Genomic DNA, 115,343 nt, shown 5'->3' with positions numbered 1-115,343 from the left:
TCGCCCGGAGAGATTAAAACCTTGCTGCGCTATGGAAATACCTACCGGTTCAGGATTAGAATGGCTGATATCTCAGGAGGTGGGCCATCATTGACCGATGAGCCACTGAATGCAGCACCTAGTCCGGAGACTTCTGTTTCATTCAAACGATTTGTCAACCCGGGTATGTTGCGGATCGAAAAACCTGAAGATTTCAGGTCCAATCGTGTGAATTATTTCAATGCTACAAAATTGGACGATTCCGAATTTGGGGATGGTGTGGTACTCCATATTGAGCGACCACTTCTGGAATATCCAGCAGTTGTTTTCACAGATAAATATCAAAAAATAGGACAGGATCCTGTAGAATTACTGAAATCAATTGATAGTGAAGAAGTAATTAAGCCCGCCCTTCCAGATCCTGATGTGACCAAAATCAAAGTTTTGGTGGAGGTCAAATCCCTTCGAATGGATACTCAACTCAGTCGCTCCGGCCAGGATAGCTATATTCCTCTGTATTCAAAAGAGTGGGATTTTCCTTCAGATTTTAACGGTAGAATCGATTTACCAGTCAATTTCATAGACGTTCCAGTTCTAAATTTAGGGGAACCGGCTGATCCATTTTTGTCTCAGAAAGCCTTGTTTGATCAGCTATCTGCCAGTTCAATCGTTCTTCCCACTGGTCGCCATGCAAGAGTCTCGATTCGGGCAGTTGCCACTTCGGAGGAAGAAGATTTCGTTTACTTTGGGATTATTGATGCTGATGAGGAGAAAGACAGCCGTTTTGGTAAAGTGCAGCAATTGATGTTTTACAAGGAGACAAAGAGCGAAGAAGACTTGCTCATTCCTTACAAAAACATCCCTGAACTACAGGCGCTTTACCTTAAACCTGATCCTGTGCCGACTGTAAAGCAGATTTCCATTGGATCAAGATTGCGAAGAAGATCCGAAAATGATCAACCTGATGTCGTCAAAAGAATAGCTGATGCCCTTGGTTTGGAGTCCAAAGGATTAACGCTGATGGCCAAAAAGGGAGAGCGGGTGGCTTTTGGTTGTAGTGCTAGAATTCGCCATTCTTTAGCTCCGGATGGTAGCAGTATCACATTTGCAACCAAATCTGATCTATACTATCACTGGGTAGCTTGCCTCAGCTATCAACTCAATAGAGATTGGACTTGGGATGGACATGAGGATGTAGCATTCGTTATCCAAAGAAAAAATAGGTTTAGAAGAGAGTCATTACAAAACCTTCGAACAAATGACTACCTCGATGATATAGAAATTAAACACACGATTTCCTTTGAGGCCTTGCAACCAGATAGTCATGATAGGATATCTCGAAACTATACCCGAGTGATATACCTCGATGCACTGGAACCTAAGAATGAACGATTTTTACCGAATTCCACTGATCCACGCTATCCAGACGAACTTTGGGCTCAGTATACTTTGGTTCCAAAAATTAAAAAAGGACATGCCTCAGCAGAATCAATCGAGAGCGACTTGCTTAAACTGCCGACAGTACTCAATCCTTCACAGATACCAAAAGTAGTAAGTGTAGGATTGGCTTTTTCTCCTTACGAAAGAACTGAAGATTACAGCAGCACTGAGGCTAGAAGGCGATTCCTTTGGGTGGAATTTGAAGAGGCTATACAGAACCCAGATGATGCATATTTCTGCAGAATGTTGGCAAATGCTCCTGATCAAATGATTTCAAATAATGATTGGGATCTTCAGCAAGTCCCAGAAGAAGCATCACTCAGCCTGGCACCTGAAGTAACGCGAAGAATTATCCCAGGACAAAGTGATGATAAGTCCGGTATTGATGCAATGCAGATGATGATCAAATCCACGGACAGTGATCGGCATTATTTGCTTCCTATTCCTCCGGGTCTTCATCCAGAAAGTCCTGAAATGTTTGGTTTTTTTACCTATGAATTTAGAGTTGGGCATGCTCATTTTATAGATCGTGCAAAGGAAGATGATGAGTTGAATGAGGCTACACTTGGTTCAATTTTAAGCCAGCACTATTTGAATGGAGTGCCTAAGGGAAACCTTTGGTCAACTGCTCAGGCAAGGTTTGGAAGGGAACAGCGCGTAACAGGAATGCAGCATCCCGTCCCTACATTGCTCTGCTCTTTAAATAGGAATGAGAATCACATGTATGTTTCGGCACCCTATGCCAAGGCCGTATTTCAAGGAAAAAATGTCACATCCAAACCACCGCGTACCAGTCTTTGGACATTGCTTTATGCCCAAGTGCATCAGGCCGATGGATTAGATCATCGAAATATTTTGATTGCAGAACGTAAGATGAGGATTGATGTCAGGGTCAATACAGACCCTAAAGAATTGAAACTTATAAATGTACTTACCCAACAGACTTATTTCAGACCGAACATGCCAAAATATAATCGGGGCAAATTTGAGTTTAATCAAAACCAGATTTCTGAAGCTACACTCTTCGCCAATATCAGAGAATCTCACCCAATAGGAACCGCAGTATTTACTTCCCAAGAAATTGCGGGTTATTTAACTGATTTGGGCTTACCAGAAGACAGTTCTTTGAGTGTTTTGGTTGTGGAGGTGTTTGGAAATATCACTAATATCCGTCAGCACCTGAATAGCTTCAATTTTAGGAATCAAACTATAGAAAACAGAGAATTCCAAATGGCTGCTCAAAGGATGATGGAAAATCAGAATCAAACAACACCTGTTGATCGTGATCAATTGGGAGATAGTTTGGGACATTTCCGAATTCTCAGAACTTCACCTTTGACCAAAGTTCCATTTGTTTGTTGCCCAACCTGCGAGTGAGTTGCTGATTATCCAAAAAATAAAAATCCCGACCATCAGGCCGGGATTTTTTGTTTTGTGTTAAGCTTTACCTCGCAGCATCAGATTCCAATACATAAATGGAAGCCCGTATTTTTTAAGTAGCCACATGCTATATTGTTCCTTAGTCGTATCCACAAAAGTGGAGATCAATGGATCACTGTCTTTGATGTTATCATATTTGAATTCACAAAGGAGCATTTTACTATACCCTGTTACTATTGGACATGAAGAGTAGCCATTGTAGGATTCAGCTCCCACTTTACCAGATTTGATGAGCTTTAACAAGTTTTCTACTAAGACGGGTGCTTGTTTCCGGATTGCAGCACCGGTTTTTGCAGTGGGCAAATTGGCCACATCACCAACCGAGAAAATGTTTGGATAACGCTTATGCTGCATTGTATGAATGTCCACATCAATCCAACCTTTTCCTGGTCCTTCTTGAATCGAAACCTTAGAGTCCTGAATGAATTTCGGAGCTGTTTGTGGTGGTGCCAAATGAAGCATATCAAAATGAACTTTGATTTCGGTAGCTCCAATTATTTCTTCTCCGAGCGGATTACCTTCCATGATGGTGCAATTACTTTCTCCTGGCTTGGAATATTGAAAATAGATTTCCTGTTTTTCAGCATCTATTTTAACAGGCGCATAGAATGGTTTGAAGATTATGTCACGCTCATTGATGATTCTGTTCAGCGTTTTGGCAAACTCAGGTACTCCAAAAATCACAGTTCCAGGAGTTGCAAATAAGACCTTCGTTTTGTCACGGACTCCAGTTTTTCTGAAATACTCCTCTGCCATATACATAATTTTCTGAGGAGCTCCACCACACTTGATAGGGGTGGTAGGCTGAGTAAATACAGCATTTCCTCCTTTGAAATTTTTGAGAACTTCCCAAGTATGTTCAGGATCTGTGTAATTCGAACATACTACACCTTTACCCAAAGATTCCTTTAATCCCGGTAAAAGCTCAGGAGCCATTACTAAACCTGGAACTGGGATTAAAAAATCATAAGAAAAATCACCTGATTTTTCTGTAGAAACTTGATTAAGGTCGGGGTCAATTCCTATGGCTTTATCTTGAATCCATTCTACACCTTTGGGAATATATTCAGCTTCTTCCCGTTCAGTATCTTTAAAGTCAAATGCTCCAGCACCTACTAAGGTCCAGGCAGGTTGATAGTAATGTTTGGATGATGGTTCAATGATAGCAATCTGAATGCTTGAATCTTTCTTTTTCAGTTGTGCAGCAATTGTAATTCCTGCTGTACCTCCTCCAATTATTAAAATTTGATAGTGTTTCATTATCGGGTTTATTTTAAGCAGGAAATTAGGTAGACTACAAATGAAAATTGGTGACGAAAGTCACATCGAGATCTAATTTGTTAGGTGTTTTTGTCAGAAATTGAATTTTTTGTAATTAAAAAAGTTCCTGAACGTGACATTTATCACTAAATTCAATTTTGAGTGAAAACATTTTTGTGCCCTAGTCCAATCCCATGACCATCGAAAAACTAAACCAAGCGCTGCCAAATATTACAGATCCAAAACTGCTTCAGGCGATTTTGGACAGAGGTCAAGTGGTGGACCTCGAACCTGGGAAGGTACTTATGGAGCCGGGTCAATTTATCAAAGCAGTTCCTCTTGTCATCGAAGGTTCTATCAAAATCATGAGGATGGATGATGAAGGAAAAGAATTATTTCTTTATTACATCGATCAGGGTGAGACTTGTGCGCTCTCTTTAACTTGCTGTACTGCTTCCCGTCCCAGCGAAATCAAGGCAATTGTGGAGGACAAAGCAATTATGATTTTTATTCCAATTGAAGTTCACGAACAATTTTCGAATGAATTTAAGCAGTGGAAGGACTTTGTGTCCAGCACTTATCAGATGAGATTTCAGGAATTGCTTGTGGCATTAGATGCAGTAGCATTCAAGCGAATGGACCAGAGACTGATGCAGTATATTGTTACTAAGATGAAACAGCATAAAGCAAATGAGTTGCATATGACCCATCAGGAAATCTCCAATGAATTGGGGACATCACGAGAAGTGGTATCTCGACTCCTAAAGCAATTGGAAAAGAAAAAATGGATCGAACTTGGACGAAATGTCATTTACATCCGAGACGATTTTGAGGAATTGATTAGTAAATGAGGATCAGTTTTCTAAAAAAAAAAGCTGGTCAAAACATTTCCCAGATGTCACCCTAAGCAGAAGGCTATTTTTAGAGAACACAACAGCATTTTTGAGAAAACCTCTTTTTTGATCATTTTAACTCATGATCAATAGCGGAATATGGGTATGATAAGCCATTTGAATGGACTGACTTTTTTGGATGATTTGGTCCCAAAGATTCTTATGCTCATGACACATTACTAAAATCATATTGTCATGTTCTTGCATAAACAAGTTCAAACCCTCCGAGGCACTTGAAGCATAAAAAGTGTGTATCCTAACTTTTAGACCTGGATATTTTTTATGCAGATAGCCTTCCATTCCCAAAATAGCCAGCTCTTCCCTGAACCCTTGATTGGTTTGAATGTGAAGTATTTCCAATCCAAGTCCCCATTTTTCACTCATATAAATGACCCAATCGATGAATTTTTCTTCATGATTTGCAAATTCTAAGGCTAGGGTAATTTTTTTGATCTCGCTTACATTGGCTTGAGCGGGGACTACCAAGACCGGGCAATTTGCTTCACGGATCAGGTTCACCGTAGTGGTTCCGATCAGTGCTTTCTTTATTCCACTGGCACCTTGAGTACTCATGACAATCAGGGTGGCACCTATTTCATCCGCTATCCTTGCTGTACTTATGGATGCCACTCCATCCGTGATTTTGTAGTCCATCTCGACACCTGAGGCTTCATACTTTTTAATCGTTTTTTTAAGTAGGTTCTCTCCATCTTTGAACATCGAGTCAAGTGCAATTGCAGCCTGTGAAGCGAAGTCATAGATCACTTCAACCACATGGACTAGGGTTATTTTTGCATTTCTTTTATCCGCCATGAAAATGGCAAACTCCAGAGCTTTAATTGAATTCTCGGAGAAGTCTATTGGGACGATTATTTTCATGGCCACTTGATTTTGTGAAAGTTAAATTTTTCAAATAGAAATTTACAGGATATAAATCATATCAAAACATGATTCATCATTATCAAAACTTTAACTTACAATCTTATCATATCGTGGTTATTGTAACAATTGTCACCGCATAGGGCTGTTTGACCGTCTTACTTTTGTAGCAGAAAATCATAAAAAAAAAATGGACATCATTACCATCATAGGATTTGCAGCTGCTATACTAATTGGAGTGAGTTTGGGCTTAATCGGAGGCGGAGGTTCTATATTGACTGTTCCGGTATTGGTTTATATTCTGAATGTAGATCCAGTCTTAGCTACGGCCTATTCCTTATTTGTTGTAGGTTCGACTTCTCTGGTCGGTGCCGGTACCTTTATGAAAAAAGGATTGGTCAATTACAGGACGGCAATAGTATTCGCAATTCCATCATTTATCACGGTTTTTCTAACTCGTAAATTTCTGGTGCCTTGGCTTCCCGATGTACTTTTTAAGATGGGCGAAACTGTCATCACTAAGAATATTGGAATCATGGTTTTCTTTGCATTGATCATGCTTGCAGCTTCTATTTCCATGATTACCGGTAAAAATTGTAAAGACTGTGATGAAAATCAGGAATTAAAATTCAACTACCCGATGATTGCTTTAGAGGGATCTATTGTTGGTGTTGTTACCGGCATCGTTGGTGCTGGAGGAGGATTTTTGATTATTCCCGCCTTAGTCCTTCTTGCAAGACTTCCGATGAAAATGGCCGTTGGCACTTCCTTACTCATTATTGCGGCAAAATCTTTAATTGGATTTCTGGGGGATATAGGCACTCAAACGATCGATTGGAAAATGCTATTGATTTTTACCGGACTCTCCATAATCGGGATTTTTATTGGTAGCGCATTATCTAAAAAAATCAATGAAAAAATTCTGAAAACAGGTTTTGGCTGGTTTGTCCTCGTGATGGGTATTTACATTATTGGCAAAGAGTTATTTGCGCTTTGATTAGTATGATTCAGGAATATTTCGAAATCTTTTTTGCCTGTCGGAAGTCATGGTGTCAATTATGGCATTTCCCTGAGTATTTGGGATTATTAATTTGGTACAACATATATTCCTAATGAAAACGAAAAGAGCCACTTGGTTTTGACCATGTTGAAAAATTCCCAAAGACCTTTTGGTCACAGATAACTTACCTATGGAACAAAAAGAATTAAATAAATCAAATCCACTTAATTCCTGGAAAGCAGTTCTTATTATTTGCGCCACATTGGGTTTGGCCCCCTTCGTTCCTGAACCACACATCTGGGGAAAAATCAAATGGCTAGCGGGAGGTGCTGTAGGAATGAAATTGATGGATTGGGGAGATTTACTCTTTCACGGCTTTCCTTGGGTTTTGGCCATCCGTCTCGGAGTAATTGAGCTGAAAAACCGATTAAAAATCAAAGAAACTTGAAATCACTAAAGTGACATTTATTACTGATTTGAAGGTAGTTGTGTTCTTAAATTTGAATAAAAATATTTGACCATGTTCAACTTCTTTAGCTCAAAATCAAAAAAATACGAAGACATACCTTCAGGCACTTTCAATGACCTGATGCTTCAACCTGATACCGTTATCATCGATGTGAGAACTGCGGGTGAATTTGCCGGAGGAAAAATAAGAGGCGCTAGGAATCTCGATATTATGTCCTCCTCTTTTGCCAATCAGGTTAAAAATCTTCCAAAGGATAAGACCTACTTACTTTATTGCCGAAGTGGCAACCGAAGCGGTCAAGCCTGTGAAATCATGGCTGATCTGGGCTTCGAAAAATTAAAAAATCTTTCCGGAGGTATCATGAGATGGCCTTTTGAGACAGTTTAAATTTTAGGTTAAAATTGGGTTTAGAATAAAAAAAAGTGAGTCAATTGGCTCACTTTTTTTTGTCGCAGCTCAATCTGAACCAAAGCTTTATCTCGTAATTAAAGTCACAAGATTTCTACAGGATGATAAAATTTTGATGGGAGGACTTGAAGATTAGGGCAAAAAGTTTGGTTTGTTGAGTGTAAAGGGCCGGTTATTTAATCGGTCTTTTATCGTTTTGATAATTTGTTCATTGCAATGCCACGCTGCATCCTGGACTTGAATGTATCCATATCTTCAGGACTTTTCTTCAAATGCTTTGTAGCTCGACCTTGTACACGTGCCCGCCACATCTTGAATGAACTCCGCTTCATATTTCTCCGCATGACCTCGATAGTTTCCCCCTCGCTGATTCCAAATTGTGCGAGGATTGCATCAAAAGGTGTTCGGTCCTCCCAAGCCATTTCGATAATCCGATCAATTTCTTCGGCAGAAAGTTCCTTAAATTTTGTCATGTCATTCAAACTTTCCAGATTCCTTAAAGTTTCAAATCTGTGCAAAAAATCTCCATTGTTTGGCTCAAGAGAGACCTAAGATTAAGCGATCATGAACCTATATTCGAAGCAATACGTGCGGGGTTTCCAGTACTGCTGATTTATTGCTTTGAGCCATCTTTGGTAGCTGCTCCTCAGAGCGAGGATCGTCATTGGAGATTTGTATGGGAAAGTCTGGAGGATTTGAATTCCCGACTGAAAACATATCAGGCGTCCATTGCCATTTTTAATACTGAAGTTAAAGAGGTGTTTGAGCGATTAATTGAAGTATATCAAATTCAAGCAGTTTATTCTCATCAGGAAACTGGAATTAAAGTCACTTTTGATAGAGATATTGAATTGGGACTTTTCTTTAAGGAGCATAAAATCGAATGGAAAGAATTCCTGCAGCAAGGAGTTCAGCGTGGTAGAAAGAACCGAGAACGATGGAGAAATTCTTGGTTTGGATTTGCTAAAGCTCCTCTGAAAAATCCTGAATTAAAAAAAGCCATTTTCATCAGTTTGTCCAAGCGATTTTGGGAAGCTTTTCGCCAAAAGGGAATCCCCGAAATCTGGAAAATTCCCAACCCCCAGATGCAGCCCGGAGGTGAATCCAAAGGCAGAATGTATCTCAAAAGCTTCTTGGAAGATCGAGTCAAAAACTACAATAGGCATATCAGCAAGCCTGAACTAGCTCGAAAAGGTTGCAGTCGACTTTCTCCTTACTTGGCTTGGGGATGTCTTTCCATTCGGGAAGTGTACCAGCTCTCCGAGTCAAAGTCTGCGACTGGTTTTCAGACACGAAACTTTACCAATTTCCAATCCAGACTACGCTGGCATTGTCATTTTATTCAAAAGTTTGAGATGGAAAGCCGGATGGAGTTTGAACCTCTCAATCGTGGGTTTTTTAAATTTGAATATCAAAAGCGGGAGGATTGGATTCAAGCTTGGGAAATGGGTCAGACAGGTTATCCATTGGTGGATGCCTGTATGCGATGCCTTCGAGAGACTGGTTATCTAAACTTCCGAATGCGAGCAATGGTAGTTTCTTTTCTTACCCATCACCTATCGCAGGATTGGAGATCAGGTAAGAATCATCTGGCGAAAATGTTTTTGGATTTTGAGCCGGGTATTCATTATCCGCAACTCCAAATGCAAGCCGGGGTGACGGGGATCAATACGGTGAGGATTTATAATCCGATAAAGCAATCGCAGGATCATGATCCCGACGGAGTTTTTATTCGAAAGTGGGTTCCGGAATTATCCAAATTGTCAAATTCGTTGATCCACACACCATGGGAATTGACTCCTATGGAGCAGCAAAGCTTAGGTTTTCAACTTGGGGAAGATTATCCCTTTCCCCTAGTGAACTCTGAAAAAGCTGCAGCTGCAGCCCGCGATCGAATTTGGGGAGCCCAAAAGGACCCGGAAGTTGTAAAAGAATCAAATCGAATTGTCGAAAAACATACGTTACCTAATCGATGGGCTTAAGATGAAGAAAGAACATTTACCTGAAAAAATCTGTATCGTTTGCAACCGTCCTTTTACCTGGAGAAAGAAATGGGAGAAAAACTGGAATGAAGTGAAATATTGCTCCCAACGCTGTAGTAGTGATGCCAAAAAGCTACGTAAATCCTAGCGGTAAGCACCAATGTAGAATCCCAGCCAAATAAGTAATGGGAGAAAATAGGCGATCAGAACCACCAAAGTACTCTCCTCGATAGATCTCCTACTAATCATGTGGAATCCTAAAACCCAGAAAGCTCCGTAGATCAATTCGAATATATTCAAAACTGAAAGGGGGTAGTGAAACTTTACATCAATGTTTTCAGGACCCACCAACCACAGAACGGATAAGGGTTCGAAATTTTGAATGTCGAAATAAGTCACACCGCTTGAGGGGTTCAGGTAGACTAATAATCGGAGTAATTCCGGGAAAATAAATACAACCTCAGCCACTAGTGCGAATTTCCATAGGTCTCTGAAGTTGGCTTTGTACCCAATCATCAGTCCCATTGACCAGAATAAAAAAGCAATCACTGTAAACTTCCAAAGCAAAGCGAAAGGCGTCCAAACGTAATTCAGGGTGTTGAATATATGGAAGAACATTAAACCTCCCTGCGATTCCAATGTCTCATAATCCGGGATTGATTCAAGTATCAGGGTATTAGTGAGGTATCTCAAAACCAAAAAAATCAGCAAGAGAACGAAAAAATAAAGTCTCTTATCGAAATCTATTAGCTCATTCAATCGTTGTGCTAAAGGTGAAGCAGGTTTAGCCATTTACATTTGTTAAAGTAACCAAATCTAAATGATTGTTTGGAATTCGCCGTAGTTTTGCAACAAGAACAGAAAGAAAGTAATGAAATGCCCATGATCCCGTACGTACGGGATCACACGGGGGAATGATTATCGAGGGCATTCCACCTGCCTGCCGGCAGGCAGGTGTGACCAATAAAAAACAATTATAAACACATGAATAGTAGAGTTTGGATAGCAATTTTATGTTTTTGGATGGTCCTAGCTTCAGGTAATGCATATTCGCAGGCTGGAGATCCCGTGATTCCTGATTCCAACTCAGAATATCTCCTTCTCGACAAGGGACTACAATATCGAGTCACAAAGGCTATCAATAGCATGTACGACTTTGATTTTCCCACAGCAGAGCGGGATTTCGCGGTAATTATGTACCAATATCCTCAACATCCCTTACCTGATTTTTTGATGGCTTTAGGTTATTGGTGGAGGATTGAAGTTGATGTTACAAATACCCGGTTTGATAATGTTTTTATTCAGCATTTAGATCGAGCCAATGAAAAAGCAAAGCGGATGTTTGATGAAAATCCCAAAAACAAAGAAGCAGCTTTTTTTTTAGCGGCAGGATACGGTTTTCAAGGGAGATTATACAGTGAGCGGAAAAGTTGGACAAAGGCTGCTTGGGCAGGAAGAAATGCTCTGAAATATATGGAGTTGAGTAGGGGAGAGGAAGAGTTCAACCCCGAGCTTTTACTTGGAGATGCATTGTTCAACTATTTTTCTGTTTGGATCCCTGAAAATTATCCCATATTGAAACCGATGATGGCATTATTTCCAAAGGGGAATAAAGAATTGGGTTTAAGGCAGCTGGAAAATGTAGCAACCAATGCCTTTTATACCAGAGTCGAAGCCCAGTATTTCCTTTTTAGATTATATGCATCTGAGGAAAAGAAACCTTACGAGGCATTAAGAATTTCAGAATACCTGCATTCCAAGTTCCCAAACAACCCATATTTCCATCGATCCTATGCCAGGCATTTATATACCGTGGGGAGATGGACAGAATCGGTGGAAAAATCCTTTGAGATTTTGAATCGAATAGATCAAAAGCAATATGGCTATGAGTCAAACAGTGGGAGATTTGCGGCTTTTTACGTAGCTGAATATTATAATCGAATAGGTCAAAAACCCGAAGCTAAGGAGTATTACCTTAAAACTGTAGCCTATGGAGAAGAATCAGAATCTCAGGAAAGTGGCTATTACCTTCATTCACTGATTCAGCTTGGAAAGATGGAGACTGAATCCAAAAACAAGGCTCAGGCCAAAAAGTATTTTGATCAAGTGAAAAAATACGCAAAGCGAAAACATCCTGCGCACAAGGAGGCACGGGATTTCATAAAAAAGAATAAACTTTAATTTAAAATCTCTCGTTAATCAACCTCAGAACAAGAGATAATTTGAATTTTTTGGACTGCGCAAAGAGTTTCAATTGTATTCTTGGCAGTTTTCTTTCAAAAGATTAATAAAATTTTGATTCCACTCATCAAAAAGGTTTAAATCGATTTAAAACATTCATCAATTATATTAAATTTGTACCACATAAAATTTTGTAAATCCGAAAGACATGGATAATAGCGTTAGAATAAAATTTGATAAAATAGATCGTAGGATTCTTGAAATCCTTCAGGCAAATGCCAAAATCACCAATGCCCAATTGTCAAAAGATATCGGACTTTCACCTGCTCCCACCCTAGAGCGAGTTAAGAAACTGGAGCAATCTGGTATTATCAAAAGCTACCATGCAAAGCTTGACCCTGAAAGAATTGGATTGGGAGTGAGTACTTTCGTACTGGTTAGCTTAATAGGACACAACAAAGGAAATATTGATGCATTCATGAAGGAGATCAATGAAATCCAAGAAGTGATCGAATGTCATCACATTACAGGTACTGGTGATTTTATCCTTAAGATAATTGCAAAAGATATTACCGCTTATCAGAAATTGATGCTTGAAAAAGTTTCTGAAATCAGAGAAGTCGATTCCATGCAGTCGATGGTAATTCTTTCTACTTTCAAAGATTCAAAAGTGCTCCCTATTCCTGCATAAGGAAATTTAAAATTTATATCAAGGGCGGCTAATCCGCCCTTTTTTTTTGATAAAAACTATGACTGAGAACCCTTGGAAAACTCTTGGAATAACCAATATCTATGAAAACCCATGGATAAAACTCGAGCATCATGATATTGTAAATCCTGCTGGCAAAGATGGGATTTATAGTATAGTTCATTTTAAAAATTTGGCCATAGGAATCATACCCATTGACAAAGAAGGAAATACTTGGATTGTTGGACAGTACAGGTATGCTTTGAAGGAATATTCCTGGGAGATTCCCATGGGTGGAGGTTTGATTGGAATTGATACCTTGGAATCGGCCCAAAGAGAGCTTAAAGAGGAGACAGGTCTACAGGCTAAAAAGTGGACAAACATCCTTAAAATTCACACTTCAAACTCTGTGACTGATGAGGCAGGTTATGTTTTCTTAGCAGAAAATCTGACCGAAGGTGAAACGGAATTTGAGGAAACAGAAGTTCTTCAGATTAAAAAACTTCCTTTCCAAGCCGTATTAAATATGGTGATGTCCGGTGAAATTACGGATAGTTTAAGTATTGCGGGCATCTTGAAAGCAGCCAGAATTTTAGGATATTGAATTTATGACACTTAGAGATCATTTAAACACCACTTTTCATTTGGCATATCCATTGATGCTCAGTCAGTTGGGGCAGGTCTCTGTAGGTGTTGCCGATAGTATGATGGTAGGTCGATTGGGTGCTTTACCTTTGGCAGCTGCCTCACTGGGAAACAGTATTTTTTTCGTTTTGATGATGTTTGGAATCGGTATTTCCATGGGAATTACTCCTTTAGTATCTATCGCTGAGGGAAAAGGGAAAACAAAACGTATTTCGAAACTTTTCACCCATGGACTTTGGATCAATGTGGCCACAAGTATTCTGATAACGGTTATTGTTTTGGGATTATCCCAAGGGTTACATTTCCTCAATCAGCCAGAGGAAGTGGTGGTTTTGGCTATTCCTTATTTATTGATAATCACAGCCTCACTTCTGCCGATGATGGTGTTTCAAACCTTCAAGCAAATGGCTGAAGGCTTGTCTCAGACCAAGCAGGCGATGTATATCACTATTTTCTGTAATCTGATCAATATCTTTTTGAACTGGGTTTTGATTTGGGGTTATTTGGGTGCTCCTGCCTTAGGATTGAATGGAGCAGGTTGGGCTACTTTGATCTCCAGAGTTTTGATGATGGTGTTGATGGGGGGCTATGTTTTTTATTCTCAGCGGTATCGAATTTTTCAATTTACACTTTCACTTCGAAACGCCAGCCTTCCGATGATTTACAGAATTCTAAAAATCGGTGTTCCGACAGGGTTTCAGTTCATTTTTGAAGTTTCTGCTTTCAGTGCAGCTGCAATTATGATGGGTTGGATCGGCGTGAATGCGCTGGCAGGACATCAGATTGCCTTGAATTTGGCATCGATTAGTTATATGATGGCAACAGGCCTCGCCACGGCAGGCATGATTCGAGTCAGTAATCAGATCGGAAAAGGCAACATCAAAGCTATGCGGGAGGCGGGAATGGTTGTTTTCGGGATGGTACTTGTTTTCATGTTTAGTGCGGCTGTTTTGTTTATTGCGGCTCGATTTTATTTACCAACCTTATATATCGATGATCCTGAAGTGATCGCTTTATCCGCGTCCTTGTTGATTATCGCCGGACTTTTCCAGCTTTCGGATGGAGTACAGGTGGTCGGTCTTGGAGTATTGAGAGGGATGGAAGATGTGAAAGTTCCCACTTTGGTTACACTCATGGCCTATTGGGTATTGGGATTGCCATTGGGTTATTTATTTGCTTTTGAATTTGGGATGGCGGAGAAAGGTATTTGGTATGGTTTGTTGATAGGATTGAGTATCACCGCGGTCATGCTCTTTTATCGATTCCATTCACTGAGCAAAAAGCGACTTATGAGGGAAGCTGTCCTATCAGAACAGGAGACTATTTTTTAAAAGGCATTTCTACTTTTCATTCTTAAAGCTATCTTAGGTTCAAATCTAAAATGAACCCTATGAAGCGATTTTTACTCCCTTTTTTGGTAGCAATCTCCTACTTTCCATCCTTTTCACAACAACCTGCCGTGCTTACTCAACGGGCACAGGCTGAAGTGATTGATTCCTGGCTTGAAGACAGGATTCAAAACCTCCTGCCCAGTTTGATGACTGAGACAGGCATTGACATGTGGATTGTGATGTCTCGCGAGTACAACGAGGATCCTGTGATCCGAACCCTTTTGCCTGCTACTTGGCATGCCGCAAGGAGAAGGACGATTTTGGTGATGTATCAGCCTTCAGCCAATGCTCCGGTTGAGACGTACGCCATTGCCCGATATGATGTGGGAAAATCATTCAAAAAAGCTTGGGATCCAGAAGCTCAGCCTGATCAGTGGAAGGCGTTGATGGAGATTATATCCACAAAAAATCCTAAAAAAATCGGACTCAACTTTGCAAAAGATTACGGGCATGCGGATGGATTGACCCACTTTGATCATGAGGAGTTTATGAAAAATCTTCCCGCAGCTCAGAAAAGCAAAGTCGTCTCAGCCCAAACTTTAGCGGTCAGATGGTTGGAAACTCGCACAGCTGCCGAGATGGCAACCTATAAACATATTCAGGAATTAGCGCACTATATTATCGCTGAAGGACTTTCCGATCGGGTGATCACTCCAGGCGTGACCACTACTGATGATGTGGTTTGGTTTTATCGAGAAAAAATCGTGGACATGAACCTGGATACTTGGTTTCATCCTACAGTAGATATTCAGCGACCCGATCCAACTTCTGATGAAGCTAGTCGTTCCTTTGCTGTTCGTCCAAGTACCCAAGTGATCATGCCAGGAGATTTACTCCATATAGACTTTGGGATAACTTATTTAAGATTAAACACCGATACTCAGGAATTAGCCTATGTGCTGAGAGGCGGCGAAACAGACGTTCCAAAATATTTGCAGGATGCACTGGCAGTCGGCAATCGGCTTCAGGATATTTTGACTTCTAATTATAAAAGTGGAAGAACCGGAAACGATATTCTCCGTGAGTCAAGAAAACAAATGGAAGTGGAAGGAATCCGTGGAAGTATATATACCCATCCATTAGGATATTATGGTCATTCTGCTGGACCAACGATCGGAATGTGGGACAATCAAGGCGTTACTCCCGGAGCCGGAGATTTTCCACTTCATGCGAATACAGGCTATGCGATTGAATTGAATGCAGTGGTTTTTGTGAAGGAATGGAATAAGGATGTCAGGGTAATGCTGGAAGAGGGAGCATTCTTTGATGGAGAAAAAGTCACTTACTATAACGGTCGGCAAAAATCCATTTTGGCAATTCCAAGAGTGAGCAATTACTTGGGTTATTGATGGCTCATGTAGGTTTTTCGGTCTCTTTTGATGAAAAACAAAATCAAAAAAGCAAGAAAAGCCATTCCTCCTGATGTAAGAAATACCAAACGAAAATTCTCGGGATTGTTTGCATAAAGCCATCCCGAGATTACTGCACCAACTCCAATTCCACTTTCTAGAAAAATATACATCGTGGCTAATGCTCGGCCTCGAAACTTATCCAAGGATAAATCCACGACCCAAGCTGTAGTGGTCGGACTATACATTCCCACTGCTGCACCAAAAAGAACTCCTGAGGACAGGAGCACGAATTTAGTTTCTGCAAAAGCAATTACTACCATTGCTAGCATCATAAAAATCACAGCCACCCTTAGAACAATCACACGGCCATACCTGTCCGAAGTTTTACCGGCGATGAGTCTGATTCCCAAGGAGGAAATGGTGAAAACAGCGAAGAAAAGACCTTTATTTTTTATACCTAGATATTCTGAAAAGTCCGGAATGATAGTCAAAACCACTCCGAAAGAAAAGACTGACAAAAACAAGATGATTGATGGCAGTAAGACTCGCTTTTCGATAATCTCATGACGATTTAGCTTGAATAAGCTTAGGGAAAGTGGTTCTTTTTCCTTCAAAGTTTCCTTCAAACGAAGTAAAATTAAAATAGAGAAAATTGCTGTGAATGCCGCACAGTAGAAGACCGTGTTGATGGACCAAATACTGGCAATCCAGCCACCAACTGCTGGGCCTGCCGCCATACCCAAAGAACCAAAAAGCGATTGAATCCCCATCGCTTCGCCTCTCTTCTGAAAGGGAACAATATCAGCAACATAAGCAGAAGCACCGGTAGGAGTGAAGCCTGTCGAAAAACCATGTGCAAATCGGAGAAAAAGAAAACCAGAAACAAAGGTCAGGATGGGGTAAAGCAATCCAACTACAAAGCAGACAATAGTACCGAACATCATCACAGGAATCCGACCGATTTTATCCGCTAATTTTCCGCTAAATGGTCTGGAAAGTCCTGCCGAAAGCGTGAATAAGGCGATGATCAAGCCTTTGTAATCCTCACCTCCCAAGGAACTCAGATAAGCCGGAAGCTCAGGAATGATCATGTTGAAGGATGAGAAAAATAAAAATGAACTCGTGCAGAGTAAAAAAAAATCAAGGGTGAAAAAAGAGGGAACAAACCGCATTTGGCACAAATGTGTTAACAAACGGGCGTAAATCCAATTGAATCATTCGCTAACCAGTGGCCTGTTCAAAATTCACTGAGTTGGATTGCTGTAAATCAAGTTAGTACTGTTTACATTAGTAATTTAAATCATAAGAGCAAATCGATAAGGATTTGAAAAACACCTTGATCCTAACTTACCGTTGAAGTTCTAAGACTATTTCTGATTTTAACCCTACTACTGAATTTTATGAAAACTTTAAATCCTCAATTTTTCAATGATTCAAAGGGAGAAAGATCCTTGGTGGTCTTATCGTTAGAGGAATTCAATGCGCTTATGGAGGAGCTTGAGGAATTGGAAGACATCCGACTCTACGATGAGGCGAAGAAAGAGGATACTGGTCATAGAATTCTGTTTGATGAAAGCAAAAAAAGCCGAAAAATAATTCCGGCCTTTTTCAATTAGTCTTTGTTTGCTTCTTCCTCGCTCTGAGCGAGTAGGAAGGCTTTCATGAAATCATTCAAACCTCCGTTCAACACACTTTCCGCATCCGATGTCTCGTGACCGGTTCGGTTGTCTTTCACCAGCTTGTAAGGGTGTAGGACATAATTTCGGATCTGTGAACCAAAGTCCACTCGGAGTTTGGAAGATTCGACCCGTGCTATTTCTGCATTTCGCTTTTCCAATTCTATTTGATAAAGTCTGGATTTTAGCATTTGCATGGCTTTCTCCCGGTTGCCAAGCTGGGATCGCTCGACCTGACAGACTACCACGATGCCTGTTGGTTTGTGTGTCAGCTGAACTTTGGTTTCTACCTTGTTTACATTCTGACCACCGGCACCGCCAGAACGAGAAGTATGTAATTCTATGTCCGCAGGATTGATTTCGATCTCGATCGTGTCATCGACTTCGGGATAGGCATAGACTGAAGCAAACGAGGTGTGTCTTCTACCTCCTGAGTCAAAAGGTGAGATTCGTACCAAGCGGTGAACCCCGGTTTCAGATTTTAAAAATCCATAGGCAAGTGGACCTTCGAATTCTAAAGTGGCGGATTTGATTCCGGCCACTTCCCCTTCTTGGACATCCACCTCACGAACTTTGAATCCATTTTTCTCTCCCCACATGATGTACATTCGCATCAGGATGGAAGCCCAGTCATTGCTTTCTGTTCCTCCTGCTCCGGGATTGATTTCAAGAACAGCATTGAGCTGATCTTCGGGATTGGAGAGCATCTTTTTGAATTCCAATTCCTCCACAGCCTCTTTTGCATTGAGGAATTCTACCTTTAGCTCATCCTCTGAAACCTCGTCAGCATTGTAAAATTCATACAAAACGTCCAAATCCTGGATTTTTTGATCCAGGTTTTCAAATGATGAAGTCCAACCTTTGAGGGATTGGATTACTTTCATTGTTTTTTCTGCTGCCTCTGGGTCGTTCCAGAAGTCAGCTTGGGCTGATACCGCCTCGAGGTCTTCTATTTCTGCAATCTTACGATCGTAGTCAAAGATACCTCCTCAAAGCCGATGTGCGGGCTTTCAAGTCTTTCAGTTGTTCTGAAGTCATCTGTCTAGGTGAAAATTTAGGATGCAAAAGTCTGAAATAATATTTGCTTTTGCCAGTAAACTCTGATTATTCGATTGTCAATATGATGATCTGAATACCGTATCCTGTGGTGTTTTCGAATGTTTTGTAGCGCAAAGTCATCAGTGCCAGACCTGTACCGATTAATATCCCGGAAGTGATGGCGACCCCTCCATCAATTTGGAGTTGCCCTTGTTGATAGAGGCTGTTTACTGCCTCCACAGTCATTAGAATTCCGCCAGCTCCAAGAAAAAGAGCCGTTAGATTCCGTAATGTCCTATTCCTTTGGTCTTTATTTCGAATATCCACCTCCAAAATATCTGAGGGGCTCAGGATATTTTCCGTCAAATAAATGTAATCTGTATCCAAGCTCTCGATCCGGTCTGTGACAAAATAACCAAGCTTTTTACTCTTGTAGGTAATATCCTCACCAGGATAAAACCTGATTTGAGATTTTTGATTTCCTCCTCTTTTAATCAATAGAAAATCCTTGGATTGGGCATTGGCACCAAAAGCAAAGGAAAAGAAAAGTAAAAGCGTTATTCCTTGGTTCATGTATCGGGGTACTCCTTCTTTAGTCGCCAGCGACATATTCGATTTTTAGTTGAAAATAGCAAAAACGAGAAGGAAACTTCTCGTTTTTGTTTAAACTTTAACGATCCAGCCTCTGCTGTCCGGGATGGTTCCGTATTTAATACCATCAAGTTCATTGAGTACCTTATTAGAAAAAGCATCTGGCCCTTTTTCGGGCAAAAGATAATCCTGACCGTTTACATTGATCTTGGCAATATGAGCGATAGTAGCTGCAGTGCCAGTGCCAAAGGCTTCTCTAAGAGATCCATTTTCCAATGCGTTTTGAAGCTCAGAAACTGTCAGGAATCGTTCTTCCAGTGGTTTCCCCCAATCCTTTGCCAATTGAATAACTGAATCTCTGGTGATTCCTTTCAGAATGGTGCCAGTGTTGATTGGAGCGGTCACCAAAGTTCCATTGATATCAAACATGACGTTCATCGTCCCACTTTCCTCAATTTTGCTATGGGACTTCCCGTCGGTCCAAAGCAGCTGATCGTATCCTGCCCGTTGAGCTTGAAGCGCTGGAAAAAGGGAAGCAGCGTAATTACCGGCAGTTTTAGCTGCACCGGTTCCTCCTTCAGTAGCCCTAGTAAATTCTGTTTCAACTTTTACACTGACTGGTTTGCTGTAGTAGGACCCCACAGGACATGTAAAAATGATGAATTTGTAAGTGTCTGATGGTTTTACGCCAATGTAGTTATCCATAGCAAACATGTAGGGTCGGATGTATAAGCTTGCACCTTTTCCTGCGGGTACCCAGTTTCTGTCCAAATCCAAAAGCTGGAGCAATCCCTCCATAAAGATTTCCTCAGGAATTTCAGGCATACACATTCGGACTGCCGATTCATTCATCCTTTTGGCATTGGCATCTCCTCTGAATACCAAGATTTCACCACTTTCATTTTTGTAGGCTTTCATGCCTTCAAATATCGATTGACCATAATGAAGTGCTGCATTGGCTGGATGAAGATCTAAGGGGCCATAAGGCTCGATTCGCAAATCCGTCCATTCACCGTCAATGTAATCTGCTACAAACATGTGGTCCGAAATAGTTTTACCAAACACAAGGTTTGAAAAGTCTGTTTCAGGAAGTTTTGACTTTGCTATTTTATGAACCGGGATTGCTAGAGAGGTCTTCATACACTTTCTGTTTTGGGCAAAATAAATTGAGAGTATTTTACTTTAATGGATTGAATCGAATGATTCACATGATCTTTGGATGGACAATTTACCAAAAACTTAACGCTTATTATAATCTTGGCTTCCAGGTCACCTCTTCTATTTCAAGTTCTTGGGCCATCTTTCTTCCCAACACAAAAAGATAGTCTGATAGTCTATTCAGGTATTGAATCACCAATTCTGAAACTGGCTCGAGCGAAGCAAGCTCTACTACGATACGTTCACTTCGCCGGCAGACTGTTCTTGCCAGATGACAAAATGAAACAGATTGATGGCCGCCTGGAAGGATGAAGGCAGTGAGCATGGGAAGTTGTGCATCCATCATGTCCATTTCATTTTCCAGTGATTGGACATCTTCTGCGTGTAGGTCTGGTTTTTTAACTTTATCCTTCCCGGGTACGGTAGCTAAATCAGCCCCTATGGTAAATAATCGATCTTGGATTTCTTTTAAAAAATCTGATCTCATTGAGTTTACTTTTTGATCTCTGAGTAATCCCAAGTAGGAATTCAATTCGTCTATCGTCCCGTAAGCATCAATTCTTAAGTCGGATTTTGGAACTCTCACGCCTCCTAGAAGTGATGTTATTCCCTGATCTCCGGTCTTTGTATAAATTTTCATTCAGCCTCTGTTCGTTCAGTGGCAAAAATAAGAATCTCTTTTAAATTAATCGGTAAATCAAACATGCAATAAAGCTGCTCGGGTAGGGTTGGGATTGATTTGGTCAGTTTCTACTAATCCGTCTCGGAGTCGAATTATTCGATGCGCATAGTGGGCAATGTCATCTTCGTGCGTCACCATGATGATGGTATTTCCACTTGCGTGTAGTTCATGAAAAAGCTCCATTATGCCATAAGAAGTTTTGGAGTCCAAGTTACCAGTTGGTTCATCGGCAAGGATGATACTCGGGTTATTCACCAAAGCTCTGGCAATGGCTACTCGCTGACGCTGACCTCCAGAGAGTTCATTAGGACGATGCTTGGTTCGATCTCCTAATCCCACATTGGAAAGTGCCTGAAAGGCTAACTCCTCACGATCAGATCTGCTAAAGCCTGCATATACTAATGGAAGGGCAACATTATCCAAACAACTTGCTCTTGGAAGTAAGTTGAACGTCTGGAACACAAATCCAATTTCTTTATTTCTTATATCGGCAAGTTCATTTTCACTCATGTCACTGACATCTCTACCGGCAAGAATATAAGTACCTGAGGTTGGGGAGTCCAAACAACCGATAATATTCATCAAAGTAGATTTTCCTGATCCGGAAGGACCCATGAAGGCCACATATTCTCCATGATCGATAGTAATGCTGATAGATTTGAGGGCTTCAATAATTTCTGAACCCATTTTATAGGTCTTATTGATTTGGTGGGTTTCGATGACTCTGCTCATGGTGGAAAATTTTGCTTAAGATAGTGGTTTAGTGCTTTATGTTCGAAATACTTTTGTGTCAAAATACGTGAAAAAAGGTTAATAGTTAGTTCCGCGAAGGAATTCTATTTCGTCCCAAGTCAACCATTTGTTCATTTCTTCAAGTGCAGCGGTGGCGTAATTGTCCAAACCGATTCGCTTTGCAGCCTGAACTTTTCGAATCCAAAGCATGGGATCCTTATTGAATTCAGTAGCTGTATTCAGTAATTCATATTGATCCAATGGATCTTCTAATCGATCAGCAGCACTCAGAATCAATGGCGTTTTGTATGGATTGGCATTTAATTCATCTCCAACCTGCAGAAATTGGGTAAATGCGAGCAAAGATTCCTGGTTTGACCAATCTGGCTTTTGAAGAAAAACGGCAAGTTTATCTTCATTTTCCACCTTTCCTTTGAGGAAATTGCCTAATTCATTCAATTGAAATTTTGTCAAACCATGTGCTTTTCGTTCGAGTAGCAAAAGTGCTAAGGTGGTTTTCAAATCTTCATCAGCGATTGATTTCCATTGATCAAAGAGTTTGTCAGGAATAGATTGATTGAACTTGGAAAGTAAAATCAAAAACTCATCTGAAGCAGGTTGACTTACCGGAAGAAACTTAGCCTCGAATTCAATGGCTTTTTCCTCAAATCCTCCTAACCTCAAGATGGAAATATGATAAGGTTTGAAGGCTTTAAACCCTTTTTCCTCGGCCACAATAAGGTCTCTTGAAGCTTGTTCAAAATCAAGATTTTGGGCCAAAATTCCCGTCGTAAGATTGAGGTAATATCCGGCATCTCCGGGATTCCGGAAGGCGAGACCATTCAAATTTTTTACAAACTCAGTTACTCTTCCAGCAGCAAGACTTCGGATCGAAGCAGTCTCTTGCAACTGCATGAGATAATCAAGCATTTCCGGCTGATTACTCATGGAGTCTAACCAAATCAAGTCTTCCTGAGTGTTTGCATAACTTTTTACTGAAAAAAGATTCCGGATTCCAGCATTCAATAGCATGGGTAAGGATTCGGTAACCAAAGCCGTTCTCAGCTTTTCCAATTCTTGAGGTGGCGTCGCTATTTCGCCTAAATTATTGCTAGCTAATTGGTTGATTGATGTGATTACCTTTTTGTCTGATTCAATTTCCACTTGATCTTTTTTAAGTTTGCTCTGTAAAGCAATCAAGTTGGAAGCTAGAATAGGATCAGTGGATTTATTGTTGGAAAGAATTGCAAGTGCTTCCTCAGGCTTTCGGATTTGCACGTATACAAGTGCAAGATTATTGATTAGAAATGCATTTTCAGGAAATCTTCGAAGTCCATTTTCGAGGTAATAAACTGCCTCTAAAGGTCTATTTTCACGAATCATTCTTGCACTGTGAAGAATGATATTATCGACTTGAGGGGCTTCTGAAAAACTTTGATCTAAGTGTTGTTTGGCTAATGTCGGCTGATTGAGATCAAATAATAGCTGAGCAGTAGCATTTTTTGCTTTTCTGTTTTTTCGAAATGAAGCCCAGGCATTTTCATATAAAATGCTCGCTTCCAGCTTTTGGCTGGTTTGGTAATAATAGTCACCCAGAATGTTGGTAGTCATCGAATTGGCCTGAGGAGCGAGTACTGCATCCATATAAATCGTGACTACCAAAATGGTGATCATTCCCCCAATCCGAAGATGATAATAGGGCAGCGAATAAGGCTTGAATAGTATCTTATCAACTGCCTTCCCTGAATCCATCACTGACAAAAAATTACTCAGAATATACACCACAAAAAACAGCGAAAAACCAAACTGAGAGTAAACAATCAGATGCTTCAAAAACTCCTCTGCGGCTTGATTTCCTGATATATCAAGTTTCCAAATCACCCAAAAGGAAATCCCAAAACCAAACAAGTATAGTGCATTGAGAATAATCGGTGGTCCGGCTATTTCAGGAACTTGGATTAGTTTTTCCCTAGTTGAAATCCATCCAAAAACTCCTATCGGAAGGATTAAAAACAGTGGGGAAAAGGTGGGAAAAGGAATATTTGCCTCTCCTTTTAAATCCAAGAGAAGAAAAATCAAAGTCAATATATATAGCGCTGATATCCCCAGTATCTGCCAAGAGATCTTCATGCTTACATTCTGATTGGCTCTGGTCAGGAGAAGATAAATTCCAGAAAGTACACCGTGACCTTGCCAAAAAATCCAAGCTATTGCCATACCAAGGCCAATTATCAAACTCTGCTCGGCGAGATATAGCTGTGGATTTGCAATTGGGCTAAGTTTGATCAAAGCAAAAATCGCCAAGCCTGAAGTAAGGAATATTACTAACCAGCGTAAACCAAAACCAATAGTTGGTTTCCAAACATGAAAATAGATTACCGGTAAAATGGTCCCAATAATCAAAATAATCAGTGGGGTATTGGAACTTGGTGAACCGATGTTTAGACCGTTTGAATTGGTGAGTGTCAGTAAAATGATCCAAGTTGCTCCGAAGAGGAGAAAAGGTATTTTTTTGAAAGTACTAAACAACGCTAAGGCGGAGATTGCAACCAAAAAAACTATTCCACCGAAAAGGTAACTTTCTGTTAAGGTAAACCCCGGAGGCAGCGATTGAAATTCTTGGAAAACCAAAAAATTATCAACCTGAATAGGGAAGGAGAGGGTGCCAAGATTAACCCAATCCAAAGTTATTGCAATGGAATCTAAGAATGCAGCAGGGATGATATTGGGATAATAGGGAGATCCTGAGATAATCGAATAGATCGCAAAAAAAACTCCCGTAACTAGGAGCAGTACTGCTGAGATTATTGCAAATGAATTAGAAATGGAAGTGTTTTTCAGCATGCCTATTCTAGGACCTTGGGAACCCTAAAGTAATCTGTATCGGTCTTGGGAGCATTTTTTAAGGCAGCTTCGTGATCAAGGTGCTGACCTGCTTTGTCTTCTCGCATGTCATTAACCTCTGTTGACATGGTAGTGAGTGGTTCCACGTTGCTCGTGTCCAGTTCATTAAGTTGCTCCACCCAATCGAGAATTTGAGACATGTCTTTGCTCATTTTTTCAGCTGAATTTTCATCAAATTCCAATCTCGCCAAATGAGCGATTTTCTTGATGGAGTCTTTGTCTATTTTCATTTTAAGGACATTCTAATGTTTAGAGCGTTGATTGTCGAGGTCTAACTGATTTTGAATCGTTGTGAAACAAGCGTCTTTTAATTGATCGTCTGTTTCAAAATCCTTGGGATTCAATGCCTCATGAAGGACCATTTTAGCCGATCGCCTGTGGAGCAAAAGCCGACTATCATCAGGTAAAATTAGATGATTAAAGGATAATGTGACAGGGATGATGGGGATTTGTTTCTCCATGGCTAGGCGGAAAGCACCATTTTTGAAAGGAATCATCTTTGGGGGACTTTTTGTGTAAATCCCACCCTCGGGAAAAAGAACTATTCCACTTCCCCTTTCCAGCGCTTCTCCTGCTCTACGCATGGTTTCTGCACGACTTCTCAAACGATCTCTGTCTACAGCGATGTGAAGTTTTTTGAAATAATAGCCAAAAAGAGGGACTTTTCGAATGGATGCTTTTCCTATGAATAGCACATCTCCAGGCACGAATCCCATCATAGCTACATCCAAATAACTGAAGTGATTTGCCAAAAAGATATGTGGTTTGTTCTTTTTAAAATTTCCCCGAATTTCAATTTTTAAAGGTATGAAAATCAGCGTAAAGAAGATTTTGGCCCAGTATTGATTGATTTTTCGCCCATATTTTTCCCATCCCGGAATCCAAATGCAAATCAGCATAAAAGGAAATATTACCAAAAAGGTCATGAAAAATGTTATTGCCGCATAAGCGGAGTGAAGTCGAGGCAAAAAGTTATTCATGATTGATCATGTGATTGGCCGTCTTAATAAAATAATCCATCATCAGTTCTTTGGCATTTTGCTCCAAGTTAACCTTGTCAAGTGAGGTAAGCATAGCATTCAGCCAATGATCCCGCATGCTTGGATTGATCATCCAATCTAAATGCCTCATTCTTAGTCTAGGATAGCCTCTTTCTTCAAAATAAGTCTGAGGACCTCCAAAAACTTGGACTAAAAAAAGGAAAAGCCTTCTTTCGGCTGGTCTGAGATCTTCCGGATAGAGTTTTCTTAACGCTTGATTCTTCGCTACTTCCTCATAGAAATAGCTAACAAGCTTTTTGATTTGATCCTCACCAATGGCCTCATAGATCGACTGAAATGGGTTCATGCCGCAAACTTAGCGAAATTATCTATCGATTAAGCCTCCAGTTTTTTCACTTTAAGCGAAGTGCCTTCTGTGGAAATGACGATCACTTTTTCACCTTGTTCTATAAAATCTCCTCTCGAAATAGCATCGTAAATCTCGCCTTCGATTTCAATTCGACCGCTAGGTCTGAGTCTTGAATGGACGATTCCTTCTTTTCCCAAAAGTGTTCCTGCATAGAAGCTTGAGGTATATCCATCTTCCCGCTCTTGAGTGCTAGCTAAGGTAATAGTACTAAAAGCACCCCATTGATTGACTTTTGGCGTAAGCCAGAAAACTAATCCCACAGAGGCTAAGGCTGCCAGGATTACTGTCAACAAGGCACCAAATAGTTGTGAAGCAGGAACAAAATCGAAGTTGAAATTTTGGTTGGGCAGCATGCCAAGTACTAAACCTCCAAGAATAAATATCACACCTAAAACTCCGAAAATTCCAAATCCAGGTATCACAAAAAGCTCTACTGCAAGGAGGGCTATTCCGATAATGAAGATCAATATTTCCCAATTTTCAGCGAGGCCATTGAGGTAATAGGGAATAAAATAAAGTAGGGTGGCCACAATTGCTGCTAAAATAGGAAATCCTATTCCCGGCGTCTGAAGCTCGAAATAGATCCCTCCGATGATAATCAGGATCAAGACTCCGCTGATGGCAGGACTTAAAAAGAAGGAAATAACTTTATCAACAAAGTCTTCTTCATAGGCAACTATTTCTGCGCCTCCAAGATTTTGAGCTTCTAAAATGGCTGTAAGAGATTTGTATTCTCCTTCGCAAAACCCATATTTGATTGCCTCTGAAACTGAAAGTGTGATCACAGAACCTGCCTGAGAAATTCCTTCTATTTCAATTTTTTCGTCCACCATTCCTTCAGCAATTCTCGGATTGCGACCAGTTGCCTCTGCCGTGCTTCTCATCATCGACCGCATGTAGGATTGGTATTTGTCAGGAGCTGCTGCACCATCACCTCCACTGACAACTGTAGCTGCTCCGATACTTCCACCCGGAGCCATGTAAATGCTATCACAGGCGATTGAAATCAAAGCTCCAGCTGAGGCGGCGTCCTTATTGATGAATACATAGATTGGAATTTCTGATTCTAAAACCATCGTCCGTATATCATCTGCATCATTTACTGCTCCTCCATAGGTGTCCATTTCGATTACAATGAGCGTCGCTTTCTGATTCACTGCATCCTCCAAAGCAAGTTTTACCCGGCGGTTCATCGCTGGATCAATGTCCTTATCTATTTTGAACGTGTATACCTTTTCCTTCTTTTCTTGAGCTTGAAGCGAAAGAGAGAATGAGCAGAATAACAAAAAGAAGAAATAGCGAAGTCGCATTTTGAATTTTTATTTTATGGAAAAGATAAGGATCAAAGGATCAATACGCCAGTTTTTTATTTAAGATTACTTTAGAAGTCTTGAGGTTTTCAATCTTTCAGGATTAAAGAGTTTAAATAGCCTTAATCTGACAATTCTAGCATAATTCTTGCAAACTTAAGAATTGATTCCTTTCAACCAGAAACGTTTTTATTACTATGATCATCAAACCCAAATTCATAAGCGCCTTTATTCTTGTTTTGTTTTTTTCATTCACTTGGTCTGAGGCTGCGGAAATGACTGCCGGTGACTCGGTAGGAGTGGAGCGAGTTGGTGATAAAACCTATATTTTGCATCAAGTCAGCCCGCAGGAAACACTTTTTGCTATTTCGAGGAGATATCAAGTTCCAGTAGGAGAAATTCAAAATTCAAATGAATCATTAAAACAAGGTTTAAAGATCGGTCAGACAATACGAGTTCCTTATATCGCAAAAAATGACCTTGCTGAAGGAACGACAATGCATAAAGTAGGTGCTGGCGAGACCTTATTTTCCATATCCAAAAAGTATAACGTTACGGTAGATTCATTAAAGCAGTGGAATAAGTTGCTGGGAAATGATCTAAGTGTAGGTCAGGCGCTCATAATTAAAGAGACTTCCCCTCAGGCTCCAATTACAAGTCCTGCACCAGTTGTTGCCACCACTACCCCTGTCACACCTGCTGCAACTCCCAAGCGTGAGGTTGTAGAGGCTCAGCCAAAACCAGAACCGAAAGTAGCTGAAAAAAAATCAGAGTTGTTTACTCCTAAAAACACCCAGCCTGAAGTAATTGCCACCCCTAATCCATCAACAAACGCAACTGTAAGTTCAACTCCAATTACACCCGGAGAATGGATTTCCCACACTGTGAAAGCAGGAGAAACGCTTTTTTCAATCTCTACTCAATATGAATCCAGCGTAGAAGAATTGATCAAATGGAATGGGTTGACCTCAAATAATCTCCGTTCGGGTCAGGTAATTAAAGTAGGCAGAGCAGGTGAAGGACCAGCCAAAGTTCCGGTCATCGGCACACCTAACGTAGCTGCCACCACTGCCGGAATGAATACAGAACCAACACCTGAAAATACATCAGGCGGATTCAGAAATATTAAGGAAACAGGTCAAGCTGAATTAATTGAAGGCACCGGAGGACATAAAAAATACCTTGTATTGCACCGCAAGGCTCCTGTTGGGAGCATCATGCGAGTCAAAAATGAAGAGAACGATATAACCATATTCGCAAGAGTTGTGGGCAAACTTCCAGAAACCGGTGATAATTCCAAATTGGTTATTAAGCTCTCGCAGGCAGCATATGATCAACTTAGAGCCGTGAACCAGCGATTCCCTGTAGAAGTTTTGTATTAGATACTCCTAAGTAGACAATCTTAAAAAGCCGACGAAAGTCGGCTTTTTCGTTGCGTGCGTTTTGAGAATTCTTTGTCATTGTAGTAAGGTGAGAGTACCTTTGCCTTGTGAGTACACTGAAATGAACAAAGTCCAGCTTTTCTTTCACCATACGTTCCGTTTTATCTGGAATGCTATTTTCATAATCAGTTATCCGATTTTGGCGAGTTTTGGACTGCTTTTCATTGGCTTTACTTTTCTGTTCTCCAAGCTTTCTTTTCTTTTGACTCGTCTCAGACCAGAGGGTAAAACAATTGTTTTAAAGGAATCTGAGTGGAAACCCATGGATCATTCCAATGATTTGTTGGAAGCTAAAGTACATATGCAAATTATGTTTGGACCAGCCGGATTTAAGCTTAGAAGAAAGGATGGAGTGCCTTCAGTGCTACAGGATTATGTATTTGGAAATAAGGTCAGGGTGTTGGAAGAAGGTTTCATTCTAGAAAAGTGGAATTCACTTGAATCCAAAGACATGCCTGATTTTGATATTTGTCTCTATGATCCAGACCGAGATGCACTTCGATCATTGACCACAATCAAAAGCTTTGATTGGCACGTTTCCGAAAAAACAGAAAATGAGCTTTCCTTCAAGTGGTTTGATGGAACCCAAGGTGGTGAAGTAAAGGTGGAACTTTGATGCGGAGTTTGAAGGAGTTTTTAGATCAAAAGGTCGAGCAATACAATCAACCCGACTTTATACCTAACGATCCGATTTCCATTCCGCATCGATTTTCGAAAAAAGAGGATATTGAGATCTCAGGATTTTTTGCAGCTATTCTAGCCTGGGGACAGCGGAAGACAATCATCAATAAATGCCTGGAACTATTTCAATTAATGGATCATGCACCTCATGATTTTTTATTGAATCACCAGGAAAGTGATTTGAGTTCTTTTTTGAGTTTCAAACATCGGACTTTCAATGACATCGATACCTTGTATTTTATTCACTTTCTGACTTGGTTTTACAGAAATAATGAAAGTTTGGAAGAGGCTTTTTTAAAAGGTCAGACCAATCAGGCGGATGCAATGGAGTCTATCCTAACACAATTTCATCAAGTCTTTTTTAGTTTGGAAGACGCTCCAAACCGAACCAAAAAACACATTGCCACTCCGGCTCGAAAAGCCGCTTGCAAGCGAATTAATATGTATCTCCGGTGGATGGTGCGATCGGATGATAGCGGTGTAGATTTCGGTCTTTGGAAGCGAATCTCACCCTCACAATTGATTTGTCCATGCGACCTTCATGTGGATCGGGTAGGGCGGAAGCTTGGATTGATCACAAGAAAGCAAACCGATTGGCTTACAGCATTGGAACTGACACAAAAGCTCAGGGAATTCGATCCGCTTGATCCTGTGAAATATGACTTTGCGCTCTTTGGGCTGGGGATTGAGGAGAAATATGGATAATGCTTTTTTAGCAAGCAAAATAAAGCGTCACAGGTTCAACTCTGTTTTTATTTGAATCAGATCGTTCAGAAGTTCTCTATTCATTTTTTGAGTATAGATTCTGTAGATATCTCCATAATTCTGAAATTCGATCAATCTTTCAAAATCCCGCATTCTCGCCTTCCAGGTAATCCCATCTGTGACTAGGAAAAAGTAAGTATCACTTCTCTTTTCTGAAATGATTTTTTGAACGTCACCTATTACATCGCTTTGTTTACTTCCTGTAGCTCAATAGGCTTTTACTTCAATTACAATACTTGGATTTTGAGTAGATGGAATACAAAAATCTGCTTTTGCAGTGGTCAAGCCTTTTGCTCCCCTAAAACTTTTTCGGATTTCATAATTTTCAAATACTTGAGAGACAAAAGACTCTACAAAGTCTTCAAGATTTTTGCCTCTTTTTTGACCTTTGATGGCACTCCCCCGTCCCATTTTGAGTCTTTCTTGAATCACCTCTTTCCAGGTATAATCACGGGAAATCAACATGTTTATTGCATCGATCAGTCCATATTCCTTTAAAATTCTGATGTATTCATTTGGATTTGAAATGAAGCCATTTTTCCCACAACCAATTTGTGAATTAAAAAATAGTGCTTTTAAGGTTTCCGTAAACTCATCTTTTGATTGTTCTAGAACTAACCTAAAAAAAGTAATTCCAGCATCAAAATCTTTTTGGAGTATCTGAATAAGGTGAATTTCAGAGACATTATAATTGAAATCAATACCAGCTATTATTTTTAGAAAGTGCACAGAAAAATCATCTTTCCAATCACTTTTGACTTCTCCTAAACTTTCAATTAACTGGCTTTTGGTTTGTTTATGTCTAATCATTTTTTAATCTCGACCAATTATTAAATATTCCATCACGTTTGATCGTAATGCAGTGGCATGATTACCAAAATTGTATCTATGAGGTTTAGATTTTATTTCAACATGTGATTTTTCATTTTTCATTAAAGACACTAGACTATCTAAATCCGGAAATGCATTTGAGGAATAGGATAAGACTAAAGTACTGTCAGAAAATTGATCAAACAAGGTTTCAAATGCATGAATAGCTGTTTTTTTATAGGAAAAGGGAGTGAATTTTTTCTGAATTTTTTTCACTTTGGTTTCTTCCATTATTTTTTCACCATGCCAATATTTTGAAAGCCCTTCTAGGAAATGATATCTTTTTATGTAGCAATTATCATCTGATGGTGGCACGTAAGGTGGATCGAAATAAACCAAATCTGGATTTAAATTAGGTTTTTTTAATTCAAAAATATTTTCATTGTAAGAAACATTCATTTTAGAATTATCAAAAACAACCTGGTTGTTAAGTTTCGTTTGCTCTAAAAAATGCTCTTTCAGTGATAATTTCAAATCTCTCCTTCCATCGTCATATTTTTCTAGATTTCCAGATATTGTAAATACACCTCTTGGTTGCTTTTTCAAACACGATCTAAATAAAGCGGTCAAGGCTAAGGCCTTTTTGTACGGAGATGATAACTCTGAAATATTTCGACTAATTTTATCTAGAAAGATTAATTCATTCTTAGAAAAGAAAACATTTTCAAATGTAGTCTCTATAAAATTATCTGATTCCACTTCCAAATCCATCAGGAATTCGATATCACTTTTTTCAATCAGAATGGAGTTATTTTCTATTAAAGCTTTTGTTATCGTTGCCGAAAATGTTAAAAAATCATTGGAGTGCACCTCTTTTCCCATGGATTTTAGAAGGTATGATACTACTCCAGATCCAGAAAAAGCATCTAAGGCGGAATTGAATTCTAACTCACTAAAGGTTTCATGAAGCCAAGGAACCAACTTGTATTTACTTCCCATATACCTCATTAATGGAAAATTTTCCATCCTTTCCATTACTGTTGGCTCAAATAATAAAGGAAAGGCTAGTTGTTCCATTTTTTATTATAAAGGTAATGGTTTAGATTTTTATGATTTAATATTCTTTGATTCATGACATTATTTGTCAATATTTTTAACATCTGCCTATTGATAGTTAAAAAATCAATGAAATTTCTTCACCTCAGGTGCCTCAGCACTTGTCGACAGATCTTTAGCAAATCGCTCTGCATAATTATCAAGCAAACTCATTACTCGTTCCTGTTTAGGCGATTTTACAATCAATCCTGCGTGGTAATCCAATGGAACACGGAAGCAAACTTCTGGATCATCAAATCCACCTAAATCGGGATGCTGATATTTGGATAGCGTCAGAACAATACCAGCATAGTTTTTGGAAACCTGAGGCAAAACATACTTTTCGCCTTTGGCGACGGCGTCTTCGATTTTTGCCCACTCTTCCCATAGATTGACTCCGGTTGCAGCTTCGACCATTTCTGCCAAATGTGCTCCCCCAACACGCGATGCGGTTTCCAAAAAGTAAATTTGACCGTCCTCTTTACTTTTGATGAATTCGGTATGTGAGGTTCCATTTTTCAAGCCAAAGGCTTTCATAATGGCCTCATTTACTTTCTTAATTTCTTTCTCCTCTTCAGAGCCGTATTTAATGTTTGCAGAGCGAAAAATTCCACCTCCTTGGGAGATTTCCATGGGTGTGGCCAAATAGCGTGAAACAGTCAGGAACAGAGTATTTCCTTCAAGTTGAAGTCCATCTGCGTGGTAGACATCCCCCGGTTTGAATTGCTCTACAAGGTAATAAACTCTATTCTCGCCCAATTCATGGATTTTCTTCCAAAGGTCTTCTTTGTTGTGGACTTTAATGATACCGTGAGCAGAAGCCTCTGATCTAGGTTTCAAGACCCACGGAGCTTCAACCGAATCAGCAAAATGATTAATCTCATCATTGTTGAACAAGGGAGAAAAAGAGGGAACTCGGATTCCCGCATCTTTTGCCCGCATACGCATGGCGAGTTTATCTCTGAAATAGCGTCCCGTCGTTAGACCCATTCCTGGAATTCGAAGATTTTCCCGAAGGAAAGCTGCCTTCTCAACATCATAATCATCCAATGCGATGATTGCTTCAATTTTATGGTCTTTCATGAGGCCACAGACACCCTTAAGAAGTAAATCCATATCCCAATCCAAATCTTGGCCTGGCATGTAGAAAATCTCATCGATGTATTCAAATGCCCATGGTTTATTTTTAAGTTGTTCAGTGGTGACTAGCAAAACTTTGTTTCCTTGCTTCTTTAGTGCAATTAAAAATGCGTTGCCTTTAAAATAATTGGAGATACAGAGAAAAGTTTTTGAAGTCGTCATGATTGGATGATTTAACCCTCAAAAAATAAAAAAAATCCGACAAATCTCTGACTTGTCGGATAATTTTTAAAGTTGGTTCTCAATATATCGAAGTAGAAGGCTAACACCGTATGCTGTTCCGGTCTTTGTCTTGGAAAATTCTCCATCTCCAAAAGCAACTCCGGCAATATCCAAATGTGCCCATGCCGGGTGATTGTGGGTAAAAGCCTGAACAAATTTTGCTGCGGTGATCGCTCCTGCGAAAGGTTTTCCGTGGAAGTTTTTGATGTCTGCAATTTCAGATTCCATCTCCTTGCCATAATTCTCCCATAAGGGAAGAGGCCAGGATTTTTCTCCCACTTCCTCTCCTGCAAGCTGCAAGCCATGGGAAAGGTTTCCGTCATTGCAAAAAAGAGCGGCACACTCGAAGCCAAAAGTTCCAATAGAACTTCCCGTCAAAGTTGCCAAATCAATGACTTGATCTGTTTTGTAATTTTTGATCAAATAAGAAAGTCCGTCAGCCAATATCAATCGCCCTTCAGCATCGGTATCTATCACTTCAATGGACAAACCCGCGTGGCTTCCAATGATTTCAGACGGAAGAAATGATTCTTTGTCAATGGTGTTTTCCACTGCCGGTACAATCGCGGTAAGATTCACGTGCACTTCAAGCTCTGCAATGAGTTGAGTTGTAGCTAAAACAGCAGCACCACCACCCATGTCAGATTTCATATGATGCATACCCTGAGTTTTAATATTGAGTCCTCCTGTGTCGAAAGTCACACCTTTGCCTACCAGTCCAAGGTGAAATTTCGCTTTGGGGTGTCGGTACTCGATTATGATGAACTTAGGATCTTTTGCAGAACCTCTGCCCACGGCCAAAAATGCCTCCAATCCTTCTGATTTGGCTTTTTTGACATCAAAAACTTTTACATCTAGTTTCGATTTCTTTCCGAGATTTTTGGCCCAATCACCCAAATATTCGGGAGTGATTTTATTTGGAGGAAGATCTACCAATTTGAATGCTTCAATTTTTGCAGAAGCGATTTTTTCTGCTCGATCAGTAAGTGATTTAGATTTATCAATTACAGTGATGATTTCTACTTTTAGTTTGGAGTAGTCTTTTGGTTTTTCTTTTTTGTAAAAACCAATGGAATACGATCCAAGCTGAAATCCCACTAAAGCGGCTTCAATTTGGTCTGCTGAAAAATTATCATCAAAGTCAATCGATACCAATTTTTCTACCAAAGATGAATTTTTGGAGAGTATTCTTCGGAAGGAATTTTCGATGGTTTTGTACTCTGGGTTCGTGCCTAGTCCAACCAAAAGTATCACTTGGCCTTCCAGTTCCAGGGTATAGGAAGTGTCTTTTTTTCCTGAAAAAATTGAGCTAGGGATCCCTGAAAATCCAAGTTTGGATGTGAGAATTTCGGCTGTATTTTCCTCGAATACTGGGATTATTCTCAAGGCTAATGTAGAGAAGGTCTTGGGATTTGTTTTGAATTGCATAAAAGATGATTTTGGATATTACTCCGGTTTGTTATTGAAAAACAGCCATTCTATAGCTTTAGGGAACTCGTCGCTCCAATAGGATTCATTGTGTTTACCCAGTTCGTTGATCGAGAGGTGAACTTTCATTTTACCTTTCAGACTTTCACGTTTCAATAGCCGATTTCTGAGTTTGGTTACGTGATTGACCATGGTCTCACTTTCATCGCCTCCGGCGTAGAGGTAAATTCGTGTTTCTTGAGGTTCGAAAAAATCCAGAAATCCGAGTTTGATTTTAGGAAGAACCCAAAGCGAAGGAGAAAAAACCATAAGTTTCCCAAAGACCTCGGGATAAATCAAACCTGAAAAAACACTCAATAGGCCTCCCATCGAACTACCACCCATTCCGGTGAATTCCCTTTCGGTTTTAGTTCGAAATGTTTTGTCTACAAATGGTTTGAGTGTATCCGTAATAAATCGAATGTATTGCTTTCCATTTCCTTTACCCAAGAGTGTTTTACCCACATTATACTCGATCAACCGCTCCTTTTCGCCATGCTCCACGGCAATGACAATAATTTTCCCGATACCATAGTCGGACATTACGGCAAGTTTTTTATCGATTTGCCAGTTTCCATACTGTGCATTTTCATTGAAAAGATTCTGCGCATCATGCAAATACAACACAGGATAATGTTCGTCGCTGGTACTATAATCATGCGGTAGGAGAGCCCAGATTTTCCGTGTCTTATTCAGCTGAGGGATTTCAAATTCTTCCGAAATCAATTGAATCTGTGGTAGCTGTGAAGGGCGATAGGGAAGCCAGTTTTTACGCCATTTGAACACTTTTTCAAATTTGACTGGCTTGTCGTCATTCCATTGACGGTTAGGAGTCCGATTACCATATCGATCTATTTCTACTTCCGACCAGTCCCCCTTCGTGAATTTATAAACTAATTCACCTTCGAATTCAGGTCCTTCAGGAAAATGAAATTCATACTTGCCATGCTCAATTTTTTTCATCTTAAAACGAAAATCTTGAGTCGCCCATTCATTAAAATTGCCGGATAGATAAACTGGTCTGTCATCATCCTCCGGGGTTTGGAGTACGATTCTTTTGGTGCGAATGGAAATAGAGAGAGGCAATTGAACTTCTGAAATCATAGGTTGAGGGTAGTGAAAGAACTAACCCCAATTCACAAAAATAAGTTTTGTCCTGCAAAGAATGAAACTTTGTTTTTTTAGACTTGTTCTTCCGGTCGAAATCGGATCTCTTCTGGATAGGGGAAAGCATGAATTAACTCTCCATTTTGAATCCTTTTTTGTATTGAACTCCAATAATTTGGATCGAACAATTCCTTATGATATTCCAGAAAATGTGGCTTTAGATCAGTTCTACCTATCATCCACCTCCTGAAATCTTCAGGAAAGACATCATTCTTTTTGATCTCATACCATGGTTCCGGCGCGTAGATTTGCTCAAAGTTTTCGGGCTTAGGTTTTTCCCGAAAATTCATGTCTCCCAAAAACTCAATTTCATCATAATCATAAAAAATGACCCGCTTTTGCCTTGTCAGTCCAAAGTTTTTGGTCATCATATCTCCGGGGAAAATATTTGCTTGTGCCAATTGTAAGATGGCTCTACCGTAATCTTCTACAGCCCGCATACCTTCTTCAACAGTGCAGCTTTCCAGAAAAATATTTAGTGGAATCATCTTTCGCTCAGTGTAGAGGTGCTTGATGATTAAATTATTTCCGTTGATCTGCAAAAGTGAATTGGTGGTATTTTTGAGTTCCTTTATCAAGTCAGAACTTATTCGGGATAGAGGAATTTTGAAATATTCAAATTCATGAGTATCTGCCATTCTGCCGACTCGATCATGAAGGGAAACCAATTTGTATTTTTCCCGAACTTCTTGCCTAGTCATATTTTTTGGCGGTTCAAAATGATCTTTGATCAATTTGAAAACAATATTTAGCGAAGGAAGAGTGAATACAGTCATCACCATTCCCTTAATTCCAGGAGCTACTACAAATTCATCCGAACTATTTTCAAGGTGCTTCAGGAAATCCCGATAAAAGAGTGTCTTTCCATGTTTATTGAAGCCAATGGCATTGTAGAGTTCATGAATTTTTTTGTGAGGAATAACCGATCTCAAAAAACCAATAATTTGTGATGGTACTTCCACTTGTACCATGAAGTAGGAACGGGTAAAGCTAAATAGATGACTCATCAGGTTAGGGTCAAAGATCAAAGTGTCTACATAGATTCCTTTTGGTCCATGCATGAAGGGAATAATAAAAGGCATCCATTTATTTCCGACGAAAGTTCTTCCGATCAAATAAGCAGCTTTGTTTCGATAGAAGACTGGTTTCAAGAGCTGCGTTTTAGTTCCTACTTCCACTTGATAACGGGTCAAGATTACTTTCTTGACTCCTTCAACCAAGAATTCCACATCTTTTTCCTTGTCCATGAATTCTGCTCCAAAATCATAATCTTCCAGAATCTTCCTAATGATCTGCTCTAAGCCAATTGATGCAGAATAGCTGTTCAAAAGATTTGAATTTTCGCTAAGTGTGTAGGAATTATATCCTTCACTGACATACATCAGCTCCTCATCGAGTGGATTATTTGGAAAAGTTTTTCTGAAAATTGAGTTGAAAAAAGTCTCTGCCAGTTCCGCATCTGGTCGATCAATGATCATTTGGTGATATTCTTTTTTTATTAAAGTCCAGATACCCCGATTGGATGATTCAGATCCTAGCGTATCCTGAAATGTTTTTGTCAATCCGAACAGGATATCCTTATAAAGTCTGAGTCGCTGTCTATGATTGAGTTGGGTGGCTTGCCAGTTTCGCTGCGCAAAATGAATTGGTGCAAGTCGAGTATAGGTATGGAATTTCTCGATATAGTTGAGATAAGCTTCGTGGAGTTTTTTGGCGATAGGTAACGCTCGATCTGACATAGTTAAACTGTAGTGAGTAGAAAGATTAATTTTTTTTCGGATTTTTCTTACTAATAAAAATTAAAAAACACTTGATTTTCTGTGATTTATAAGAAAGAATAAGTGGCCGAAGAAAATTTTGAAAATTTTTCGCAATCGATTGTTTGGAGAGAATGAAAACATTTTATACTTTTCGCAGGTATTCATACATTGAATATCTACAATAGGTTTAATAGGTTTGAGAGCAGGAAAAGGCCCGGATGTTATTCGGGCCTTTTTTGATTTGTTTTAAGCCGATTTTCTGTTTCCAGGTGGGTGATTTCTTTGAGTGTAGAGCTTACTTTCGTTTTACATTTTACAAATCCATTTGATTTTTCGATCTCTTCACTTAGCTTCAAATTTCAATTTTTGCACTATGAACGATTTCGGTAAACTTTATTACTTCCTTGTATTGGTTGGATTCATCATAATGACAGCCTGTGAATCTTCCGATTCTACTAAGAGCGAGATTTCAAATGAGCTAAAACCAAATGTTGAAAAACTAGAAGTCATGCAGAATCAGATTAACCTTGGTTTGGCACAGAAATCTTCCTGGCAAAAGCACTGGGCTGTTCACTTGGGAGGTTTTGATGCAGCAGATTTTGAATTGGTGATGACAGATTCAATTGATCCAATGGAAATGCCAGAGAGGAACCCTATTCTGCCTGGTGATCCGCTTTTTCCATACCAGCTTCCCCATCCTGAAGGAAACGGTACTATTGACATTTATTCCTATAAGGTAGAGGCGCAGGAAAGTCTAGATCGACCATATTTGAATCCTGACTCTGAAGTCATCTGGTACCGTTCGGATGGCATGAAAGAGCGATTACTTTTTATGGGTCCTTCAGGTTCGTTTGAAGAGGGAATTTGGTTGAATTCGGCGGAATTTTTAGTATTTGGGTTTTTTCAGGAGGAGGAGGGGTTCAGACCGATCATTTGGTTAATCGATCTGGAGAATCATACATTTAGTCAGTTCAAAATGAATAAGGTGGTAAAAGAATATCAGCAAGAATCCTATTTGAACTTCAAACTTAAGACTGTGGATCTTACCTAAGATGAATTTCGAACATGTGATTCGGAGGCTTGAATTAGCCCTCAAAGCACCTCTTCCCGGGAAACCTGCTCAAATGAACATGTCTCCCATGCCTGTTGATATGAGACGCTTTGATCGTGTTTTACCAGAAAATCATCGAAAAAGTGGCGTACTGATTTTGTTTTATCCGGATCGGGATAGTACGTTTTTCCCTTTGATCAAACGTCCTGAGTATGCTGGTTACCATAGCGGACAAGTAGCCTTGCCTGGTGGGAAAATGGAAATCAACGATGAAAACATCATCCAAACAGCACTCAGAGAGGCGGAAGAAGAAGTCGGAATAGATAGAACTCAAGTTAAGATTTTAGGAAATCTGAGTGATCTTTATATTCCTACCAGCAATTTTTTAGTGAGTCCAGTGGTTGGTTTTCTGGAAGAGCGTCCGGAATTTCTTGCTGAGGAAAAAGAAGTTTCAAGAATTATTCAGGCTGAATTGCCCAATTTGTTCAAGCCGGAGATTCGAAAGCAGAAGATTTTGAGACTTAGTCAAAATTTGAGTCTGGACACGCCTTATTTTGCAATTGACGGAGAGGTTGTGTGGGGAGCCACGGCAATGATATTAAATGAATTGATTCAGGTTTTTCTTTCCACTAAGGGATGAGGATTGGTCTTTTTGGGCATTTGGTTGTATAGTTGCACTCTAAAAGAAAATTCCCGGAATGGAAGAAAGTGGCCCTTTGATCAGTAATGACGCAGTAGTTTTTGGTTTGCTCATGGCAACCCTTGCTTTTGTATTTGCCACATCTGCAAGTAAAAATTCCATTTGGGTAAAGTTTTATACTTACATCCCAACAGTGCTGCTTTGTTATTTCATTCCCGCAGTATTTAATTCGGTAGGTTTGATTTCAGGAGAATCTTCAGCTTTATATAAAGTAGCCTCAAGATATCTACTACCTGCATCTTTGGTTCTGTTCACACTAAGTATTGATCTTAAGGGGATTCTTCGTCTTGGACCAAAGGCTCTGACCATGTTTCTGGCGGGTACTGTTGGGATTATGCTGGGAGGTCCATTAGCCTTATTGACAGTTGGATTTATCTTTCCGGACATTTACACCGGCACAGGACCTGATGAGATCTGGCGTGGGTTATCTACAATATCCGGAAGTTGGATCGGTGGTGGAGCCAATCAGACAGCTATGTTGGAAGTTTTTGGTGCGAGCCCTACCTTGTTTGGACAGATGATCGCAGTGGATGTTTTGGTTGCCAATCTTTGGATGGCCTTTTTACTGTATTGGGCTGCCAAACCGGAAAAACTGGATAAATTTCTTAAGTCAGATACTTCGGCGATTTATGAATTGAGGGATCGGATTGCCAAACATCGAGAAGGTATCATGAAAATCCCAAGTCTGGGAGAAACCATGTTAATCTTGGGATTTGGTTTTGGAGTCACGGGCTTTTCTCACCTTTGTGCCGATTTTCTCGCTCCTTGGTTTGACACTAATTACCCGGAGCTCAATCAATATTCTCTCAATTCTGCCTTCTTTTGGATTGTAGTCATAGCTACTACAGCTGGTTTACTTCTTTCATTTACCAGAGCAAGAAATCTCGAAGGAGCAGGAGCCTCGCGTATGGGCAGTGTTCTTCTTTATGTGTTGGTGGCGACTATTGGTATGCAGATGGATCTTGGGGCGATATTAGACAATCCAATATTCTTCTTGATCGGGATCATCTGGATGATGTTTCATATACTGATTATGTCGATAGTAGCTTACTTAATTAAAGCGCCTTTTTTCTATGTAGCGGTAGGTTCTCAAGCCAATGTGGGCGGAGCGGCATCTGCGCCGATTGTGGCATCAGCCTTTGATCCCTCACTAGCTCCAGTTGGGGTACTTTTAGCAGTGTTGGGTTATGCAGTTGGTACTTATGGAGCGTATTTGACAGGATTGATGATGCAGGCTATTTCAGGAATGTGATGCGATATAATCGAAAATTGGTATTTGTATGCACCGGACCTGATTGTAAAAAAGCAGGATCCAAAAAAATCAGCAAAGAATTGAAGGATGCGGCTACAATAGGTACGCTAAAGGGTCATTGTAAATTTTTCAAAACTAAATGTATGGATATGTGCAAGTCTGCACCTGTCGTGATTGTAGATAATCACTTCTGCAAAAAAACAGATTTGAATAAAGTAATGGAGCAAATCAAAAAGACCTGATTAGTTCAGGTCTTTTTGAATTAAAGTTTTGTAGTTTTTACGGCAGTGCCACTGACAGTTACCATCAGCATACCATCTCTGATGGTTTCGTAATCCAAATCAATTCCCACGATTGCATTCGCACCAAAATGTCTGGCTTGAGCTTCCATTTCTGATATGGCCGTTGCTTTAGCTTCCCGAAGTACTTGCTCATAGGCCGAGGACCGTCCTCCTACGATATCGGTGATGCTAGCAAAGAAATCTTTAAAAATATTTGCACCAATAATTGTCTCTCCTGAAACAATTCCGAGGTACTGATTTATTTGATACCCTTCCAGGGAAGGTGTGGTGGATATAATCATATTTATGGAGTTTGGTTAAGGTTAAATGCCACTGAAACTTGGAGCTGGGATTTTCACTGAAATGTTTCATCGATCTGAGCGCAAAAAAAAGAAAAAACTTGCTTATTTGTTTTCCTCAAGTGAACAAAAACTTTCAAAAAGAGGGGTTTCAGAATTGTATTTAAAGTTTTCTTTTCAAATATTACTTCGCTTCTTTGGTGAGAAATAAATCAACTCTCCGAATTCCTTTTTTCAAAATTATGAATCTATTCCAACAGTTCGATATCTCTGATTTTCTGAATGAAATGCAGGAACCGCTGTTTTTATTAGATTCAGATGAAATTATTTTTTTCAACAATTATTTCCTTGAAAATTTTAAACTTATTCCTGACAATTGGAGGGATTTTTTTGACCAACCTGAACTCCTGACAGAGCTGGATAAGTTCTTTCAACAAGGAATTCAACCTCATGGTAGAGTTGTAAAAAATCTCTATTCGGCTGACGAAAAAAAATATCAGTTCGAATGGGTATTTATTAATATTCCTTCGAGTTATAGTTCCCGATTTTTAATTGCCAAAGGGACAGAAATAAAAAACAGTGATAGCAAGGGTGAATCCAGTTTAGTAGAATCCGACCAGATCCTATCTCATGAGCTTCAATTCGTCCAAAGTATCCTGAATAATAGTCATGATTTGATCGCTATTCTTGACAGAAATGGGAATTACAAATTTATTAGTGACTCTGTGACTGAAAAGCTTGGATTTTCTCCTTCTGAAATATTGGGGAAGAATTTCAATGAATTTGCAGAATTAGGCTCACTGGAAATCGTCAAAGGCGATTTTTTCAATGTGCTGCAGACAGATGAGGAAGTTTCGATTGACTTTTGGGTTAAGCTGAGGAATGGTAAGCGAATTTATTTGGAGAGTTTTGCCAAAAACTTGCTCAATCATCCTCAAATCCAAGGTATAATATTCAGTTCCAGAGACGTCACGGAGTATGTCCTCACTGAAAAATCTCTGCAAAGAAGATACGAAATTGAGAATCTGATCATTCAGATGTCTTCTCGAATGATAGGTGGGAATTTCAAGGATTTGGAATCAGACTTTTATTCGGGATTATCCAAATTCGGTGAATTCCTTAATGCCATTCATGGAGAGATTCTCGTCTTCAACAAAGAAACTGACGAGTTGGAATCGCTTAGTTCTTGGTCAGCAACAAAAGAAGGTAACACACACCATTCACCTCCAAAAGATGAGTTGAAATTGATTTTTGAAAACCAACCATTTTTGGAAAGGGGAAAAGTAAGATTAATCTCTAGTGAATTTGGATCTCAACGGGCAATGAGAGACTTGGTTAATTCAAGGATTTTGATTCCCATGATTTCTGGAAATAAACTCTTGGGTTTAGTGCGGTTTGAATCTGGAAGTGTAGTCTTTCCTTTTGACGAAAAAGAAATTCAAGTACTCAGGCAATTAGGAGATGTCTTGGCTGGTGCTTATCTGGGTGTCCAAATGCAGCGGAAAATCGAACGAAATGAAAATCTTCTGACCCAGACTGAAGTGCTTTCCAAATCTGGTTCATGGAGGTTTAGCGCATTCAAAAATCGATTTTATTGTTCTGGTGGATTTTCCAGTCTATTTGGCCTAGGAAGCCAGCCTACTACCGAAGAGTTCTCCTCCTTGATTTTCAGAATAGACAAGGAATTTCGCGCCGAGTTCATCAAGAACCTGCGGAAAGCAAGTCAAGAATTAACTCGAACTTCAGGGGAATTTACAATCACTGACCCTTCGGATAAAGTACGATTTATCAGCTATGAAATAGAAGGTAAGCGGGAGTTCCTGACCCAAGGCTTGGAGGTTTATGGGTTTTGCACGGATATTTCACATAAAAGAGCTTCAGAAAGCTACTTAAGGCTTCAGTCCCAGATTTTAGCCCAGGTAAGTGATCCGATATTGGTCACAAATTTATGCTTGGAAGTTATTTACCTAAATGAAGCTGCAATTCAATTGTGCTGTCCCGAAACTACAATAGATTTTGATGGATATCTTGAGGATTTGGTATCCATTCATTGGGAGAATGATGAGAAGCTAGTGCGGATTTCTGAAAAACTTGAAGTAGGTGAAGTCTGGAAAATGGAGCGCTATTTACAAACCAAGCACACACATTATTCACCATTTGAAATTTCCATTCAGGCTATTCACGCTGAAGGAAAAGAGAAAGTGGGCTACTCAGTTATTTTGAGAGGGTTGGAGGAAAAGCACAAATCTGAACAAATAGCAAAACGGGCTCAGTTAATAGTTGAAAATAGTCCTGCAGTACTATTCAGAGTTGATCCAAACGATAATTATAAAATCCGGTATATCTCTGAGAATATCAGCCGTTTTGGGTATGACGCCACAGCGTTAATGAATAATGCTATTTCCTTTTTGGATTTATTACATCCTGAAGACAAGGAAATCATTCAAAAAAATGCCGAAGCTAAAATTTCATCGAATGGGATTCCTGCGTTTTCAGGGGAGTATCGAATAAGAACATCCACCGGTGTTTACGTATGGGTGGAAGATCGGACTCGTGATGTAGTCTCTGACTCAGGTAAGATTATTCTTCATGAAGGACTTTTTCAGAATATTTCCGACAGGAAAAATCTTGAAATCATTAATTCTCAGCGGGACGAACAATACCGCGTATTGGCATCAAATATACCCGGTACCAATATTTTCCTCATGGATAAGAATAGGAGGTATATTCTAGCAGAGGGCACCAACTTTGAGAAATGGGGTTTGAGCCGGGAGGTTTTTGAAGGTAAAAGTCTATTTGAAATCCAGTTGACTCCCTACGAGGAAATAAACGCAATTTTGGATAGAGTATATTTTCAGCAAGAAATTGTAGAATCTGAGTTTTCAATTAAAGGAAGGCAATATCAACGGACCATTAGACCCATCATTGAAAATGGGCAAGTAGAATATGCGCTAAGTATAATCAGAGATATTCAGGATGAGTATCAGGCTAAGCTGGACCTGCAGCAATCCGAAGAAAAATATCGTCGATTAGTTGAGGAATCCACGGAGATTATATTCTCACTTACCGAAGCATTCTTACTTCACTATGTTTCTCCCAATGTCAAGCAATTTTTAGATTATACTTATGAGGAAGTGACTGGGCGAAGCATTTTTGATTTTATCCATCCTGATGATCTAGGTGTTTTTCAGGAGATGCTGGATAAGGAGAAAGACTTTCTTGCCCAAAATCAGTTCCTCGAATTTAGATTGAGACATAAAAATGGAGAATACCGTGTATTCAGTACCAATGGAAAACTTATCGAGGACAAAAATGGAATTCATCGGTATTACACAGGTGTGGCAAGAGATATTTCCAAACTTAAAGAAACTCAACGAGAGCTACTTTTGGCCAAAGAAAAAGCTGAGCAAGCTTCTCAAATAAAGTCCCAGTTCCTTTCCGTAATGAGTCATGAGATCCGTACTCCTATGAATGCAGTCATAGGTTTGTCTCATTTTCTGATGGAGGAGGATCCTCGGCCCGACCAATTGGAAAATTTGAAAACGCTCCAGTTTTCAGCGGAAAATCTGATGGCATTGATCAATGACATTCTTGATTACAATAAAATTGATTCAGGTAAGGTTGAATTAGAACATGTTCCGTTTGATATCAGGAATATCATCCACCGAATAGTCCATTCTCATAGCTTCCAAGCCAACGAGAAATCGCTTAAAATCACCTGTGAAATTGATGAGGCAATACCAGAGATGCTCATTGGTGACTCACTTCGAATCGGTCAAATCGTAAATAATCTGGTGTCCAATGCAATTAAATTTACTGATACTGGTTTCGTTAGAATATCAATTTCCAAAGAACACATGCAAGGAAATCAAACTGATATCAAGTTTGTGTTTGAAGATACGGGAATTGGAATTCCGGAGAATAAGCGAAAATCAATTTTTGAAGCTTTTACACAAGCATCTTCTTCTACAAGTAGGAAATATGGAGGAACAGGACTTGGCCTTGCGATAGTCAAGAGACTGGTTGAGCTTCATGGTGGTGAAATCGAAGTAAGGTCCAGAAAGGATGTTGGAAGTATTTTTGAATTTATTATTTCATTTGAATTTGTGGATTCAAGGAAACTTGATTCTTTAATTCCAGGATCAACCCCTAAGATTCGCTCCCTGAAACATGCGTCAATATTAGTAGCAGAGGACAACGCCGTAAACCAGATTTTGATTCGGAAATTCTTAACCAAATGGGAAGTTGGTTCTTTGGTGATCGCCTCGGATGGTCTGGAAGCTTTGGATCAGTTCAATAGAAAGCACTTTGATTTGATCCTATTGGATCTACAAATGCCAGAACTTGATGGCTTCGCTGCTGCAAAAGCAATACGAAATCATCCCAATGTGGACAAACAAAATATTCCGATTTTAGCTTTGTCAGCGGCCTCTATCAATGAAATAAGAGAGGAGATGAGGATGAGTGCCATTAATGATTTTGTACCTAAACCTTTTACGCCAGAGATTCTGTTTGAAAAAATAGTGAAGTATCTCAAGCCAAAAAATCCCGAGGTAAATGAGATTTAGCATAAATTTTGCCAATGCGTTTCGAAACTTGACTCTTTCATTTCCAATTCCGACTAGATGACGCTTATCAGAGGGTATTTCTTTTTATTCATTTTCTTCATATCCCCTGTAATTCTTAAGGCTCAAGAGCAGATTAACAAACGTTCCTCTCTTTATGGCTTTACGGGTTTCTCAGGAGCTAATCTCCGTCAGTTTAATGAAATGCTATCAGAGAGGGGACTTTCATCGATGCAGAATCGATATAGGTCCTATGGACTTGGATATCAGGCAAGAATCAATGATTTTCTGGTAGGGTTCGAATTGTCTCAGCATCAAAGTAAAGCCAGTGATTTTGATGATTTTGAAATTAGGTACCGAACTTCAAGGGCACTTTTTAATGTAGGTTATTCATTGACCGAGGAGGGGAAATTTCAACTGATTCATTACATGTCCCTAGGAGTGGGGTACTTGAATTTTGAGATGCTTCCTGCCAAAAACAATCAGAACCTTGAGACTTTTCTTCTTGAACCGAAGGAAGGATTTATCCTAAGAGAAAATAATATCCATAGGGGAACCAAGTATTTTGGAGACTTCTTAACTGAAATTGGTTTTCATTTGAGCTACGATTTTGATTTGCCAGGAAGGAAAGAAGCTGTCGAAATCATTGCAAAAGCAGGTTATTCGTTTAGTCCCTTCGAGGGAAAATGGCAAATGAACGGACTGTCATTTGACAATACTCAGGCTGGTGCATTTTTAAGGGTCGGGGCTGGAATATCACTTCCTGATAGAAATTTTTTTTACAAAGATGCCTCAATAGGAGTTTCATTTATCCGAGGGATTCACTTTAGGAAGCCTGATGCTTTTAATTCTGAACTCATAAAACTGGGATATTCACCACTTGAGGGTAAACCATCAAACTGGGGTCTCAGAATTCTTGGCGAAACAGACGGGCTTTTGTACGGGATTGATGTATTTAACTCAGCCCTGGAGGGTCAGGCTAATAGTTTTCAATCTCAGACTCTCAATAGTTTGAGAATCTATGGCAATGCGGGTGTGAAATTTTTCCAGCTTAAAAACTTCGCAATCGGTGCCATGGGAGGGATTGGGTATGGTAACATCAGATATACGCTTAGCCAAATCGAAAAACCTGATTTCCCCGAGCTTTTTGAGCAGCGAAATTTTGACGGTTACTTGAGAAGTTCAGGCCTGATGGCAAAACCTGAGGTGATTTTTGAATATGGAATTCCTATCACCAAGAGAAACCTGTTTGATGTCGTCTTAAGTGCATCTGCGGGCTATGAACTGGCCTTAGGGAATTACAGGTTAGGTGAGCTCAGTATGGCAAAATTTCTTTCAGGCCCAATGGTAGGTTTTAGTGTAGGAGTTAGACCCTAATTGAGTTTTTTCTAATGAATAATCAATAAAGCGCCCGAAAATCAAATAATTCTTAAACTTTTTTGGCAAAATGCTATTAACTTTGAACAGCTTATCGAGAAAGACTGAGGGAAGGGCCCTATGACGTCTTAGCAACCTGGAAATAAGGTGCTAACTCCCATTTCGGAAATGACCGGAAACAGATGAGCGGACGAGTCACTTGTGACTCACCTCCGTGTTTTGCTCGATTCGCTTTTTGATTTAATTATTTGACGATGCAAAACAAAACAAAAGTCCTCCTTCAAGCCATTCAAAATAGGATTCTGATTCTTGATGGAGCTATGGGCACGATGATCCAAAGATACAAGCTCACCGAAGAGGACTTTAGAACTCCTGAATTAGCGGACCACCCAAAATCCGTGAAGGGTAATAATGATTTACTTTCGCTTAGTAGACCGGATATCATTCGTCAGATTCACAGAGAATACCTCGAAGCTGGTGCAGATATCATCGAAACCAATACCTTTTCGGGGACTTCGATTGCTCAGGCTGATTATGAATTGTCTCACTTGGCCTATGCAATCAATTATGAATCAGCCAAACTCGCAAGGGAAGTTGCTGACGTATTTTCTGTAACAGAGCCTAATAAACCAAGATTTGTTGCAGGTGCGATTGGTCCGACAAATCGAACAGCCTCTCTGTCGCCGGATGTAAATGATCCCGGATATCGTGCAATTACATTTGACCAACTTGCAGAGGCCTATTCCGAACAGGTAAGAGGGCTCTTAGATGGTGGTTCAGATATCATTTTGGTGGAGACGATTTTTGATACCCTCAACGCAAAAGCCGCCTTGTATGCGATCCAAGAAGTCTATGAAGAGCGAAATATTCCGCTAGATCCAAAGGAAGGTGGAATCCCAATTATGATTTCCGGGACGATTACCGATGCTTCAGGCCGAACCCTTTCAGGTCAAACAACAGAAGCATTTTTGATTTCAGTTTCTCACGTACCGTTGCTTTCTGTAGGATTGAATTGTGCGTTGGGAGCAAAAGAATTGAGACCATACCTGAAAGTATTAGCTCAAAATGCCCCCTTTTATGTGTCAGCATATCCTAATGCTGGATTACCAAACGAATTTGGAGCCTACGATCAGGGAGCCAATGAAATGGCGGATCAGGTACGAGACTTTTTGAAAGAAGGAATGTTAAATATTCTGGGCGGATGCTGCGGAACTACACCGGATCACATTCGTGCACTGGCGCAGCTGGCAGCGGAATTTAAGCCCAGAAAAATCGAGGAAGTAAAAGAGGAGGAGGCAAACAATGTTTAATAAAAACTACTTGAAACTCTCTGGCTTAGAGCCTTTGGTTTTCACTCCCAATATCAATTTTGTCAATATCGGCGAGCGAACAAATATCACTGGTTCAAAGAAATTTGCCCGCTTGATTCTCAATGGGCAGTATGACGATGCGCTGGATATTGCACTTGACCAAGTTCGTGGAGGAGCTCAAGTGCTTGATGTATGCATGGATGAAGGAATGCTCGATGGGGAATTTGCCATGGTAAAATTCCTGAATCTGATCGCATCCGAACCTGAAATTAGCCGAATCCCCATCATGATTGACAGTTCCAAATGGAGCATCATCTTGGCCGGATTGAAATGCGTGCAGGGAAAAGGAATCGTTAATTCGATTTCATTAAAAAACGGAGTAGCGGAATTCCTTCAACAGGCAAAAACGATCAAGAAATTTGGAGCTGCTGTGGTGGTGATGGCTTTTGATGAAAAAGGTCAAGCAGATACTTACCAGCGGAGAATTCAAATCTGTGAGCGAAGCTACCGTGTGTTAGTTGACCAGGTCGGATTCGATTGTCAAGACATTATTTTTGACCCGAATATATTCCCTGTGGCTACGGGAATGGACGAACATCGAAAAAACGCCCTGGACTTTTTTCTTGCTACCAAATGGATCAAAAAAAACCTTCCCGGGGCAAAAGTCAGTGGTGGAGTGAGTAATGTTTCCTTTTCTTTTCGGGGAAATGATCGAGTACGGGAAGCAATGCATGCGGCATTCCTTTACCATGCAATCAAGCACGGAATGGACATGGGAATTGTCAATCCTACTATGCTGGAAGTCTATGATGACATTCCAAAGGATCTTTTGGAGTGTGTCGAAGATGTGCTTTTTGACCGAAAAGAAGACGCCACTGAGCGACTTTTGGATTTTGCTGAAACAGTAAAAGCAGCAGATAAAAAGGAAGTAGTGAATGAAGCTTGGAGATCAGATCCAGTTTCTAAACGAATCGAACATGCGCTTGTAAAGGGTATTTTGGACTTTATCGTAGAGGATACAGAAGCTGCTCGTCTTGAGCTGGTCAATCCACTGAAAGTGATTGAAGGCCCGCTCATGGATGGGATGAATGTGGTAGGAGATCTTTTCGGGGAGGGGAAAATGTTTCTACCTCAGGTAGTGAAATCTGCCCGAGTAATGAAAAAAGCTGTGGCGTATTTGGAGCCTTTTATGCCTTTGCCGGAAGAAGGACAGGAAGCCTCTGCACTAAAAAAGATTCTCTTAGCGACAGTCAAAGGTGACGTTCACGACATCGGAAAAAACATTGTTGGTGTAGTGTTGGCCTGCAACAGTTACCAAATAATTGACCTAGGTGTGATGGTGGATGCTCAGAAAATCATCGATGAAGCCATTAAAAATAAAGTTGATATCATCGGATTGAGCGGATTGATCACGCCCTCACTGGATGAAATGGTCAATGTAGCTTTGGAGATGGAGCGGCAGGGGCTGAAGATTCCTTTGCTTATTGGCGGTGCAACCACTTCAAGGATCCATACTGCTGTGAAGATTGATCCGATGTACTCTGGTATAGTCATTCATGTGACAGATGCGAGTAAATCAGTACCGATCGCCGGCGAGGCTATCTCTGAAGAAACCAAAGAGGCTTACAGACTTCAAATCAAAGAAACCTATCAGCAGCTTAGAGTCGAGCATGAAGCAAAGCAGTTGGTGAAGCAATTGGTCAGTTACGAGGAAGCTAAATCAAATCCTGTGGAGCTTGATTGGGCCTCATTTGAACCGGTGACACCTAGAATGCTGGGCAGAACGATTCTTGAGAATTTGGACCTTTCTGTTTTGAGAAAATACATCGACTGGACTCCATTTTTCAGTACTTGGATGCTTAGTGGAAAGTATCCAAAAATCCTTGAAGATCCAGTTGTTGGTCATGAAGCAAAGAAACTCTTTGCTGATGCTCAAGATATGTTGGATAAGTTGATTTCAGAAAAGTGGCTTACTGCAAAAGCCGTTTTTGCACTTTATCCTGTCCATCGGAGAGAGGATGACGCAGTAGTCTTTGAACCAAACGATGAAAATTTGGAACTGGCGAAATTCCACTTTTTGCGACAGCAAGGGAAAAAAGGAAAGGGAGTCCCTAACCGATCTTTAGCAGATTACCTTCATCCCGATAAAACTGATTATCTAGGTTGCTTTGCGGTGACTTCCGGGCTTGGCATGGAAACCAAACTAGCCGAATTTCAAGCTGCAGGAGATGATTACAATGATATTCTGTTTAAGGCTTTAGCGGATCGTTTGGCAGAAGCTGCAGCTGAGTACGTCCACGAGCAAGTGAGGAAAAATTATTGGGGCTATTCAACTTCAGAGAGTTTGGATAATGATTCTTTGATTCGCGAAGAATATCCTGGAATCCGACCGGCTCCCGGCTATCCCGCCTGTCCCGAGCATTCCGAGAAAGTGACTATTTCCCAGCTATTGGATTTGGAAAATTCTATCGGAATTACGCTGACCTCAAGTTTTGCGATGTATCCTACCAGTTCAGTATCCGGATTCTACTTCGGAAATCCTGAGAGTAAGTATTTCGGATTGGGCAAAATCGGGGAAGACCAAGTGGCAAGCTACGCCGAGAGAAAAGGAATCACGATGCAGCAAGCTGAACGTTTATTATCCCCAAATTTGGCCTATTCACCTACACCAACATTAGCTATTTCAGTTCTATGAAGATCACTGATCACTTAAAAAACGCAACTAACACGCTTTTTTCCTTTGAGATATTGCCTCCCCTAAAGGGTCAAAGTCTTAAAGAACTTTTGGAAGGGATTGAGCCTTTGATGGAATTCAAGCCACCCTTTGTGGATGTGACTTACCATAGAGAAGAGTTTATCTACAAAAAACATCCTAATGGATTACTGGAGAAAGTAAGTACCAAAAAGCGACCTGGAACTGTAGGGATTTGTGCTGCGATCATGAGCCGATTTCAGGTCGATGCTGTTCCACATATTCTCTGTGGAGGTTTTTCCAAAGAGGAAACTGAAAATGCATTGATCGACCTGAATTTCATCGGGGTCGAAAATGTCCTTGCCCTACGAGGTGATGCACCGAAGTCAGAAGGAAGATTTACTCCGGAATCAAACGGACATGGGTACGCGAGCGAACTAGTTGAGCAAATCGTCCGGATGAATCATGGTCATTATTTACACGAAGAGACCGAAAACAGTTTTCACACAGATTTCTGTGTAGGGGTGTCCGGATATCCAGAGAAACATTTTGAAGCTCCGAGTATGAAGTTTGACTTGAAGTATTTGAAAGAAAAAATAGACAAAGGAGCAGAATACATTGTAACTCAGATGTTTTTTGATAATCAAAAATTCTTTGATTATGTACAAAGAGTAAGGGAGGCTGGCATTGATGTCCCGATTATTCCCGGGATCAAACCTATCACTACTCTTGGGCAAATAACAATGCTACCTAGAACATTTTTTCTCGATTTCCCTGATGACTTGATGGATGAATTGGAGAAATGTAAAACCAATTCGGATGTAAAAAATGTCGGAATCGAATGGGCAATCCAGCAATCAAAAGAATTGATAGTGGCCGGTGTTCCTTCGCTTCATTTCTATACGATGAGTAAGGCAGAAGCGACTTATAAAATTGCAAAGGAGATTTTTTAACAAAAAAGCCCGCCAAATAATCTGGCGGGCTGAATTTTGGCTTTTTGAAATTAAGGCTTCCTAATTTCTACAAGCATCTTGTTGTATTTATCTCTAGTTGATTCTCCAAGGCTGTTCAAATTTTCATCCAACCAATCAAGGCTTCCCTTGGTAGTAGATTCAATGTTTTGGATAGTCAATTTTCTTTTGGCTGTCGGTTCTTTGGCCGTAGTTGCCCACCATTTTTCCACGTTCTGAAGGTGCATTTCAGCAGTTTTTTCAAAATTCTCTTCAGTTCGTTTTCCGTTTTCAATTAGTGTCGCGTAGCGGGATTCAATAATTTCAATCTCAGTTTTCTCAGCCTTTAAATCCGAATAGACTTTGATAGATCTTGACTCTAAACTGTCAAATCTGGAATCAATCGTCCTCCAGTCATGAGATGGAGTTACCTTAATCGCAGTCTCAACACTGTCTACAAAAGAATTTAATGCAGCAGTAGCAGTTACGCGGTCTTGTTCTGTGTATTTGTTTGTCTGGCAGGCAAAGACTGCAATGCAAGCAGTTCCTATAATTAATGTTGATTTGATTTTCATAAACTGTTTTTTTTAAGTAAAAAGAATTGATGGTATTGGGTATAAGTAGGCAATTGGTTCTCCAACTTTATATTTGAGGGCTAAAAAGGCGTTTATCTTCACATATTATCAGAATGGGAAGATTTCACCCCAAAAATCTGAATCAACTATATCACGTTTTCCGCAACAAACACCCCAATATTTCCCTATGTGGGATTATTTTTTATCTATTCGAAGATGGCTCGTATGTCAATTGACCCATAGAAACTGAAATTTTGCTTCGTAAGGAAAATTATTTCAGAGCTCCGTTGATCTTTCTTATTTTGGGAGATGATTAAACTGGTCGAATGTCCTCGGGATGCGATGCAAGGTCTTCCCAATTTTATAGATACTGCCATCAAGGCTGCATACATCAATCAATTGCTCGAAGTGGGCTTTGACACGATTGACTTTGGAAGCTTTGTGAGCCCAAAGGCAATTCCTCAAATGCGGGACACTGCCGAAGTTTTGGAATTACTCGATTTGCATGATTCCAAATCAAAGCTTTTGGCCATTGTGGCTAATACTAGGGGAGCGGAGGATGCGCTTCATTTTCAGGAAATTGACTATTTGGGCTTTCCCCTTTCTATTTCGGAGACTTTTCAGCAACGTAACACCAATGCAAGTATTAATGAGGCTTTGAAGACAGTAGAAGCGATTCAAAATTTTTGCGAAGCAAAGGGGAAAAAGCAGGTTGTCTATCTCAGTATGGGTTTTGGTAATCCGTATGGGGATCCCTATTCACCGGAATTGGTCGCTGAATTCGTAGAAAAGCTTGCCCAACTTCAGGTAGAAACCATCTCTTTGTCCGACACAATCGGAGTAGCTTCATCTGAATTGATTACCAACTTATTTGAAGTGCAGATTCAGGCCTTTCCGCATATTGAGTTTGGGGCACACCTTCACAGCAGACGGGAGTCGATTCAGGAAAAAGTGCTGGCAGGATTAAAAGGTGGGTGTAAACGATTCGATGGAGCTTTGAAAGGTTTCGGAGGTTGCCCTATGGCAAAGGATGAACTCGTAGGAAATATGGCAACTGAAGTGATGATTGAAACGCTCGAAAATGAAGGGTATTCTTTAGGGTTGAATAAATCAGAATTGCTTGAATCCATGAAGCTTACACAGTTTGTTTTTAACTCCTGATTGATGGCTGAATTTAAGATTCAAGGTAAAGTAAAATCATTACGTTGGCTGAGAACATTTCACCGTTGGATGGGAATTCCATTGATTGTGTTCTTTTTCATCATTGGTATTACATCGATTCTTTTAGCATGGAAAAAGAAAGCTGAATTGCTTCCTCCAACATTAAAAACGAAAATCGAGCAAGGTGAGTGGATTTCACCTTCGCTAATGGTGAGTATTGCAGAAAGTGAAATGCGAAAAATCGGAGAATCTTCTGAGGTGGATCGAATCGATATTCGACCGGATAAAGGTGTGGCGAAAGTGACCTTTAAGACCCATTTCACCGAAGTTCAATTGGATGGTCTTTCTGGAGAAGTGCTGTCAATTGACACTAGACATTCGGATTGGATCGAAAAAGTCCATGATGGAAGTATTGTTGATTTTTACTTTGGAGGGGATGAAGCTGCAAAGCTGACTTATTCGACGCTGACAGCTTTGGGCTTGATTCTAATGAGTTTGAGTGGGTTTTACTTATGGTATTATCCTAAAGTGATTCGGCGACTGAAGAGGAGATAGTCAGAATGAATTTTTCATAATCTACCTCGATATTTTTTAAATTTTGTAACTTTATTTTGTGGAGAATGAAGATAAACACCTTGTAAAAGAGCCAGATATAGAATATGGCCGCTACACCTACGCCGATTATTTGACATGGGAGATGGATGAGATGGTGGAACTGATCAAGGGTAAAGTATATAAGTGGGCGGCTGCTGCCCCAAGTACCAGTCATCAAAAGGTTTCACTCAAGCTTGGTTCTGCCTTTTTAATTTTTTTGAAAGGTAAGCCATGTCAGGTTTTCCAAGCACCATATGATGTGAGGCTTCCCGTGAAATCCAAAAAAAATCAGGATATAGAGACGGTACTTCAGCCAGACTTATGTGTGATCTGCGATGAAAGCAAAATAGACGATGCGGGTTGTATTGGCACTCCGGATTTGGTGGTTGAAATTCTTTCTCCCGGAAATAATAAAAAGGAACTAAGGTTGAAATACGCTGTCTATGAAGAGTCAGGAGTAAAGGAGTATTGGGTCATTCATCCAAATGAACAAACTCTTTTAATCTATTCCCTCGTTGATGGAAAATATCGATCTTCTAAATTATTTATCTCAGGAGATATTGTTGAATCTGCCTGCATTGAAGGATTCAGGCTTAATTTAGAGGAGATTTTTGAAGGTTAAATCGAGAAGTCTAAACCAATAATTTAAACTTCTTTCCTGGGAGGGATTTTACAATTCCTTCAAATTCAAGAGAAAGGAGTCTGGAAGAAAGCATTCCCAGCGGAATTTCTGTTTGGTAGCTGATTTGGTCGATTTCAGATTCTCCTTTCTCTAAAAGTAATTTTAGAATAACGGTGTCTTCTTTATCCCGACCTGCCAAGTCCAATTCTGGTTTCTTGATCTTTTCTTCACCGGGTTTGCTCCAAAAAAGTGCTTCAGCAATATCCCCAGGACCTGTGTAAATAGAGGCTTTCATTTTTCGAATCAGATGATTGCAGCCTTCAGAAAATGGGGATTGGAGATTTCCAGGTACTGCAAACACGTCTTTGTTATAAGAATAAGCAATTTCAGCTGTGATCAAAGCGCCACCTCTCTCTGCTGCTTCTACCACAATCAATGCATCTGAAAGACTGGCAATAATCCGATTTCTGGCAGGAAAATTTCCCGGAACCATCGTGCTTCCCGGCGCATATTCACTCATCAGGATTCCTGTCTCCTGAAGTTGCTCAGCAGTTTTCTTATGAACAGCCGGATAGACCTGAGTAATAGGTGAACCCATCACAGCAATAGTCGGGAGCCCTACTTGAAGTGCCGCCCGATGGGCTTCGATATCGATGCCATAAGCTAAACCGGAAACAATTACAGGCTGATAGGGCAGAAGATCATCGACTATTTTTCGTGTGATTGATTTCCCATAAGTTGTAGCACTTCGAGTTCCAACAATCCCCACACTTCGCTCAAAATTCAACTCCCCGTTCCCTTGTGTAAATAGGATTACTGGACCATCTTCCTGCATTTTGAGCCTTGATGGGAAGTTTGGGTCAGTGGAGCTAATGATTTTGAATCCTTTTTTTTCGCTGAGATTGATCAGGTCATCCGCGCTTTTAAGAAGTGATTCGGCTTGTTTTTGAATAGCTAAAAGTTTTTCTCCGACTCGTGGGATTTTCGAAGCTCTTCCTTTAGTAAGATTAAAAAATGCTTTGGCAGATCCGCTATAAGCCAATATTGCTTTGAATATTCCAGGTCCGACTTTTGGTGCCTGGGAAAGTGCCAAATGATAGCGAAGAATTTCAGGATCCGTTTCGGGTTTTAAGTTCATTCCTCAGATTGATTAAAAAGTCCTTGATTTCCTGAAGCTTCTGAACCGCTGCAACCTTGTCAAAGCCTTGGCTTTTACCTGCAGCTATCACTTCCTGTGCACCTTGAAGGGTATATCCTTTTTCCTTTACCAAATGATAGACGTATCTGATCTTTTGGATGTCATCTTTAGTGTAGCGTCGATTGCCTTTTTTGTCCTTTTTAGGACGGATAATATCAAACTCACCTTCCCAATACCGGATGAGCGAAGGAGCTACTTTGAACATTTCTCCAACTTCCCCAATGGAATAGTATTTCTTTTCTATTTCTCGCTCTTTGTACGGCACAGCAGTTTTTCTTAATGGTAATAACCCTCCAAGGGTTCGAAACTCTTGGAGGGTTTTCTTTGATATCTAAGTTAAAAAATTGATCGATTACTTCAAGGAATACTTTAATCTTCATCAATAAAAGAACGATAAATTCAGCGGTTTAGTACCTGAAGCATTTGAACCGCTGCCATTCCCGCTGTTTCAGTTCGTAGTCTACTGTTTCCAAGTGAAACAGGCTGAAATCCTGCCAAAATTGCTTCATTGATCTCTTTCGGGTCAAAATCTCCCTCAGGACCAATCAAAATCAAGTACTTTCCTCCTTGCTTGGCAATATCAAAAAGATGATTTTCATGATCTTCGTCGACATATGCAATGAATTTCTGATAACCCGAAAAATCTTTGGATTTGTAAATTTCGGTTAGCTTTTTAGTAGGATGTAAAGCTGGAATTCGATATTTCAAACTTTGCTTACAGGCCGAAATCACTTTTTTATTCAGCCGATCGGTTTTCAAAAAGCTTCGTTCGGAATTCATCGTCTCTAGCAGCGTCAACTCATGAAAACCTAATTCTGTGATTTTCTCTACCATCCACTCCATTCTGTCTGGACTTTTGGTTGGAGCAATTGCGATATGAATGTGAAAATCGTCTTCAGGAATTTCTGTCGAATTCAGGATTTTCAGACTCGTTTTTTTTTGATTTGCTTCCAAGATCACACAATCAAAGACCTGCCCATTTCCATTGGTCAGTCTAATTGGGTCACCTTGCTTTTTGCGCAGCACTTTTACCAGATGCCGAGATTCCTCCTCGTCGAGATAGGAGATGGGGAGTTCTATTTTTTCCTGAAAAAAAAGCTGCATACTAAAACTGAAAGATGAGGAAACAAAAAAAGCACTTTTCAATGAAGAAAAGTGCCTTTAAACTTTATTAACCTTAAATCTTATTAACCTTTAGAGATTTCCATGTTGACGGACTTTCCTTTGATTGTGTTGTTCTTCATTACTTTGATCACATGTTCTGCGTCTTTCTGAGGAACGTCCACGAAGGAGAAGTTGTCAAAGATATCGATGCCACCAATGCTTTTGCCCGGTACTCCGGTTTCTCCAGCAATTGCACCTACGATATCATTGGGACGGATTCTGTCTTTGTTTCCAAGATTTAGGAACAAGCGAGTCATATTTGCATCACGGGTTCTTTCTTCTCTTGGAGCACCTCTTCTTTCTCCGTCTCTTGGAGTGAATTCCTTACGATCGCCGAATCTTTCTCTGCGCTCGCCGCGGCCTTCGAAACGACCACCGCTTTCTCTTTCGCCCCTAGGGAAACGGTCAGAACCGCTTCTTTCGCCACGTCCGAAACGATCACCACGTCCGCCATCACGACCTCCGTCTCTTGATCCTTCTCTTCTGCGATCTCCACCACCATAAGTATCGATTCCGAAATCCTGCTCTTTCAATTCTTTCACGGTTTCACCCATGTTCATTTTGATCAAGCCAAGCGCAATCTGCTCGATAGTCAAGCCTTCAGTTAGCATTTGTCCAATAGTCGCTTCGAAAAGCTGATTATCTTCTTCAACTGCCAATACTCTATATACATCCTTCACCAATTGTGCTTTTTTCAGCTCAACTAGTTCAGTTACAGATGGAGGCGTCATTTTATTGATAGTAGCCTTGGTGAAACGTTCCAAATCTCTAAGTTTCATTGTTTCTCTTCGACCTGTGATGAACGTAATCGCAGTACCTGACTTACCGGCACGACCTGTACGGCCGATTCTGTGTACGTAATATTCCTCATCCAATGGAAGGTCGTAATTGAATACTGCCTCTACATTGTCCACGTCAATACCACGAGCAGCTACGTCAGTTGCTACCAAAACTGAGCAAAGTCCCTTACGGAATTTACCCATTACTTTGTCTCTCTGGGCCTGAGAAAGGTCACCATGAAGTGCCTCCGCTAAGATGCCTCTAGCACCCAATGCTTCAGTCACTTCATCCGTCATACGCTTGGTGTTACAGAACACTACGCTAAGTGCGTAATTGTTGATGTTCATCAAGCGAGTCATCAATTCCATTTTCAAAGACGGCTTTACTTCGTAGTAAACCTGCTCGATTTTAGCAACAGTCAGCTCGTTTTTAGCGACTTTGATGATTTCAGGATTAGTTTGATATTTTCTGGTTAGGTCCAAGATTGGCTTAGCCATAGTTGCAGAGAAAAAGACAGTTTGTCTTTCCGCAGGCATTTCCGAAAGGATTGCCTCGATGTCATCTCTGAAACCCATGTCCAGCATTTCGTCAGCCTCATCCAATACGATGATGCCGATGCTGTCAAGCTTCAATGTGCCTCTGTTGATGTGATCTTGAACACGTCCTGGAGTACCGACCACGATCTGAACTCCTTTACGAAGTACTCTGATCTGCCTATCAATAGATTCTCCACCGTAGATCGCAACCGAGTTGATGCCTCTGTGATACTTGGATAGTTTTTGAATTTCTCCTTCTACCTGAACCGCAAGTTCGCGGGTAGGGCAAAGGATGATTGCCTGTGGCTTGTTTAATTCTGAATCGACAAGGTCGATGATTGGAATTGCAAAAGCAGCAGTTTTACCGGTTCCGGTTTGAGCCTGACCGATAAGATCGCGTCCTTCCAATACGAAAGGAATAGCCTGTAATTGAATTGGGGAAGGGGTTGTATAACCCATTTCTTCCACTGCCCGCAAGATTTCTCCCGAAATCCCCAGGTCTGAGAATTGTGTTGTGATTTCCATGATGTTGTCCTTACTTTTTCTTGCCATGTTATCCTAAATCCCAGACAAGCGACAGTAAGGAATCACGGCACGAAAAATATTCTTGTCAAAATTGACGATGCAAAAGTAAGACCAATAATTTTAGATTCCAACCTTGGTCCAAAAGTTTTTAGAATATTCTTTATAATTGAAGGATTAAAAGCAAAATAAATTTGGTTTCAATCGATTTCGGAAGTCAGTAATGTGGATTTGTTCTGCTTCAAATAAAATTATCTCTAAGAAATTAAAGCAATAACAGCATTTACAACCTTTTTTCTCATCGATAAAGTAATCTGTCCTACTTTATAAAGAATGATTGATTGGTCTGCTGTAAAAAGTCTATTGGGCCGAATATTACTTGATTTAAATAATTCACCTTCGATTATTTCTGTTTCTGTTAATTCTAATGCCCAGCTGTCGTGATTTTGGATGTGATTTGACAAAGTAAATAATCTCCATTTTCTGCGTAGGCAAGGACTAATGCCGGTCTTCGTTTTGTAGCGCTTAGGTCAGAAAATGGAAAATTTACCGCAACGATATCACCTTTCACAAACTTTTCCATGCTTCTTCCTCTTCTTTAGACAACCAATCTTTGGCCAGAGTTTTTTCTGATAGTCTGTATGTTTCAATAGGTTCGTTTACTTCATCTTTTAAAAGTTCGGATTCTAGAAACGAATGAATTTCTTTTTTTTCTTGATTGGAAAGTTTGCTTAATGACTTTAGCAAGACTTCTAAAGATATATTTAGCGCAAGTGTTGTCATAAGTTAAAGTTAATTTTTATTCAGTTAAAAATTAATTTTTTGGCTTGTGAAGTTTTTTTAGCCTTATAAATCACCCTGAAATTTGTCTTTCAATAATCTTTCTAAGCGCAATCACTTCTGATTTTAACTCTCTAATTTCCTTTGCCCCTGCAATGGGGGCATCTACTTCTTCAGCATCACGACCGATAAAATAAGTCGCAAAGGTGGCCGTAAAGTATCCAAATATGCTAAATCCAAAAACCGAAATCAGGAAGCCTAAGCCCCGACCTTCGGGAGTTGAGGGGCTAAATTCATTGTTTGTGGTAATTACTCTCAATGCTGTCCACCAAAGTGACAACCAATAGCTGGTGAAGCCCGGAGTTGTTTTTTCAAGAGCAAACATACCCGCTGCTCCGGTAAATGTGACGATCAAAGTTGTAATCATAACATACCCAAAAGCACGGCGTTGCATCGTTTTTCCTAAGCTTCGTAAACTTCTGTTGATCGAAGAAACGAGTCGCACCAGCCTTAATCCTTGTAAACTTCTCAGAAGCCTAACAAAACTAAAAATCCTAAATACACGCAAAGCTGGAATGAATAGGGAAATGGTTGTTAACCAGTTTTTTTTGAGAAATGCGAGTTTTTCTGGAGCGAGAATGATCTTGATCAGAAAATCAATAATGAATAATCCCTAGATGCTGAGACTTATATATTCAAGGATCTTGTTTATGCCCCATATCAGTTCGATAATCAATAGAACAAGCCAAACAAAGCCTAAAAAAATCATTGGTGCTTCAAGAATATTCTCTATCGATCTGAGTAATTTTTTCCGTTCATTGATAATTTCAGATTTCATGGCTTTAGATTTTATGCTTATGGAACAATCTCACGAATGTTTTAAAAGCTAATTCCAAGCCATTAAAAAGTTTAAACGGATCTTTGCTTTTTTTTGAAATCCTTCAATCCATGTTTTAAATTAGAATAGATCATTAAAATTTTCCTCTGTTTCTACAAAAATGACCGATCCTCACTCGCTTCTTTAGTCATATTCTCTGCTAGTTCTTTTCCCAGATAGTTATCAATCAATCCGTGGCCAACATAAAGGAGTGGAGTCAAAAAAATCGCTACTGTAAACTTGTAAAAGTAATTTATCAAGCCGACCGCAATAATTTGGTTGATGCTCCAATTACCGAAAACATAAAAAGCAATTCCAAGGACTACAAATGAATCAAAAAACTGAGATACCAAAGTAGAACCAGTCGCTCTAAGCCAAATCATCTTAGGACCGGTCACTGCCCGCAGTTTTTGAAATACAAATACGTCAATCAATTGTCCCAATAAGAATGCGGTCAAAGATCCTACAATGATTCCTAGTCCCTGTCGAAAAATTGTGTTAAACGCATAATTGATATCAAATCCATCGCCGGTGGGTGTTTGAGAATTGACATCCAACCAAAAGTCGGCAGGTACTAAAATGGTAACTATGCTAATAATCACAAAAACATATGCAATCAGTCCCGCTGTAATAAAACTGATCTTCTTGACGCCCTTTTTCCCAAAATATTCATTGATTATATCTGTAGTAATAAAAACAATGGGCCAAATCACCGCCCCAGCAGTGAGATTAAAATCCAAGACATATTCTCCAAAGAAAGTCCAGTTGACAGGATTAAATCCCAACGTTTTTTCCCCCGAGAAAATCTTCACTCCGATGATTTCTGCAAGGATCGCATTAGTCAAAAAGATCGATCCAAGAATAATAAAAAGGTTTGTCTTTCGGCTTTGCTGAATTTTATTCATTTGGCTAGTTCAGGGCAAAATGGAATAAGTTTTTCCTTCTTCACTCAACTCTGATTGAGCAAAGACAGTTTTTGCTTCATTCAGCATTTCTTCCAATTCCACATAGCGAGAGGAAAAGTGTCCTAAAAGTAATGATTTTGCTTTCAGTAAATTAGCCATTTCAGCAGCTTGTTTTGCGGTACTGTGAAAAGTTACCACAGCACGTGCCGCATCCATTTCCATAAATGTAGATTCGTGGTAAAGCAAAGTTGGATTTTTGAGATAATTGGCAAGCTTGGGTTCAAAACATGTGTCTGAACAATAGGCATAACTCCTCAAAGGGAGTATGGGAAGGGTATAATCACTGACCAAAAACTGATTGCCATTTTCATCTTCATAATCTTTACCATTTCGCAGGCTTTGAATCGCAGCAAGAGGAATTCTCTTTTCTTGAAGCTTTTCTTTCCTAAGATTCCTGAGCCCTTCCTTTTCTGTTATCAAATAACCAGTAGTGGGAAGACGATGTGTTAAAGGGAAACTATGAACCGTAAATCTTGGATGATCCAGTAAAATATTTAAACCCTCAGGTTTGGTTTCGACAAAAGTGAGGGGGTAAGTGAGTTTGGTATTGCTCCAGCGAAACTGGGTAGTGATGATCTCATCCAAACCTTTGGGTCCAAAGATAGTAAGAGCTTTGGTGCGTTTAGAAAGGTTATAGCTGGACAGAATCCCCATCAAACCTAAATAGTGGTCCCCATGCAAATGGGAGATAAAAATATGCGAGATTCTGGAAGATTTAACTTTGAACTTGCGCATTTGAATTTGTGTGCCTTCGCCACAGTCCAATAATAAACACTCCTGCCCAAACCTTACGACTTGGGCAGTGTGATTTCTTCCATGCACAGGGATGGAAGATGTGTTTCCTAATATCGTGACTTCAAAATCAGGGATCAAGCTTCGTCTTCGTCTTCGCCTCCTTCAATTTCATGCATGAAAATAGCCTCTCCAGCTTCTTCCAGCGTTGTCACTAAATTCAGTTTTTTATCCAACATGGAGATTTTCAACAGCTTCATCACATGATCTTGAACGCCGGAAATGATGAATATTCCTCCATTCCTGCCAAACTCCCGGTCACCAACCAACAATGCACTCAATCCGCTTGAATCCACATATTTCACTTGGCTCATATCCAATACAATATTTGCATATCCTTCCGCATGTATGGTCAGTAGTTCAGACTTCAACTTTGGTGCAAGAAGTGAATCTATTTTTTCTTCCAGAGGAGCAAAAACTACGTATTGCTCTTTCTTATCAATGGTGTATTTCATCTTTTTATGATTGTTTTAAATGGAAAGTTAGCCTGTCCCGTCCGCTGCGGCGGATCGGGAGAATCTCGCATACTGACAACCAATCTTTTTGGAAGCTTGAGTCATGGCTGTCTGCCTCAGGCAGGCTCGATTTCATAGTAATTTTCAGTTGGTATTATTGGCCTAAATGCGCCAAAATTGCTTTTTCTATTCTTGATTCAATGTTTTTAATATCTCCTTTTACAAATGGATTTCCGGTGATCTTTTCGAAAAGCTCAATATAGCGATCTGAGATGCTTTCTACAATTTCATCCGTCATTTCCGGTATGGTTTGTCCATCTTTTCCTTGAAATCCATTCGCGATCAGCCATTGCCTGACAAATTCCTTGGATAATTGTTTTTGAGCGATGCCTTTTTCCTGATTTTCTTCATACCCATCCGCATAGAAATAGCGGGAAGAATCCGGAGTGTGAATTTCGTCAATTAATAGGATTTCATCCCCGAATTTCCCGAATTCATATTTGGTGTCCACCAAAATCAATCCTTTCTCCTTTGCCATTTCCTGACCTCGCTTGAAGAGTGCTTTGGTGTATTTTTCCAAAACTAGGTAATCAGCTTCACTTACGATTCCCAGAGCAAGGATATCTTCTCTGCTGATGTCTTCATCGTGGCCTTCTGATGCTTTAGTAGTGGGAGTGATGATTGGTGTCGGAAATGGATCGTTATCCCTAAGCCCTTCAGGCATTGAAACTCCGCAGAGTATCCGCTTTCCAGCTTTATATTCTCTGGCAGCATGACCTGCGAGGTAGCCTCGGATTACCATTTCAACTTTGAAGGGTTCGCAACGCTTACCGATAGTGACGCTTGGATCGGGAGTGGCCGTCACCCAATTCGGCACAATATCCGAAGTAGCTCGAAGAAAACCTGCTGCAATCTGATTCAATACCTGACCCTTAAATGGAATAGCTCTTGGCAAGACTACATCGAACGCTGAAATTCGGTCGGATGCCACCACAACCAATTCCTTCTCAAAGATATAGACGTCTCTCACTTTACCTTTGTAAAAACCCACCTGATTGGGAAAATTGAAATGGGTTTCTTTAATGGCGTTGCTCATTTGAAAATCGTTTTGGCAAAAATAGAAAAATGACTTTCCACTGCCTTAGACTTCAGATTTATTTATTGATTTTATTTCCCTTTTCCCAAATCTCGGTTTCAACCAACTTGCCAAATTCATCGTAAAGCTCCCGAATTCCATTTAGCCTTCCTTTCGAATAGTGTCTGATTTCCTGAAGGTTGCCGTCTTCTCTGAAAATCTTTACTTCACCTTCTTCCAGCTCATTGACAAACCGGACTGAAGAAATCATTTTTTCATTTTGAAAATAATTTTCCTCCAAAATTTTATCTCCTTGACTATTGAAAGTTACTCGTTGTTTTACTGACCCATTCGGATAAAAATAGATGATGGGCATTTTTGGAATTCCTTTTTGATAAATCGCCTTCATCCTAACTGAACCATCCTGAAAATATTCGATCATTTCTCCTTCAGGCAAACCATTTTTGTATATTCCTCTACGCTCTGGCTTTCCGTCAGGATAGTTTAATTCATAGCTTCCATTCAGCTGACCGGATCGAAATTCGCGAAGGGCCTTAATCTTCCCGTCGGGAAAATATTGCATTTCTTTGCCATCAATGATCCCTTTAGCATAGTTGGTACGGAAGACCACCTGACCATTTTCATTAAATTCCTCATAGGGACCATGGTACTGCCCAGTAAGGAAATTAATTTTGGTTTTAGGTTTTCCATCAGGAAACAAAGCTTCCGAAAGACCATTCGGCTTGTTGTTTTTGAACGTGGTCCGATCACGGATTTGACCATCCTCGAAATAGGAGGTTACCAAACCTTCGAGTTGATTATTGACAAAATTTGATTCCTGACTCAAAGCACCTCCTGGATAGTAACTCAGTGCTTTTCCCTCTCGGAGGTTGTTTCGAAACTCTACTACTCTGACAGTATCTCCTGTCTCCGGATCCAGATCATAAAAAAATCCATTTCGCTGATCATTTTTTAGATTTCCGATCAAAATCAAATTCCCATTGATATCGAAAAGTCGGACTTCACCCTCGGCTTTCCCATTGATTTTGGTAAGAATTTCCTTGATGTGAAGCGACTCATCATCATAATAGGTTCTAATAGTATCCTGTCCAAAACTTTGCAAAAAAGTGCCAAGAATTAATATGAATGATAAACCTAAATGTATGGTATTGCTATTTTGTCGGATCATTTTTTCAGGTATTCGAAAGGTGAAAGTTAGCAATCCAAAAATGGAATTATTGACTTCATGGGAAATTAACGGTGAAGGAAATCAATTTGACTACTTTTGATAAAAATTTGTTAGGCACCAAGATGAAGTCTTTTATTTCAACTTTCAATCTTTCGATTATGAGGTTCACCCTGAGTTATTTACTGATTGCCTTTGTGTTTTTTACCTCCTGTGGAGAAAAGGAAAAGACCTTTAAAACCTACGAAGGAGAAATATTTGGAACTTACTATCGTATTCAAGTGGCTGATATGGGTAAGGATCTTCAGACGGAATTTGATTCTGTATTTAATTTGATCAATGTTGCTTCTAACTCCTATGTTCCAGATTCTGAAATCTCAAGTTTCAACCAAACGGGTAAACTGATTAAACCATCGTTCACCTTCAAAGACATGATGGATTCGACGGTAAAGTATCACCGAATGTCCGAGGGATATTTCGAGCCAACTCTTTATCCTCTATTAAAGTCTTGGGGATTTTCTTTTGAGCAGCAAGAGCAAATGGATTCGGCAAAAGTGGCTGATTTGGTAAGTTTAATTGGTTTTGAGCAAATGATTTTGTCCACTGATTCCGGTTATTTCGCTGCCAAACCTGGAGTAATGCTTGATATCACCGGGCTGGGAGAGGGTTATGCTATTGACAAACTCGTGGAAGTAGTCGAGAAAAATCAGATCTCGGATTATATGGTGGAAATCGGCGGTGAGATGAAAGCGAAGGGTCTGAATTCGAGAAAAACTGTCTGGACGATTGGAGTGGAAGATCCTGCTAAAGCAGAAATGGGAATCACCAGCTCAATGTTGACCAAAGTGGAATTAGACAATCGATCGATCAGCAGTTCTGGAAATTACCGTAAGTTTTACATCGATGAGGCAGGGAATCGTAGGGCGCATATTTTGGATCCGAAAACAGGGTTTCCTGTAAGCCATAGCATGGTTTCGGTCTCAGTTTTAGCACCGTCAGCCACCCAGGCAGATGCGCTTGCAACAGCTTTTATGGCAATGGGACCTGAGAAAGCCAAGATCCTAGCCGAAAGACTACCTGGAGTAGAAGCGATGTTTGTGATCGGAGGAAAAGAGAAGTTGGAAATGCAGTTTACTTCGGGGTTTCCTCGATAAAGGAACAAATATGTCTATGTATACCTGTTTATTTCGTTTAAGTCCAAAAAAGCGATTTGGAATTTTTGCTGGAGTCCTTGCGCTTGGATTCTTGGGGACATCCTGCGCAAGCATCTCCAATTCTGCTAAATATACTTTGGGAGATGAAGTTTATTGGTCAAAAATCGAAGGTGAGAAAGAACAGTTCTTTTATGTGGAAAAAGATGGTGAAACTTTCGACTTTTTTCCCGCAGAAAAGGTAAATAAAAATTGGATCGTGAGCGAAGCTGAAATACCTAAATTTTCCATCAACATGTCCAATCCTGAATTTTCTAGGGAAATACATTTGGTGAAAAGAACCTTTGATTTGGATTTGATCGTCATCCCTTTGAAATTTAGACCCAAAACTTCTCAAGTTCCTGCTCAGCTCAATGGGGTGTTAAATGGAGCAGCCTATTTCGGTTACAGATTGGACTATTATCAAATAGACGGTAAAGAGACAAATCCCTTAGGGAAAATTAAATTAAATAAAGATCATTTTGGAGTTTCTGTTGGCGGATTCTTAGGATTTGGAAATTCAATTGTTGACCCAACAACTACCAAGGGTAGGGTATCATTGGAATACGAAGGGCTTGTTCTATCCATGGGCCTTGCAGCGATCTTTGCCCTCAACAAGTTTACGATGGGTTTAAGTATGGGCTGGGATAACCTGATTGACTCCAACCGAAGTTCTTGGATTTACCAGAATAAACCATGGCTGGGATTAGCAATTGGAATCAACTTAAACTAAAAAAACTGCAACCAATGATCAGTTGCAGTTTTTTTGATTTCACGATCGCATATTACATCTTCTCAATCACAATTGCCGAAGCTCCTCCACCACCGTTGCAGATACCTGCAACACCGATAGTTCCACCTTTTTGGTGAAGGACAGAATTAAGCGTAGTGATAATTCTGGCACCAGATGCTCCAAGTGGATGGCCAAGAGAAACAGCCCCACCAAAAACATTTATTTTATCATTGTCCAGTTGCAATTCCCGTTGATTTGCGATTGCAACGGCCGCAAAGGCTTCATTGATTTCATAATATGAAACCTCATCAGCTGAAACTCCAGCATGCTTGAGTGCCTTAGGAATAGCCAAAGCAGGAGCGGTAGTAAACCAAATCGGATCAGTTGCTGCATCGGCAAAGCCTCGGATTTTTGCCAAAGGCTTCAATCCTAATTCTTCAGCCTTTTCTTTACTTACCAAAATCAAGGCAGAAGCACCATCATTCATGGTGGATGCATTTGCAGCGGTTACGGTTCCGTTTTTGTCAAATACTGGTCTGAGGGAAGGAATCTTGTCAAACATGACGTTTTTGAATTCCTCATCTTCCTCGATCAGAATGGTTTCTCCTTTTCTACCCAGCATTTCTACAGGTACGATTTCGTCTTTGAACATTCCCTTTTCCCAAGCCTCAGCTGAGCGCTTGTAAGATTGGATTGCATAGGCATCCTGCTCCTCGCGAGTGATGTTCATTTCTCTGGCCGTATTATCTGCACAGTTTCCCATTGGGAATTTGTAGTAGACTTCAAAGAGTCCATCTTTCACCAAACCGTCTACCATCTCTGCATTCCCATATTTGTATCCAAATCGGGCCTTTGGAACATAATAGGGGACATTAGACATGCTTTCCATTCCCCCTGCTACAACCACATCGTTGATTCCAAGCATGATGGATTGTGCTGCAAGCATCACGGCTTTCATTCCTGATGCGCAGACTTTATTGATTGTGGTACATGGGACATTGTAACCGATTCCGGCACCAATGGCTGCTTGTCGTGCAGGTGCTTGGCCGAGATTGGCGGAAATCACATTTCCCATAAATACTTCATTCACTTCCTCTGATGAGACCCCAGTTTTAGCAAGAGCACCTTTGATAGCAATGCTTCCAAGCTCAATGGCTGTCAAGGAGGACAACCTTCCGCCAAAACTTCCAAGCGGTGTTCGGACTGCGGATACGATATAGACTTCTTTGTTCATGATTATTTGGGTTTTATTTATGTTGGATGTTAGGTGACCGATGACCGATGATTCATCCAACATCGGTCATCCAACATCGGACTTGTTTTACCAATCAGGCAATCCCCGTTTAGGTCTTTGTGTCGGTTTCTTTTTATTTTCTTGTATATAGCGTAGTTCAGCTGCATTGAGAGACTCCAGAATTTGAGCGGCTTGCTCAGGAGTGAGGTTCATGCTTTTTAGCTTTTCCCGCATTTCTTCCATTCTCTTTTGTCTATCAGCGAGGTTGGCATCCATTTGATCATTTGCGTTTTCGCCAGCTTCCTCACTTTGCTGGGAAGGATCTTTACCTTCCTGACCTTCTTTGGCTTTGTCTTCGTCTGACTTTTCCCCGTCTTTTTGGTCTGATGGATTGTCTTTATCGCCTTGGCTATCCTGACTTTGATTTTGGTCGTTCTGTTGTTTTTGATCTTGCTTTTGATCTTGGTCTTGGTCTTCTTGCTCTTTCTCCAGTTTTTCTTTTAAAGCTTTCAATTTGGCATCGTTGGGAAATTGTCCCAAACCTTGATTTACTTCTTTTAAGGCATTTTCCTTATCAGTTTTGACATATGATCTTGCCGCTCGATTGAAGAAATCTCCGGCACTCTGTGCCTTTAATTCGCCTGAAAAAAAGATGCAAATAGAGAGGAGAAACGGAAATGTGGTGATTTTAAACTTACTGAAAGGTTTTAAACCATTAAACCCAAGGAATGGATTAATTCTCGATTTTCCACTCTCCGACCTACTTCGGCCTCCTGTCTTCGGCCTTCCTTCTCCTTTCAGATTCATAATCTCCAATCTGAAATTTTGGTTATTGTCAGTTTTCATCAATCTGCACCACCTCCTGAAGTGTAGTTATAAAATCTTGGTAAGCGGCTACAGTAGAATCCTGTGCCAGTGCTTCTTCCATAGTCTTTAAAGCGTCTTTGAATCGGAATTGTTCCACAAGTCGATCTGCCTCAGCTTTCTTTCGCTTCGCAAATTCGGATGGTTCGGGCTTGTTTTGATCCTGATTTTTTCGTTCCTCATCGCGTTGAAGCCATCTTGCGAGCATTTCGTAGTTGTATCGGGCTTGCTCGTTAGTTGGATCTTTAATGAGTGCGGATTGGAATTTACTGAGTGCCGCCTGATATTCTTTTTTGTTTCCGAGTAAAACTCCGCCTTGGTTAAATGCAAAAGATACCAGCATCTTATTTGGACTTTGGGTCACTTGATCGTACCAAGTTTGTGCCTCATCAGTCTTCTCTGAATAGTGATGACTCAATCCCAAATCGAAACTTAACTCAGGCGATTTAGACTCAAATTCATTGACCAACACCATGTGATCAGTTACAGATTGCTCGTATTTAGCCTCAGCATAACTTTTTTCAGCTGTTTTAATCGCTGTATTAAGCCGTGACACCCTAGTCCATGAACTGGGAATAATCAAAAACACCGTCAAAATCCATTTGCTCCAGCTCATCAGAGTTTGATCGTTTTAATGGGTAAAATCATATCCAGCAGCGCTAAACTCAATGCCGCCAGCAAAAAGTAGAAATATTTATTGGAACTAGCCTCTACCATTCTGGTATTTGCTACTCCACCTTCAAGTCTATCAATGGCCGAAATTAAATCTCCAATTTGCTGAGCCTCATCGGATATTTCAAAATATTCACCTGAGGTTTCAGAAGCTGCGTATCTAAGGGATTGAGTTTCCAGTTTTGTTACAGCTGGAGTACCTGTTGCCGGATCGATTATCACACCATTTCCTCTGGGAATTTGACTTCCTTGCTGGGTTCCGATACCCAGTGAAAACACTTTTATATTATTGTCTGCCAATTCAGATATAATGGCATCAAAACCATCCCCGAAGTTTTCTCCATCCGAAATTAAGAGTACTGATTTGGCTTTTACTTCTTGACTTTCTTCCTTGAGAAATCGATCCAAAGCCATTCGAAGTGGTGCTGCTATATCAGTCCCCCCGTTGGGAACCAAGCCTGTATTTAACCCATCGATGTAAAGCTGAATGACGGCCTGATCAAAAGTCAGGGGACATTGCATAAATGCTTCAGAACTGAAAATGATCAATCCAATACGGTCCGATGGAAAGCTTTTGATCAAGTTTTTCAGTTCAAATTTGATTCGTTGCAGTCGACTTGGTCCGATGTCGGTTGCATTCATCGATTGAGAAAGATCTATTGCTATGAAGATATCTTTTCCCTCTTCTTTCACTTCTTTAAAAGCATTTCCAATTGATGGACCCGCAAAAGCGATTAAGAAAAGCACGAAATAAGCGAGACGAAGAAATAATTTTGTCAATAGGCGCTGCTTTTCCACTTTCAACCGCCGGTTGATGGACCAAAATCTTGTCAGATAAAGCAAGTAAAGGAGTACAAAGACTCCAGCCAACAATAGGGTGAGTCTGATATCAGGGTATGCCCAAATCATGATTCGAAATTAGGAATTTAACTTAACTTTGAAAGATGAGTTTCTAAAGTTGGTGTTCAGTTAAAGAAACTTTTGACAGAATTAACAAACATTAATTTTCAGCGGCCGTTGGCCAAGCATATTCTGATTCAATTTCTGCTGCATGTCCCTTTTGAGAATTCTGATCCTGTTTTTACTGATGAGCTCAAGCCTTCAGGCGCACTCTCAGGAACTGAAGTTTATTTTTGGGGAAGTTTTGGATGTAAGTAACTCTACACCGCTGATCGGCGCCAATGTGTATTGGGAAGGAAATAGCTCCTCTGGTGTGGTAACTGATCTTGACGGAAAGTTTCAACTGCCTTCCTTAACTTTTCCCGGAAAATTGGTGATTTCCTATGTGGGCTATGAGCGATCTGTTCGATCTATAAATCAAAAAGACGCTGAAAAACCAATTCGATTTTTTCTTAAGCCGGAAGCGATGTCCCTTGATGAGATCATCATTCAGGAGCGACGACCGGATGAGCAGCTGAAAAATATGGAGATGGGAAAGGCTTCTGTTCCGATCGAGACCATCAAAAATATCCCAGCCTTGTTTGGAGAGGTGGATTTATTTCGAAGTCTACAGCTTTTACCGGGAGTTCAGACGGCAGGTGAGGGGACTACAGGACTATTTGTTAGGGGTGGCTCAGCGGATCAAAATTTGGTTCAGCTGGATGGTGCCCCTGTTTATAATCCATCCCATTTTTTCGGAATTTTCTCAGTTTTCAATCCTGATGGGTTGAAAAGCGTCGACCTCTACAAAGGTAATATGCCCGCATCTTTCGGTGGACGGGCAGCTTCTTTAATCGATGTTTCGCTTCGGGAGGGAAATAATCAGCAAATCCGAGGTGAAGGAGGGATCGGAAGTGTCTCTTCTCGGTTAACTGTCGACGGACCACTTTTTGGAAAAAACTCCACTTTTATCATTAGTGGAAGGAGAACCTATGCAGATATATTTCTTGGGCTTTCCAAAAATGAATCTATTCGAAACAACAAATTGAATTTTCACGATTTGAGCGGGAAACTTGCTTTTGTATTGGGGGAAAAAGATAAAATATCTATTTCAAGTTATCAGGGTAGTGATTTTCTAGGACTGGACAGAGCCTTTGGATTGGGCTGGACCAATTGGGTGACCGCAATAAATTGGAGTAGGGTGAAATCAGAAAAATTCTTTTTTGACTTACAAGGTTACCATTCCTTATACAATTACAGTGTCGAGTTTGATGATCCAGAAAATGGTTTTGAGTGGAGCAATAGGCTATCCGAATCCGGAGTCAAAGCCATCTGGACGGCTATACCAAATTCTAAAACTCAGTTGAATTGGGGTGTACATTCTCAGTATTATCATTTTGCACCAGTTGATCTTGATCCAGTGCCTGGAAGCGCAATTACACCTATCGTCACCAATCCAAAAAATGGATTGTTGAATAATCTGTTTGTGAGTGCCATTTATGAGATTTCTCCCAAATTAAGTGCTGAAGGAGGACTTCGATGGGGGCTTTATAATCAGGTAGGGAATGGTGTGGATTACCTTTATAGAGAAGGAGTACCAGGCCCCAGAGTTGAAATTACCGATTCACTCAGGTTTGGGACCTTGGAAAATATGAAATTCTATCAGGGACTTGAACCCAGAATTGCAATCAGATATAGAATTAATGACTTCTTTTCAGTCAAAACAGCCTATAATCGCAATTTTCAATACATCCAAATCGCATCCAACAGTTCAGCCGGATTGCCAATTGATCGCTGGATCTTGTCCGGTAGATATATTGAACCAGTTAGAAGTGATCAGATTTCGTTGGGTTTGTTTCATAATTTTGATCAGGATCGGTGGGAGCTTTCCATCGAGGGATACTACAAAGACCTTGATAATGTCATTGACTTGAGAAATGGCGCACAGGTTCTATTCACCGATAAGGTGGAAACGGAATTGCTAGCTGGTAAAGGTTGGGCATATGGAACTGAATTTCTTCTCAGAAAAAATATTGGAAAGACCACGGGATGGTTGGGATACACTTGGTCCCGTGCTTGGCGGAAAATCGAAGGAGTGAGTTTGGGAGAGGCTTACAATCCCAGATTCGACAGACCACATGATGTGACTTTAGTTCTCAACCATGAGTTTTCATCCAGCTGGTCTGCGGGTCTTACTTTTTTGTACACGACTGGACAGGCTGTTTCCTACCCCATAGGTTCCTATCGGGTCGATAATCAATCCATTCCTTTGTATTCCGAATTCCGAAATTTGGATAGATTTCCAGACTATCACAGAATGGATGCATCAGTGACTTGGAAGAATGCAGATAAGGGTAGAAAATGGCGAGGTAGCTGGAATTTCAGTATTTATAATCTCTATGGGAGGAAAAATCCGTTTGCTTATGAGTTTCGACAGGTATTTAACGATGATATCACATTTGACGGACTAGACGGGGATATAGTCTCTGCACGGCCGGGTGTAGTCATGACTTATCTGTTCACCTTCCTTCCATCTATCACCTATAACTTTAAATTCTGATGCAAAGACTGTCCTTGATTTTACTGGCTGTTTTATTTTGGTCTTGTCAGGAAGAGGTGATTTTGCCTTTGGGAACCAAATCCAATAAAATCCCAACCATTGAAGCATATTGGACGGATCAGGGATCCTTCAATGACGTTAAAATCACGCTATCGAAAGATTACTATGATTCTACTGAAGTGGTGGCAATCTCTGATGCTGAAGTTTTCATCACTATTCCTGGTACAGATAAAGTTGTCCCTTTTAGATATCTGGGTGGCACAAAATCCTATAAACCTACCAATCCTCTCGAAAAAGCGGTGGTAGGGGAGACTTATCGGCTCAATGTCCGGTGGAGGGAAAATGTCTATATATCCGAGGGAGTCATGCTTGAGCCACCGAAAGTAGATAGTGTTACTTGGAGATTTGAAGAAAAACGACCGTTCAGAGACGAGGGATATTATGTTAAAGTATATGGTAGAATTCCATTTAATAAAGATAACAATTACCGGATCCGAGTCATCGAGAATGATACCCTGAAAAATCAACGAGGGGATTACCTTCTCTTCGATGATACGTTTGGGTTGGCTTTTTTTGAAGCCGGGTTGGAATTAGGCTATACTTTTAAAGAAAAAGATCGGGTGAGATTGGAGCTTTTCAGACTCAATCGTGATGCTTATGAATATCTGAATCAGTTGGTGAATCTGCTATTCAATGATGGTGGTCTTTTCAGCCCTCCACCCCAAAATCCAAAAACCAACATTCGTGTAGTTTCCGGAAATCCGGAAGTATTGGGATATTTTGCTGTGACTCCGGTTTTGACGAGGTCCTTGCTTATTCAAGCGAAGTATGATTAGCAGATCGTTCTTTATTATAAGGTTAATTCAATTTTTTTTTAAAATTAATTAACTGATTATCAGTAGTTAGATTTTTTCTTTTCAAGAAATAGAGACTTTTTTTAAGTGGGTAATAAAATCCTATCGTAGAAATACGAAAAGAAAGTAGGAAAATAGATTTTCCTTTTTTACCTTTCATTTATGGAAGAACTTAACCAAAACGAAGAACAGATCATGTCAATCTTCTGGAATCAGGGAGAATTGTTGATCAGAGATGTATTGGATCAATTGCAAGATCCAAAGCCACCTTACACCACCTTAGCCTCAACCATTAAAAACATTGAGCGAAAGGGCTATCTCACCCATAGGATGTATGGTACGGTAAATATTTACAAGCCTGCCGTGGATCAGGAAGATTACAGCAAAAAGAGCTTCAACAGGCTCGTGACCCATTTCTTTGGCGGGTCTGTTGGTAATTTCCTTTCATTTATGGTGAAGGAAAAAAATATTTCCGACAAGGAAGTGAAAGAACTGCAGAGTTTGATTAAGAACATGGATAACACCAAGAAGTAATGAATTCACTATTGATTTATCTGGTTGAAGTGTCCATTTGTTTGGGGATTTCCTTGGTGATCTATAGGGCTCTATTGAGCGGATTGACCTTTTTCACTTGGAATAGGTCAATCCTTCTCGGACTTTTGATTTTATCCGGAGTGATTCCATTACTAGAGCTTGAGTTTTTTGGTTTGGGAGCAGAGGTGTCTGAAATGACCTTGCCTGTTTTCTATGTTGGAGATCAGGTAAGTGCTGAGGCAAATAGCTCGATATCATGGGTAGAACTAGTTATGGGGGTTTATCTTTTTGGAGCAGTATTTACAGCGGCCCGACTGGTGTTGGGATTTATTATTTCCCAAAGACAAATTGGTAAAGCCAAAAAAGTCTATCATAATAATCATTTCATTGCCATCCATCCTGAGTTTGTTCCTGCTTCATTCTTCGATTATATATTGATGCCGGATTTCAACCCGGAGAATACTGAGCAAAAACAAATCATCCTCCACGAATCCATGCATGTCAGACTTCGTCACAGCTGGGATTTGTTGTTGGTGAACTTTGCCAAAGTGTTCTTTTGGTTCAATCCCCTGATCTACATCTTCGAACGATCCCTACGGGAAATTCATGAATATCAAGCAGATCAGGGAGTTACTACAGCATATGCACCGAGAGAATATGCCACGCTTTTGCTTCAGCTGATCACAGCCAAACCAGGTTGGCAGTTTATGAATAATTTCAATCAGTTCCAGACCAAGAAGCGGATTATCATGATGGCTAAATCCAAGTCTACACCTTGGCAAAGGCTTCGATTTTTGACCTTAATCCCAGCGATTGGATTGTTGCTTTTCGTTTTTTCTTGTGAACGAGAAGATATGAGTCCTTCGCTAGCGGCCGTGGTGGATGATTTTCCTGAGGTGATGGAGGTTCCGCTGACAGTAGAAAATCTAAGGATAACGCCCTATGAAAATCCATCCAATTCTGCTGAAAATCCAACCAACTATGTTGAAGACCCAAACATGGTATTTGATGTCGTAGAGCAGCAACCAAATCCTCCCGGTGGGATGAGTGGGTGGAATCAATACCTTGGAAAAAATCTCAATTATCCTGTACAAGCTAGAAGAATGGGTATTGAAGGGACTGTGATTGTGGTCTTTGAAATTCAAACTGATGGATCAATTCGTAATGTCGAAATATTGAGAGGAATCGGTGGAGGCGCTGATGAAGAGGCTGTTCGTGTAGTTCAAAATTCTCCAAGATGGGAACCCGGCAGGCAACGTGGAAGAGCAGTAAACACTCGGATGAGATTACCGATCCGATTTAAGCTTGGTAGTCTGGAAGCTTCCAACACTACTTCCTCAAATGGAATTGAAGAAAAAACTTACATTCCTTCAGCGCCGCTTCAAGAAATAGCCGTTATCGGGTATCAAACTCAAACCAATTGATTGCACTATGATTAACAAATGTCACAAGTAATTAACCATTGAAAACATATTTTTAACCTAAACCTAAATGTTATGAGACAGTCCATTCTATGCAAAGTCTTCATTTTATTTCTGGCCTTTTTTGGCTACCAATTAGATGGAGTCTCACAAAATACTTCCTCTGAATTTCTGGTAGAAGGAAGGGTAAATAATGCGCAAGGTGAAAAGGCCGTTGGAGCTGTAATCCTGGTTAAAGGAACCACAACCGGCACTGTCACTGATACGATGGGGAATTTTTCTTTGAAGGTTCCTTCTGAAGAATCGATTTTGGTGATTTCACATTTCAGCAGTCCTTCTAGTATTGAGGTGGCTTTGAAAGGAGGTAAAAATGTGGTAGTCCGATTTGGAGAAAACTCGGAATCCAACCCTCAACCGGTACGTGAGGGATTTATTATTCACAGTAAGGTTGATGAAGCTCCATCACCGAGAGAGGGAATTCTTGAGTGGAATAAGTATTTGTCCAAGAGCATCAAATATCCCCATAGCGCCCGAGAATCAAAAACACAAGGAACAGTCGTAGTCGGATTCAAAGTAAAAGAAGACGGGACGATAGCTGATGTAGAAATCATCAGAGGTATTGGAGGCGAATGTGATGAGGAAGCTGTTAGAGTTATTGCCGAAGGACCCACTTGGGCTCCGGGTAAAGTTGGTGATCAAGCAGTCACCACACAGCTAAGTCTTGCCGTTCGGTTTGTTTTAGCGACAGATCCTGGTGTCGCTTCTCTTAGTCAACAAAACGAAAAAGCAATCGCAGACAGATTTGGAAAGCACTTGACAGTCGTCGGCTATCAAGTCAAATAGTTCGGATACTATTCTAAAATCAAAATTAGTTTAATGAATTAGTTTACTCTTGGGAAATCCGAGAGACAGAATACCTATTTCAAATTTTAACCAATAAATTATACCATTATGAAAATTAACAAAATGAAAATCAACAAGATAACTTGGATTTCAGCAGTTTGTCTACTTTTGTTCTCAGCTTCTTGTGACCTTGCTACCGAGCAGGAAATCGAAGGTCCAACTCAAGTTGAAGCCAAGCCGAGTATGGGGCCGACCAATATCGCCGCACGAATTAATGATGTAGGAAAAGACGGAAAATCGATCTTTGACGTGACCGAGGTACAACCAAATCCTCCGGGAGGAATGGAAGGTTGGAATAAGTATCTGCAAGAGAATCTTACTTATCCAGCCGAAGCTAAAAGAAATGGGGTTGAAGGAACTGTGATTGTGGTGTTTGTGATCAATTCTGATGGATCCATTTCCGATCCTGAAATTCTCAGAGGAATCGGTGGAGGTGCTGATGAAGAGGCGCTTCGAGTAGTTAGAAACTCACCAAATTGGACTCCTGCCCAGCAAAGAGATCAAGTAGTTAATTCAAGAATGAGACTTCCTATCCGCTTTAAGCTGAGTTAAATAGTCTATCTATTCTTTGAAAATTAAACCAACAATTTTACCTCAAATTTGGAAACCCATGCAATTCAAGCCAAAGCGAATTGCAAACAAAAAAAGCCGGTGTTTGCCGGCTTTTTTTTGATTTAATGATTATGAACCGAAGCTTTGCTTTCTCCAAAGACTTCCTTCTTTCTCCATAGAAATCTAACTTATAAACCTTCAGGTTGGGGATAATCTTGGATTTCATTAGAAGTCGAATCTAAAGTTTGGTTTGATGTAGGATAGCTATTTCCCATCAGTGATTTGATTCGACTTTCAAATAGTTTAAGGCCATCTTGGATCGCTTCCACATATAGTAAAACAGGTATTCGATCTTTATTTTCGGATAAATCCCAAAGTCCACTGTTATGGTAAATCTCCAGATGATCCCAATTTGGTCGGTCGACTAATGGATAAATACAGATGCCGCGAATATCCACGCCCAAGGCTATTGCTTTAGAAGTTTCATGATAGATCTCTTCCATCCATTCTGCTCTTCCACTACCAAAATGTCCGGTCTCACTAAAGAACAATGGTTTCTTATACCTCTCCCAAACCAATTGTAGAAGTTCTGAGATTGGTTTTCTGTGATTTTGCAAATCAGGCCATGGCAAAGTCCCGAACTGTAATTTCCATTGACAATTCCAATAGTAGTTCACCCCAACTCCATCAATAAGTTCAGGTGAACCACCAAGTTCGGGACAGATTTTTCCCATGATGATATCTGCTGCCTGAAATTGATAGCTGTTTTCCAATTCGGCTTGAGGAATGTCCAAGATCTCCCAAGGGTGTACCCAAATTAGGGGTTCTACCAAATAAACTTCGACAGTTGGTCGGATGGATCGGATGGCTTTAATACCCTGAATTGCAGATTTGCAAAGCAGGTATTTCAACTCCCAGCCATATTTGGTTATAAAAGGTGCTGCACCTCCAATCTCGCCCGAAAGCCAAGAAATGTAACTGATTTCGTTTATTGGTATTAATCTAAGTTCAGTTGGACTATGAGTGAAATAGAAAATCGTGAATGCCTCACATAAGGCAACAAACCGTGCCGTAAATTTGGGATGAGTAGGATAGATGTCATCAGGATAACCAAAATGAATAATATCCCAAATCTGCTCGATACCATACTTTTGAGCACTTTGGATTCTGTTTAGCACCTCATCGAAATCATAATATCCAGGCCTAGGTTCAACCAAACTCCAGCAAATTCCTTCCCGGACAGTTAGCATTCCCAACTCTTTCAACTCCCTGTAGTCTTCTTCTACCCGAGTGTCGTGCTGGGTTTCTTTTAGAAGGTTAATTCTATTTCCACTTCCATTTATCTGATCCGCACATTCGAATCCTCCCATAACAAAGGACTTGAATTCCTTCATATCAAATGAATCCCGGCTGTCGCTTCATTTATTAGTTCACCCTCTAATTGTTGGTAAAGATCGAGAGCACTACGGAACGCCTGATCCATATTGTAATATTTATAATTCGCCAATCTGCCTACAAAATAAATGTTGGTAAGCTTATCAGCCTCTTTTTTGTAAGATTCATAGATCTGCTGATTTCGCTCATTTGGAACTGGATAATAAGGATCACCTGTGGCGACGGTAAACTCTCGGGAGATCGTTGTTTTTTCAGATTTCTGGTTTCCAAAGTGTTTGTATTCTACAATTCTTGTGAAATCCACCTCCATACCCGGGTAATTTACCACAGAGTTTTCCTGGAAAAATTCAGAATCCACTGTTTCCAATTGAAAATTGATGGACCGATATTCCAGTTTTTCCAAAATTGATTCCTCAAAATCAAAGAATGCATCAATCGGTCCGGTATAAAAAAGCTTTTCAAATCCCAGTAGATCGTCTCGAAGATCAAAGTAATCGGTATCAAGCATCACTTTGATATTGGGATGATTGAGCATAGTTTCAAAAACCTTGGTATATCCAGCTTTTGGTATTGCCTGAAACTGATCGGAGAAATATCTCCCATCCTCATTCAGTCTGACAGGAATCCTGTTAAGAACTGAGGCATCCAGCTCTTCAGGATATTTATCCCACTGTTTTTTGGTGTAGTGCTTAAATAGTTTTTCATAAAGCTCAAGTCCAACCTTGTTAAGTACAGCTTCTTCTCCATTGACCGGGTTACCGATTGGGATTCTGTTTTGCTCCAACCAATCAGCCATTTCCTGGTCAGTTTTGAGGTTTTTGTCAAACATGAGATTTACCGTATTCCTGTTTACAGGAACAGGAACCAATTGCCCGTCTACTTTAGCCAATACCTTGTGTTCCCATTGCTGCCATTCCGAAAATCTGTTTACATAATCCCACACCCCTACATCATTGGTATGAAACAAGTGAGCTCCATATTTTGAAATAGTGATTCCATTTTCGTCCACATAGTCAAAACAGTTTCCTCCGACATGGTCTCTTTTTTCGATAACCAAGACCTTTTTACCTTGGTTGGCATAACGCTCTGCCAATACGGACCCTGAAATTCCTGCACCAATGATTATAATTTCGTGATCAATCATTTGATGCTTAGTTCACGGATAGCGACCTTCATTCTAAATACCGTGGAGTTCCAAGAAGTTTTTCCAAGAATATCGCTGTAGCGATCTACATGCGTGGAATTTTCAGATTCTGGGTATAGAATATTTTTTATTTCTTCAACAAATTCATGAGCATTTGATATGAGATGAACACTATTGGAATACTCCCGCTCAACATCTCTCACCCGTGTGGAAATAATTGGTTTTCCAGCAGCCATATATTCAAGAGTCTTTGTTGGGCTGATATATTTGGTGGCATCATTGAGCGCAAAAGGCATCATAGCAATCTTGAATGCCTTCAGGTAATTGGGTAAGTTCTGATAAGCTTTCATTCCCAAATAGTGGATATTGGGTAATCTTGGCAGATCAGAATCGCTGATTTTCACCACTGGACCTATGAAAACAAAGGAAACTTCGGGAAGTTGAAGGGCTGTTTGCTCGATTAATTCCAAGTCTAGACGCTCGTCAACAACACCGAAATAACCAACAATAGGCGTAGGGATTTCCGAAATATCATGAGGAAGATTGATTCCGTTTTTCGCTCTGGCGAAATGATCAAAATCCACGGAGCTCGGGAAACAATGAACATTCGAATGATGGGGTGCTTTTGCCTCAAAAAGAGACCTTCCTCCCGTAAAAACAATGTCTGACTTCTCTAATAGATCTCGTTCCTGCTGAATTAATGAGGCTTGGGCTCCCTTAAAAAGAGACAACTCATCCATACAATCGTAAATCACCGTCTCAAACTTCATTTGATCCAAAACGGTGCAGAAAGATGGAGAATAGAACCAAGCCATTGGAATTTCTCTAGACCCCAGAAGTTTGGTGAGTACGCCAGCCAGTTCGTCTATATGGGAAATATTTGGTCTAAAAACATGAAGGTTGGGGAGAACCAAGTTAAGCGAATGTCCTATCTCGGTACGGCTCATTGGCTCCTCCACAAAAAGTATTTTATAATCATGGGATAGTCTACTAATGATATGCTGCGGTCTTTGATACACAAAATCCCACCTCAAATGACAAAAAACCACTAAATCATAACCATGTTTTTCAGGCCTTGGAATAAAATGAGGTTGATGGGACTGTAGCGTACTTTCTTTTGAGAGAGGCTTGGTAGTATACATGGTTAAAATATTTAAGTAAATAAAACACTAACAATAAATAATCAGTTATTCAGAATCTTCTAAATAAATTATTATAATAGAAAAACAAGAAGAATTTATATACTTCTATTTTGTCTAGATTGAAACAAAAGGGCTCAGTTCGCCTGATCAGATAAATAAGTGTTCAAGAATTTCACCAGAGATTTTGAAAAAATATATTTTTTAGCAAAACCAGAGAAATTACCCCTTATAACGACTTTTTACCATGTATTGGGGAGGAAATACGGACTGTTTGAATCATTGATTAATATTTTCAAATGTTTAAGAAATCGTAAATGGGCATTTGTTAGCCTAAGTTGTGCAACTCTGGTAACACTTTTTTTTTACTCTTTGAAGTTAATAGCATCGAAATTTCAGTTGAAAAGCAGATAGGATTTAAAGCAATCTGTTTTTACGATATTTTATAAGCATCACGAAAAAAATTCCCCAAACTTTATTGAATAAGATTTTGATTTGATTGACTCAATTTTATTATGAATATCCCTTATTTAAAAACGGAACAATTGAATTTCACAGTCACTCTAATTTTATTTTGTAAAAAAAAGGTAACTCGATAATTTCAATTCTAAAATTTTATTTTACTCATTAGTTAAAAAAATTTCCACTGTCAAGGGTAGGGGAAGAATGGAGAATTCTTGTCCCCTAGCTATCGGTTTTTGTCCAATAAAGGATTTTACCGCATTCCTTTGTAGTGGACTATTTATGCAGTTTTGGCATGGTTTTAATGAAATGAATTCTGCAAAATTATTGAAACTCATAAAAGAAAATTGACAAAACCTTTATTAAACATCTTTAAATTCAACTTAATGCGAATTCTGATCCTGATATTTTGTGCCTTTGTCCTAATAGCTACAGGTTTGCCCCTGATTGATTCGCCTGCTTGGTGGATAAGAATATTTGATTTCCCCCGTATCCAGATTAGTGTACTAACCCTTTTTGCAATTTTAATCGCTTTTTTCTTTTTGAATCTCAAATGGGCCCAAAAGCTACCTCTTCTCCTTATTCTTGCAGTGGCCTTGATTTATCAGATCTCGTTTGTTGTGGTCTACACCCCACTTTATAAAACTCAAGCTAAGGACAGTACCATGCCTGTTGAAAAAAATAGCTTTACACTTTTCGTAGCGAATGTTCGAATGGAGAATGAAGATAAGGAGAGCTTTTATTCCCTTGTTAAGAAAATTGATCCCGATCTACTGCTAATCACCGAACCTGATCAATCATGGGCCAATTCAATTTCACGGCTTGATGATGATTTTCCATATTCAGTCAATTTTCCTCTGGAAAATACTTACGGTATGATTTTGCTCTCGAAGCTTCCACTAACAGAAAGTGCTGTTAATTTCTTGGTTTTAGATGATGTGCCTTCCATTTTCACAAAAATAACCTTACCCTCAGGAGTAAAAATTGATTTTTATGGCGTGCATCCTGAACCACCTAAACCAGGCACCGATACTTATGAGCGCGATACCGAATTACTTATCATCGGCAAAATGATCAAAGAATCTAAAAACCCAACAGTCGTAGCAGGAGATTTAAACGATGTAGGGTGGTCAGTAACTTCCAAGCTTTTTAGAAAATACAGTGAACTCGTTGATCCGCGTGAGGGTAGAGGGTTATTTAATACTTACAGCGTTTTTGTTCCTTTTATGCGTTATCCCCTTGACCATATTTTCTACAGCAAAGAATTCGGACTATTAGATCTTCGAAAACTTGAAAAAATAGGGTCAGACCATTTTCCAATTCTGATTGGTTTGAACTACGAGCCTGATTCTGATAATACAGAAGGATTGGAAACGACTGATGTTGCTGAGGAAGCTGAGGTAGAAGAAAAGATTCAAGACGGTAAAAAGGAAAGTAAGGAGAATTAAGAAGGAATCATAGGTGGTTTTAGGTAATCGAGTAATCTCGATCCAATAAAGATTTAGCGAAATAAGATTATTTTTTATAAATGCACAAGTAAATGTGCAAAAAATAGTATTTTTGCACAAATGAAAGTGCAAAATAATGGAAGAATTACTAGAAGTTTCTGAACAACTGATCATTACTACTCAGGTCGAATTCAAAAGGTATTTGTATTCGACTGTTGATTGGTCTGAAAAATTGATCGGGATAAAAGGGGCAAGAGGAACCGGAAAAACAACGCTCTTGCTTCAATATCTTCATGAATCTGGGCTTCCCCCATCACAAGTTGTATACCTTTCACTTGACGAAATATATTTTTTGTCTCACAGCGTGATAGAGGTTGTGAGGAGCTTTCACCAAACCGGAGGCAGAATCGTTGTTTTGGATGAAGTTCATAAATATCCTAACTGGTCAAAGGAAGTTAAGAACCTTCATGATCGATATCGAGACTTACAGATCATTTTCACAGGATCGTCTATCATAGATATTAGCAAAGAGGAGGGCGACTTGAGCCGAAGAGCGGTTATTTATGAACTTCACGGGCTTTCTTATCGGGAATACCTTAATCTAAGTAAAGGGGTTGTTTTGCCATCGGTAAGACTGGAGGATTTATTGAATCCCGATTTTTCTTTAAGAAATTATTTTCCTTCAGATTTTCTTCCTTTGCAGCATTTCCACGATTATTTGAAGAATGGGTATTTTCCATTTGCGGGGGAAAATGAAGGAATATATTTCAAAAAACTGAGACAGCTTGTCCGGACAATCGTCGAATACGACATGGCTGAAATAAGAGGTTTTGACATTCGAAATGGGAAAAAACTCCTTCAGTTACTATACTTAATCGCACAGCAAGTTCCCTTCAAACCCAATGTTTCAGCCTTGGCCGAAAAAACATTAATTCATAGGAATTCGATGGTGAATTATCTTCATTATTTGGCAGATGCGCGCTTAATTGATCTACAATACCCTGCGGGAATGAGTGTTGCGACGCTTCAGAAACCTGAAAAAATTTTCCTCAACAACACTAATTTCTTGTTTGCATTGAGTGAGAAAAATCCCGAGTCTGGTACCGTCAGAGAAACCTTTTTCAACAGCTTAGTAAAAGTAACCCATACTATACAATATTCATCCTCAGTAGATTTTTTAGTAGATGGTCAATTTCACTTTGAAGTTGGAGGGAAAAATAAAAGTAGCAAGCAAGTCAAAGAAGAAAAGACTTGGATTGTAAAAGACGATTTGGAGTATCCTGCCGGAAAAAGTTTACCACTTTGGATTTTTGGAATGCTATATTGAATTACCCTTTATTCTTGAAAAATAGTTTCCAAGAAATGATTTAATCAAAAAAGCCACTAAACATATGCTCAGCGGCTCTTTTCGTGTGTTTATAATTTGTTTTTAATTGCTAAATGGAATGCCCTGAATAAACATCCCCTGTTTGAGAACCCTTTCTCATGGGCATTTCAGATTTCAAACTTTAGCCTTCTGAATTTAATCCATATTGTCCCCATGAAAAATGGCATTCAGGAACAGCTTGTTCGTCCCAAACCAAGTTCCCCGGAAGTTGGGACTGTCAAAGAAATGAACCACACGTCCTTGTCCAGCAGGAGAAATCACGACGCCTGCACTTTGCTTGAGCTTTTCCAAATTGGCTTTAGAAATGTACCCTCCCAAATGAGGGGAAGCGGAATACTTCACAGGAGTCAAATACTTATCTGCTGATGGCTTGATGAAAATACTGGTATTTCGATACACTGGAATTGACTTTCGATGATATCCATAAGCTAGAGGATGAGTCAAGTCCAATTCAGCCATATAAATGCTTCCGCCGACTTCCTTAGCCCCTTCAAAATCGTTTCGTACAGCAAAGGGCAAAACAGCAGGCTCTTTTTCATCTTCCAACTTCACCGCTTCTTCTTTGGTAATTCCTTTTTGGTTGAGCCAAAGCGAAGCATTTTTCAAAGAAATGATCGTTCCACCACGAGATAACCAGTCTTTTAAATGATTGACTTGTCCTTCAGAAAGGGAATTGTAATTGCCTGATGGCATAATCAGCGTAGTGTATTCATGCAGATTTATGCGGCCAAATTGTTCCAAGTTCAGCTTCGTCATCGGCATCCCCAAGTGCTGATCCATTAGATTCCAGATTTCACCGGCTTCTGTACCATTGATTCCGGGGCCAACCAGCATCACCACTTTAGGTACTTGAATTGCCGAAACTGAATTGCTGCCCAAGTCTACACCTGACAAATTTAAACCTGTCGTCACTGCATAAACTTTCTGCCCGTTCTTGCCTGCCAGTTCCTTGAGTTTAGTGGCGATTTCTTCTGCTTTTAGCTTCTGAAAGCCCATAGGAATCATCAGTGTTCCTGCCGAAAAACTTACGCTCCCGTCCTGTGTTTGAGATGAGAATGCACGGTGTACAGCCTCCACATGAATTCCGGCCTTTTGCATTTCGAAAAGCATTTTCGGAGCATAGTAGTCCGACCAATCGATCAGATATGCATAAGCTTTTCCCTCCGGGAAAGTGAAATTTGGCGTAGAAACTTCAGTGACTTGTGTTCCGGATTTTGCAAAAGCTGCTACCGAAAAAGGCATTCCATAGGCCGCAGCCATCGTCCAAGCAGAAGCATCATAAAAGACCGAATCAGCAAACTCTTTTACGTATTCAAACATGGTTCTCACCATTCTATATTGCGGTTGATTGGTTGGCACCACCCAAGATTTTCCTTTTTTATAAGATTGACCTGCAATGGATAGATCGGCAGAGTTCTCATAAACTTTGATTTTGTGATCGAGCAAAAACTTCACAAAAAGCCGGTTTCTACTTTCATCATATTCATCTCCAAAGACATAGCTCTTTGCTCCATCTTTTCCTCCTTCCGCCACCGCAGATGCGAAAAATTCACGCAAATAGTCGTGCATATACACTCGATTATCCAAGGCGGCTTCCATGGTTGCCAGAGAGTTTACTACATGATTTCGAATGGTAAAGGCAAAAGTGATATCTCCTCGCTGACTGCTTTGCACATGACCGCGGGAACTCGCAGTTTCAAAGACAAGTCCTAATCCACCGTGAATGTCCGGATAGGTTGAGCCATAACCCGGATAGCTGTTGTCAAAAACTTCTTTGGACCAATATAAGCTTCCGATCTCGTCCATGTATTTGGCGAAATACTTCGCAAATCTCGGATTGATGTCGTCGTAGTTTTTTCTTGGAACGACCGGATTTTCTGATCCAAACGGCTTAGTCGGCTCGAAGAAATAGGTGCTGTTAGTTCCCATTTCATGGAAATCTGTAGTCACATTAGGATACCACTGATGGTACCACTCAACTTTCACCCGGGATTCAGGATGTGCCAAGGGGAGCCAGTCCCGATTCAGATCAAACCAATAATGGTTGGTTCTTCCTCCTGGCCAAGCCTCGTTGTGTTCTCTATCCAAAGGATCAGCGACAGGAGGGAAGCCTTTGTTGGAATTGGCCCAAAGGCTATGTCGGTCGCGCCCGTCTGGATTGAGTGTTGGATCGATATGTACCACAGCGTTTTCTCTCAGATTTTTTGCCAAGTCCGACTGTGAAGCCATCAACCAGTAAGCAGTCAACATCGCAGCCTCAGCAGATGAAGGCTCATTGCCATGAACTCCATATCCTTGGTGGATAATGGAAGGCATGGAATTCACGTCGGGTTTTGCTTGACTTGGGTCAGCGAGCTGGATTTGCTTAAGTCTGATTTGCTCCAAATTTCCCATGTTTACAGCCGAGGTGATGGTCAAAATGACTTTTGGTCGATGCTCATGAGTATAGCCAATGGTTTTGATTTGTGCCATTGGGCTGATCTGATCAAGTTTTTCGAAGTATTTCACAATAAGATCATACCTCGTATGCCAGTCGCCGATTGGATAGCCCAGAAACTGGGAAGGAGAGGGGATCGTGGGATCGAATTTTTCCCCTGGAAAATAATATTCTTCCTGTGCAAGGCAGAGATTGCATAGAAAAAGAGAGAAGATCAGATAGAGTAAGGTTTTTTGCATGGTTGGTAATTTTGGGAAAAGTAAAAAAGGAAAGTGTCATTTCCAGCAAATATCCATCAACGGCTTTTCGTTTCACGGCTTTTTTCCTGTTATTTATCGAGTTAATAATTAATCCCTAAAATAATCTATTGTATGACAAAGCAGATAGTTGCTCTAGCATTCTTGGCAACGGGACTTTCCATAAGTTCATTGTCCTTAGCCCAAGACCAAACTCCCCCAAAATTGCCACCTCAGGCTACAGAGTTTTATACTCCAGTTCCTCCCAAAATCACCCCTGGAGCAAATAATACAGCACCTCCGTCGGACGCTATTGTGATCTTTGATGGATCAAATCTTAATGGTTTTGTAAGTGCTAAGGATGGTTCAAGTCCTGCCGCATGGACCATTGAAAATGGAGAAATGGTTGTAGCCAAAGGCAAAGGAGATATCCAATCCAAGTTGGCTTTTGGGGATGCGCAATATCACGTGGAATGGAGCGCCCCAACCGAAATCGTAGGTGAAGGTCAGGGTAGAGGTAATTCAGGATTCTTCCTGATGGGAATCTACGAGGTCCAGATTTTGGATTCTTACGAAAGCAAGACTTACACCAACGGCCAAGCTGGAAGTATCTACAAGCAACATCCTCCATTGGTGAATCCACTAAGAGCTCCAGGAGAGTGGAACTACTACGACATTATCTTCAAGGCTCCGAGATTTGACAAAAATGGAATGGTGACTTCTCCGGCTACTGTTACTGTTTTGATTAATGGAGTGTTGGTGCAAAATAATGTGATACTTAAAGGCCCAACTGAGTACATTGGAATTCCAAATTATAAGGCCCACGCAGAAGCATTGCCGATCAAATTGCAAGACCATGGTAATCCGGTGAGATTCAGAAATATTTGGGTTCGTCCGTTGTAAATGTTGTCTGCTTCGCGTTGTCAGGTTGTCCGCTAAAGCTGTTGTCTAAATCCTTTTGTAGAGTTGGTCACTGAGTTTGAATCCTGATTTAGGAATCACAACTATGACAACTATGATAACCATGACAACTTGACAACCACTTATGCACTAACCTATTAACCCTTAATCTAATAACCTAACAACCATATGTCATCAAGAAGACGCTTTATACAAAACACCATGCTGCTGGGCGCAGGACTGAGTATGCCCTCTGTACTAACCGCAGCAGACTTCGGGCGATTCACCCGAACCATCGGACCCAATGATCAAATCAATTACGGCCTTATTGGTTGCAAAGGAATGGGTTGGTCCAATATGAATGCAAACCTGAAAATCCCTCAAGTCAATTGTGTGGCTCTTTGTGATGTGGATCAAAGTGTACTCGATCAGCGCTCTGAGGATGTATTCAAGCTCCGAGGAACTCGTCCAAAGCAATACAAGGACTATCGCAAAATGCTCGAAGACAAGAATATAGATGTGGTGATCGTAGGAACACCGGATCATTGGCATTGCCTAAACATGGTCGATGCAGTCTCTGCCGGAAAGCATGTCTATGTCGAAAAGCCGATAGCCAATACCATCGAAGAGTGCCAAATCATGGTGAAAGCTCAGGAACGCTACGGGAAAGTGGTGCAAGTAGGGCAGTGGCAGCGTTCGGGTTCTCAATATGATGAAGCTATCCAATATGTGAAATCAGGAAAACTGGGTCAAATCCGTTTGGTCAAATGCTGGGCTTACCAAGGCTGGATGAAGCCTGTGCCTGTAGTAGCCAATGGGCCTGCACCTGCTGGTGTGGACTATAATATGTGGCTTGGTCCAGCACCGAAAAGAGAATTCAATGCCAATCGATTCCATTTCAACTTCCGTTGGTTCTGGGATTATGCTGGTGGATTGATGACCGATTGGGGAGTGCATGAGATTGACATCGCTTTATTTGCTATGGGTGTAAGCGCACCAAAATCAGTGATGGCCTCAGGTGGTAAATTCGCCTATCCCGACGATGCTTCCGAGACCCCTGACACACTTCAGACGGTTTATGAATATGAAGGCTTTAATATGCTTTGGGAACATGCGACAGGAATTGATGGCGGAAATTACGGCACAACCGAGGGAATTGCTTTTATCGGAAACAATGCAACACTAGTGGTGAATCGAGGTGGCTGGAAAGTAATCCCAGAAACCGAAAATGTAGATGGGCAGCGTAAACCTAAGGTTGAAGAGGTGCCTCATACTCGCCCTCAAGGTCCTTCAGCTCTGGATCTTCATGCAGTCAATTTTGTGGAAGCCATGACTGCCAATGATCCAAAACTTCTTAAATGTGCGATTCAAACCGGTTCGGTAGCTGCGATAAACGCCCAAATGGGAAATATTGCCTATAAGACAGGTAAGAAAGTGTATTGGGATGCGACCAAAAATATGTTTACTGACTCTGAAGCTAATCAGCTGATGAAGGCTAATTATCATAATGGCTGGAAAGTACCGAAAGTTTAACGTCATTGCGATCCCGATTTTTTATCGGGAGAAGCAATCTCTCTAATGAAGTACGATTTACGATTTTGGAGCCCTCTGGAGATTCGGGGGGCTTTTTTGTTCCCTCTACACAAAGGTTCTTTACCACAGAGCACACTGAGAAAAAAAGATCTAGGGATTAAGCTTTAAAATGGACTGTTAAACTTTTTGGCTCAATTGGGTTTCTTCAAGTTCACGAAGGAGAAAAGCTGAAGCTTTTCTTCGGGATTCAAGGAAGTGCCAACGGCTCGACCTGTAATAGCCCAGTATGCAATGCTGGCCAAAATTGAAATGGTTTAGTTCTATGTGCTGAAGGCCTGCCTTTGCCGATGAGGCAGGCACGATCTGTTCTTTTAACCACTTTTTTTACCACGAAGTACGCAAAGTTGCACAAAGGTTTTTTACCACAGAGGAAGGGAGAAAAATGGAGATTGCTATTTTGAAGATATAAAGTTGCGCAAAGTTTAGAGTTGCCTGCCGACCATTTTTATTTGTCATTTAGGTAATCCATTAATTTCTGCGTTTTTTGCGCCTCCGCAGTGAATTTTTTTCACAGGGAGCTTCCTTGGCTTTTCTCAGCGAACATTTTTTTACTTTAAGGCTCAATATTTAAGCTCAAATCAACTTTATTTATTTGTTTTATTTTTTGATCCAAAACCAATTCCCCATGTCCAAAAGAAAGCCTAAGCCAGTTCAGAATAAGTTTAACCCGATAAGTTACCTCAAAACTGGAAATGCCAGAAAGCTGCCCATCTTTGAATGTTTGGTGCCTGAAGGATGGGAGGAAATCAAAAAGTTCCCTGTGATCTGTGCCAGAAAACATGTTAATGGAAACATCACTTATACTGCTGTTTTGATTGATCTGCTTTGTACAGGTGCTAAGGATGTGATTTTTTTTGTGAACGAACCGGAATTTTTTTACCGAGATATTTTGTCAAGGTATGAAGATGAACTGATGCTTAAATTTGAGAAGACTTCATACGAGTTAGTTCATAATATTATTTTCGAATCAATTGCCTTTGCCGAGGATTTTGGCATTGCCCCAAGTGAGGATTTTAGATGGGCTGAATACATTTTAGACGAGGATTCTGATGATTTTCCCAGGATAGAAATTCCCCTCGGCGAAAATGGTAAGGCGATACTCTATTTGAATGAAGAAGATGAGCGCAAGAATTATTTTGAGCGGCAGATCAAAGCCTTTGGCGAGCCGGGCACCTATCAAATCATTTATAATGATTTCGATTTCGGTGATGATGAGGATGATGAGTTTGACGATGAATTCGACGATGATGAGGAAATATCCGATACAGATAGAATTTTAGCTGCCATGTGTTTCAATTGGGACAAATCCAGATGGGAGGAATTCTATGATCAAGGAAATTTTGTCTACATGACCAATGATGTTGTGATGCATGTGTTCACAACAACAGCGGATTTTAGTTATGATCTTCTTAAGAAGGATAAACTTTTTGCTCCTTTTGTTAAAATCCAAAGTTCTTTGGACGCAAGCCATAAAACCCCCATGAATGAGCCTGAGGAGGACTTGCTTATTGATTTAAAAGGTCAATTTGGGGAGTTGAATTATGATGATCCAAAAAAAATTGCAAAGCTTCTAAAGAAAATTGATTCTCAAATCGCAAAGAATCCAAATCTCATCCAGTTCTATAAATTGAAATGGGAAGTTTTAATGGAATGTGACGAACTGGAAAAAGGTCTTGAGTTAGCTTTATTCATGAAGGATAAATTTCCAAACGAAATTTTTTCTCTGAGCTGTCATGCCATGAGTCTTGCAGAGATGGATCAAACAGATGAGGTGCCAGCTGCCATGAATAATTTTACCCAAATTCAGGAGTTTGATAAAACTGGAAGAGTATTTCATTTGGAAGAAGTGTCATCTTTTTATGCACCATGGATTTGGTATTATTCAAAAACTAATCAGACAAGAGTAGCCTTTTTTCTCAACAGCTTCTTGATTGAATCGGGAGCTATAGTTTATTTTCCACATGCAAGGGTTGTATTTGATGAGTATATGGACAGCTTGGACCGAGCTATTCGGCCATTTTTTAAAAAAGTAAAATCCGGTAAAATCAGTAAAAAGGAATTTGTGAAAATTATGTTTTGGGATTAGGCTGATCTTTTTTCCTTTGCCGCTAGTCTGTTTTTATAGATCCTTAATTGTTATGATTCTGTAAGCTGACCGGAAGCACTTCGTAATACGCGCTAAAAAGTTATCTGATTTATCCATAGGAGGCTTATTCTGAGTTTTTTGAAAATTTCATTTTTACAAATGAGATCTTGCATACCTGAAAAAATATTTCATTTGGATCAATTTCCCCTCATAAAAAGGTTTGGGTACATTCTTTGTTAAAGGGTAACCGATTATTAGACCTACTTTTGGGCGAATTCTTTTAAATCAACACATCAAATTACTCCAGATTATGAAAAAGATATTAATGAGTGGCTTATTGCTTTTCTTCTTTATTGGAGAAAATATAGCCCAAACTGAATCCGAGAGACTGAATGAAAATTGTTCCTGTGATTTGGAAGAAGTTTCATTTGAAAAACATCCCTTAAATCAATGGGAAAAAATACCTACAATGATGGACCGACAGGATTTCTATCCTGTTCGCTCTTTCCTCGAAAGTTACGAAATGCCGGCTGGTCCTTCCGGATACACCACGGCAATTGGAGTACGTGGAGGATATACTTCAGGCCTTTCTTTGAAGCATTTTGTTAACAATAAGGCCGCCGTAGAAATAATAGTGGGAGCAAGTAGATGGAGAGGTACTTCTGTTACTGGAATCTATGAATGGCATAAGAAAAATGCTTTAGAGGTACCAGAATTGAGTTGGGTTTATGGTCTTGGAGCAAGAGTCGGTTTTTATGATGGCCGTGATTACTACAAAGGGTACAAAGGAAATTGCAATGACCCCAGAAACCCAAAATGTTCAGTTTATTGGGGAGACAGGTCATTTGCTGCGATAGGAGTAGTCGGAATCGGAGGATTAGAATATAAATTCAGAGATGCACCAATCACCATTGGAGTCGATTTAATTCCATATTTCTATTTTCAACATTACCGTGGAAACTTCCTTGACGGAAGCCTTGCCATACGATACACTTTGAAATAGTTTATCTAATCTCGAACAGCTGAAAAGTTATTCACTTGAATTTACTTCCCTGAAGAGAAGCCAAATCGAAAAAGTGAGATTATAGCTAGCAAAAAAGCCCTTTGGAAATTGGAAATACTTCCAATACCCGAAGGGCATTTCTGTCTTTATCAATTTTTTTTTGATTTTTTAGCTAGGAAGGCTGGTATTCGTTCAGGGAATTCTGTGTAGCCATGATGTCAATTCGAATCAGCAGTAATCCGGGTTCTACAGAAAATTCCTGAATACTGAAGTCTTCGGTTGCTATTCTCTCCTTTTCTGGTAAAAAGTGAAAGGGATCAATCGTAATCACATTTTCTTTTTTGTTAAAACTTACGCCCGGGATCACTAAGTCAACAAACCAACTAAAGAAAAGATTTTTGAAAAACCCCAGTTTGTAGTGAATCATAATTAACCTCTTTGTGAAACCAATAATTTCGCAATTGATTGTTGCCTTTGGATGAAATACGGTAAACTGATCGCTCGCAGTAAACTCGAATTTGGGACCGGAGCTTCCATATTTATCTGCTAAAAATTGTAGTTCGGACTCGGATAACTTGATTTCCATGAATTTGATATTTAAAAAACTTGAACCTTAATTCTATTATACTGTCAAGGTATAATTGCTTAACGGACCTCAACAAAATGCGTTTCCAAATGACCATTGAAAAACCAATAAAAGCCGATGTTTCAAAAAATTAATTTTAACCATTTGATATCGTAATCATTCTAATTGAAACTCAAATATCAGTTATTTAGATAGAAAATGCTTCAAAATCATCATTTTAAGGATTTTAACTCTTTTTAGAAAGGCTTGTACAATTATCGGGATCTACCGTTTTCGACTAGCCAATTTTTTTGTAGCAAAACCGAGGCAATTATCGATCTTTCCGGAGTTGATTAATGATTTTTGGAAAAATATGAATTCCCGCCTTTTGAAAGTTTTATTTTTAGTGTTTAATTATTGAAAACATACAAAATCAGGAGAATTTGATGCAGATCAGATTTACAAAAAATATCAAAAAATCAACCTAGTGAGTCTTCTTACTCGGTGAGGGTAAAAAAAAATATTACATGCAAAAGAAGACTTTACAATTCAAAAAGTCGCTAACTTATATTTTTATCTTCTTTTTATTTCAAGGCTGCCAGGAATTCATACATGATAGTTTTGATACGTTTCAGGGTAAAATGGTTACAAAAACTGGCGATCCAATCGCTAATTTGAGACTGAATTTATACTCAGGTTCCTCGCTGGTTTATTCATTCACCACTGGCAATCAAGGAGAATTCAGGGTCGTTCTACCATCAAAAAACCTCAACACTTCTTACAACTTGACGGTTCGAGAACCATTTTTCTTTGAAATCAATAGGTTTGATCAAATCTTCACGGATAATTCTTTAATGCTCGATCCTTCACTAAGAACTGCCAATGGGGTGATTGATTTAGGAAATGTGATTATTGTCGAGCTATGAAAAAGCTGTTCCTACTCGTACCGATTTTAATTTTCCTTAGTCATGGTGTTTGCTATTCTCAAGAAGGAAAGCAATGGGAAAAGTTTGAAAAGGATATCTTCTTTTCGGACTTTAGCCTTGAGCTTTTGAATCGCAATTTTGAAAATGGGAGCTTTCTTGGGGACTCCTATCAGGTGAATTTGGGGTATCGGATTAATTTCGATTTTGGAGTTTCGGGTTATCCTGGATTAGGATTTTATGCAAGTGGGAATAGTGCAAATGTCCTTGAAAATCAATTTTTGGGTGGATTTTTTGCGAAAGCTAGATTCCGGGAAGGTGGCTTGTTTGTGTTTTATGATCTTCCTATTGGCAATCGATGGGTGGTCCGGCCGGAACTGGGTTTTGGTAATTTCAGAGTTGTCCATGGATTTTCACCTTCCCGGTTTATACTTAATTATTCCCATTTTTTTGGAAAAGTCAACATGCAATACCGCTTGGTTGAAATCTCCGAAAATTTCATCTTGAGCGCTACCCTTGGAGCTGAATATGGCCTTAACAATGGAAGGGGTATCATTATCAATGATCAAGATCGAAATTATATCCAGCGGGCAAAAGGCTATCAAGTCTCCACAGGTCTGCTTTTGAAGATTTATTGAGTTTTAAGCTCGTCTAGCGCAAGCCTTCAGACCTGCCTCGCCCTTAGGCAGGCTTGTGCTTATCTATATTCATTCTTCAGACTGCCTGAAACTAACAAGAATTACAACAGCAGTCTGAAGACTGCAATTCAGTAGGTCCAAGACTGAAGTCTTGAACCAAGCATACGTCGAACAATTTACTTTCTAGCCTCCAAACCTCCTAACTCCCTACCCCCCATACCTCCCAACTTCCTAACCCCATTTCCCCAATTTCTCCAAAAAACTATCCGAATTCTTGACTTTCGAAAACCACTAAGGATCAAAAATCACTTCTCAAACCGAATTTTCCCCACCAATTAACCTCTTTTACCACCATTGTAACAAACCCATTGAATGGATTGGAGAATAGGTTTACATTTAGCTGAAATGAATTTTGATTTTCCAAAATCTCAAAGCATTTTGAAAATTCAACCTATTTGCTCAGGACTCTAAAATTCGATTTTCTTCAGTCTTCCGTCCCATAAACCTGGAAAAAGGCAAATTGACATTTGAGCATCGATAAAAATGAAAAAACATAAACTAACCATTAAACAAGCGATCCATTGAACAGAAGAGATTTTATCCACCTTTCAGGGCTTGGATTGGGAGCAATGATGACTCCCGGTCTGGTCGCCTTTAGCCAGCCCGTTTCAGCTGAGCATCTGCTCATGCCCGGGATGGATGCCGCCGCCAAAAAACTCCTGGCTGATGTGGCATTAAACACGACCAAATCCTTAGGAGCAACTTACACCGACGTCAGAATCGGTCGGTACCTTCAGCAATACCTTTTTACCCGAGAGAAAAATGTACAGGGAATCACAAATGCCGAGTCATTCGGTGTTGGAATCCGTGTGATTGCCAACGGGACTTGGGGCTTTTCGGCTACTTCCGATGTTACTCCCGATGGAATTAAAAAGGCCGCAGAAACGGCAGTTGCTATTGCAAAGGCAAACTCCAAACTCCAAAGTGAGCCGGTAGTTCTCGCTCCGGTTCGATCTTTTGGTGAAGTGAGCTGGAAGACACCAATCAAGAAAAATGCTTTGGAAGTTCCGGTCAAAGACAAAATTGACCTCTTGCTATCCGTGAATAATGCGGCTTTGGATAATGGCGCTGCCTTTGTCAATTCTGCCCTTTTCATGATCAATGAGCAGAAATACTACGCTTCGACTGACGGTTCATACATCGATCAGGACATTCACCGTATTTGGCCAAACTTCACGGTCACCGCAGTCAACAAGGCAGAAGGAAACTTCCGATCCCGTCAGGCGCTCAGCGCTCCGATGGGAATGGGCTTTGAATACTTGGACGGCCTTGCGGCAGACAAATACATGAATCCTGCAGGTTTCAATAGCTACAAAAATAGCTACGACATGGTTGAAGATGCGGTCGCAGCAGCTAAACACGCCAAGGAAAAACTCACTGCAAAGTCTGTACTTCCTGGTAAATATGACCTAATGTTGGATCCCGATCACCTAGGATTGACTATTCACGAGTCAGTCGGTCACCCACTTGAGCTTGATCGAGTTTTGGGTTACGAAGCCAACTATGCTGGTACCAGTTTCGCTACCTTGGACAAATGGAAATCAGGTGATTTCAAATACGGTTCGGACAAAGTCAACATAGTCGCTGACAAAACCCAGCCTCATTCCCTCGGAAATGTGGGTTGGGATGATGAAGGCGTGAAAGCCAAGGAATGGGATTTGATCAAAAATGGCGTCTTGGTAAACTATCAAGCAATCCGTGATCAAGCCAAAATCATCAATGAAAAAGAATCTCACGGTTGCTGCTTTGCGGACAACTGGTCTTCGGTTCAGTTTCAACGCATGCCAAATGTCTCCTTGAAACCGGGAACAGAAAAAATGAGTCCACAGGATATGATCAAAGATATCGAAAAAGGGATTTACATCATTGGTCGTGGTTCGTATTCGATTGATCAGCAGCGGTACAACTTCCAGTTTGGTGGTCAGCTTTTCTACGAAATCAAAAACGGACAAATTGCCGGTATGCTCGAAGACGTGGCTTATCAGTCCAATACGCAGGAATTTTGGAACTCATGTTCTCAAGTTTGCGACAAGGATGACTACCGACTTTTCGGTTCTTTCTTTGACGGAAAAGGTCAGCCTTCTCAGGTTTCTGCGGTATCCCACGGCAGCCCAACTACCCGTTTCGACGGAGTCAATGTCATCAACACAGGTAGAAACATCTAATTCTGAACATCATTACTATGGCTATACTAACTCAACAAGAAGCTAAAGCGATTATAGATAAGGTTTTGTCTTATGCTAAAGCCGATGAAACCGAGGTCAGCATTCGTGGTGGCCGTACCGGCAACATTCGCTATGCAAGAAATACAGTAAACACAAGCGGTGAAACGAACGAGATTAGTCTCAGCATCACGTCGGTTTATGGGAAAAAATCAGGCTCTGCCAGTATCAATGAACTGGACGATGATTCTTTGAAAAGAGCTGTGACTAGAGCGGAAGAAATCGCTTCTTTGGCACCGGAAAATCCGGAATACATGCCGATGCTCGGTCCGCAGAATTATGGTCCTTCCAGAACTTTTGCGAAAGCTACCGACTCCATTAACCCGGATTATCGGGCTCAGTTGGCAGTGGACAGCATCAAGCCTTGCGTCGACAATAATCTGACAGCTGCGGGTTATTTGGAGGATTTCTCCGGATTTGTCGCAACTGGAAATAGCAAAGGACTATTTGGCTACAACCAAAGTACTTCCGTTGATTTCACTGTTACAGTCCGTTCAGCGGATGGTACAGGTTCAGGCTATGCAGGTCGCGACTTCAATGATGCAGCTTTGCTGAAGGCCGGTGAAGTGACCAATATAGCTGCGCAAAAAGCAATGGCTTCTGTGAACGCTCAGGCGATCGAACCTGGAAAATATACCGTCATTTTGGAGCCAATGGCTGCCAATGATCTTCTAAGACTTCTCGCTTCAGGAATGGACGCTAGAAGTGCTGACGAGGGCAGAAGTTTCCTAAGCAAGAAAGGCGGAGGAACTAAGTTGGGCGAAAAGCTTTTCGACGAACGCGTAAACATCTATTCTGATCCAGCGCATCCAGAGATTCCATCTGCACCTTGGTCTGGAGAAGGATTTCCTTTGGAAAAAACCTCATGGGTTGAAAATGGAGCAGTGAAAAACATGTTCTATTCCAGATATTGGGCAGAAAAGCAGGGGGTAAAGCCTGTAGCCAGACCTCAAGGATTCATTTTTGCCGGAGGCGATCAATCTCTTGCCGATATGATTAGAAATACCGAAAGAGGTGTCTTGGTAACTAGATTCTGGTATATCCGTGCTGTGGATCCACAGACCTTGCTTTACACAGGACTGACTCGAGACGGTACTTTCTACATCGAAAACGGACAGATCAAATTCCCTGTGAAAAACTTCCGATTCAACGAAAGCCCGATCATCATGCTCAATAACATTGAAGCGATGGGCAAGCCACAGCGAACCGACGGAAACATGGTGCCTCCGATGAAAATCAGAGACTTTACGTTCACTAGTTTGTCGGACGCAGTTTGATTCAGTAATCAGTGGTCAGTGTTCAGTTTTCAGTTAGTAGTGTTCAGTAGGTAGTGTTCAGTTTTCAGTAAGTGAATTTTACAGTAAACTATTTACTGTTTACTATTTACGTTTAAAATTGACAATTCTGCATACTGATCACTGCGACTGATCACTGTAAACTGTGACTGCCAACTGTAAACTGACCACTGCAAACTGCGACTGCCCACTGTAAACTGAGACTGACAACTGAAAACTTCAACCTTCTTCTTCACTCGCCTCAAGTACAACTCCGGCAATTGGGATACGGATCAGCGCATGCCTTCCAATTTGCTCAATAGCCTGGTGGAGTACACGACGATTCCGGTGGATGAAAAGGAAAAGATTGTCGAACTCAGTAGCGAGGAGATTTTCAAAAGTCCTTTTTGTTATCTGAGCGGGCACAAATTGGTGGAGTTTTCTCAAGAAGAGCGAAAGAACTTCAAAACCTATGTCGAGCAGGGTGGATTTATATTCGTTGACGACTGTAACCATGATATCGACGGGCTTTTCGCGAAATCCTTCGAAGCGGAGATGAGCCGGACTTTCGGTTCGGAAGCGCTACAAAAAATACCCAATGACCACTGGATTTACCGTTGCTTCTTCAACTTTGAGGACGGACCTCCGACGACTTCCTTTGAGCTAAATGGTTGGGGAGATGATCTCGTTCACGATTACCTCAAAGCCATTCAAGTCAACGGCCGAATCGGCGTCCTTTACAGCAACAAAGACTACGGATGCGAGTGGGATTATGACTTTCGAAATAAGCGATTTCTAAAAATCGATAACACCCGCTTTGGAGTTAACATCGTGGTGTACGCTTTAACCTAATACCTATTGGAAACTGACCTAAAACACTACCAAAACTTAGTAGATAAGCTTCCCAAGCTGAAAAAAGAAATTGCCAAAGTCATCGTTGGTCAAGACGAAGTGCTTGATGAGGTGATCATTACCTTACTTGCTGGCGGGCATTGTTTGCTGGAAGGAGTTCCCGGTTTGGCCAAGACGCTGATGGTAAAAACACTATCCGAGGTGATGGAAATGTCATTCAAGCGGATTCAGTTTACCCCGGATTTGATGCCGGGAGATATTATCGGAACTGAAATCTTGGAAGAAGATCACAGTACCGGAAAGAAGTTTTTTCAGTTTTCGAAGGGACCTATTTTCGCAAATATGGTTTTGGCAGACGAAATCAACCGAACTCCACCAAAAACCCAAGCGGCACTTTTGGAAGCCATGCAGGAAAAAATGGTGACTTACGGGGGGAATAATTTTGCCTTGCCCAATCCCTTTTTGATCATCGCTACGCAAAATCCCATCGAGCAAAGTGGAACCTATCCACTTCCTGAAGCGCAACTTGATCGTTTTTTACTCTTTATCAAGCTGGGTTATCCCAGTGAACAGGAGGAGCTGGAAGTGTTGGAAAAAACCACAGGAACTTACAAGCCCCAAATTGACAAAATCATCTCAGCCGAAGAAATCATTCAGCTCCAGCAATTGACTCGTGAGGTTCATTTGGATTCCTCACTTTTGTCCTATATCACTAGATTGATCAGAGCTACTCGATTGGAGAATTCCATCGTTCCGGAGGTCAAATCCTATGTGGAGTGGGGGGCTGGAACCCGTGCCGGACAGGCTTTGATTCTTTGTGCCAAAGCACGGGCAATACTAAAAGGACGCTATTCTGTAATCCCCGAGGATATTCAATACCTGGTTTTTCCAGTGCTTAGACACCGGATTTCCCTTCACTTCAAAGCTGAAGCGGAGCAGATTGACACTGATTTTATCATTTCTAAACTAGTCGAACAAGTGCCGGTTCATGCCAAGTAATCTGGAGATCATCAAGCTCAACGACCTGCGCCTTTCTGCCCGAATCATCAGCGAACAGCTACGGCAGGGCATCCATTCGGGGATCCGAGTGGGAGTGGGGAGCGAGTTTGAGCAATACCGACACTATCGTCCTGGTGATGATCTCAAGCGGATCGATTGGAAGTATTTTTCCCGTTCCGGAAAGTACATGGTCAAGGAATCTACGACCGAAAGTAATCTTCACATCAGTTTGATTTTGGATCTGTCCGGCTCGATGAATTATACTGAAAATGGCTTTTCCCGCTTGGAATATGCCAAAAATCTCTTAGCATCATTGGCTTATTTAGCCTTTTTACAGGGCGATTCTTTGAGTTATTATACTTTGAAAGAAGGTTACCTTACCCAAAAAGTTGCTCCAACACTCAAGAGCTTTCAGCGGATATTGTATTACTTAGCCTTGGAAAAAGCTTCCGGAACTTGGCCTTTGGATGCGCCTCAAACTGCTTTGCCGCTGGATCGGAATCGGGAATTGATCGTGTGGGTTTCTGATTTTCTACAGAAAAATGAAGAATGGGAAAATCTCGTGGAGAAATTCCGCCATCCTCGGAAAGAACTGATGCTCGTTCAACTTTTGGGCGAACAGGAACTTGACTTCAATCTTCAAGGCAATCTCATTTTCCGAGACCTGGAAACTGGTAGGGAAATGCTGCGGGACGGGCAGGTTTTGAAATCCGAGTTTAAGAAGAACTTCCAATCCTATTTGGATCATTTGGATGCCAAATTTCAGCAACCGCAGGTTCACCTCTTGAGAGAGTCAATCCAGACTCCTTTGGCGACATTGGCTCGCAAGATTTTGAACCTTAAAAAATTGTCCTGATGGAGTTCCTGCAGCCGATTTTATTTTGGGGTTTGCTTGGAATATCGATTCCTATATTTATCCATCTCTGGAACGGAAGGCGAGGAAAAGTTCTTGATTGGGCCGCAATGAATTGGTTGAGTGGACAAGAATCCCAATCCAGTCGATCATTCAAACTGGAGCAATTACTTCTTTTATTTCTCCGAATTCTGATTTGGGCAATTTTGGTTTTGCTTGCTGTGGGGCTATGGTTTGATTTTTTGGGAAAAAACGATTCCAAACCCATCGTTCATTTGGTGCAACCTGATACAGAAGTTGAGTCCGAATTTCGGTTTGAGATTGAACAGGCTTTGGAAAAAGGCGAACAAGTTTTTTGGTTAGCTGAGGGTTTGCCAGAATATGAAGTCGGACAATTTCCTGAAGGAAATTGGAAAGAATTTGAAATGCAAAAAGCCTTGGATTTGCTGCCAAATCGTTTGGATTCACTTCATATATATTCATTAGGATTAGAAAATGACTTTGGGTCAAATCTTCTATTTGTACCTGAAATACCAGTTTTGCATGTTTCTACTTTGGATAAAAGAAGCTATTCCAAAGCCAGAATTGGCTTGGATTCGATCCGATTTCTTTCCGTGGATAAAAGTGGTTTACTTCAATTGGATTCAGCTGAGCGAACTTCAGATCTAATTTATTCTGGCTCGATTGAAGTCAGTTTTTCTTTAAAAAATCAAGAAAATCGAGCCCAGCTTTTGGCAGCTTTTGAGGCAATAAATGAGATTTATGGAATTTCTTTTACCGAGGTTTCGGAAGGAGGAAAATTGGTGTTAACAGATCAATTTCCTGAAACCAATTCGAAGGAAAAGCTCTATTTCTTAATAGAATCAAGTGATCGGATTTTACCTCAAAACGTCATAAACCTTGAAAATCAGTCAGGGTTGACTTGGGAGGAAATGATCGAAAAAGGTTTGCTTCCTGAATTGATCTTGGAACCTTTGGTTGATTTTCTTGGAATTCATCCCAAAGAAAAAAGGTTAACAATCCATCAACTGGAACAAAGATTTATCCAAATTTCAGAATCGAAGATGGCCGCTTTGCCAAATACGGCAATTCTGCTTTTAATCCTCTTTCTCATCCTTTTTGGCTTGGAACGATATTACGCTTATCGACTTAATCTGTGAACAAACTCAAGCAATCCATACGGTTCCTCGAGTTGCAATTGCAACTGAATGCTTTGGCAAAAGCCTTGATATTGGGAATGGTGCTTGGGTTTTTGGTTTGGGCCTTGGAAGTTGAGTTTTGGATTGTTGTAGGACTTTTTCTTATGGGAACCTTCGGTTTCGCTTGGTTTTTTGGAGGATTTCAAAGCAAGCGGATTTTAGCCGTACAGCTTTTGCATCAGGAGGTAAAAGGTTTGGAATTCAGCCTCGAACTCCTAGACAAGCCTGCTTTCAGTATCGCAGATCAACTTCAAATTGAGCGGATTTCTGATCGAATTCCACCCAGGATATGGGTGATTCAGCGTGGTTTGCTTCCATATTTAATGGGATCAGTTTTGTTGGTTTTGGTTTATTTAGGAACTGGATTTTTTGATTTATCTAAAACTCTGACCAATCCTGAAGACCAATTTGAATTAGCCGAAACAGTTGCTTTGACAGAAACTAATGAGGCTATTAGCTTTAGCCAAACTCAATTGACCATCCAACCACCAGCGTACACCAAAATCCCGAAATCTGTCCAGCAGAATCTGGAAGCAAAAGCAATTAAAGGCACCCGATTGACCTGGGAGATTGGTTTTTCTGGGAATTCGGAATTGGAGGTATTTCTGGTTAATTCGACAGGGAAGAAGCTGTCTTTTTCGCTAAAGAATCAAAAATTTGAACTGTCCGATGAATTGGCCAATTCAGGGATTTATTCGATTCAAGCCTTTCGGGATAGTTTGCAGGTTTTTGAAAGTGACTTTTATACCCTAGAAGCGATCCCTGATCAAAGTCCTCAAATCATTCCTGAAGAAAAGGAAATCTACCGCTATCATTTTCCCAAAAATCCATCTTCACTAAATCTTAAAGCAAAAGTCAGTGATGATTTTTTGGTGAAGGAGGTTTATTTGGTTGCTACTTTGGCAAGAGGAAAAGGTGAAAATGTAAAGTTTCGAGAAAGTCGATTTCCTGTTTCGGCTCAAGCTTTTAAAGAAAAACAAGCCAATTATCTATTGGATTTCAAGGGCTTGGATTTCCAGCCCGGTGACGAACTCTATTACTATTGGGCGGCCGTGGACAATAAGCAACCTACGGCAAACCTGTCCCGAACAGACACCTACTTCATCAAATACGTGGATGAAAATGACCATAGCGATGCGGCGATGGAAGGCATGGTGGTGCAGTTTCTACCGGAATATTTTCGCAGTCAGCGACAGATAATCAGCGATACAGAAAAGCTGTTAACTGAAAAATCCAAGAAGACGGATAAGGAATTTGGTTCTACTTCCAACGCAATCGGATATGATCAAAAGCTCCTTCGCTTGCGCTATGGCCAATACATGGGCGAGGAATTTGAGTCGGCAGCAGGAGGGGGAACGATGGAAGAAGGAGGAGATTTGTTGACCGGATACATGCATTTGCACGATCAGGAGGGGGGAAATGAAGTTGAGGTAGGTGAATCTCATACCGGCCACTCTCATGAAGAAGAAGTTGCAGAGAAGTCAACGACAGCTGGTGGTGGAATCGAGGATTTGTTGAGCGAATATATGCACGCTCACGATTCGGAGGAGGTCAATACCTATTTTGAGCAATCGACCAAAAGCGCATTGAAAGCGGCCCTGGAACAAATGTGGCAGGCGGAGCTTTATTTAAGGCTTTTCGAACCTGAAAAATCCCTTCCATTTCAACACAAGGCTTTGGAATTACTGAAGACAGTGCAGCAGAAATCACGGGTTTATGTGAAGCGCACCGGTTACGATCCACCTCCAATCAAGGAACAGGAAAAGCGTCTTACGGGCGAGTTGAAAGACTTGGATGCTCGATTGAAAAGGGAGTTGGTCGAGTTGGAAAAGCAAATCGAACCGCTTGCATCTAAGGTATTGGGAATGCTACTCAAAGCTGAACTGACAGCCGCAGATCGACAAACTGTGCACGAACTTGGAGAAATCTGGAGCAGACGCATGGAATATTCCGGGCTGAATGATTTGAAGTTGTTGTTGCACATACAGGAGCTTGAATCAGGGAAATTGGATGAAAGGGGAAGGAATGAATTGAGGGAGAAACTCTATCCTTTTGCTGGCAGCTATAATCAGACTGATGCGTCCTATTTGGCTCCAAATTCATTGAAAGACTCATTTCGGAGGAAAATACAATGATGGAATTTAATCCGATGACTTCTTGGCCAATCCTGATCTGGATTTTTTTTCTGGCTGCTTTTGCAGGCGGGATTCCTATTTTTCTCCAATCAAAAAACGGAATTGCAACTCAGAGAATCTGGCTCAAATCAGGATTGCTTTTTCTTTTCTTGATTTTTTTCTGCCTTTTTCTTCTTCAGCCAAGCATATCCATTTCGGAAGATGATAATGAGGTTTTGATCTATTCAGAGGAGGTTGATCGAAAGCAAGTCCAGTTTTGGCAGGATAGTTTGGAGATCAAAAAGGCAGTTTCAATTGAAGATTATAAGGAGACCGGCAACCAAGTTTTCCTTCTCGGAGAGCAATTTTCCAAAGAGTCTCTTTTTCCATTTCGAAACCAGACCGTCAACTGGATTTTGCCGGAATCGGATCGACAACTCAGTGATTTATCATGGAAAGGCTATCTGAGAAAAGGGGAGAGGCAGCGATTAAATTATCGGGTTTTTTCAGAAAAAGACAGTTCCAAAATCCTTTTAAGACAAGGAGAAATTGAGTTGGCAAGTGCTGAACTGGAAAAAGGTTGGAATGTCGGTGAACTCGAATTTCTAACAGCTGGACAGGGGAAGGTTGAAGTTCCGCTTCTGATAGATGGGGATTCGTTGGCTATTTTGAGATATTTTATCGGGCCCTCAGTGCCGAAGAAATACCATTTTCAGATTTCATTTCCGGGTCAGGAAGTTCGGGTGCTGAGTCAATGGCTGGAGAGCAAGGGTGAAAAGGTAAGTCAGGAAATCCGGCTTTCTCGGGCCACAGTTTTGGAAGGAGGAAATGCTAATTCAGATTCCCTGCAAATTCGCATGATTGACCCGCAGCAATTGGAGTTGAAGGAAGTTCAGGATTGGGTAAGGACGTCGGAAGGAGCTTTGGTGATTATGAACCTAGCTAATACGGAAGAAACGGTTTATCAAGTTAATCGGCTTTTTGGAACGGATTTTCAATTGCAGCGAACAGGGCAGGGGGAAAGTAGAACCCTAGGAAATCAACTGGAAGCTGCGCCGTTTAGGTGGGCGGTAAAAAGTAGTCAGAAGCTTTTTGGTGATGATGCAATGGCAGTTCAGCGAGTGGGAGGAGTTCAGATCGCGATAAGTTTATACTCTTCCACTTTTCCTAAGTTCCTTCAGGGAGATGAGGCTGGTTATGAAGCGATTTGGGGTGAGCTTTTTGGAGCTTTGGAACCCGCTGAACCTCAATCCTGGAAGTTTGGAGCTCCGGTATTATCAGGAATCTCAACTGAAATTCAATTAAATAAAAGTGACAGCATTCCGGAATGGATTTATAGTCAAGTGGACTCGGTGAATTTGGTTGGGACTTTGACAAATCCTTTTTTGGCAAAAGGGGTTTTCCAGTCAGATTCGACAGGTTGGATTGGATTTGGGGATGATTTTTCGATTTATGTATATGGTCAAAATGAGTTGACTAGCCATTATGCAAATGCTTTGATTAAGCCATTGACTTTTCGATATGAAGGTGAGGGTTCTTCTTCCGAGATGAATTACGCTAAGATTTCCAATTGGATTTGGTTGATCGGGATGCTGCTGAGTTTGGGTTTGATGTGGGTTGAGCCAAAGATTTCTTTTTAAACCGCAAAGTTCACTGAGGTAAAATGAGAGAGCGCAGAGGTTATTTAACCGCGAAGTACACGGAGGTTAAATATGAGCGCGCAGAGGGGTTTTAACCGCAAAGTTCACGGAGATATAAGAGAGAGCGCAGAGGGGTTTGCCATGAAGGCTCAAAAAGGTTTTTTGCTAAGAAGGCGCCAAGGGTTTGGCCAGAAAGGTGCAAAGACACAAAGGTTATTTCTGATTCTCTCTATTTTGCAAGAAAATGACCCCGACAGGGGTCTAACTTTTGAATAGCCGCGGTCCTGCCTTTGCCGGTAGGCAGGTGCAACCCGTGGAAAACGATAGATACGATAGAATTCCCACGACCCTGCCTTTGCCGACAGGCAGGCCCGAAGGGTGTCGAACTAATCTTAAAATTACCATTAAAAAAACCGATCCTTCTATCACCCCTGAAGAAAGACCGGTTGTAAGGAAAAAGTGTTGCTTAACACTCATCTAAGGTATTTACTTGAGGCACTTTCGATTTACCTTATGAATAATTGCTGGTTTTCAGTGAATATTCGTACTGAAATAACTATAAAGCCGGAGCGTGATGGCCTTTTTGGTTTCCTTTCGGATGTCTGGGGCAGGGGATGGAGGTCAAGCTGGCGATAGAGACATTCGTGGTGCCGCAGTATTTGCAGGTATAGCGGGACTTTTCTCCACCTTCATACAATTTATGCTTTCCCTTATTTGGGCCATCGGGATGTCGGTAACAAGGTACACTGGTCAAGTTGGCGACTGAGGGGAATTTCGTCCCGCAGTATTCGCAGTGGAAGGTGGGCATGAGATTTTTTGGTTTTAGTGTATTGTCTTTACCTCGATAATTCTTTTACCATTTTCTCAATGGCCTTTTTGGCTTTTTGAATATTACCCATAGCCCAATTGATGTCGATATCATTGTTCCGAATATTGATATCATTTGCAAACCAGATTTCCGGATTTGTTTTACCCTTGGATTGATTGATCTTCCGAAGTGTCACTCCCACATTCTCCTGGCAATTCACAACCAAAGCTATCTGTGGGTCAGTAAGCAAGTGCTTGTAGGTGGTATGAACCCACTCCGAACCATAGATATGTTCATAATCATAAGGATCACCGCCATTCAAGATTTTTCCTGTATAGCAGTCTCTGTATTGGGCATTTCCATTGCCTCTTATCACAGCTTCTTGATGCATAACTGCTTTTACTTGAATAAATATTTTGTCGATGTCGACACGGAGGTAGGGGCGGGAGGGGTTCATAACGGATTTATTGATTGATCCTGAAAAAAATGATAATCGTGTAAAAAAAAGGTCCGATTCAACCTTTGAATCAGACCCTTTATGTTTTATTCGAATGAGGTATAATCTACTTGTGAAAGAATCTCCAAAGCTTTTTCAGCACACTCCTCAATTGTTTTATTTCCAAAAGTCATAGTCAAGCCAAAAGCTATCGTTGCAGAAATTGCTTGACCAGCAAAAGGTATATATTTTGTAATTTGTTTTGTTGCTACTTGAGGAGCATATTTTTTAAGAAGCAATAATATTGCTTCTTTTGTTAAAAATTGCATTCCAAATTTTTGTACAGAGTTTAAGGTAGTATGGGATATTTTTAATAATTTCAAATATGCTATTGAGTCCTCATCAAGGTTAAAGATTTTTAAAATTTCTTGATTCATTTTTAATATTAAACCAACATCTAAGGCTACATCTAAGCCCGGGATAGGGTTTATTCCATTTAAAGCAGCAGCAGAGCTATAATATTTTACGACTTTTTTTGCAATTTTCCTTTTCTCATTAATTATTTCTTCATTTGCGCCAAATATTTGGGAGATAAACTTTGCTCTTTTTATTTTATCTAAACTTTCGGCGATTTTTTCTAAAAGCAATGGCAAGTCATAATCAGTAGGCTTTCTTGACGAAACCAAATAAATTCCATTAGTTCTTAAATCTCTGATTGAAGATTCAATCTCAAGAAAACAAAGATTAATAATATCTTTTTCTTCTTTTTCCGGATAATCATATTTACCATTTGAAATAGCTTCATCTATTCTGCTTCGTACAATAAAAATAGATTTTTCAAGTCGATTTGCTTCTTCAATTAAGAATCGATCATTCTCATAAAATCTGTTAGAAGTAACTAATATTAAACAGTCATATGAATTTAAATCCATTACCTCAGAATATGTCTCTTTTGGAAATTCATTGGTTCCACATCCTGGTAAATCATAAAAAATAAGACCATCTTTTTGAAAAGGACCTTTCTTATCAAGTGTTGTTTGAGTTGGGCCTGATTGAGACATTTTTTCACCAAATATCGAATTGATTAGTGACGATTTTCCAGATCCACTTTGGCCAATAACTCCGCAAATAACCTTAGCATTTTTTATCGCATCATAGTCTTTTTTTGATTTAATCAGAAATTCCTCAAGTAATGATTTTTGTTCCGTTGATTCCATTTGATTTTTCAGTTTGATATTATGGAGTAATGATGTATGCGCAAGAATTTTTTTTTCTTTTAAATATTAAATGAAAAATAAAGTAAAAAGTAAATATTGTTTAATCGCCCCCTCTCATTGTACATCCGTACCCTTTTCCCCATTAAAAGTTAATCTTCACCCTCACTTTAGTTCCCCAAGTTCCGGTCTCGACAATCAAACTTTCCTCTGAATACCCCGGCAGGAGCATGAGTTTTTCGCGGATAAGCTTGGTGCCTTTGGATTCGTGGGTGGTTTGTTGCTCGGTGGGGAAACCGACTCCATTGTCTTCGACGATGCAGTGGAGTTGGTTAGGATCTTGGATTTCGAACCGGATGCTGAGTTTGGGTTCGGGATGATCAGGGGGGAAGGCATGTACGAATACATTCTCGACCAAGGGTTGGATTAGCATTGGGGAAAGGTGAATGTCATTTTTATGTTCTAGGGCATTGCCTTCGATGGTCCAAGTCACGCGATCATCCATCCGCATGTTCTCTACCTCGATGTAGCGACTGAGGTAGTCGATCTCCTCGGCAAGGGTGATTTGGGATTTGGAACTTTGGTCTAGCGTACTGCGAATTAAGGAACTGAACTTACCCAGGTAGTTTAGGGCTTGCTTGGAGTCGTTTTTCAGGATAAAATACTGAATGCTGTTGATTGCATTGAAAGTAAAATGTGGGTTCATCTGAGATCTAAGGGCCTCCAACTTGATTTCTGTGAGCCGTTGATTCATTAAGGTTTTGGCTTTGAACTGTTGGCTGCGAGTGCGGTAGATCAATACAAAAAGACTAACCATGCAGATAATGATTAACAGAATAAACCAGACTCTGAGATAGTAAGGTCGCTTGATGCTGAAGTCCAATAGTGGGATTACACTCATGGAACCCGAATGATAGTCCCAAACTTCCACTTCCAGCAGATACTCTCCCCAAGGCAAATAGGGGAGTTCAAGTATGGGTTCAGTAAAATACTCCGTCCATTCTGCACTGGATTTCAGTCGATACCGATAGCGAAGTTTTTCTGAATCGAGAGGACCTGTGGGCTTAAATCGAATGAAAAGTGTGTTTTCATTTGCTTCGAGTTTTAACTTTTGAACTTCAAGTACAAACCAGTTGAAATTGTCTGGAGGAACTAACTGATGGTTGATTTTCAGTTCGGTGATGCCTAGTTGGATCTTCTGATTTTGATTAAGGTTTCGAATAAAATCTGGCAGATTAATTTGATAAAACCCTTTCGATGTGCCGATATAGAGAACCTCACCGATTCGCTTTGCACTGAGGAAGAGCTTTTGATAAAATCCCTGCTCCTCATCCAAAAAGCTGTTTTTCTCATCTTCCAGTAGGTGGATGCCTTTTTCAGTGATGACAATAATGGCATTTTCAAAAGATTCAATGGCAAGGATTGAGGTGCCTTGTAGCTCATCCTTATCCCAATGCCTGATGATTTTAAAGTTCGGATAGGGAGTGATTTGATACAATTCTCCAAACTCAGTTCCCACCAGAATATTGCCATTGTCAAGTCGATGCAGGGACTTGAATTTTTGCTCAGCCCAAATCCCTTCCTTGAGATAGGAGAAAAATTCCTTTCCATCCCATTGATAAAATCCATGAAAAACAGAAGCCAGATAAGTGCCCTGTTTTCCAGTGACCACTTTTGAGATTTGTAGTGGGGTGGAAGGCTCGTCGGGATGAAAATAGGTGTAGGAGAAATTATCCGGGTCATCGTAGATTCGAACTCCTGCGTAAGGATTGGTTTCCATCAATTTCCCTTCTGGGGTAAAACCCATGCTGTAGCAATGCACAGGCAGATAGGTCAGGATTTTTCCAGCTTCATCAATTTTGTAAACCCCCAGATTGGTATTAATCCAAAAAAAGGAATCCCGAAAATGAAGCTCATAGAACTCCATTTCTTCAGCCGTAATTTTTGGGTCGAGTTCGAAAAAGCCGTCCATGTGCTCAGGAATTTTCTCCGGAAATCGCCGGTAATATGCTGCTTGAATGTCCTTTAGCTGCTGGGCTTTGACTTGGGTAATTCTGTCGGTTTTAGGGTTTCGGATTTCAAGACCTTGCCCATGAAGAAAGCCGAGTATGTTTTCATTGCCGGCTATCCCTTTGACTTCCTTTTCGCCAAACTCCTCAAAAATTACAGCACCGTCTATTCTGACTTGGTATAGACCCTTATCGAGCGAACCTAAGAATAATAGGCCTCGATCTTGATCCATCACACCACTTTGGATGAACTTGGAATCAATATCAAATCGCTCGCTGAGTGAGCTTAAGTTGCCATTTTCCCATTGGAAAATCCCTCCGTCTTTCGTGAAAAGTCCCGATGCCAATAGGTAGGTTTTTTGATTTGGCCCATTAAGCTTTTGCCAGAAAACGGATGATTCCTGAGATTCTGTCGGGTTTTTCCCGGAGATAAAATCAGTAATCGAAACTGACTTTAGGCTGCCTTTATCGGAAAGCAGGAGTTTTTCTCCTTCTTGGAAAACCGCAAAAATCGGGAGCCAATCATTGATTTTCCGGACCTTTGGAAGGTTATTTTCCCAAAAAATCTCATACGAGCCACTGCGATAGGTACTGTAAAAGAGCCCGCCATCCAACTCCCAAAATCCAGCCGTGTAGTTCAGGTCCGTGCCATTGGCCGTGCCGTCAATTGGGGTCACTTTGAGTGTTTCCAGATGGACTAGGCTGATTCCGTCCTCTGTCCCGACGAGCATGTAATCTTGGTAAGGATAAAAATGCCGAATTCGGTTGTCGGCTAGACCATCGATCTCCTGGATTTTCTGAAAGGTTTTTCCATCAAAAAAAGTAACTCCACCCCCATAGCTACCAAACCAAAGATTGTGGTTTTTATCTTCAATGATATCCCAGCAACTGTTAAAAGCGAGGCCATCTGATTCGAAGAAGTTTCGAAAAACTCCATTTTCCAATGTGGTGACACCGTTTTCGGTTCCTATCCATAGGATGCCGCGCGAATCCAAGTGAAGGGCTCGGATGGCATTATTGGAAAGGCCCTCGGCGGTCGTGTATTGACGTGACGGAAGTTGCTGCGCTATCCCTTGAAAAGTGGAGAGAAGTAGTAATAGGTAAAGCTTGAGAAAATTTCTAGGCAAAGCGCTTGGTCAGATTGGTGTTTTTGCGGACGGATACGGAAAGCTTTTCACCTGATTTGAGAACGAGGTAGTTTTCTGATCGATCGTAGCGAAGGATTTTGGTCACATTCACCGTGAAGGATTGATGGATCCTAATAAATCGGTTTTCGGGAAGTTTTGTCTCGATCTGACCGATGGATTTCGAAATAAGGAGTTTGCGATTTTCCTCCAGAAAAAGGGTGGTATAATTTCGGTCGGCTTCCAAATATTTGATTTCATCGAAATGGACAAATTCCAGTCCTTCAGAAGTGGAAAAAGCCACGATATCCAATCCGCCCATTTGTTGGGAAAGTGATTCCAAGATAGAATGTATCGGGTCAGTCTTTTTGGTTTCGAGGTAGCGAACAATTGTTTTCTGAAGTGCTATCGTATCGATTGGCTTCAGCAAATAATCGAAGGCGGTATGTTTGAAAGCCTCAAGGGCATGGTTTTGAAAGGCGGTGGTGAAGATCACATCGAAGTCACGATTGGGCATGACCTCAAGTAAGGTAAAGCCGTTTTTTTGAGGCATCTGAATATCCAAAAACACCAAATCAGGTTCGTGGAGTTGGATCGCAGGGATGGCTTGATCAACAGAGTGGCAAAGGGCTAAAAATTCAAATTGCTCGGGGAAAAGTTGTTCCAAAAGTAGTTTGAGGGATTCGAGCGCGTGACGTTCGTCATCCACCAGGATAGTTTTGATCATCATGAGTTGGGATTATAAATTTCTATATAAATACTCTTATGCTGCCAGTGAGAATTATCCTTTCCAAATCGGTTGGAAGACCGAAGACAGGAGACCGAAGAGGGGATGAATTTGAATTTTTGTGGTTTTTCGCATTTAGTTTTTCCTATAAGTTTAAAAACTGGTAATCGATTATCTAAAATGAAAAAATATTAGGTCAAATCCATGGAAATGTATGAGCGTTTGGAAAATGGATTTAAGTGCGGGGATAATTGTCATGAATTCTTTTTAACCGCCAAGTTCACAAAGTTTAAATGAGAGAACGCAGAGCGGATTTGCCTCAAAGGCACGAAGGCACAAAGGAATTTATGGTTAAGAAGGTTTTATAATTTCCCGCTGATAGCCGCAAAAAAAGGACGCTGATCCTCGAGGATTATTTCTCACAGACCTGACTTCCGTCAGGCAAGTTGAACACAGATAAAGTCACAGACCTGCCTGCCGCAGGCAAGTGGACACAGATTTCTTATAACGGCAAAAAAACAAAGTGCTTTAGTTATGGTAGGTCCAAGCTTGCCTTTCGGCGAGACAGGTTTGAAAACTTAGACCCAGTTCCTCAACTTTTGCATTGGCGAGGTGATCTTCAGGATTTTTAATCCGGCTTCCAAAACCTACTTGTCTCAAAAAGCTTCTCCAACAAACAAATAAAACCCAGTCCCTTCTTGGGTAAAAGCTACATCAAATCTAGTATAGATGTCTTTCTTGGGAAAAAGCAGAAACCGTAAACCGCCACCGGCCGACCAGACTACTTTGTGAATAGCGGACTTTGAAAAATCAGGGAAGACTGTGCCGGTCCCTGCAAAAACAGCGGCACCGATACGGTTGGAAAAACCTAATGGCAATGGTAGCATCCGGAATTCTACTTGGGTTGCCAATTGATTTCTGTCCCGGAACCTTCCCAAATAATATCCTCGCATCATACTGTCTCCACCGAGGAGGGCCAATTGATTAAAGGGGACATCTCCTGAATAAAATTGTCCTAGGAGTTGCCAAGCTAATACATTGTTTTTGCCAACTGGAGTGAATATTCTGGTATCGGAGATGATCGTATTAAAGCCAAAATCGCTAAAGGCGGGGAAATACCTCAAAAATGCCAATTCTGAAAACCGCCCTTTCCGAACATTCAGCACATTATGCCTGTCATCATACACCAGTCCCGCACCTAATCCAAAATTGGTTGAACCAGCATCTCCCAAAGGTAGATCAAATGTCGGAGCTTCTGGGGAAGGTTGGAAATCCACCTTGGAAATCCGCTGATAATCCGCTTCTAATCCAAAATACAGATTTCTTTTTACCTCTCTCAATACCCGTTCCTTGATCATAATCTGATTGGCATCGACGAGAGCAAGATAATCCTTTGGTGTATCCATCCCGATGCCATGGTATTTCAGTGGAAAACTCTGTATTCTGATTCTTCCTAGAAAAAACCATTTGTTTTGATCAGAATAGATCGCATGGTCAAACCAAAGCCCGTATTGGTTTTCCAAAGTAAAAAAGGTAAATCCGTTGATTTCACTCAGCCTGTTGGAAGTGTCTCTTTTGGCATAATAGACCAATAACGAAGAAAGTCCGATCTCCCAGCTTGTTTCCGGGGCATATGCCAAAGTGGGATAAATCAAAAATTGGGGCTTGCTTATATCTGAGGTATCGTTCAGGATACTATTGAAATATCTTTTGATAAAACTTTGTGAAAAAGCCTGAGAGCTAGAAAGAATTAGAATTAAAATAAACGAAAAATAGATTTTGGACATATAGACAATATACAGTTAGAATGGTAAGAAGGTTTGAAAAAATGTGAGAAGAAAATTATAAAAGAAAATCTCTTGATTTATGCTTTTAAAATCACGTAATCCATCAAATTCAGAAGACATATCCAAGAAGGAATGAAGGTTTTTTGCCACAAAGGTGCGGAGGCACGAAGTTTTTTAAAAGCATAAGCTTGCTTTACTCCATTTCCCCCCCTGTGGTTATTTTTTTAAAGCAGCCTCCCTACATGGAGGGAAATCCAAGGACTTTATAATTGTGATTTTGCCACAAAGGTGCGAAGTCTCGTAGGATTTTTAGTATTAGAGGGTGTCCTTATTTCCCGCTGAAAGCCGCAGAAAAGGACACTGAACTTTGCGGATTATTGCCCAGTAGAGTAGAGTCGTCAGGGAAGAGAATCCCTGACGTACCCCCTCTTCAATCCGTACGTGCGGTTTTCCCGCA

The 115,343-nt window shown here is 40.5% G+C and carries 102 protein-coding genes and 1 riboswitch (1 of these 103 running past the window's edge); of the genes, 53 read left to right on the top strand and 49 right to left on the bottom strand.

Annotated features, from left to right (window positions below; all coding sequences use genetic code 11):
* Nucleotides 1-2,796 carry the 3' portion of a hypothetical protein gene (locus ACK4HU_RS05750; protein ID WP_409804171.1) on the top strand. It extends 1,431 nt beyond the left edge of the window, so 2,796 of the gene's 4,227 nt are visible here — the last part of the coding sequence; its start codon lies beyond the left edge, outside the window; the stop codon is at nucleotides 2,794-2,796.
* A 60-nt stretch (nucleotides 2,797-2,856) separates the two neighbouring features.
* Here the strand turns inward: ACK4HU_RS05750 and ACK4HU_RS05745 are convergent, their stop codons facing one another.
* The gene (locus ACK4HU_RS05745) at nucleotides 2,857-4,119 is read right to left on the bottom strand and encodes an FAD-dependent oxidoreductase (protein WP_409804169.1); all 1,263 of its coding nucleotides are present in this window, start codon (nucleotides 4,117-4,119) and stop codon (nucleotides 2,857-2,859) included.
* 194 nt (nucleotides 4,120-4,313) lie between these two features.
* Between ACK4HU_RS05745 and ACK4HU_RS05740 the strand changes: the two genes are divergently transcribed.
* Nucleotides 4,314-4,970 (top strand): Crp/Fnr family transcriptional regulator, encoded by a 657-nt coding sequence (locus tag ACK4HU_RS05740; protein ID WP_409804166.1) that lies wholly within the window; start codon nucleotides 4,314-4,316, stop codon nucleotides 4,968-4,970.
* Between the two features lie 117 nt (nucleotides 4,971-5,087).
* Here ACK4HU_RS05740 and ACK4HU_RS05735 read toward each other — a convergent pair whose 3' ends face one another.
* Nucleotides 5,088-5,891 (bottom strand): universal stress protein, encoded by an 804-nt coding sequence (locus ACK4HU_RS05735; protein ID WP_409804164.1) that lies wholly within the window; start codon nucleotides 5,889-5,891, stop codon nucleotides 5,088-5,090.
* Nucleotides 5,892-6,081: 190 nt separating this feature from the next.
* Between ACK4HU_RS05735 and ACK4HU_RS05730 the strand changes: the two genes are divergently transcribed.
* The 3 genes from ACK4HU_RS05730 (at nucleotide 6,082) to ACK4HU_RS05720 (ending at nucleotide 7,747) form a co-directional block, all read left to right on the top strand.
* Nucleotides 6,082-6,888 (top strand): sulfite exporter TauE/SafE family protein, encoded by an 807-nt coding sequence (locus ACK4HU_RS05730; RefSeq protein WP_409804162.1) that lies wholly within the window; start codon nucleotides 6,082-6,084, stop codon nucleotides 6,886-6,888.
* Between the two features lie 193 nt (nucleotides 6,889-7,081).
* A complete protein-coding gene (locus tag ACK4HU_RS05725; protein WP_409804160.1) occupies nucleotides 7,082-7,339 on the top strand; it encodes a hypothetical protein in 258 nt (85 codons plus the stop codon).
* Between the two features lie 72 nt (nucleotides 7,340-7,411).
* Entirely contained in the window at nucleotides 7,412-7,747 is a 336-nt protein-coding gene (locus ACK4HU_RS05720; protein ID WP_409804158.1) for a rhodanese-like domain-containing protein, read from the top strand.
* A gap of 209 nt (nucleotides 7,748-7,956) precedes the next feature.
* Here the strand turns inward: ACK4HU_RS05720 and ACK4HU_RS05715 are convergent, their stop codons facing one another.
* A complete protein-coding gene (locus ACK4HU_RS05715) occupies nucleotides 7,957-8,241 on the bottom strand; it encodes a TIGR03643 family protein (protein WP_409804156.1) in 285 nt (94 codons plus the stop codon).
* A gap of 39 nt (nucleotides 8,242-8,280) precedes the next feature.
* Here ACK4HU_RS05715 and ACK4HU_RS05710 point away from each other — a divergent pair, with 39 nt between their 5' ends.
* Both ACK4HU_RS05710 and ACK4HU_RS05705 read left to right on the top strand, forming a co-directional pair.
* Entirely contained in the window at nucleotides 8,281-9,750 is a 1,470-nt protein-coding gene (locus ACK4HU_RS05710; protein WP_409804155.1) for a deoxyribodipyrimidine photo-lyase/cryptochrome family protein, read from the top strand.
* A gap of 1 nt (nucleotide 9,751) precedes the next feature.
* The gene (locus tag ACK4HU_RS05705) at nucleotides 9,752-9,898 is read left to right on the top strand and encodes a DUF2256 domain-containing protein (RefSeq protein ID WP_409804152.1); all 147 of its coding nucleotides are present in this window, start codon (nucleotides 9,752-9,754) and stop codon (nucleotides 9,896-9,898) included.
* Here the strand turns inward: ACK4HU_RS05705 and ACK4HU_RS05700 are convergent.
* Nucleotides 9,895-10,542 (bottom strand): sulfate ABC transporter permease, encoded by a 648-nt coding sequence (locus ACK4HU_RS05700; RefSeq protein ID WP_409804150.1) that lies wholly within the window; start codon nucleotides 10,540-10,542, stop codon nucleotides 9,895-9,897. The two genes, ACK4HU_RS05705 and ACK4HU_RS05700, sit on opposite strands and share 4 nt — an antisense overlap.
* A gap of 192 nt (nucleotides 10,543-10,734) precedes the next feature.
* Here ACK4HU_RS05700 and ACK4HU_RS05695 point away from each other — a divergent pair, with 192 nt between their 5' ends.
* From ACK4HU_RS05695 to ACK4HU_RS05675, 5 genes are all read left to right on the top strand, one after another.
* Nucleotides 10,735-11,931, top strand: a complete 1,197-nt coding sequence (locus ACK4HU_RS05695) for a tetratricopeptide repeat protein (RefSeq protein WP_409804147.1) — start codon at nucleotides 10,735-10,737, stop codon at nucleotides 11,929-11,931.
* A 208-nt stretch (nucleotides 11,932-12,139) separates the two neighbouring features.
* Nucleotides 12,140-12,622 carry an Lrp/AsnC family transcriptional regulator gene (locus ACK4HU_RS05690; protein WP_409804144.1) on the top strand — a complete coding sequence of 161 codons (483 nt, stop codon included), beginning with the start codon at nucleotides 12,140-12,142 and terminating at the stop codon, nucleotides 12,620-12,622.
* Nucleotides 12,623-12,680: 58 nt separating this feature from the next.
* Nucleotides 12,681-13,223, top strand: coding sequence for an NUDIX domain-containing protein (locus ACK4HU_RS05685; protein ID WP_409804142.1), 543 nt, complete (start codon nucleotides 12,681-12,683; stop codon nucleotides 13,221-13,223).
* A 4-nt stretch (nucleotides 13,224-13,227) separates the two neighbouring features.
* Nucleotides 13,228-14,595 carry an MATE family efflux transporter gene (locus ACK4HU_RS05680; protein ID WP_409804140.1) on the top strand — a complete coding sequence of 456 codons (1,368 nt, stop codon included), beginning with the start codon at nucleotides 13,228-13,230 and terminating at the stop codon, nucleotides 14,593-14,595.
* 59 nt (nucleotides 14,596-14,654) lie between these two features.
* On the top strand, nucleotides 14,655-16,004 hold the full coding sequence (locus ACK4HU_RS05675; protein WP_409804137.1) for a M24 family metallopeptidase: 1,350 nt from the start codon (nucleotides 14,655-14,657) through the stop codon (nucleotides 16,002-16,004).
* Here ACK4HU_RS05675 and ACK4HU_RS05670 read toward each other — a convergent pair.
* A complete protein-coding gene (locus ACK4HU_RS05670) occupies nucleotides 15,998-17,179 on the bottom strand; it encodes an MFS transporter (protein WP_409804135.1) in 1,182 nt (393 codons plus the stop codon). The genes ACK4HU_RS05675 and ACK4HU_RS05670 overlap by 7 nt on opposite strands.
* Nucleotides 17,180-17,407: 228 nt before the next feature.
* On the opposite strand from ACK4HU_RS05670, the gene ACK4HU_RS05665 reads away from it, so the two are divergent.
* The gene (locus ACK4HU_RS05665) at nucleotides 17,408-17,623 is read left to right on the top strand and encodes a hypothetical protein (protein WP_409804132.1); all 216 of its coding nucleotides are present in this window, start codon (nucleotides 17,408-17,410) and stop codon (nucleotides 17,621-17,623) included.
* Here ACK4HU_RS05665 and prfB read toward each other — a convergent pair.
* The 10 genes from prfB to ACK4HU_RS05615 all read right to left on the bottom strand — a co-directional run bounded on the left by prfB (nucleotide 17,620) and on the right by ACK4HU_RS05615 (nucleotide 27,508).
* Nucleotides 17,620-18,721 (bottom strand): peptide chain release factor 2 gene (prfB, locus tag ACK4HU_RS05660; protein WP_409804130.1). Its coding sequence is split into 2 segments (ribosomal slippage): nucleotides 17,620-18,660 and nucleotides 18,662-18,721, totalling 1,101 coding nucleotides; the frame shifts between segments, so codons are not numbered across the junction. The two genes, ACK4HU_RS05665 and prfB, sit on opposite strands and share 4 nt — an antisense overlap.
* A gap of 66 nt (nucleotides 18,722-18,787) precedes the next feature.
* On the bottom strand, nucleotides 18,788-19,330 hold the full coding sequence (locus tag ACK4HU_RS05655) for a hypothetical protein (protein WP_409804128.1): 543 nt from the start codon (nucleotides 19,328-19,330) through the stop codon (nucleotides 18,788-18,790).
* Nucleotides 19,331-19,384: 54 nt separating this feature from the next.
* Nucleotides 19,385-20,452 carry a branched-chain amino acid aminotransferase gene (locus tag ACK4HU_RS05650; protein WP_409804126.1) on the bottom strand — a complete coding sequence of 356 codons (1,068 nt, stop codon included), beginning with the start codon at nucleotides 20,450-20,452 and terminating at the stop codon, nucleotides 19,385-19,387.
* Nucleotides 20,453-20,561: 109 nt separating this feature from the next.
* Nucleotides 20,562-21,110: a cob(I)yrinic acid a,c-diamide adenosyltransferase gene (locus ACK4HU_RS05645; protein ID WP_409804124.1), complete on the bottom strand. Its 549-nt coding sequence runs from the start codon at nucleotides 21,108-21,110 to the stop codon at nucleotides 20,562-20,564.
* Nucleotides 21,111-21,167: 57 nt separating this feature from the next.
* On the bottom strand, nucleotides 21,168-21,884 hold the full coding sequence (locus tag ACK4HU_RS05640; protein ID WP_409804123.1) for an ABC transporter ATP-binding protein: 717 nt from the start codon (nucleotides 21,882-21,884) through the stop codon (nucleotides 21,168-21,170).
* A 78-nt stretch (nucleotides 21,885-21,962) separates the two neighbouring features.
* Nucleotides 21,963-24,728 carry a tetratricopeptide repeat protein gene (locus ACK4HU_RS05635; protein ID WP_409804120.1) on the bottom strand — a complete coding sequence of 922 codons (2,766 nt, stop codon included), beginning with the start codon at nucleotides 24,726-24,728 and terminating at the stop codon, nucleotides 21,963-21,965.
* 2 nt (nucleotides 24,729-24,730) lie between these two features.
* Nucleotides 24,731-25,018, bottom strand: a complete 288-nt coding sequence (gatC, locus tag ACK4HU_RS05630; RefSeq protein ID WP_409804118.1) for an Asp-tRNA(Asn)/Glu-tRNA(Gln) amidotransferase subunit GatC — start codon at nucleotides 25,016-25,018, stop codon at nucleotides 24,731-24,733.
* A gap of 12 nt (nucleotides 25,019-25,030) precedes the next feature.
* Complete coding sequence (locus ACK4HU_RS05625; protein ID WP_409804115.1) at nucleotides 25,031-25,768, bottom strand: lysophospholipid acyltransferase family protein; 738 nt, start codon at nucleotides 25,766-25,768, stop codon at nucleotides 25,031-25,033.
* Nucleotides 25,761-26,135, bottom strand: a complete 375-nt coding sequence (locus ACK4HU_RS05620; protein ID WP_409804114.1) for a cyanoglobin — start codon at nucleotides 26,133-26,135, stop codon at nucleotides 25,761-25,763. Before ACK4HU_RS05620 ends, ACK4HU_RS05625 begins: the two co-directional genes overlap by 8 nt.
* A 29-nt stretch (nucleotides 26,136-26,164) precedes the next feature.
* Complete coding sequence (locus ACK4HU_RS05615; protein WP_409804112.1) at nucleotides 26,165-27,508, bottom strand: NfeD family protein; 1,344 nt, start codon at nucleotides 27,506-27,508, stop codon at nucleotides 26,165-26,167.
* A 197-nt stretch (nucleotides 27,509-27,705) separates the two neighbouring features.
* On the opposite strand from ACK4HU_RS05615, the gene ACK4HU_RS05610 reads away from it, so the two are divergent.
* The 3 genes from ACK4HU_RS05610 to ACK4HU_RS05600 all read left to right on the top strand — a co-directional run bounded on the left by ACK4HU_RS05610 (nucleotide 27,706) and on the right by ACK4HU_RS05600 (nucleotide 30,336).
* Entirely contained in the window at nucleotides 27,706-28,890 is a 1,185-nt protein-coding gene (locus ACK4HU_RS05610; protein WP_409804109.1) for a LysM peptidoglycan-binding domain-containing protein, read from the top strand.
* A 121-nt stretch (nucleotides 28,891-29,011) separates the two neighbouring features.
* On the top strand, nucleotides 29,012-29,566 hold the full coding sequence (locus ACK4HU_RS05605; RefSeq protein WP_409804107.1) for a hypothetical protein: 555 nt from the start codon (nucleotides 29,012-29,014) through the stop codon (nucleotides 29,564-29,566).
* On the top strand, nucleotides 29,566-30,336 hold the full coding sequence (locus ACK4HU_RS05600; RefSeq protein ID WP_409804104.1) for a TIGR02757 family protein: 771 nt from the start codon (nucleotides 29,566-29,568) through the stop codon (nucleotides 30,334-30,336). The genes ACK4HU_RS05605 and ACK4HU_RS05600 overlap by 1 nt, the downstream gene beginning before the upstream one ends.
* A gap of 267 nt (nucleotides 30,337-30,603) precedes the next feature.
* Here ACK4HU_RS05600 and ACK4HU_RS05595 read toward each other — a convergent pair whose 3' ends face one another.
* The 6 genes from ACK4HU_RS05595 to aceK all read right to left on the bottom strand — a co-directional run bounded on the left by ACK4HU_RS05595 (nucleotide 30,604) and on the right by aceK (nucleotide 38,036).
* A complete protein-coding gene (locus ACK4HU_RS05595; RefSeq protein ID WP_409804102.1) occupies nucleotides 30,604-31,206 on the bottom strand; it encodes a hypothetical protein in 603 nt (200 codons plus the stop codon).
* A gap of 3 nt (nucleotides 31,207-31,209) precedes the next feature.
* On the bottom strand, nucleotides 31,210-32,283 hold the full coding sequence (locus ACK4HU_RS05590) for a DNA adenine methylase (protein ID WP_409804100.1): 1,074 nt from the start codon (nucleotides 32,281-32,283) through the stop codon (nucleotides 31,210-31,212).
* A 105-nt stretch (nucleotides 32,284-32,388) separates the two neighbouring features.
* Complete coding sequence (locus ACK4HU_RS05585; protein ID WP_409804099.1) at nucleotides 32,389-33,603, bottom strand: acetyl-CoA carboxylase biotin carboxylase subunit family protein; 1,215 nt, start codon at nucleotides 33,601-33,603, stop codon at nucleotides 32,389-32,391.
* 66 nt (nucleotides 33,604-33,669) lie between these two features.
* Complete coding sequence (locus ACK4HU_RS05580) at nucleotides 33,670-35,091, bottom strand: leucyl aminopeptidase family protein (RefSeq protein ID WP_409804097.1); 1,422 nt, start codon at nucleotides 35,089-35,091, stop codon at nucleotides 33,670-33,672.
* 18 nt (nucleotides 35,092-35,109) lie between these two features.
* Nucleotides 35,110-36,234 carry an alpha/beta hydrolase gene (locus ACK4HU_RS05575; protein WP_409804095.1) on the bottom strand — a complete coding sequence of 375 codons (1,125 nt, stop codon included), beginning with the start codon at nucleotides 36,232-36,234 and terminating at the stop codon, nucleotides 35,110-35,112.
* A gap of 77 nt (nucleotides 36,235-36,311) precedes the next feature.
* Nucleotides 36,312-38,036, bottom strand: coding sequence for a bifunctional isocitrate dehydrogenase kinase/phosphatase (aceK, locus tag ACK4HU_RS05570; protein WP_409804093.1), 1,725 nt, complete (start codon nucleotides 38,034-38,036; stop codon nucleotides 36,312-36,314).
* Nucleotides 38,037-38,430: 394 nt separating this feature from the next.
* Here aceK and ACK4HU_RS05565 point away from each other — a divergent pair, with 394 nt between their 5' ends.
* From ACK4HU_RS05565 to ACK4HU_RS05550, 4 genes are read left to right on the top strand one after another with little or no spacing between them, the layout of a single operon-like run.
* Nucleotides 38,431-39,108 (top strand): bifunctional isocitrate dehydrogenase kinase/phosphatase, encoded by a 678-nt coding sequence (locus tag ACK4HU_RS05565; RefSeq protein WP_409804092.1) that lies wholly within the window; start codon nucleotides 38,431-38,433, stop codon nucleotides 39,106-39,108.
* Between the two features lies 1 nt (nucleotide 39,109).
* On the top strand, nucleotides 39,110-39,748 hold the full coding sequence (locus ACK4HU_RS05560; RefSeq protein WP_409804089.1) for an NUDIX hydrolase: 639 nt from the start codon (nucleotides 39,110-39,112) through the stop codon (nucleotides 39,746-39,748).
* A gap of 58 nt (nucleotides 39,749-39,806) precedes the next feature.
* Nucleotides 39,807-41,060, top strand: coding sequence for a DUF819 domain-containing protein (locus tag ACK4HU_RS05555; protein WP_409804087.1), 1,254 nt, complete (start codon nucleotides 39,807-39,809; stop codon nucleotides 41,058-41,060).
* Entirely contained in the window at nucleotides 41,060-41,302 is a 243-nt protein-coding gene (locus ACK4HU_RS05550; protein ID WP_409804085.1) for a (2Fe-2S) ferredoxin domain-containing protein, read from the top strand. The genes ACK4HU_RS05555 and ACK4HU_RS05550 overlap by 1 nt, the downstream gene beginning before the upstream one ends.
* A gap of 20 nt (nucleotides 41,303-41,322) precedes the next feature.
* Here ACK4HU_RS05550 and ACK4HU_RS05545 read toward each other — a convergent pair whose 3' ends face one another.
* Entirely contained in the window at nucleotides 41,323-41,643 is a 321-nt protein-coding gene (locus tag ACK4HU_RS05545; RefSeq protein ID WP_409804084.1) for a YbjQ family protein, read from the bottom strand.
* A gap of 239 nt (nucleotides 41,644-41,882) precedes the next feature.
* On the opposite strand from ACK4HU_RS05545, the gene ACK4HU_RS05540 reads away from it, so the two are divergent.
* From ACK4HU_RS05540 to metF, 5 genes are all read left to right on the top strand, one after another.
* A complete protein-coding gene (locus ACK4HU_RS05540) occupies nucleotides 41,883-46,208 on the top strand; it encodes a PAS domain S-box protein (protein ID WP_409804082.1) in 4,326 nt (1,441 codons plus the stop codon).
* A 57-nt stretch (nucleotides 46,209-46,265) separates the two neighbouring features.
* Nucleotides 46,266-47,582 (top strand): hypothetical protein, encoded by a 1,317-nt coding sequence (locus tag ACK4HU_RS05535; RefSeq protein ID WP_409804080.1) that lies wholly within the window; start codon nucleotides 46,266-46,268, stop codon nucleotides 47,580-47,582.
* Between the two features lie 88 nt (nucleotides 47,583-47,670).
* Nucleotides 47,671-47,771: riboswitch (SAM riboswitch) on the top strand.
* A 65-nt stretch (nucleotides 47,772-47,836) separates the two neighbouring features.
* Complete coding sequence (locus ACK4HU_RS05530; RefSeq protein ID WP_409804078.1) at nucleotides 47,837-48,892, top strand: homocysteine S-methyltransferase family protein; 1,056 nt, start codon at nucleotides 47,837-47,839, stop codon at nucleotides 48,890-48,892.
* Complete coding sequence (gene metH / locus ACK4HU_RS05525) at nucleotides 48,885-51,587, top strand: methionine synthase (RefSeq protein ID WP_409804076.1); 2,703 nt, start codon at nucleotides 48,885-48,887, stop codon at nucleotides 51,585-51,587. The genes ACK4HU_RS05530 and metH overlap by 8 nt, the downstream gene beginning before the upstream one ends.
* Nucleotides 51,584-52,537 carry a methylenetetrahydrofolate reductase [NAD(P)H] gene (gene metF / locus ACK4HU_RS05520; RefSeq protein ID WP_409804074.1) on the top strand — a complete coding sequence of 318 codons (954 nt, stop codon included), beginning with the start codon at nucleotides 51,584-51,586 and terminating at the stop codon, nucleotides 52,535-52,537. The genes metH and metF overlap by 4 nt, the downstream gene beginning before the upstream one ends.
* 50 nt (nucleotides 52,538-52,587) lie before the next feature.
* Here metF and ACK4HU_RS05515 read toward each other — a convergent pair whose 3' ends face one another.
* Nucleotides 52,588-53,109, bottom strand: a complete 522-nt coding sequence (locus ACK4HU_RS05515) for a hypothetical protein (protein WP_409804072.1) — start codon at nucleotides 53,107-53,109, stop codon at nucleotides 52,588-52,590.
* Nucleotides 53,110-53,418: 309 nt separating this feature from the next.
* On the opposite strand from ACK4HU_RS05515, the gene ACK4HU_RS05510 reads away from it, so the two are divergent.
* The 3 genes from ACK4HU_RS05510 to ACK4HU_RS05500 are packed head-to-tail and all read left to right on the top strand — an operon-like array spanning nucleotide 53,419 to nucleotide 55,486.
* Nucleotides 53,419-54,270, top strand: coding sequence for a hydroxymethylglutaryl-CoA lyase (locus ACK4HU_RS05510; RefSeq protein ID WP_409804070.1), 852 nt, complete (start codon nucleotides 53,419-53,421; stop codon nucleotides 54,268-54,270).
* Nucleotides 54,271-54,273: 3 nt separating this feature from the next.
* A complete protein-coding gene (locus tag ACK4HU_RS05505; protein ID WP_409804068.1) occupies nucleotides 54,274-54,825 on the top strand; it encodes a PepSY domain-containing protein in 552 nt (183 codons plus the stop codon).
* A gap of 58 nt (nucleotides 54,826-54,883) precedes the next feature.
* Entirely contained in the window at nucleotides 54,884-55,486 is a 603-nt protein-coding gene (locus tag ACK4HU_RS05500) for a Uma2 family endonuclease (RefSeq protein WP_409804065.1), read from the top strand.
* Between the two features lie 10 nt (nucleotides 55,487-55,496).
* Here ACK4HU_RS05500 and dprA read toward each other — a convergent pair whose 3' ends face one another.
* The 12 genes from dprA to ACK4HU_RS05440 all read right to left on the bottom strand — a co-directional run bounded on the left by dprA (nucleotide 55,497) and on the right by ACK4HU_RS05440 (nucleotide 65,819).
* Complete coding sequence (gene dprA, locus ACK4HU_RS05495; protein WP_409804062.1) at nucleotides 55,497-56,624, bottom strand: DNA-processing protein DprA; 1,128 nt, start codon at nucleotides 56,622-56,624, stop codon at nucleotides 55,497-55,499.
* Entirely contained in the window at nucleotides 56,596-56,949 is a 354-nt protein-coding gene (locus tag ACK4HU_RS05490) for a MerR family transcriptional regulator (RefSeq protein ID WP_409804061.1), read from the bottom strand. Before ACK4HU_RS05490 ends, dprA begins: the two co-directional genes overlap by 29 nt.
* 134 nt (nucleotides 56,950-57,083) lie before the next feature.
* Nucleotides 57,084-57,788, bottom strand: coding sequence for a 16S rRNA (uracil(1498)-N(3))-methyltransferase (locus ACK4HU_RS05485; RefSeq protein ID WP_409804059.1), 705 nt, complete (start codon nucleotides 57,786-57,788; stop codon nucleotides 57,084-57,086).
* Between the two features lie 83 nt (nucleotides 57,789-57,871).
* The gene (locus ACK4HU_RS05480; RefSeq protein ID WP_409804321.1) at nucleotides 57,872-59,689 is read right to left on the bottom strand and encodes a DEAD/DEAH box helicase; all 1,818 of its coding nucleotides are present in this window, start codon (nucleotides 59,687-59,689) and stop codon (nucleotides 57,872-57,874) included.
* 421 nt (nucleotides 59,690-60,110) lie between these two features.
* A complete protein-coding gene (locus tag ACK4HU_RS05475; RefSeq protein WP_409804057.1) occupies nucleotides 60,111-60,269 on the bottom strand; it encodes a hypothetical protein in 159 nt (52 codons plus the stop codon).
* The gene (locus ACK4HU_RS05470) at nucleotides 60,254-60,469 is read right to left on the bottom strand and encodes a hypothetical protein (RefSeq protein WP_409804055.1); all 216 of its coding nucleotides are present in this window, start codon (nucleotides 60,467-60,469) and stop codon (nucleotides 60,254-60,256) included. The genes ACK4HU_RS05475 and ACK4HU_RS05470 overlap by 16 nt, the downstream gene beginning before the upstream one ends.
* Before the next feature lie 70 nt (nucleotides 60,470-60,539).
* On the bottom strand, nucleotides 60,540-61,127 hold the full coding sequence (locus ACK4HU_RS05465) for an ion transporter (protein ID WP_409804319.1): 588 nt from the start codon (nucleotides 61,125-61,127) through the stop codon (nucleotides 60,540-60,542).
* A gap of 329 nt (nucleotides 61,128-61,456) precedes the next feature.
* Nucleotides 61,457-62,248 carry a queuosine precursor transporter gene (locus ACK4HU_RS05460; protein WP_409804053.1) on the bottom strand — a complete coding sequence of 264 codons (792 nt, stop codon included), beginning with the start codon at nucleotides 62,246-62,248 and terminating at the stop codon, nucleotides 61,457-61,459.
* 9 nt (nucleotides 62,249-62,257) lie between these two features.
* Nucleotides 62,258-63,181, bottom strand: coding sequence for a ribonuclease Z (locus ACK4HU_RS05455; protein WP_409804051.1), 924 nt, complete (start codon nucleotides 63,179-63,181; stop codon nucleotides 62,258-62,260).
* Nucleotides 63,178-63,555 carry an STAS domain-containing protein gene (locus ACK4HU_RS05450; RefSeq protein WP_409804049.1) on the bottom strand — a complete coding sequence of 126 codons (378 nt, stop codon included), beginning with the start codon at nucleotides 63,553-63,555 and terminating at the stop codon, nucleotides 63,178-63,180. Before ACK4HU_RS05450 ends, ACK4HU_RS05455 begins: the two co-directional genes overlap by 4 nt.
* A 154-nt stretch (nucleotides 63,556-63,709) precedes the next feature.
* Nucleotides 63,710-64,651: a phosphoribosylaminoimidazolesuccinocarboxamide synthase gene (locus ACK4HU_RS05445; protein ID WP_409804047.1), complete on the bottom strand. Its 942-nt coding sequence runs from the start codon at nucleotides 64,649-64,651 to the stop codon at nucleotides 63,710-63,712.
* 58 nt (nucleotides 64,652-64,709) lie between these two features.
* Complete coding sequence (locus tag ACK4HU_RS05440; protein WP_409804045.1) at nucleotides 64,710-65,819, bottom strand: toxin-antitoxin system YwqK family antitoxin; 1,110 nt, start codon at nucleotides 65,817-65,819, stop codon at nucleotides 64,710-64,712.
* A 158-nt stretch (nucleotides 65,820-65,977) separates the two neighbouring features.
* On the opposite strand from ACK4HU_RS05440, the gene ACK4HU_RS05435 reads away from it, so the two are divergent.
* Entirely contained in the window at nucleotides 65,978-66,970 is a 993-nt protein-coding gene (locus ACK4HU_RS05435) for an FAD:protein FMN transferase (protein ID WP_409804043.1), read from the top strand.
* Between the two features lie 16 nt (nucleotides 66,971-66,986).
* Nucleotides 66,987-67,739: a hypothetical protein gene (locus ACK4HU_RS05430; protein WP_409804041.1), complete on the top strand. Its 753-nt coding sequence runs from the start codon at nucleotides 66,987-66,989 to the stop codon at nucleotides 67,737-67,739.
* Between the two features lie 52 nt (nucleotides 67,740-67,791).
* Here ACK4HU_RS05430 and ACK4HU_RS05425 read toward each other — a convergent pair whose 3' ends face one another.
* From ACK4HU_RS05425 to ACK4HU_RS05410, 4 genes are all read right to left on the bottom strand, one after another.
* Entirely contained in the window at nucleotides 67,792-68,973 is a 1,182-nt protein-coding gene (locus ACK4HU_RS05425; RefSeq protein ID WP_409804040.1) for an acetyl-CoA C-acyltransferase, read from the bottom strand.
* 87 nt (nucleotides 68,974-69,060) lie between these two features.
* Nucleotides 69,061-69,819 (bottom strand): hypothetical protein, encoded by a 759-nt coding sequence (locus ACK4HU_RS05420; RefSeq protein ID WP_409804038.1) that lies wholly within the window; start codon nucleotides 69,817-69,819, stop codon nucleotides 69,061-69,063.
* A complete protein-coding gene (locus ACK4HU_RS05415; RefSeq protein WP_409804036.1) occupies nucleotides 69,809-70,453 on the bottom strand; it encodes a hypothetical protein in 645 nt (214 codons plus the stop codon). The genes ACK4HU_RS05420 and ACK4HU_RS05415 overlap by 11 nt, the downstream gene beginning before the upstream one ends.
* Entirely contained in the window at nucleotides 70,453-71,418 is a 966-nt protein-coding gene (locus tag ACK4HU_RS05410) for a vWA domain-containing protein (RefSeq protein ID WP_409804034.1), read from the bottom strand. The genes ACK4HU_RS05415 and ACK4HU_RS05410 overlap by 1 nt, the downstream gene beginning before the upstream one ends.
* A 142-nt stretch (nucleotides 71,419-71,560) precedes the next feature.
* Between ACK4HU_RS05410 and ACK4HU_RS05405 the strand changes: the two genes are divergently transcribed.
* From ACK4HU_RS05405 to ACK4HU_RS05380, 6 genes are all read left to right on the top strand, one after another.
* Nucleotides 71,561-73,948, top strand: a complete 2,388-nt coding sequence (locus tag ACK4HU_RS05405; protein ID WP_409804032.1) for a TonB-dependent receptor — start codon at nucleotides 71,561-71,563, stop codon at nucleotides 73,946-73,948.
* A complete protein-coding gene (locus ACK4HU_RS05400; protein ID WP_409804030.1) occupies nucleotides 73,948-74,784 on the top strand; it encodes a DUF4249 domain-containing protein in 837 nt (278 codons plus the stop codon). Before ACK4HU_RS05405 ends, ACK4HU_RS05400 begins: the two co-directional genes overlap by 1 nt.
* A 180-nt stretch (nucleotides 74,785-74,964) precedes the next feature.
* Nucleotides 74,965-75,336: a BlaI/MecI/CopY family transcriptional regulator gene (locus ACK4HU_RS05395; RefSeq protein WP_409804028.1), complete on the top strand. Its 372-nt coding sequence runs from the start codon at nucleotides 74,965-74,967 to the stop codon at nucleotides 75,334-75,336.
* Nucleotides 75,336-76,760: a TonB family protein gene (locus ACK4HU_RS05390; RefSeq protein WP_409804026.1), complete on the top strand. Its 1,425-nt coding sequence runs from the start codon at nucleotides 75,336-75,338 to the stop codon at nucleotides 76,758-76,760. The genes ACK4HU_RS05395 and ACK4HU_RS05390 overlap by 1 nt, the downstream gene beginning before the upstream one ends.
* A 72-nt stretch (nucleotides 76,761-76,832) precedes the next feature.
* Entirely contained in the window at nucleotides 76,833-77,600 is a 768-nt protein-coding gene (locus tag ACK4HU_RS05385; RefSeq protein WP_409804024.1) for a TonB family protein, read from the top strand.
* 108 nt (nucleotides 77,601-77,708) lie between these two features.
* The gene (locus ACK4HU_RS05380) at nucleotides 77,709-78,212 is read left to right on the top strand and encodes a TonB family protein (RefSeq protein ID WP_409804022.1); all 504 of its coding nucleotides are present in this window, start codon (nucleotides 77,709-77,711) and stop codon (nucleotides 78,210-78,212) included.
* Nucleotides 78,213-78,400: 188 nt separating this feature from the next.
* Here ACK4HU_RS05380 and ACK4HU_RS05375 read toward each other — a convergent pair whose 3' ends face one another.
* The 3 genes from ACK4HU_RS05375 to ACK4HU_RS05365 are packed head-to-tail and all read right to left on the bottom strand — an operon-like array spanning nucleotide 78,401 to nucleotide 81,893.
* Nucleotides 78,401-79,606: an amine oxidase gene (locus ACK4HU_RS05375; protein ID WP_409804020.1), complete on the bottom strand. Its 1,206-nt coding sequence runs from the start codon at nucleotides 79,604-79,606 to the stop codon at nucleotides 78,401-78,403.
* Nucleotides 79,603-80,751, bottom strand: a complete 1,149-nt coding sequence (gene glf, locus ACK4HU_RS05370) for a UDP-galactopyranose mutase (RefSeq protein ID WP_409804018.1) — start codon at nucleotides 80,749-80,751, stop codon at nucleotides 79,603-79,605. Before glf ends, ACK4HU_RS05375 begins: the two co-directional genes overlap by 4 nt.
* Complete coding sequence (locus ACK4HU_RS05365; protein WP_409804016.1) at nucleotides 80,748-81,893, bottom strand: glycosyltransferase; 1,146 nt, start codon at nucleotides 81,891-81,893, stop codon at nucleotides 80,748-80,750. Before ACK4HU_RS05365 ends, glf begins: the two co-directional genes overlap by 4 nt.
* A gap of 845 nt (nucleotides 81,894-82,738) precedes the next feature.
* On the opposite strand from ACK4HU_RS05365, the gene ACK4HU_RS05360 reads away from it, so the two are divergent.
* Both ACK4HU_RS05360 and ACK4HU_RS05355 read left to right on the top strand, forming a co-directional pair.
* Nucleotides 82,739-83,800, top strand: coding sequence for an endonuclease/exonuclease/phosphatase family protein (locus ACK4HU_RS05360; RefSeq protein WP_409804014.1), 1,062 nt, complete (start codon nucleotides 82,739-82,741; stop codon nucleotides 83,798-83,800).
* 136 nt (nucleotides 83,801-83,936) lie between these two features.
* Complete coding sequence (locus tag ACK4HU_RS05355) at nucleotides 83,937-85,127, top strand: ATP-binding protein (RefSeq protein ID WP_409804012.1); 1,191 nt, start codon at nucleotides 83,937-83,939, stop codon at nucleotides 85,125-85,127.
* A 195-nt stretch (nucleotides 85,128-85,322) separates the two neighbouring features.
* Here the strand turns inward: ACK4HU_RS05355 and ACK4HU_RS05350 are convergent, their stop codons facing one another.
* Nucleotides 85,323-87,863, bottom strand: coding sequence for a M14 family metallopeptidase (locus ACK4HU_RS05350; RefSeq protein WP_409804010.1), 2,541 nt, complete (start codon nucleotides 87,861-87,863; stop codon nucleotides 85,323-85,325).
* 132 nt (nucleotides 87,864-87,995) lie between these two features.
* Here ACK4HU_RS05350 and ACK4HU_RS05345 point away from each other — a divergent pair, with 132 nt between their 5' ends.
* From ACK4HU_RS05345 to ACK4HU_RS05330, 4 genes are all read left to right on the top strand, one after another.
* Nucleotides 87,996-88,763, top strand: coding sequence for a DUF1080 domain-containing protein (locus ACK4HU_RS05345; RefSeq protein ID WP_409804008.1), 768 nt, complete (start codon nucleotides 87,996-87,998; stop codon nucleotides 88,761-88,763).
* A 186-nt stretch (nucleotides 88,764-88,949) separates the two neighbouring features.
* Nucleotides 88,950-90,293 (top strand): Gfo/Idh/MocA family protein, encoded by a 1,344-nt coding sequence (locus ACK4HU_RS05340; protein WP_409804006.1) that lies wholly within the window; start codon nucleotides 88,950-88,952, stop codon nucleotides 90,291-90,293.
* Nucleotides 90,294-90,978: 685 nt separating this feature from the next.
* Complete coding sequence (locus ACK4HU_RS05335; RefSeq protein ID WP_409804004.1) at nucleotides 90,979-92,439, top strand: hypothetical protein; 1,461 nt, start codon at nucleotides 90,979-90,981, stop codon at nucleotides 92,437-92,439.
* 310 nt (nucleotides 92,440-92,749) lie between these two features.
* Nucleotides 92,750-93,442, top strand: a complete 693-nt coding sequence (locus tag ACK4HU_RS05330; protein WP_409804002.1) for a hypothetical protein — start codon at nucleotides 92,750-92,752, stop codon at nucleotides 93,440-93,442.
* A gap of 172 nt (nucleotides 93,443-93,614) precedes the next feature.
* On the opposite strand, the gene ACK4HU_RS05325 is transcribed toward ACK4HU_RS05330, so the two are convergent.
* A complete protein-coding gene (locus ACK4HU_RS05325) occupies nucleotides 93,615-94,028 on the bottom strand; it encodes a hypothetical protein (protein ID WP_409804001.1) in 414 nt (137 codons plus the stop codon).
* Between the two features lie 506 nt (nucleotides 94,029-94,534).
* Here ACK4HU_RS05325 and ACK4HU_RS05320 point away from each other — a divergent pair.
* The 11 genes from ACK4HU_RS05320 (at nucleotide 94,535) to ACK4HU_RS05270 (ending at nucleotide 107,547) form a co-directional block, all read left to right on the top strand.
* Entirely contained in the window at nucleotides 94,535-94,933 is a 399-nt protein-coding gene (locus ACK4HU_RS05320) for a hypothetical protein (RefSeq protein WP_409803999.1), read from the top strand.
* Nucleotides 94,930-95,568 carry a hypothetical protein gene (locus ACK4HU_RS05315; RefSeq protein ID WP_409803997.1) on the top strand — a complete coding sequence of 213 codons (639 nt, stop codon included), beginning with the start codon at nucleotides 94,930-94,932 and terminating at the stop codon, nucleotides 95,566-95,568. Before ACK4HU_RS05320 ends, ACK4HU_RS05315 begins: the two co-directional genes overlap by 4 nt.
* Before the next feature lie 581 nt (nucleotides 95,569-96,149).
* A complete protein-coding gene (locus tag ACK4HU_RS05310; protein WP_409803995.1) occupies nucleotides 96,150-97,793 on the top strand; it encodes a TldD/PmbA family protein in 1,644 nt (547 codons plus the stop codon).
* A gap of 17 nt (nucleotides 97,794-97,810) precedes the next feature.
* A complete protein-coding gene (locus ACK4HU_RS05305) occupies nucleotides 97,811-99,127 on the top strand; it encodes a TldD/PmbA family protein (protein ID WP_409803993.1) in 1,317 nt (438 codons plus the stop codon).
* Nucleotides 99,128-99,355: 228 nt separating this feature from the next.
* Nucleotides 99,356-99,976: a DUF4159 domain-containing protein gene (locus ACK4HU_RS05300; RefSeq protein ID WP_409804317.1), complete on the top strand. Its 621-nt coding sequence runs from the start codon at nucleotides 99,356-99,358 to the stop codon at nucleotides 99,974-99,976.
* A 6-nt stretch (nucleotides 99,977-99,982) separates the two neighbouring features.
* Entirely contained in the window at nucleotides 99,983-100,975 is a 993-nt protein-coding gene (locus ACK4HU_RS05295) for an AAA family ATPase (protein ID WP_409803991.1), read from the top strand.
* A complete protein-coding gene (locus ACK4HU_RS05290) occupies nucleotides 100,965-101,831 on the top strand; it encodes a DUF58 domain-containing protein (RefSeq protein ID WP_409803988.1) in 867 nt (288 codons plus the stop codon). The genes ACK4HU_RS05295 and ACK4HU_RS05290 overlap by 11 nt, the downstream gene beginning before the upstream one ends.
* Complete coding sequence (locus tag ACK4HU_RS05285; RefSeq protein ID WP_409803986.1) at nucleotides 101,831-102,988, top strand: BatA domain-containing protein; 1,158 nt, start codon at nucleotides 101,831-101,833, stop codon at nucleotides 102,986-102,988. The genes ACK4HU_RS05290 and ACK4HU_RS05285 overlap by 1 nt, the downstream gene beginning before the upstream one ends.
* Nucleotides 102,985-105,162, top strand: a complete 2,178-nt coding sequence (locus tag ACK4HU_RS05280; RefSeq protein ID WP_409803984.1) for a hypothetical protein — start codon at nucleotides 102,985-102,987, stop codon at nucleotides 105,160-105,162. The genes ACK4HU_RS05285 and ACK4HU_RS05280 overlap by 4 nt, the downstream gene beginning before the upstream one ends.
* Nucleotides 105,159-106,781: a hypothetical protein gene (locus ACK4HU_RS05275; RefSeq protein ID WP_409803982.1), complete on the top strand. Its 1,623-nt coding sequence runs from the start codon at nucleotides 105,159-105,161 to the stop codon at nucleotides 106,779-106,781. Before ACK4HU_RS05280 ends, ACK4HU_RS05275 begins: the two co-directional genes overlap by 4 nt.
* A 574-nt stretch (nucleotides 106,782-107,355) precedes the next feature.
* The gene (locus ACK4HU_RS05270; protein WP_409803980.1) at nucleotides 107,356-107,547 is read left to right on the top strand and encodes a hypothetical protein; all 192 of its coding nucleotides are present in this window, start codon (nucleotides 107,356-107,358) and stop codon (nucleotides 107,545-107,547) included.
* 70 nt (nucleotides 107,548-107,617) lie between these two features.
* On the opposite strand, the gene ACK4HU_RS05265 is transcribed toward ACK4HU_RS05270, so the two are convergent.
* From ACK4HU_RS05265 to ACK4HU_RS05245, 5 genes are all read right to left on the bottom strand, one after another.
* Complete coding sequence (locus ACK4HU_RS05265) at nucleotides 107,618-108,046, bottom strand: hypothetical protein (protein WP_409803978.1); 429 nt, start codon at nucleotides 108,044-108,046, stop codon at nucleotides 107,618-107,620.
* Nucleotides 108,047-108,132: 86 nt separating this feature from the next.
* Nucleotides 108,133-109,242 carry a GTPase gene (locus tag ACK4HU_RS05260; protein WP_409803976.1) on the bottom strand — a complete coding sequence of 370 codons (1,110 nt, stop codon included), beginning with the start codon at nucleotides 109,240-109,242 and terminating at the stop codon, nucleotides 108,133-108,135.
* 142 nt (nucleotides 109,243-109,384) lie between these two features.
* Nucleotides 109,385-112,375, bottom strand: a complete 2,991-nt coding sequence (locus ACK4HU_RS05255) for a histidine kinase (RefSeq protein WP_409803974.1) — start codon at nucleotides 112,373-112,375, stop codon at nucleotides 109,385-109,387.
* The gene (locus ACK4HU_RS05250) at nucleotides 112,368-113,102 is read right to left on the bottom strand and encodes a LytR/AlgR family response regulator transcription factor (RefSeq protein WP_409803972.1); all 735 of its coding nucleotides are present in this window, start codon (nucleotides 113,100-113,102) and stop codon (nucleotides 112,368-112,370) included. The genes ACK4HU_RS05255 and ACK4HU_RS05250 overlap by 8 nt, the downstream gene beginning before the upstream one ends.
* 653 nt (nucleotides 113,103-113,755) lie before the next feature.
* On the bottom strand, nucleotides 113,756-114,886 hold the full coding sequence (locus tag ACK4HU_RS05245) for a BamA/TamA family outer membrane protein (protein ID WP_409803970.1): 1,131 nt from the start codon (nucleotides 114,884-114,886) through the stop codon (nucleotides 113,756-113,758).
* Nucleotides 114,887-115,343 lie beyond the last annotated feature (457 nt).

Source organism: Algoriphagus sp. (assembly GCF_046296635.1).
Classification (GTDB): Bacteria; Bacteroidota; Bacteroidia; order Cytophagales; family Cyclobacteriaceae; genus Algoriphagus.
Note: the sequence above shows the minus strand (reverse complement) of the source record. Positions and strands in the feature narration are given on the sequence as shown.

Bases quoted from the DNA above. Each gene is read 5' to 3' on its own strand.
- ACK4HU_RS05745 (WP_409804169.1), bottom strand. From the start codon at position 4,119: ATGAAACACTATCAAATTTTAATAATTGGAGGAGGTACAGCAGGAATT.
- ACK4HU_RS05740 (WP_409804166.1), top strand. From the start codon at position 4,314: ATGACCATCGAAAAACTAAACCAAGCGCTGCCAAATATTACAGATCCA.
- ACK4HU_RS05735 (WP_409804164.1), bottom strand. From the start codon at position 5,891: ATGAAAATAATCGTCCCAATAGACTTCTCCGAGAATTCAATTAAAGCT.
- ACK4HU_RS05730 (WP_409804162.1), top strand. From the start codon at position 6,082: ATGGACATCATTACCATCATAGGATTTGCAGCTGCTATACTAATTGGA.
- ACK4HU_RS05725 (WP_409804160.1), top strand. From the start codon at position 7,082: ATGGAACAAAAAGAATTAAATAAATCAAATCCACTTAATTCCTGGAAA.
- ACK4HU_RS05720 (WP_409804158.1), top strand. From the start codon at position 7,412: ATGTTCAACTTCTTTAGCTCAAAATCAAAAAAATACGAAGACATACCT.
- ACK4HU_RS05715 (WP_409804156.1), bottom strand. From the start codon at position 8,241: ATGACAAAATTTAAGGAACTTTCTGCCGAAGAAATTGATCGGATTATC.
- ACK4HU_RS05705 (WP_409804152.1), top strand. From the start codon at position 9,752: ATGAAGAAAGAACATTTACCTGAAAAAATCTGTATCGTTTGCAACCGT.
- ACK4HU_RS05700 (WP_409804150.1), bottom strand. From the start codon at position 10,542: ATGGCTAAACCTGCTTCACCTTTAGCACAACGATTGAATGAGCTAATA.
- ACK4HU_RS05695 (WP_409804147.1), top strand. From the start codon at position 10,735: ATGAATAGTAGAGTTTGGATAGCAATTTTATGTTTTTGGATGGTCCTA.
- ACK4HU_RS05690 (WP_409804144.1), top strand. From the start codon at position 12,140: ATGGATAATAGCGTTAGAATAAAATTTGATAAAATAGATCGTAGGATT.
- ACK4HU_RS05685 (WP_409804142.1), top strand. From the start codon at position 12,681: ATGACTGAGAACCCTTGGAAAACTCTTGGAATAACCAATATCTATGAA.
- ACK4HU_RS05680 (WP_409804140.1), top strand. From the start codon at position 13,228: ATGACACTTAGAGATCATTTAAACACCACTTTTCATTTGGCATATCCA.
- ACK4HU_RS05675 (WP_409804137.1), top strand. From the start codon at position 14,655: ATGAAGCGATTTTTACTCCCTTTTTTGGTAGCAATCTCCTACTTTCCA.
- ACK4HU_RS05670 (WP_409804135.1), bottom strand. From the start codon at position 17,179: ATGCGGTTTGTTCCCTCTTTTTTCACCCTTGATTTTTTTTTACTCTGC.
- ACK4HU_RS05665 (WP_409804132.1), top strand. From the start codon at position 17,408: ATGAAAACTTTAAATCCTCAATTTTTCAATGATTCAAAGGGAGAAAGA.
- ACK4HU_RS05655 (WP_409804128.1), bottom strand. From the start codon at position 19,330: ATGTCGCTGGCGACTAAAGAAGGAGTACCCCGATACATGAACCAAGGA.
- ACK4HU_RS05650 (WP_409804126.1), bottom strand. From the start codon at position 20,452: ATGAAGACCTCTCTAGCAATCCCGGTTCATAAAATAGCAAAGTCAAAA.
- ACK4HU_RS05645 (WP_409804124.1), bottom strand. From the start codon at position 21,110: ATGAAAATTTATACAAAGACCGGAGATCAGGGAATAACATCACTTCTA.
- ACK4HU_RS05640 (WP_409804123.1), bottom strand. From the start codon at position 21,884: ATGAGCAGAGTCATCGAAACCCACCAAATCAATAAGACCTATAAAATG.
- ACK4HU_RS05635 (WP_409804120.1), bottom strand. From the start codon at position 24,728: ATGCTGAAAAACACTTCCATTTCTAATTCATTTGCAATAATCTCAGCA.
- gatC (WP_409804118.1), bottom strand. From the start codon at position 25,018: ATGAAAATAGACAAAGACTCCATCAAGAAAATCGCTCATTTGGCGAGA.
- ACK4HU_RS05625 (WP_409804115.1), bottom strand. From the start codon at position 25,768: ATGAATAACTTTTTGCCTCGACTTCACTCCGCTTATGCGGCAATAACA.
- ACK4HU_RS05620 (WP_409804114.1), bottom strand. From the start codon at position 26,135: ATGAACCCATTTCAGTCGATCTATGAGGCCATTGGTGAGGATCAAATC.
- ACK4HU_RS05615 (WP_409804112.1), bottom strand. From the start codon at position 27,508: ATGCGACTTCGCTATTTCTTCTTTTTGTTATTCTGCTCATTCTCTCTT.
- ACK4HU_RS05610 (WP_409804109.1), top strand. From the start codon at position 27,706: ATGATCATCAAACCCAAATTCATAAGCGCCTTTATTCTTGTTTTGTTT.
- ACK4HU_RS05605 (WP_409804107.1), top strand. From the start codon at position 29,012: ATGAACAAAGTCCAGCTTTTCTTTCACCATACGTTCCGTTTTATCTGG.
- ACK4HU_RS05600 (WP_409804104.1), top strand. From the start codon at position 29,566: ATGCGGAGTTTGAAGGAGTTTTTAGATCAAAAGGTCGAGCAATACAAT.
- ACK4HU_RS05595 (WP_409804102.1), bottom strand. From the start codon at position 31,206: ATGATTAGACATAAACAAACCAAAAGCCAGTTAATTGAAAGTTTAGGA.
- ACK4HU_RS05590 (WP_409804100.1), bottom strand. From the start codon at position 32,283: ATGGAACAACTAGCCTTTCCTTTATTATTTGAGCCAACAGTAATGGAA.
- ACK4HU_RS05585 (WP_409804099.1), bottom strand. From the start codon at position 33,603: ATGACGACTTCAAAAACTTTTCTCTGTATCTCCAATTATTTTAAAGGC.
- ACK4HU_RS05580 (WP_409804097.1), bottom strand. From the start codon at position 35,091: ATGCAATTCAAAACAAATCCCAAGACCTTCTCTACATTAGCCTTGAGA.
- ACK4HU_RS05575 (WP_409804095.1), bottom strand. From the start codon at position 36,234: ATGATTTCAGAAGTTCAATTGCCTCTCTCTATTTCCATTCGCACCAAA.
- aceK (WP_409804093.1), bottom strand. From the start codon at position 38,036: ATGTCAGATCGAGCGTTACCTATCGCCAAAAAACTCCACGAAGCTTAT.
- ACK4HU_RS05565 (WP_409804092.1), top strand. From the start codon at position 38,431: ATGAACGATTTCGGTAAACTTTATTACTTCCTTGTATTGGTTGGATTC.
- ACK4HU_RS05560 (WP_409804089.1), top strand. From the start codon at position 39,110: ATGAATTTCGAACATGTGATTCGGAGGCTTGAATTAGCCCTCAAAGCA.
- ACK4HU_RS05555 (WP_409804087.1), top strand. From the start codon at position 39,807: ATGGAAGAAAGTGGCCCTTTGATCAGTAATGACGCAGTAGTTTTTGGT.
- ACK4HU_RS05550 (WP_409804085.1), top strand. From the start codon at position 41,060: ATGCGATATAATCGAAAATTGGTATTTGTATGCACCGGACCTGATTGT.
- ACK4HU_RS05545 (WP_409804084.1), bottom strand. From the start codon at position 41,643: ATGATTATATCCACCACACCTTCCCTGGAAGGGTATCAAATAAATCAG.
- ACK4HU_RS05540 (WP_409804082.1), top strand. From the start codon at position 41,883: ATGAATCTATTCCAACAGTTCGATATCTCTGATTTTCTGAATGAAATG.
- ACK4HU_RS05535 (WP_409804080.1), top strand. From the start codon at position 46,266: ATGACGCTTATCAGAGGGTATTTCTTTTTATTCATTTTCTTCATATCC.
- ACK4HU_RS05530 (WP_409804078.1), top strand. From the start codon at position 47,837: ATGCAAAACAAAACAAAAGTCCTCCTTCAAGCCATTCAAAATAGGATT.
- metH (WP_409804076.1), top strand. From the start codon at position 48,885: ATGTTTAATAAAAACTACTTGAAACTCTCTGGCTTAGAGCCTTTGGTT.
- metF (WP_409804074.1), top strand. From the start codon at position 51,584: ATGAAGATCACTGATCACTTAAAAAACGCAACTAACACGCTTTTTTCC.
- ACK4HU_RS05515 (WP_409804072.1), bottom strand. From the start codon at position 53,109: ATGAAAATCAAATCAACATTAATTATAGGAACTGCTTGCATTGCAGTC.
- ACK4HU_RS05510 (WP_409804070.1), top strand. From the start codon at position 53,419: ATGATTAAACTGGTCGAATGTCCTCGGGATGCGATGCAAGGTCTTCCC.
- ACK4HU_RS05505 (WP_409804068.1), top strand. From the start codon at position 54,274: ATGGCTGAATTTAAGATTCAAGGTAAAGTAAAATCATTACGTTGGCTG.
- dprA (WP_409804062.1), bottom strand. From the start codon at position 56,624: ATGAACTTAAAACCCGAAACGGATCCTGAAATTCTTCGCTATCATTTG.
- ACK4HU_RS05485 (WP_409804059.1), bottom strand. From the start codon at position 57,788: ATGCAGCTTTTTTTTCAGGAAAAAATAGAACTCCCCATCTCCTATCTC.
- ACK4HU_RS05480 (WP_409804321.1), bottom strand. From the start codon at position 59,689: ATGGAAATCACAACACAATTCTCAGACCTGGGGATTTCGGGAGAAATC.
- ACK4HU_RS05475 (WP_409804057.1), bottom strand. From the start codon at position 60,269: ATGGAAAAGTTTGTGAAAGGTGATATCGTTGCGGTAAATTTTCCATTT.
- ACK4HU_RS05470 (WP_409804055.1), bottom strand. From the start codon at position 60,469: ATGACAACACTTGCGCTAAATATATCTTTAGAAGTCTTGCTAAAGTCA.
- ACK4HU_RS05460 (WP_409804053.1), bottom strand. From the start codon at position 62,248: ATGAATAAAATTCAGCAAAGCCGAAAGACAAACCTTTTTATTATTCTT.
- ACK4HU_RS05450 (WP_409804049.1), bottom strand. From the start codon at position 63,555: ATGAAATACACCATTGATAAGAAAGAGCAATACGTAGTTTTTGCTCCT.
- ACK4HU_RS05445 (WP_409804047.1), bottom strand. From the start codon at position 64,651: ATGAGCAACGCCATTAAAGAAACCCATTTCAATTTTCCCAATCAGGTG.
- ACK4HU_RS05440 (WP_409804045.1), bottom strand. From the start codon at position 65,819: ATGATCCGACAAAATAGCAATACCATACATTTAGGTTTATCATTCATA.
- ACK4HU_RS05435 (WP_409804043.1), top strand. From the start codon at position 65,978: ATGAGGTTCACCCTGAGTTATTTACTGATTGCCTTTGTGTTTTTTACC.
- ACK4HU_RS05430 (WP_409804041.1), top strand. From the start codon at position 66,987: ATGTATACCTGTTTATTTCGTTTAAGTCCAAAAAAGCGATTTGGAATT.
- ACK4HU_RS05425 (WP_409804040.1), bottom strand. From the start codon at position 68,973: ATGAACAAAGAAGTCTATATCGTATCCGCAGTCCGAACACCGCTTGGA.
- ACK4HU_RS05420 (WP_409804038.1), bottom strand. From the start codon at position 69,819: ATGAAAACTGACAATAACCAAAATTTCAGATTGGAGATTATGAATCTG.
- ACK4HU_RS05415 (WP_409804036.1), bottom strand. From the start codon at position 70,453: ATGAGCTGGAGCAAATGGATTTTGACGGTGTTTTTGATTATTCCCAGT.
- ACK4HU_RS05410 (WP_409804034.1), bottom strand. From the start codon at position 71,418: ATGATTTGGGCATACCCTGATATCAGACTCACCCTATTGTTGGCTGGA.
- ACK4HU_RS05405 (WP_409804032.1), top strand. From the start codon at position 71,561: ATGTCCCTTTTGAGAATTCTGATCCTGTTTTTACTGATGAGCTCAAGC.
- ACK4HU_RS05400 (WP_409804030.1), top strand. From the start codon at position 73,948: ATGCAAAGACTGTCCTTGATTTTACTGGCTGTTTTATTTTGGTCTTGT.
- ACK4HU_RS05395 (WP_409804028.1), top strand. From the start codon at position 74,965: ATGGAAGAACTTAACCAAAACGAAGAACAGATCATGTCAATCTTCTGG.
- ACK4HU_RS05390 (WP_409804026.1), top strand. From the start codon at position 75,336: ATGAATTCACTATTGATTTATCTGGTTGAAGTGTCCATTTGTTTGGGG.
- ACK4HU_RS05385 (WP_409804024.1), top strand. From the start codon at position 76,833: ATGAGACAGTCCATTCTATGCAAAGTCTTCATTTTATTTCTGGCCTTT.
- ACK4HU_RS05380 (WP_409804022.1), top strand. From the start codon at position 77,709: ATGAAAATTAACAAAATGAAAATCAACAAGATAACTTGGATTTCAGCA.
- ACK4HU_RS05375 (WP_409804020.1), bottom strand. From the start codon at position 79,606: ATGAAGGAATTCAAGTCCTTTGTTATGGGAGGATTCGAATGTGCGGAT.
- glf (WP_409804018.1), bottom strand. From the start codon at position 80,751: ATGATTGATCACGAAATTATAATCATTGGTGCAGGAATTTCAGGGTCC.
- ACK4HU_RS05365 (WP_409804016.1), bottom strand. From the start codon at position 81,893: ATGTATACTACCAAGCCTCTCTCAAAAGAAAGTACGCTACAGTCCCAT.
- ACK4HU_RS05360 (WP_409804014.1), top strand. From the start codon at position 82,739: ATGCGAATTCTGATCCTGATATTTTGTGCCTTTGTCCTAATAGCTACA.
- ACK4HU_RS05355 (WP_409804012.1), top strand. From the start codon at position 83,937: ATGGAAGAATTACTAGAAGTTTCTGAACAACTGATCATTACTACTCAG.
- ACK4HU_RS05350 (WP_409804010.1), bottom strand. From the start codon at position 87,863: ATGCAAAAAACCTTACTCTATCTGATCTTCTCTCTTTTTCTATGCAAT.
- ACK4HU_RS05345 (WP_409804008.1), top strand. From the start codon at position 87,996: ATGACAAAGCAGATAGTTGCTCTAGCATTCTTGGCAACGGGACTTTCC.
- ACK4HU_RS05340 (WP_409804006.1), top strand. From the start codon at position 88,950: ATGTCATCAAGAAGACGCTTTATACAAAACACCATGCTGCTGGGCGCA.
- ACK4HU_RS05335 (WP_409804004.1), top strand. From the start codon at position 90,979: ATGTCCAAAAGAAAGCCTAAGCCAGTTCAGAATAAGTTTAACCCGATA.
- ACK4HU_RS05330 (WP_409804002.1), top strand. From the start codon at position 92,750: ATGAAAAAGATATTAATGAGTGGCTTATTGCTTTTCTTCTTTATTGGA.
- ACK4HU_RS05325 (WP_409804001.1), bottom strand. From the start codon at position 94,028: ATGGAAATCAAGTTATCCGAGTCCGAACTACAATTTTTAGCAGATAAA.
- ACK4HU_RS05320 (WP_409803999.1), top strand. From the start codon at position 94,535: ATGCAAAAGAAGACTTTACAATTCAAAAAGTCGCTAACTTATATTTTT.
- ACK4HU_RS05315 (WP_409803997.1), top strand. From the start codon at position 94,930: ATGAAAAAGCTGTTCCTACTCGTACCGATTTTAATTTTCCTTAGTCAT.
- ACK4HU_RS05305 (WP_409803993.1), top strand. From the start codon at position 97,811: ATGGCTATACTAACTCAACAAGAAGCTAAAGCGATTATAGATAAGGTT.
- ACK4HU_RS05290 (WP_409803988.1), top strand. From the start codon at position 100,965: ATGCCAAGTAATCTGGAGATCATCAAGCTCAACGACCTGCGCCTTTCT.
- ACK4HU_RS05285 (WP_409803986.1), top strand. From the start codon at position 101,831: ATGGAGTTCCTGCAGCCGATTTTATTTTGGGGTTTGCTTGGAATATCG.
- ACK4HU_RS05275 (WP_409803982.1), top strand. From the start codon at position 105,159: ATGATGGAATTTAATCCGATGACTTCTTGGCCAATCCTGATCTGGATT.
- ACK4HU_RS05270 (WP_409803980.1), top strand. From the start codon at position 107,356: ATGGCCTTTTTGGTTTCCTTTCGGATGTCTGGGGCAGGGGATGGAGGT.
- ACK4HU_RS05265 (WP_409803978.1), bottom strand. From the start codon at position 108,046: ATGAACCCCTCCCGCCCCTACCTCCGTGTCGACATCGACAAAATATTT.
- ACK4HU_RS05260 (WP_409803976.1), bottom strand. From the start codon at position 109,242: ATGGAATCAACGGAACAAAAATCATTACTTGAGGAATTTCTGATTAAA.
- ACK4HU_RS05250 (WP_409803972.1), bottom strand. From the start codon at position 113,102: ATGATGATCAAAACTATCCTGGTGGATGACGAACGTCACGCGCTCGAA.
- ACK4HU_RS05245 (WP_409803970.1), bottom strand. From the start codon at position 114,886: ATGTCCAAAATCTATTTTTCGTTTATTTTAATTCTAATTCTTTCTAGC.